General features: G+C 66.7%; 85 protein-coding genes, 5 tRNA genes and 1 riboswitch. Of the genes, 45 read left to right on the forward strand and 45 right to left on the reverse strand.

Features of this window, described 5'->3' with window-relative positions:
* Positions 1–5: 5 nt before the first annotated feature.
* The 3 genes from ACTJK0_RS16060 to ACTJK0_RS16070 form a co-directional block, all read right to left on the reverse strand.
* Positions 6–980, reverse strand: a complete 975-nt coding sequence (locus ACTJK0_RS16060) for an IS481 family transposase (protein WP_440744822.1) — start codon at positions 978–980, stop codon at positions 6–8.
* Positions 981–1,073: 93 nt separating this feature from the next.
* Positions 1,074–1,754: a response regulator transcription factor gene (locus ACTJK0_RS16065; protein ID WP_110545085.1), complete on the reverse strand. Its 681-nt coding sequence runs from the start codon at positions 1,752–1,754 to the stop codon at positions 1,074–1,076.
* The gene (locus tag ACTJK0_RS16070) at positions 1,751–3,004 is read right to left on the reverse strand and encodes a sensor histidine kinase (protein WP_440745922.1); all 1,254 of its coding nucleotides are present in this window, start codon (positions 3,002–3,004) and stop codon (positions 1,751–1,753) included. The genes ACTJK0_RS16065 and ACTJK0_RS16070 overlap by 4 nt, the downstream gene beginning before the upstream one ends.
* Positions 3,005–3,208: 204 nt before the next feature.
* Here ACTJK0_RS16070 and phoU point away from each other — a divergent pair, with 204 nt between their 5' ends.
* A complete protein-coding gene (gene phoU / locus ACTJK0_RS16075; protein WP_110545081.1) occupies positions 3,209–3,871 on the forward strand; it encodes a phosphate signaling complex protein PhoU in 663 nt (220 codons plus the stop codon).
* Positions 3,872–3,993: 122 nt separating this feature from the next.
* On the opposite strand, the gene ACTJK0_RS16080 is transcribed toward phoU, so the two are convergent.
* Positions 3,994–4,740: a phosphoglyceromutase gene (locus tag ACTJK0_RS16080; protein WP_440745861.1), complete on the reverse strand. Its 747-nt coding sequence runs from the start codon at positions 4,738–4,740 to the stop codon at positions 3,994–3,996.
* Positions 4,741–4,830: 90 nt separating this feature from the next.
* On the opposite strand from ACTJK0_RS16080, the gene ACTJK0_RS16085 reads away from it, so the two are divergent.
* The gene (locus ACTJK0_RS16085; RefSeq protein ID WP_440745862.1) at positions 4,831–5,688 is read left to right on the forward strand and encodes a class I SAM-dependent methyltransferase; all 858 of its coding nucleotides are present in this window, start codon (positions 4,831–4,833) and stop codon (positions 5,686–5,688) included.
* On the opposite strand, the gene ACTJK0_RS16090 is transcribed toward ACTJK0_RS16085, so the two are convergent.
* On the reverse strand, positions 5,673–6,041 hold the full coding sequence (locus tag ACTJK0_RS16090; RefSeq protein ID WP_110545075.1) for a DUF2516 family protein: 369 nt from the start codon (positions 6,039–6,041) through the stop codon (positions 5,673–5,675). The genes ACTJK0_RS16085 and ACTJK0_RS16090 overlap by 16 nt on opposite strands.
* Positions 6,042–6,050: 9 nt before the next feature.
* On the reverse strand, positions 6,051–7,241 hold the full coding sequence (locus ACTJK0_RS16095; protein ID WP_440745863.1) for a trans-sulfuration enzyme family protein: 1,191 nt from the start codon (positions 7,239–7,241) through the stop codon (positions 6,051–6,053).
* A 132-nt stretch (positions 7,242–7,373) separates the two neighbouring features.
* On the opposite strand from ACTJK0_RS16095, the gene tmk reads away from it, so the two are divergent.
* The 8 genes from tmk to ACTJK0_RS16135 all read left to right on the forward strand — a co-directional run bounded on the left by tmk (position 7,374) and on the right by ACTJK0_RS16135 (position 15,635).
* On the forward strand, positions 7,374–8,087 hold the full coding sequence (gene tmk / locus ACTJK0_RS16100) for a dTMP kinase (RefSeq protein ID WP_440745864.1): 714 nt from the start codon (positions 7,374–7,376) through the stop codon (positions 8,085–8,087).
* Complete coding sequence (locus ACTJK0_RS16105; RefSeq protein WP_110545069.1) at positions 8,084–9,247, forward strand: DNA polymerase III subunit delta'; 1,164 nt, start codon at positions 8,084–8,086, stop codon at positions 9,245–9,247. Before tmk ends, ACTJK0_RS16105 begins: the two co-directional genes overlap by 4 nt.
* Positions 9,244–10,812, forward strand: a complete 1,569-nt coding sequence (locus ACTJK0_RS16110; RefSeq protein WP_440745865.1) for an alpha/beta hydrolase — start codon at positions 9,244–9,246, stop codon at positions 10,810–10,812. Before ACTJK0_RS16105 ends, ACTJK0_RS16110 begins: the two co-directional genes overlap by 4 nt.
* A gap of 105 nt (positions 10,813–10,917) precedes the next feature.
* Positions 10,918–10,990, forward strand: a tRNA-Thr gene (locus ACTJK0_RS16115).
* A 169-nt stretch (positions 10,991–11,159) separates the two neighbouring features.
* Positions 11,160–12,218, forward strand: coding sequence for a DUF2235 domain-containing protein (locus tag ACTJK0_RS16120; protein ID WP_440745866.1), 1,059 nt, complete (start codon positions 11,160–11,162; stop codon positions 12,216–12,218).
* Between the two features lie 120 nt (positions 12,219–12,338).
* Complete coding sequence (locus ACTJK0_RS16125; RefSeq protein ID WP_440745867.1) at positions 12,339–14,327, forward strand: amino acid transporter; 1,989 nt, start codon at positions 12,339–12,341, stop codon at positions 14,325–14,327.
* A gap of 94 nt (positions 14,328–14,421) precedes the next feature.
* The gene (locus tag ACTJK0_RS16130; RefSeq protein ID WP_440745868.1) at positions 14,422–15,417 is read left to right on the forward strand and encodes a polysaccharide deacetylase family protein; all 996 of its coding nucleotides are present in this window, start codon (positions 14,422–14,424) and stop codon (positions 15,415–15,417) included.
* A 26-nt stretch (positions 15,418–15,443) separates the two neighbouring features.
* Positions 15,444–15,635: a hypothetical protein gene (locus tag ACTJK0_RS16135; RefSeq protein ID WP_110545061.1), complete on the forward strand. Its 192-nt coding sequence runs from the start codon at positions 15,444–15,446 to the stop codon at positions 15,633–15,635.
* 48 nt (positions 15,636–15,683) lie between these two features.
* On the opposite strand, the gene ACTJK0_RS16140 is transcribed toward ACTJK0_RS16135, so the two are convergent.
* Positions 15,684–16,925, reverse strand: a complete 1,242-nt coding sequence (locus ACTJK0_RS16140) for an NAD(P)/FAD-dependent oxidoreductase (protein WP_110545059.1) — start codon at positions 16,923–16,925, stop codon at positions 15,684–15,686.
* A gap of 134 nt (positions 16,926–17,059) precedes the next feature.
* Here ACTJK0_RS16140 and ACTJK0_RS16145 point away from each other — a divergent pair, with 134 nt between their 5' ends.
* The 3 genes from ACTJK0_RS16145 (at position 17,060) to ACTJK0_RS16155 (ending at position 19,570) form a co-directional block, all read left to right on the forward strand.
* Positions 17,060–18,115, forward strand: a complete 1,056-nt coding sequence (locus ACTJK0_RS16145) for a hypothetical protein (protein WP_440745869.1) — start codon at positions 17,060–17,062, stop codon at positions 18,113–18,115.
* Between the two features lie 62 nt (positions 18,116–18,177).
* Positions 18,178–19,269 (forward strand): hypothetical protein, encoded by a 1,092-nt coding sequence (locus ACTJK0_RS16150; RefSeq protein WP_440745870.1) that lies wholly within the window; start codon positions 18,178–18,180, stop codon positions 19,267–19,269.
* A gap of 115 nt (positions 19,270–19,384) precedes the next feature.
* Positions 19,385–19,570, forward strand: coding sequence for a hypothetical protein (locus ACTJK0_RS16155; RefSeq protein ID WP_440745871.1), 186 nt, complete (start codon positions 19,385–19,387; stop codon positions 19,568–19,570).
* Between the two features lie 163 nt (positions 19,571–19,733).
* Here ACTJK0_RS16155 and ACTJK0_RS16160 read toward each other — a convergent pair whose 3' ends face one another.
* The 10 genes from ACTJK0_RS16160 to ACTJK0_RS16205 form a co-directional block, all read right to left on the reverse strand.
* On the reverse strand, positions 19,734–20,579 hold the full coding sequence (locus ACTJK0_RS16160) for an aldo/keto reductase (RefSeq protein WP_440745872.1): 846 nt from the start codon (positions 20,577–20,579) through the stop codon (positions 19,734–19,736).
* Positions 20,580–20,695: 116 nt separating this feature from the next.
* A complete protein-coding gene (locus ACTJK0_RS16165; RefSeq protein WP_110545049.1) occupies positions 20,696–21,139 on the reverse strand; it encodes a hypothetical protein in 444 nt (147 codons plus the stop codon).
* Positions 21,140–21,146: 7 nt separating this feature from the next.
* Positions 21,147–21,776, reverse strand: coding sequence for a bacterial proteasome activator family protein (locus ACTJK0_RS16170; RefSeq protein ID WP_110545047.1), 630 nt, complete (start codon positions 21,774–21,776; stop codon positions 21,147–21,149).
* 78 nt (positions 21,777–21,854) lie between these two features.
* Positions 21,855–22,058, reverse strand: a complete 204-nt coding sequence (locus ACTJK0_RS16175; RefSeq protein ID WP_110545045.1) for a YbdD/YjiX family protein — start codon at positions 22,056–22,058, stop codon at positions 21,855–21,857.
* Complete coding sequence (locus tag ACTJK0_RS16180; RefSeq protein WP_440745873.1) at positions 22,058–24,355, reverse strand: carbon starvation CstA family protein; 2,298 nt, start codon at positions 24,353–24,355, stop codon at positions 22,058–22,060. Before ACTJK0_RS16180 ends, ACTJK0_RS16175 begins: the two co-directional genes overlap by 1 nt.
* A 221-nt stretch (positions 24,356–24,576) precedes the next feature.
* Positions 24,577–24,861, reverse strand: coding sequence for a DUF1540 domain-containing protein (locus tag ACTJK0_RS16185; RefSeq protein ID WP_110545041.1), 285 nt, complete (start codon positions 24,859–24,861; stop codon positions 24,577–24,579).
* 93 nt (positions 24,862–24,954) lie between these two features.
* Complete coding sequence (locus ACTJK0_RS16190; RefSeq protein WP_440745874.1) at positions 24,955–27,819, reverse strand: FtsX-like permease family protein; 2,865 nt, start codon at positions 27,817–27,819, stop codon at positions 24,955–24,957.
* On the reverse strand, positions 27,819–28,556 hold the full coding sequence (locus ACTJK0_RS16195) for an ABC transporter ATP-binding protein (RefSeq protein WP_440745875.1): 738 nt from the start codon (positions 28,554–28,556) through the stop codon (positions 27,819–27,821). The genes ACTJK0_RS16190 and ACTJK0_RS16195 overlap by 1 nt, the downstream gene beginning before the upstream one ends.
* A complete protein-coding gene (locus ACTJK0_RS16200; protein WP_110545035.1) occupies positions 28,553–29,152 on the reverse strand; it encodes a PadR family transcriptional regulator in 600 nt (199 codons plus the stop codon). Before ACTJK0_RS16200 ends, ACTJK0_RS16195 begins: the two co-directional genes overlap by 4 nt.
* Before the next feature lie 118 nt (positions 29,153–29,270).
* A complete protein-coding gene (locus tag ACTJK0_RS16205; RefSeq protein ID WP_440745876.1) occupies positions 29,271–30,254 on the reverse strand; it encodes an NAD(P)H-quinone oxidoreductase in 984 nt (327 codons plus the stop codon).
* A gap of 108 nt (positions 30,255–30,362) precedes the next feature.
* Here ACTJK0_RS16205 and ACTJK0_RS16210 point away from each other — a divergent pair.
* Positions 30,363–30,450: transfer RNA gene (locus tag ACTJK0_RS16210), tRNA-Ser, on the forward strand.
* Positions 30,451–30,527: 77 nt separating this feature from the next.
* Here the strand turns inward: ACTJK0_RS16210 and ACTJK0_RS16215 are convergent.
* A complete protein-coding gene (locus ACTJK0_RS16215; RefSeq protein WP_440745877.1) occupies positions 30,528–32,468 on the reverse strand; it encodes an FAD/NAD(P)-binding protein in 1,941 nt (646 codons plus the stop codon).
* Between the two features lie 85 nt (positions 32,469–32,553).
* On the opposite strand from ACTJK0_RS16215, the gene ACTJK0_RS16220 reads away from it, so the two are divergent.
* The 4 genes from ACTJK0_RS16220 (at position 32,554) to ACTJK0_RS16235 (ending at position 37,364) form a co-directional block, all read left to right on the forward strand.
* Positions 32,554–34,794, forward strand: coding sequence for a prolyl oligopeptidase family serine peptidase (locus tag ACTJK0_RS16220; protein WP_440745878.1), 2,241 nt, complete (start codon positions 32,554–32,556; stop codon positions 34,792–34,794).
* Positions 34,795–34,895: 101 nt separating this feature from the next.
* Positions 34,896–35,330, forward strand: a complete 435-nt coding sequence (locus tag ACTJK0_RS16225) for a GNAT family N-acetyltransferase (protein ID WP_440745879.1) — start codon at positions 34,896–34,898, stop codon at positions 35,328–35,330.
* A 99-nt stretch (positions 35,331–35,429) separates the two neighbouring features.
* A tRNA-Ser gene (locus ACTJK0_RS16230) sits at positions 35,430–35,518 on the forward strand.
* A gap of 238 nt (positions 35,519–35,756) precedes the next feature.
* Positions 35,757–37,364 carry an MFS transporter gene (locus ACTJK0_RS16235; protein WP_440745880.1) on the forward strand — a complete coding sequence of 536 codons (1,608 nt, stop codon included), beginning with the start codon at positions 35,757–35,759 and terminating at the stop codon, positions 37,362–37,364.
* On the opposite strand, the gene ACTJK0_RS16240 is transcribed toward ACTJK0_RS16235, so the two are convergent.
* Positions 37,288–39,492: a RecQ family ATP-dependent DNA helicase gene (locus tag ACTJK0_RS16240; RefSeq protein WP_440745881.1), complete on the reverse strand. Its 2,205-nt coding sequence runs from the start codon at positions 39,490–39,492 to the stop codon at positions 37,288–37,290. The two genes, ACTJK0_RS16235 and ACTJK0_RS16240, sit on opposite strands and share 77 nt — an antisense overlap.
* Before the next feature lie 140 nt (positions 39,493–39,632).
* On the opposite strand from ACTJK0_RS16240, the gene ACTJK0_RS16245 reads away from it, so the two are divergent.
* From ACTJK0_RS16245 to ACTJK0_RS16260, 4 genes are all read left to right on the forward strand, one after another.
* The gene (locus ACTJK0_RS16245; RefSeq protein ID WP_440745882.1) at positions 39,633–41,051 is read left to right on the forward strand and encodes a phosphomannomutase/phosphoglucomutase; all 1,419 of its coding nucleotides are present in this window, start codon (positions 39,633–39,635) and stop codon (positions 41,049–41,051) included.
* A 6-nt stretch (positions 41,052–41,057) separates the two neighbouring features.
* Positions 41,058–41,552 carry a hypothetical protein gene (locus ACTJK0_RS16250; RefSeq protein WP_440745883.1) on the forward strand — a complete coding sequence of 165 codons (495 nt, stop codon included), beginning with the start codon at positions 41,058–41,060 and terminating at the stop codon, positions 41,550–41,552.
* 12 nt (positions 41,553–41,564) lie between these two features.
* Complete coding sequence (locus ACTJK0_RS16255; protein WP_440745884.1) at positions 41,565–42,014, forward strand: RrF2 family transcriptional regulator; 450 nt, start codon at positions 41,565–41,567, stop codon at positions 42,012–42,014.
* A 140-nt stretch (positions 42,015–42,154) separates the two neighbouring features.
* Positions 42,155–43,315 (forward strand): globin domain-containing protein, encoded by a 1,161-nt coding sequence (locus tag ACTJK0_RS16260; protein ID WP_110545019.1) that lies wholly within the window; start codon positions 42,155–42,157, stop codon positions 43,313–43,315.
* An 85-nt stretch (positions 43,316–43,400) separates the two neighbouring features.
* Here the strand turns inward: ACTJK0_RS16260 and ACTJK0_RS16265 are convergent, their stop codons facing one another.
* Positions 43,401–45,233: a phosphoenolpyruvate carboxykinase (GTP) gene (locus ACTJK0_RS16265; protein WP_440745885.1), complete on the reverse strand. Its 1,833-nt coding sequence runs from the start codon at positions 45,231–45,233 to the stop codon at positions 43,401–43,403.
* 276 nt (positions 45,234–45,509) lie between these two features.
* Here ACTJK0_RS16265 and ACTJK0_RS16270 point away from each other — a divergent pair.
* The 5 genes from ACTJK0_RS16270 (at position 45,510) to ACTJK0_RS16290 (ending at position 50,657) form a co-directional block, all read left to right on the forward strand.
* A tRNA-Arg gene (locus ACTJK0_RS16270) sits at positions 45,510–45,586 on the forward strand.
* A 75-nt stretch (positions 45,587–45,661) separates the two neighbouring features.
* Positions 45,662–47,116: a dihydrolipoyl dehydrogenase family protein gene (locus tag ACTJK0_RS16275; RefSeq protein ID WP_440745886.1), complete on the forward strand. Its 1,455-nt coding sequence runs from the start codon at positions 45,662–45,664 to the stop codon at positions 47,114–47,116.
* Between the two features lie 66 nt (positions 47,117–47,182).
* A complete protein-coding gene (locus tag ACTJK0_RS16280) occupies positions 47,183–47,980 on the forward strand; it encodes an ABC transporter ATP-binding protein (protein WP_110545014.1) in 798 nt (265 codons plus the stop codon).
* Entirely contained in the window at positions 47,977–50,013 is a 2,037-nt protein-coding gene (locus ACTJK0_RS16285) for a YhgE/Pip family protein (RefSeq protein WP_440745887.1), read from the forward strand. The genes ACTJK0_RS16280 and ACTJK0_RS16285 overlap by 4 nt, the downstream gene beginning before the upstream one ends.
* Positions 50,010–50,657 carry a TetR/AcrR family transcriptional regulator gene (locus ACTJK0_RS16290; protein WP_110545010.1) on the forward strand — a complete coding sequence of 216 codons (648 nt, stop codon included), beginning with the start codon at positions 50,010–50,012 and terminating at the stop codon, positions 50,655–50,657. Before ACTJK0_RS16285 ends, ACTJK0_RS16290 begins: the two co-directional genes overlap by 4 nt.
* Before the next feature lie 589 nt (positions 50,658–51,246).
* Here the strand turns inward: ACTJK0_RS16290 and ACTJK0_RS16295 are convergent.
* Positions 51,247–52,248, reverse strand: a complete 1,002-nt coding sequence (locus tag ACTJK0_RS16295; protein ID WP_440745888.1) for an EamA family transporter — start codon at positions 52,246–52,248, stop codon at positions 51,247–51,249.
* Positions 52,249–52,321: 73 nt separating this feature from the next.
* Between ACTJK0_RS16295 and ACTJK0_RS16300 the strand changes: the two genes are divergently transcribed.
* Positions 52,322–53,245, forward strand: coding sequence for a LysR family transcriptional regulator (locus ACTJK0_RS16300; protein WP_440745889.1), 924 nt, complete (start codon positions 52,322–52,324; stop codon positions 53,243–53,245).
* Here ACTJK0_RS16300 and ACTJK0_RS16305 read toward each other — a convergent pair.
* From ACTJK0_RS16305 to ACTJK0_RS16315, 3 genes are all read right to left on the reverse strand, one after another.
* On the reverse strand, positions 53,214–53,741 hold the full coding sequence (locus ACTJK0_RS16305) for a SixA phosphatase family protein (RefSeq protein ID WP_110545004.1): 528 nt from the start codon (positions 53,739–53,741) through the stop codon (positions 53,214–53,216). The genes ACTJK0_RS16300 and ACTJK0_RS16305 overlap by 32 nt on opposite strands.
* A 54-nt stretch (positions 53,742–53,795) precedes the next feature.
* Complete coding sequence (locus ACTJK0_RS16310) at positions 53,796–54,662, reverse strand: winged helix family transcriptional regulator (RefSeq protein ID WP_110545002.1); 867 nt, start codon at positions 54,660–54,662, stop codon at positions 53,796–53,798.
* 558 nt (positions 54,663–55,220) lie between these two features.
* Entirely contained in the window at positions 55,221–56,198 is a 978-nt protein-coding gene (locus tag ACTJK0_RS16315; RefSeq protein ID WP_440745890.1) for a hypothetical protein, read from the reverse strand.
* Between the two features lie 224 nt (positions 56,199–56,422).
* Here ACTJK0_RS16315 and ACTJK0_RS16320 point away from each other — a divergent pair, with 224 nt between their 5' ends.
* From ACTJK0_RS16320 to ACTJK0_RS16345, 6 genes are all read left to right on the forward strand, one after another.
* Complete coding sequence (locus ACTJK0_RS16320) at positions 56,423–57,163, forward strand: response regulator transcription factor (RefSeq protein ID WP_440745891.1); 741 nt, start codon at positions 56,423–56,425, stop codon at positions 57,161–57,163.
* Positions 57,141–58,652 carry a HAMP domain-containing sensor histidine kinase gene (locus ACTJK0_RS16325; protein WP_440745892.1) on the forward strand — a complete coding sequence of 504 codons (1,512 nt, stop codon included), beginning with the start codon at positions 57,141–57,143 and terminating at the stop codon, positions 58,650–58,652. The genes ACTJK0_RS16320 and ACTJK0_RS16325 overlap by 23 nt, the downstream gene beginning before the upstream one ends.
* 86 nt (positions 58,653–58,738) lie before the next feature.
* Positions 58,739–60,145 (forward strand): glycosyltransferase, encoded by a 1,407-nt coding sequence (locus ACTJK0_RS16330; protein WP_440745893.1) that lies wholly within the window; start codon positions 58,739–58,741, stop codon positions 60,143–60,145.
* A complete protein-coding gene (locus tag ACTJK0_RS16335; protein WP_440745894.1) occupies positions 60,142–62,265 on the forward strand; it encodes an ArnT family glycosyltransferase in 2,124 nt (707 codons plus the stop codon). The genes ACTJK0_RS16330 and ACTJK0_RS16335 overlap by 4 nt, the downstream gene beginning before the upstream one ends.
* A gap of 6 nt (positions 62,266–62,271) precedes the next feature.
* On the forward strand, positions 62,272–64,398 hold the full coding sequence (locus ACTJK0_RS16340; protein WP_440745895.1) for an ArnT family glycosyltransferase: 2,127 nt from the start codon (positions 62,272–62,274) through the stop codon (positions 64,396–64,398).
* 139 nt (positions 64,399–64,537) lie between these two features.
* Positions 64,538–64,698: riboswitch (cyclic di-AMP (ydaO/yuaA leader) on the forward strand.
* Between the two features lie 5 nt (positions 64,699–64,703).
* Complete coding sequence (locus tag ACTJK0_RS16345) at positions 64,704–65,414, forward strand: hypothetical protein (protein ID WP_110544988.1); 711 nt, start codon at positions 64,704–64,706, stop codon at positions 65,412–65,414.
* A 73-nt stretch (positions 65,415–65,487) separates the two neighbouring features.
* Here the strand turns inward: ACTJK0_RS16345 and ACTJK0_RS16350 are convergent, their stop codons facing one another.
* Genes ACTJK0_RS16350 through ACTJK0_RS16360 form a run of 3 tightly spaced genes read right to left on the reverse strand, consistent with a single transcriptional unit; the run spans position 65,488 to position 67,374 of the window.
* The gene (locus ACTJK0_RS16350) at positions 65,488–65,877 is read right to left on the reverse strand and encodes a glyoxalase superfamily protein (protein WP_110544987.1); all 390 of its coding nucleotides are present in this window, start codon (positions 65,875–65,877) and stop codon (positions 65,488–65,490) included.
* A 45-nt stretch (positions 65,878–65,922) separates the two neighbouring features.
* Positions 65,923–66,558: a uracil phosphoribosyltransferase gene (upp, locus tag ACTJK0_RS16355; RefSeq protein WP_043451999.1), complete on the reverse strand. Its 636-nt coding sequence runs from the start codon at positions 66,556–66,558 to the stop codon at positions 65,923–65,925.
* A gap of 12 nt (positions 66,559–66,570) precedes the next feature.
* Positions 66,571–67,374 (reverse strand): phosphatase PAP2 family protein, encoded by an 804-nt coding sequence (locus ACTJK0_RS16360; protein ID WP_440745896.1) that lies wholly within the window; start codon positions 67,372–67,374, stop codon positions 66,571–66,573.
* 56 nt (positions 67,375–67,430) lie between these two features.
* On the opposite strand from ACTJK0_RS16360, the gene ACTJK0_RS16365 reads away from it, so the two are divergent.
* Positions 67,431–67,937 (forward strand): nucleoside deaminase, encoded by a 507-nt coding sequence (locus ACTJK0_RS16365; protein WP_110544982.1) that lies wholly within the window; start codon positions 67,431–67,433, stop codon positions 67,935–67,937.
* A 49-nt stretch (positions 67,938–67,986) separates the two neighbouring features.
* Here the strand turns inward: ACTJK0_RS16365 and ACTJK0_RS16370 are convergent, their stop codons facing one another.
* From ACTJK0_RS16370 to ACTJK0_RS16385, 4 genes are all read right to left on the reverse strand, one after another.
* Positions 67,987–69,069, reverse strand: a complete 1,083-nt coding sequence (locus ACTJK0_RS16370; protein WP_440745897.1) for a glycosyltransferase family 4 protein — start codon at positions 69,067–69,069, stop codon at positions 67,987–67,989.
* A 2-nt stretch (positions 69,070–69,071) separates the two neighbouring features.
* Positions 69,072–69,467 (reverse strand): 6-pyruvoyl trahydropterin synthase family protein, encoded by a 396-nt coding sequence (locus ACTJK0_RS16375; protein WP_440745898.1) that lies wholly within the window; start codon positions 69,465–69,467, stop codon positions 69,072–69,074.
* Between the two features lie 3 nt (positions 69,468–69,470).
* Complete coding sequence (locus ACTJK0_RS16380; protein WP_440745899.1) at positions 69,471–70,511, reverse strand: dehydrogenase; 1,041 nt, start codon at positions 70,509–70,511, stop codon at positions 69,471–69,473.
* Between the two features lie 241 nt (positions 70,512–70,752).
* Positions 70,753–72,258 (reverse strand): DUF222 domain-containing protein, encoded by a 1,506-nt coding sequence (locus ACTJK0_RS16385; RefSeq protein WP_440745900.1) that lies wholly within the window; start codon positions 72,256–72,258, stop codon positions 70,753–70,755.
* A 108-nt stretch (positions 72,259–72,366) separates the two neighbouring features.
* Between ACTJK0_RS16385 and ACTJK0_RS16390 the strand changes: the two genes are divergently transcribed.
* A tRNA-Ser gene (locus ACTJK0_RS16390) sits at positions 72,367–72,456 on the forward strand.
* A gap of 112 nt (positions 72,457–72,568) precedes the next feature.
* On the opposite strand, the gene ACTJK0_RS16395 is transcribed toward ACTJK0_RS16390, so the two are convergent.
* Together ACTJK0_RS16395 and ACTJK0_RS16400 are read right to left on the reverse strand one after the other, a co-directional pair.
* Positions 72,569–73,105, reverse strand: a complete 537-nt coding sequence (locus tag ACTJK0_RS16395; RefSeq protein ID WP_110544972.1) for a GNAT family N-acetyltransferase — start codon at positions 73,103–73,105, stop codon at positions 72,569–72,571.
* 33 nt (positions 73,106–73,138) lie between these two features.
* Positions 73,139–73,882: a hypothetical protein gene (locus tag ACTJK0_RS16400; RefSeq protein ID WP_440745901.1), complete on the reverse strand. Its 744-nt coding sequence runs from the start codon at positions 73,880–73,882 to the stop codon at positions 73,139–73,141.
* Positions 73,883–74,088: 206 nt separating this feature from the next.
* Here ACTJK0_RS16400 and ACTJK0_RS16405 point away from each other — a divergent pair, with 206 nt between their 5' ends.
* Positions 74,089–74,706, forward strand: coding sequence for a Rho termination factor N-terminal domain-containing protein (locus ACTJK0_RS16405; protein ID WP_110544971.1), 618 nt, complete (start codon positions 74,089–74,091; stop codon positions 74,704–74,706).
* A 99-nt stretch (positions 74,707–74,805) separates the two neighbouring features.
* Here the strand turns inward: ACTJK0_RS16405 and ACTJK0_RS16410 are convergent, their stop codons facing one another.
* The 10 genes from ACTJK0_RS16410 to ACTJK0_RS16455 are packed head-to-tail and all read right to left on the reverse strand — an operon-like array spanning position 74,806 to position 87,435.
* Positions 74,806–77,085, reverse strand: a complete 2,280-nt coding sequence (locus tag ACTJK0_RS16410; protein ID WP_440745902.1) for a gluconokinase, GntK/IdnK-type — start codon at positions 77,083–77,085, stop codon at positions 74,806–74,808.
* Positions 77,086–77,114: 29 nt separating this feature from the next.
* Positions 77,115–78,344: a D-mannonate dehydratase ManD gene (gene manD / locus ACTJK0_RS16415; protein ID WP_440745903.1), complete on the reverse strand. Its 1,230-nt coding sequence runs from the start codon at positions 78,342–78,344 to the stop codon at positions 77,115–77,117.
* Positions 78,345–78,381: 37 nt separating this feature from the next.
* Positions 78,382–79,815, reverse strand: a complete 1,434-nt coding sequence (locus ACTJK0_RS16420; RefSeq protein WP_440745904.1) for a mannitol dehydrogenase family protein — start codon at positions 79,813–79,815, stop codon at positions 78,382–78,384.
* Complete coding sequence (gene uxaC / locus ACTJK0_RS16425; protein ID WP_440745905.1) at positions 79,812–81,215, reverse strand: glucuronate isomerase; 1,404 nt, start codon at positions 81,213–81,215, stop codon at positions 79,812–79,814. The genes ACTJK0_RS16420 and uxaC overlap by 4 nt, the downstream gene beginning before the upstream one ends.
* 3 nt (positions 81,216–81,218) lie before the next feature.
* Positions 81,219–82,124 (reverse strand): sugar phosphate isomerase/epimerase family protein, encoded by a 906-nt coding sequence (locus tag ACTJK0_RS16430; RefSeq protein ID WP_440745906.1) that lies wholly within the window; start codon positions 82,122–82,124, stop codon positions 81,219–81,221.
* Positions 82,125–82,128: 4 nt separating this feature from the next.
* Entirely contained in the window at positions 82,129–83,292 is a 1,164-nt protein-coding gene (locus ACTJK0_RS16435; protein WP_440745907.1) for a Gfo/Idh/MocA family protein, read from the reverse strand.
* Positions 83,289–84,137 (reverse strand): sugar phosphate isomerase/epimerase family protein, encoded by an 849-nt coding sequence (locus ACTJK0_RS16440; RefSeq protein ID WP_440745908.1) that lies wholly within the window; start codon positions 84,135–84,137, stop codon positions 83,289–83,291. The genes ACTJK0_RS16435 and ACTJK0_RS16440 overlap by 4 nt, the downstream gene beginning before the upstream one ends.
* A 2-nt stretch (positions 84,138–84,139) precedes the next feature.
* Positions 84,140–85,063, reverse strand: coding sequence for a carbohydrate ABC transporter permease (locus ACTJK0_RS16445; protein WP_440745909.1), 924 nt, complete (start codon positions 85,061–85,063; stop codon positions 84,140–84,142).
* Complete coding sequence (locus tag ACTJK0_RS16450; RefSeq protein WP_440745910.1) at positions 85,060–86,067, reverse strand: carbohydrate ABC transporter permease; 1,008 nt, start codon at positions 86,065–86,067, stop codon at positions 85,060–85,062. The genes ACTJK0_RS16445 and ACTJK0_RS16450 overlap by 4 nt, the downstream gene beginning before the upstream one ends.
* Positions 86,068–86,073: 6 nt before the next feature.
* Positions 86,074–87,435 (reverse strand): ABC transporter substrate-binding protein, encoded by a 1,362-nt coding sequence (locus tag ACTJK0_RS16455; RefSeq protein WP_440745911.1) that lies wholly within the window; start codon positions 87,433–87,435, stop codon positions 86,074–86,076.
* A gap of 216 nt (positions 87,436–87,651) precedes the next feature.
* Here ACTJK0_RS16455 and ACTJK0_RS16460 point away from each other — a divergent pair, with 216 nt between their 5' ends.
* Complete coding sequence (locus ACTJK0_RS16460) at positions 87,652–88,704, forward strand: LacI family DNA-binding transcriptional regulator (RefSeq protein ID WP_440745912.1); 1,053 nt, start codon at positions 87,652–87,654, stop codon at positions 88,702–88,704.
* Positions 88,705–88,916: 212 nt separating this feature from the next.
* Here the strand turns inward: ACTJK0_RS16460 and ACTJK0_RS16465 are convergent, their stop codons facing one another.
* Entirely contained in the window at positions 88,917–90,164 is a 1,248-nt protein-coding gene (locus tag ACTJK0_RS16465) for an FAD-dependent oxidoreductase (protein WP_440745913.1), read from the reverse strand.
* Positions 90,157–91,452, reverse strand: a complete 1,296-nt coding sequence (locus ACTJK0_RS16470) for an MFS transporter (protein ID WP_440745914.1) — start codon at positions 91,450–91,452, stop codon at positions 90,157–90,159. The genes ACTJK0_RS16465 and ACTJK0_RS16470 overlap by 8 nt, the downstream gene beginning before the upstream one ends.
* A gap of 48 nt (positions 91,453–91,500) precedes the next feature.
* On the opposite strand from ACTJK0_RS16470, the gene ACTJK0_RS16475 reads away from it, so the two are divergent.
* The 7 genes from ACTJK0_RS16475 to ACTJK0_RS16505 form a co-directional block, all read left to right on the forward strand.
* Positions 91,501–92,307, forward strand: coding sequence for an IclR family transcriptional regulator (locus ACTJK0_RS16475; protein ID WP_440745915.1), 807 nt, complete (start codon positions 91,501–91,503; stop codon positions 92,305–92,307).
* Positions 92,308–92,418: 111 nt separating this feature from the next.
* Positions 92,419–93,561 carry a cupin domain-containing protein gene (locus ACTJK0_RS16480; protein ID WP_440745916.1) on the forward strand — a complete coding sequence of 381 codons (1,143 nt, stop codon included), beginning with the start codon at positions 92,419–92,421 and terminating at the stop codon, positions 93,559–93,561.
* Entirely contained in the window at positions 93,561–94,406 is an 846-nt protein-coding gene (locus ACTJK0_RS16485) for a fumarylacetoacetate hydrolase family protein (RefSeq protein ID WP_440745917.1), read from the forward strand. The genes ACTJK0_RS16480 and ACTJK0_RS16485 overlap by 1 nt, the downstream gene beginning before the upstream one ends.
* On the forward strand, positions 94,406–95,158 hold the full coding sequence (locus ACTJK0_RS16490) for a maleylpyruvate isomerase family mycothiol-dependent enzyme (RefSeq protein WP_440745918.1): 753 nt from the start codon (positions 94,406–94,408) through the stop codon (positions 95,156–95,158). Before ACTJK0_RS16485 ends, ACTJK0_RS16490 begins: the two co-directional genes overlap by 1 nt.
* Positions 95,159–95,381: 223 nt before the next feature.
* Entirely contained in the window at positions 95,382–96,977 is a 1,596-nt protein-coding gene (locus ACTJK0_RS16495; protein ID WP_440745919.1) for a PucR family transcriptional regulator, read from the forward strand.
* Positions 96,974–97,924 carry a glutaminase gene (locus ACTJK0_RS16500; protein WP_440745920.1) on the forward strand — a complete coding sequence of 317 codons (951 nt, stop codon included), beginning with the start codon at positions 96,974–96,976 and terminating at the stop codon, positions 97,922–97,924. Before ACTJK0_RS16495 ends, ACTJK0_RS16500 begins: the two co-directional genes overlap by 4 nt.
* A 45-nt stretch (positions 97,925–97,969) precedes the next feature.
* The coding region (locus ACTJK0_RS16505) for an amino acid permease (RefSeq protein WP_440745921.1) at positions 97,970–99,456 on the forward strand (1,487 nt) is incomplete at its 3' end.

Here is a 99,456-nt window from a genome sequence, read left to right on the forward strand (position 1 = left end):
TGTACTCAGCCAGTAGGTTGGTTGCACCTGCTGATGGGTGGTTTGCCTCCGAGGCTGCCGTGCGGCCGGTGGTTGTTGTAGAAGTTTAGCCAGGGCTGCAGCGCGTCGGTGCGGGCCTGGTTGGATGTGAAGGGTTGGCGGTAGGCCCAGCATTCCTGGAGGGTGCGGTTGAAGCGTTCTGCTTTGCCGTTCTGCCAGGGATGGCGGGGTTTGATCAGGATATGTTTGGCACCCAAAGCAGCCAAGGCGTCCTGGAAGTCGCGGGAGAGCCGGTAGGCGAAGGCGTTGTCGGTCATGACACGCCGGACGGGTGCGCCGTTCGCTGCCATGGCGGCGGCGGCCCGGGTGAGGAACCCGGCGCAGGTCGGGCCTTTCTCGTCGGGCAGGACCTCGGCGTAGGCGAAGCGGGTGTAGTCGTCCACGGCGACGTGGACGTAGTCAAAGCCCATCCTCTGATGCGACTTGCGGTGGTTTGCCGCGCTCTGGGAAGGGTCGGCCCGCCACCCCCCGCCGTCAGGGATCCGGCCAAGTTTCTTGACATCGATATGGATCATGTCCCCTGGGGCGTCTCGTTCGTAGCGGCGGTCGGTAGCCCGGGACGCGCGGATCCGTTCCCCGGTCACCGGGTCCAGATCCCACAACCTGGGCATGCCCGCCCTGGCCAAAATCCGGGAGACCGTCCGGGCGCTCGTGCGGCAGCGCAAAGCCAGGTCCGTTGGCCCTTCGCGGTGCTCCACGCGCTGGGTCAGGACATCGGCAACGACTTCCGCCGAGGTGGCGTGGGGGCAGGATCTTGGTCGGGAGCTGCGGTCCTCGAGGCCGTCCCAGCCGTGGGCACGGTACCGGCTGAGCCAGCGGTGCGCGCAAGTCCGCGAGATGCCCATTTCCTTCGCCACGTGAGCGACGGGACGGCCGGCGAGGACGCGCTCGACGAGGATCCGCCTACCATTCGGAGTCAGACGGGCATTACGGTGAGACATGAGGACCTCTTAGTCGTTGGCTGTGTGTGGTAACCACCAACCTAAGAGGTCCTCACCTATTCACGATGTAACCAACGTCCTGACTCAGTACACCTAGGGCTCGAACTTGTAGCCGAGGCCACGCACGGTCACCAGGTAGCGGGGGACGGAAGGATCCGGCTCGATCTTGCCGCGGAGCCGCTTGACGTGCACGTCCAGGGTCTTGGTGTCACCGACGTAGTCGGACCCCCACACCCGGTCAATCAGCTGGCCGCGCGTCAGCACCCTGCCCGAGTTGCGCAGGAGCATCTCAAGGAGCTCGAACTCCTTCAAGGGAAGCAGGACCTGCTCGCCGTCCACGCTCACCACGTGGCGTTCGATGTCCATCCGGACGGGTCCGGCCTGGACGGTGGCGGATACCAGTTCCTCCGGCTCGCCCTGGCGGCGCAGTACCGCCCGGACCCGGGCCACCAGTTCCCTGGAAGAGTAGGGCTTGGTGACGTAGTCGTCGGCGCCGAGCTCAAGGCCAACCACTTTGTCGATTTCGGAGTCCTTGGCGGTCAGCATGATGACCGGGACGCTGGAACGCTGGCGCAGCTGCCGGCAGACCTCCGTGCCTGAAAGCCCGGGGAGCTGCAGGTCCAGCAGCACCAGGTCGGCTCCGTTGCGGTCGAATTCGGTGATGGCGTCGAGGCCGTTGTCCACCACCTCGACCTCGAACCCTTCTTTGCCCAGCAAATAGGACAAGGGATCGCTGAACGACTCCTCGTCCTCCACAATCAAGATCCTGCTCAAGCGCTAGCTCCTCGTTCTGTTGCGCCGGCGGCGCGGGGTACTTGGGTGAGAGTGGGTTGCTCCGGCGCCCTGCGTGCCGGCAATTCCGCCGGCACGGCGGCGTCGGAAACGGCGGGCCCGGCGTCGGCATCCTGCCCCTCCATCTCGGGCAGCCGGAGGGTGAAGGTTGATCCCTGCCCGGGCTGTGACCACAGCGTCACCTCGCCGCCGTGGTTTTGTGCCACGTGCTTGACGATGCTCAGTCCCAGGCCGGTGCCGCCCGTTTGGCGGGAACGGGCCGCGTCCACGCGGTAGAAGCGTTCGAAGACGCGCTCCTGGTCCTCGGGCGTGAGGCCGTCCCCCTGGTCCGTCACGGAGATGGAGACCAGGCCCTCCCGGGAGCGTACGCCGATTCCGACCCGGGTGTTGGCGGGAGAATAGCGGATGGCGTTGTCGATGAGGTTGCGCAGCGCGGTCACCAGGAGGTCCTGGTCTCCAAAGACCTTGCCGTCGGTTCGGCCACCAACCACGATGGTGATGTTCTTGCTTTCTGCAGGGAGTTGCGAGCGGTCAACGGCTTCGGCGATCACGGCGTTGATGTCCACCGGGCCTCCCTGCTGCGTCACGCTGGCGCCCTGGAGTCGGGAAAGTTCGATGATGTCCTGGACCAGTGCGGCCAGGCGGCCGGATTCCTTGTGCATCCGCTTGGCGAAGCGGCGGACTGCTTCCTCGTCATCCGCCGACGATTCCAAAGCTTCCGCGAGCAGGGAGATGGCGCCCACCGGGGTCTTCAGTTCATGCGAGACGTTGGCGACGAAGTCGTTGCGGATTTCCTCGGTGCGGGTAATTTCGGTGCGGTCGTCAGCGAGGAGGAGGATGTATTCCTCACCCAGCATGGCTGCCCGGACCTGGACGATGATGGTCCCCTGTCCCAGCGGCCCACGGGGAAGCTCCAGTTGCTTTTCCAGGATGACGCCGTCGCGCCGGACCCCTGCCGTCATGTCCAGGAGTTCCTTGTGCACCACGGTGTGCCCGCGGACCAGGCCGTAGGCGTAGGCTGCAGGGCTGGCACGGACCACGCCGTCCACGTCGTCCAGCACCACAAAGGCGCGTCCGACGACGGCAAGCACCTCCGCTGCCCCGGCCGGGAGCGACAGTTCTCCGGCATCGACGTCCAGCAGCTCGCGCTGCTTCTCGCTGACCCGGTAGGCAAGCACGCCGAACGTGCCAAGCGCCAGGCCGATAAGGCCGGCGACCAGACCAATGAGCATAGGATCCACAGCTCCACTTTATGCTCTTGCCTGCCGCAGCCAGCCGCGTTGGGGCCCTTCCGCCAACGGTTCAACTAACGTTCATCTCTGTGCGCATAATCGTTTACCGGGCGATGCCAGAGTTGGTGGTTAGAGCGCCCATTGGCGACACGATTCCTGCTGCCCGGAACCGGCTGGCGGGAGTTCCAAGGAAAGGACGCCTACGTGCGTAAGGTTTTTCAGGAAGAGCTCACCCAGGTCGGTGACCAGCTGGTGGAGATTTCCCGGCTGGTCAGCGAAGCGATGCACAAGGCCACTACCTCATTCCAGGTAGCGGATGTGGACCTCGCCCAGGATGTCATCGCGGCGGATGCGCGCATCGACTTCCTGCAGAACAGCCTTGATGAGCGGGCCATCGACATTCTGGCGCTGCAGGGCCCGGTCGCCAGCGACCTGCGAATGATCGTGGGTTCCCTTCGGATGAGCGCGTCCCTTGAGCGGATGGGTGACCTCGCCCGCCACATCGCCCAGCTGGCCCGCCTCCGGTACCCCTCCACTGTGATTCCGGAGTCCATGACGGAGACCTTCCACCGGATGGCCGAACTGGACCAGGAGATCGCCGACAAGCTGACGGTCCTGCTGGAGAGCCGCGACCTCGAGGTGGCCAGGGACATCCTCAAGGCGAACACCGCCATCAACGACCTGCACCTGAGCGTCTTCAAGGCCATCGCAGCGCCCGAGTGGACCGAATCTCCTGCCACCACGGTGGATGTGGCCCTTGCCAGCCGCTATTTTGAGCGCTTCGCCGACCACGGTGTTTCCGTCGCCCAGAAGGTGACGTACCTGGTTACCGGCGCCTGGCAGCCGAACGCCACAGAACACAGCTAAGCTCACAGAACATACGACGGCGGGNCCCGCCGTCGTCGTTTCACCTTTGATGCAGCGCGTTCTTCGGCCGGAGTGCGTCTAAGGGAGGAACGACCGAGCACCGGGCGAAGAACCGCGAAGTCCTATTTCTTGCCCTGGTTCGCGACCGCCAGGATTGCCTCTTCGGCGGCCTCCGGATCGAGGTAGGTGCCGCCCGGCTTGACGGGCTGGAAGTCCTCGTCCAGGTCGTACACCAGCGGGATACCGGTGGGGATGTTCAGGCTGGCGATGGCGTCGTCGCTGATGCCGTCCAGGTGCTTGACGAGGGCGCGGAGCGAGTTGCCGTGCGCGGTTACCAGAACGGTCTTGCCGGCCTTGAGGTCTTCCTTGATGTCCGATTCCCAGTAGGGCAGGAGCCGCACCAGGACGTCCTTCAGGCATTCGGTTCGCGGAAGGGCGTCGCCCAGGTCCGCGTAGCGGGGGTCATGGGCCTGCGAGAACTCGGAGTCGTCGGACAGGGGCGGCGGCGGGGTGTCGTAGGAGCGGCGCCACTCCATGAACTGCTCTTCGCCGTACTCGGCGAGTGTCTGGGCCTTGTCTTTGCCCTGCAGCGCACCGTAGTGGCGTTCGTTCAGGCGCCAGTCACGCTTGACCGGGATCCATCCACGGTTGGCCTTGTCCAGGGCGATGTTTGCGGTGTTGATGGCCCGCTTCAGCAGGGAGGTGTAGAGAACATCCGGGAGGATATTCTTTTCCACCAGCAGCTCACCGCCGCGCGCTGCTTCCGCGCGCCCCTGGTCGTTCAGGTCAACGTCCACCCAGCCGGTGAACAGGTTCTTTGCGTTCCATTCGCTGTGGCCGTGGCGCAGCAGAATCAGCTTGTAAGTCATGATTTTCATCCTAGCCGAGCAGTGTTGCCGCCCGCCGAGCGTTACAAGGCCCGGTGCCTCGTCTCCCTTCTGCGGCGATAGGGTGGGTCGGTGGTTCAAAAGGCTGAACGGGTCAATGCCCCGCAACTTTCCGGCAGGATGTCCGCCGCCAGGCAGGGCCGGCCGGTAGGCAACGTCACCCGGGGCACCACTAACCCGAACCGGATGCGCCGGCTGGACCGATGGCTCGCGGGGCCCCAGGCCTGGCGCCTGCGCTCCGCGGCGGACCCGCTCGTGGTGGACCTGGGCTATGGCGCCAGCCCCGCCACCGCCGTCGAACTCCATGACAGGCTGGCCGCTGTCAGGCCGGACGTGCGCGTCTGCGGCATCGAGATTGAGCCGGAACGTGTCCGCGCGGCACTGCCGCTGCAGCGTCCCGGGCTGACCTTCCATGTTGGCGGCTTCGAGCTGCCCATTCCGGGGCGCCCTGTCCTGGTCCGCGCCTTCAATGTGCTCCGGCAGTACGAGGAAGCCGATGTTCCCGGCATCTGGCGGCTCGTGCAGGAGCGCTTGTCTCCGGACGGCCTGTTCGTCGACGGTACCTGCGACGAAATCGGGCGGCGCGCCACATGGGTTGCCCTCGACCGGGACCGGCCGCTGTCCTTGAGTATCTCCGTCCGTTTTGGCAGCTTCGACCTGCCGTCGGACGTGGCCGAACGGCTGCCCAAAGCACTCATCCACCGCAACGTCCCTGGCGAACCGGTGCACGCCTTCATGCAGGCGATGGATAAGGCATGGTTTGAAAGTGCAGCGCTCGCCTCGTTTGGCAACCGGCAGCGCTGGGTGGGCATGTGCCGGAGCATGCGCGCCGCCGGCTGGCCCGTCCAGGACGGACCTGCCAGATGGCGGCTCGGCGAACTGACCGTGGGCTGGGAGTCAGTAGCGCCCCTGGATTACCAGGGGCCGTAGGGGCCCATGTTGCGGCTGCCGCCGCGGCCTGCATCCTTAACGGCGGGACGGACGTCAGCCAGGTAAACCGAGGCGGCCACCACAGCGGCGAGTCCAAACAGGCCGAGAGTGCTGAAAAAACCGCCGCTGCCACCGTTGGTCAGCGTCGAGTAGAGCGAGATGCCGCCAATAAATACAGCGCCGCCGGTTAGGGCAAGCCAGAACATCTTGGTGCGTTTGCCAGTGGCTTCGAAGGCGTTGGACCGGTGCCTGACGCAATCAACAACCGCCCACAGCTCAAGGCCAAAGGCTACCAAGGCAAGGATCAAAAACACTGCCCGCTCTACAGGCTGGATAAGTAGTTCACCGTCCACAAGCCCAGCCTAGCCGCCAAGCGCGTCCAGCGCCTGCTTCAGGTCGGCCCAGAGGTCCTCAACATTTTCCACCCCGACGCTGAGGCGGACCAGGTTCTCCGGCACGCTGGCGGGTTCGGCCGAGTGCCGGCGCCGGCGCTCGATAAGGGACTCCACGCCGCCCAGGGATGTGGCCGGCAGCCAGAGGTCCAGGGCCTGCACCAGTTTGTCCGCCGCGTCGGCTCCGGTGATTCCCGCCGAGGGTGCCACCTGGACGCAGATGATGGAGCCAAAGCCCTTCATTTGCTCCTTGGCGCGGGTGTGGCCGGGATCGGTACCGAGTCCGGGGAACCGGATGGATTCGATCGCAGGGTGCGCCGCGAGGCGTTCCGCCAGGACCATGGCCGAGTCCTGGGACCGTTCCACCCGCAGCGCGAGGGTCCGCAGGCCACGCAGGGCCAGCCACGCTTCGAACGGACCGGCGATGGCCCCGTGGACGATGCGGTGATGGAGCAATGCCGACCGGAGGTCCGGGTCCGGCGTGACCAGGGCACCAAGGACGACGTCGGAGTGCCCGGCAAGGTACTTGGTCACCGAATGCAGGACGACGTCGGATCCCAGCACCAGGGGCTGCTGGACCAGGGGCGTGGAGAAGGTGTTGTCCGTAACAACGATTGCGCCGGCATCGTGCGCGGCCTTCGCGACGGCGGATATGTCCGCGATTCCCAACATGGGGTTGGTGGGGCTTTCCAGCCACAACATCGACGCGGCCTTCCCGGCCTGCCCCTGGGGCGCCAAAGCGGCCTTCACGGCATCAGTGTCCGCGATGTCCACGGTGCGGAGCTCAATGAAGCCCTTCTGGGCGAGTTCCGATGCCATGACCAGCGACCCCGAGTAACTGTGGTTCGGCATCACCAGCACGCCCCCTGCCGGGATCAGGGACAAGGCTGAACTGACCGCCGCCAGTCCCGACGCGTACAGCAGCCCTGGCAGCGCAGATCCTTCCAACTGGCCGAGCGCTTCTTCGAACGGATCCCAAGTGGGGTTCGAGTACCGGCCGTAGCCCCTGTCACCATCGCCCAGGGGGCCGGTGCCGAAGTAGGTGGAGGACAGGGTAATGGGCGGGTTGACGGGCTGGTCCCTTTCCCGCGGCGGGCGTCCCGCCGCCACCACAACAGTCTCGGGCGAAAGTGATGCGGCCTGGTGCTCGGAAAGACTCATGGTCAAAAGCGTACTGTTCCCGGCGAAGCCGCCGGAAAGCGGTGACGCTTTGTGGACGCCGGTTCATCCACCCTTCCTGCACAGGCTGTCCGCGGAGACCGAAAATGTCACCACCCTCGGTAGGCTTGAGAAGTGAACAATCAAAGCGCCGGCATATTCATCACATTCGAAGGTGGCGATGGCGCCGGCAAGTCCACCCAGGCGGCCCGGCTTGCAGCCGCCCTGGAGTTCCGTGGCTACACCGTGCTCCGTACCCGTGAACCCGGCGGCACTCCCGTAGGCGAGAAACTGCGCTCCCTGGTGCTCGACCATGGCAATGGCGAGATCGACGCCCACACGGAAGCCCTCATCTTTGCGGCATCCCGGGCCGCCCATGCCACCCAGGTCATCCGGCCTGCCCTTGCCCGCGGCGACGTCGTGCTGACGGACAGGTACATCGACTCCTCCGTCGCCTACCAGGGGGCCGGCCGCGACCTCGGCCAGGACGCCGTGCGCTCCCTCAATGAGTGGGCCACTTCCGGCCTGCAGCCGCACCTCACCGTCCTGCTGGACGTCGACCCGGAACTGGGGCGGCGCCGCCGGACGGCCGGGCAGGCAGCCGAGGACCGCCTCGAGTCGGAGGCCGACGCATTCCACACCCGGATCCGGAACGCGTTCCTTGACCTCGCAGCGGCGCGCCCCGGCTCCTACCTGGTACTCCCCGCCGACCTGCCGGTCGATGAACTCGCCCGCCAGATCCTCGCCCGGGTTGACACCCTGCTCCCTGATCCCGCCGCCGCTGCAGGGGAACACGCTGCGCCACAGCCGGCCGCGCACAGCGTGGCCACGGACGGCAGCGCCCTGTGACTGTCTGGGATGACCTCCAGGGCCAGCCCGCCGTCGTCGAACAGCTGCGCCAGGCCGCTAGCGGCGAAGCGTTGACGCACGCCTGGCTGTTCACCGGACCGCCGGGGTCGGGCCGCTCCAATGCCGCCAAGGCGTTCGCGGCTGCATTGAACTGCGACCAGGAGGACGTCCGCCTGCGCGGCTGCGGTCAGTGCCAGGCGTGCCACACAATCCTGGGTGAAACCCACTCCGACGTCACTTTCGTGCGCACCGAGAAGGTCACCATCACCATTGACGAAGCCCGGGAACTGGTGGCCACAGCCGGCAACCGGCCGTCCTCAGGGCGGTGGCGGATCATCGTGGTGGAGGACGCCGACCGCATGGCCGAGCGCACCACCAACGTGCTGCTCAAGGCCATCGAGGAACCTACGCCGCGGACGGTATGGATGCTCTGTGCACCGTCCCCTGCCGACGTGCTGGTTACTATCCGGTCCCGCTGCCGCAGCGTTGCCTTGCGGCTGCCGCCCGCGTCCGACGTCGCTGCCCTGCTGGTCCGGCGCGATGGCGTCGACCCAGCCCTCGCGGAGCAGGCGGCCCGGGCGGCGCAAAGCCACGTGGGCATCGCCCGGCGGCTCGCGAGGGATCCCGCGGCCAGGGAACGACGCCTGGAGACCGTGAGGTTTCCGCTGGGACTGCGCGGCGTGACTGCAGCAGTGATGATGGCGGACAAGCTCGTTAAGATCGCCACCGCCGAGGCCAACAGCTCGAACGAAGAGCGGGACGCCGCGGAGAAGGCCGCACTCCTGGCGACGCTGGGGGCACCCGAATCCGGGACCCTGCCGCCGGCCATGCGCAGTCAGCTGAGACAGCTGGAAGACGACCAGAAACGGCGGGCCAAGAGGTCCATCACCGATTCCCTGGACCGGACGCTCACGGATCTGCTCTCCTTCTACCGGGACGTACTGATCATCCAGCTTGGGAACGCGGTGGAACTGGTCAACGTTGAGCTGAGGAGTGAGCTGGAGGAGTTCGCCGCCCGCACCACCGCCGAAACCACACTGGCCCGCATGGACGCAATCAACAAAGCCCGCGAACGCATCACCACCACCAACGTTGCCCCGCTGCTGACCATTGAGTCCATGGCGGCCAGCCTGATCCAGCCCTCCAAGGAGACCCGATGACTGCCCGCCCCCTGCCCGCACGCCACAGGTCCCTGACGGCGGCAGCCCGCGCTGCCGGCGCCATGGCATTGGCCATGTTGCTGGCCTCGTGCAGCCTGCTGAACGGTGGAGACCGGAACGCCCCGGAGGCGGCCACCGCGAAGGCGGATCCCTCGATTGTGGCGTCCGCCCCTGCCGGGTTGGAGAAGTTCTACTCCCAGGAAGTGGTGTGGCAGCCCTGCGAGGGGGAATTCCAGTGCGCCAAAGTAACGGTGCCGCTGGATTATGCCAACCCCGGCGGCGACACCATCCAGCTTGCCGCGCTGCGCGCGCCCAGCACGGGGAAGAAGACGGGCAGCCTCCTGGTCAATCCCGGCGGCCCGGGCGCCTCCGGTTATGACTTTGTGAAAGACGCTGCGGGTACCCATTTCTCGGCAGCAGTCCGCAACGCCTACGACCTGGTGGGCTTCGACCCCCGGGGCGTGAAGCGCTCCGCTCCGGTCACCTGCATCCCGGACGCGGAACGGGATGCCTCGCGGGCCAAAATCTACGCGCTGGAAACCGACGCCGGACTGTCAGCGGCAAGGGCTGACAACAAAGCGATCGCGGACCAGTGCGCGGCCAAGACGGGCCCGGTGCTGGGGCACATTGACACTGTCAGCGCCGCCAAGGACCTGGACGTTCTCCGCGCCGTCGTGAATGACACCCAGCTGAATTACCTGGGGTATTCCTACGGCACGTTCCTGGGCTCCACCTACGCCTCCCTCTTCCCGGACAACGTGGGCCGGATGGTTCTGGACGGCGCCCTTGATCCGTCCATCACCAACGAGGAACTGACCAGCGGCCAGGCCCGCGCCTTCGAAAAGGCGCTGCGCAGCTACGTTGCCAGCTGCCAGCGGCAGAGCAAGTGCCCGCTGCGCAGCGATGTGGACTCAGGCGTGCAGCAGATCCGGGACCTGATTGCCGCCGTCGAGCAGACACCCCAGACAGCCAAGGATGGCCGGCAGGTCAACGCAACCATGTTCGTCAGCGGACTGATCACCCCGCTTTACAACGACCAAAGCTGGCCGGCCCTTACCCAGGCGCTTGAGGCCGCGGTGTCCGGAGATGTGAGCCTGATGCTGCGGCTGTCGGACCTTGCCGCCGACCGGGCTTCCGACGGTTCCTACACCTCCAATTCAACGTTCGCGTTCAACGCAATCAACTGCCTTGACTACCCGATGGTTTCGGACACGGCCGGCATGCGGGCCGAAGAGAAGCGCCTGGAGCAGGATTCCCCCACCCTCGGCTACTACTTTGCCTACGGCGGCGTCACCTGCGCGGGCTGGCCCTACAAGAACCTCCGGACCCCGGCGCCGGTGGAATACACCGGGAAGTCCCCCATCGTCGTCATCGGTACCACCGGTGATCCCGCCACTCCCCTTGACTGGGCAGCGTCATTGCGAAAGCAGCTGGGAAATGCGTCGCTGCTGACGTGGAAGGGTGAAGGGCATACCGCCTACGGCCGGGCCAACAGCTGCCTGGAGGATTCGGTGGACAACTACTTGGTGAGCGGCAAACTTCCGGCGGATAACACGGTCTGCTGACGGCTCCACGCGGTTGCGCCCATCCCATTTTGACCGGGGCCGCGGGACTCTATTACAGTTGACTCTTGCATGGAGGGCCCGGTTCTGCCGGCGATTTCCTGCGGTGCTTCCTTAGCTCAGTCGGTAGAGCGTTTCACTCGTAATGAAAAGGTCATCAGTTCGATTCTGATAGGAAGCTCGGGATAAACCCCGGACAGCCCCTTCTTTTAGGGGTTTCCGGGGTTTTTCGCTGGTTAAGCGGCGGAAACGGGCCATAGACGCCAACTGCTTCCGGGTGTATACCCAAATGGAAATCCAGAAGAGCGGTGGAGCTTTTGACTCCATCATCCGGTTCCAGGGAAGTCGGCATGGCCAAGCGAATTGTTGTCTGCTGCGACGGGACCTGGGCGACTCCGGATCAAACTGAGGATGGACAGGCCCGCCCCACGAACGTCACGAAAATGGCCCTTGCCATTGACGCAGCGGGCCGGGACGAAGCGGGCACTGATCTTGAACAGCGGGTTTTCTACCACCGGGGCATTGGCTCCGGACCTCAGAACCGCCTGGGTGGCGGCGCCTTCGGAGCAGGCCTCTCCCACGACGTCATCGCGGCATACCGCTTCATCGTGGGGAACTACCAACCCGGCGACGAGTTGTTCCTTTTCGGCTTTAGCCGCGGAGCCTACACGGCCCGAAGTACAGCCGGCCTGATCAGAAACGCCGGGGTCCTCCGGCGGCGCTTCCGTAACCGGCTTAATGAGGCGTACTCCCTCTATATGGACCGCACCGCCACCGCCCACCCACGCTCGGTCGAAGCCGTCCTATTTCGCAGATCATTCTCCTTCGAAACCCGGATCAAGTGCATCGCGGTCTGGGACACGGTGGGAGCCTTGGGCATCCCCCTTACCGGGGTGCCGCTCGTCGACAGACTGAACCGCCGATGGGCGTTCCATGACGTGGATCTGTCCACGACCGTGGACAATGCTTTCCAGGCGTTGGCAATTGACGAGAAACGCAGGCCCTTTGTGCCAACCCTCTGGCATCAACAATCAGACGCCGGCAGCCAGAGACTGGAACAGGTGTGGTTTACCGGAACCCACGGCGATGTCGGCGGTGGAAACCGGAGCAGCGAGCTCTCCGATATACCCCTGAAGTGGATCGTCGACCGCGCACAGACGTGCGGGCTTGCCTTCCGTCCTGAAACGCTGCAGGAAAGTCCTCTTGATGCGGGCAGCCCGTACCTAAGCGCCATCCAGGAATCGCGTACCGGACTATGGCGGCTCCTTCCGGCCTACATCCGGCCCATCGGCACAACTGATCCAAGCCATGAACACGTTGCCCCGTCAGCCATGCAACGGCACCAGGCAGACCCAACGTACCGGCCGCCGAACCTGGTCGATTACCTCGAGGCAGAAGGAGCCCGTTAAGAAAGTGTCAAGATCGTTGCGCCTGCCCTTGTCCCACACGCGGCTGGTGCTACGCTCCCGGGTTACCAACAGGAGCCTTCCCACGAGGGACCCGGGTGGTGTCCGGACCAACAGAGGGGGATGATTGTGACTGCGTCAATCCAGCACTCCGTGCCGGAGAGTGTGCCGCGGCCCTCCCAGGACGCACGCCCACGCAATCCGCTGGTCCATTGGCTGCTGGAGAACCGCGTCCACCAGCCGGAAGGCCTTGAAGCCCCGGAGCACGAAGAGGGCCAGCAAAGCTGGTGGAAGGTGATGTGCCTGACCGGGGTGGACTACTTTTCCACGCTGTCCTATCTTCCGGGGATTGCGGCGCTGGCGGCCGGAGCGCTCTCTCCGTTGGCAACCTTGCTCATTGTTGCCCTGACGCTCCTTGGCATGTTGCCCATGTACCGGCGGGTGGCATTCGAAAGCCCGCATGGCCAAGGGTCCGTGGCAATGCTCGAAAAGCTGTTGCCGTTCTGGCGCGGGAAGTTGTTCGTCCTGGTGCTGCTGGGGTTCGTTGCGACCTCGTGGATCATCACCATCACCTTGTCCGCCGCCGACGCCACCGTCCACCTGCTGGAAAATCCCTTCCTGCCTTCCTTCCTTGCGGGCCGGGCAGTGCCCATCACGGTGGTCCTCCTGTTGATCCTTGGGGGCGTCTTCCTCCTCGGATTCTCCGAAGCTGTGGCCGTCGCCATTCCCTTGGTCGCTGTCTTCTTGCTCCTGAACGCGGTGACCATCGGCGTCGGGATCATGGATATCCTTTCCAGGCCGGAAAGCTTTACTGACTGGGCCGCCAAGCTCGCCGTCCAGGGTGCCGGGCCTACCGGCATCGCCGGCCCTGCGCTGGTGGCGTTTCCCCTGCTGGTCCTCGGCCTGTCGGGATTCGAGACCGGGGTGAGCATGATGCCGTTGGTGGCGTCCTCAGGCGCCACTCCGGAGGAAAAGCTCAGCGACAGAATCAGGAACACCCGCCGTCTGCTGACCACCGCGGCACTCATCATGAGCGTCTACCTCATCGGCAGCAGCTTTGTTACGACGATGTTGATCCCTCCGGAGGCGTTCCAGGAAGGAGGGGCGGCCAACGGGCGTGCACTCGCGTATCTGGCCCACGAACGCCTGGGAAGCGTCTTTGGCTCGGTTTATGACATCAGCAGCATCCTCATCCTGTGGTTCGCCGGCGCGTCGGCCATGGCAGGACTCATCAACATCGTTCCCCGGTACCTGCCGTCCTACGGCATGGCTCCGGAATGGTCGCGTGCCGTGCGGCCCGTCGTTCTGGTTTACACCACAGTGAGCGTCCTCATCACGATCGGTTTCAGGGCAAACGTCAACGCCCAGGCCGGGGCCTATGCCACGGGAATCCTGGTCATGATGGTCTCCGGTGCCATCGCCGTGACGATTTCCACTGTTCGGAAGAAGCAGCGGGCCCGGGCCGTCGGCTTCACCATCCTGACCTTGGTGATGTTGTACGCCCTGGCCGCCAACGTGGTTGAAAAGCCCGACGGCATCACCATTTCTGCATTCTTCATCCTCGGCATCGTCAGTGTTTCGCTCGTCTCCCGGGTTTCCCGCACTACGGAACTCCGCGTGGACCGCATAGAGTTTGACCCCACCGCACGCCGGTTCATCAAGGATTCCCTGGACTTTGACGGCCGCCTGACCCTCATCGCGAACAAACCGCAGGCGCGCGACGTCGCCGAGTACGACCAAAAAGCGGCGGACCAGGAGGACAGCAACCCGATCCCTGGGACTGCCGACGTCATTTTCCTTGAGATCGATGTCATCGATCCCTCGGGATTCAGCAAAGTCCTGGCGGTCAAGGGGGTGGACGTGGGGGGCCACCGCGTCCTGCGGGCACAGAGCCCGGCTGCCCCGAACGCCATCGCGGCAATCCTCCTGGCGCTTCGCGATGCCACCGGCGTCATCCCTCATGCCTACTTCGAGTGGTCCGAGGGCAACCCCCTGGCACACCTGATGCGGTATCTGCTGCTGGGCCAGGGCGATACTCCCCCGGTGGTCCGTGAAATCATCCGGGAAAACGAGCCCGAGCCGCGGCGCCGTCCCGGCATCCACGTGGGCTAGAAAGCCACACCTGCATCCCTGACCTCCGGGTGCCCGCCGCTCCGTCTAACCCGGGGTTCAGGCAATTGCAAGGCAGCCAAGGTATTCTCACGGCATGACCCCCCATGTTCAGGCTGATGACCCGCGCGCCGGCGCAGGGCAGCCTGTCCCCGTTGTCAACGCGCCCCGCCATTTGAGCCGGGACGGGAAAGGTCCCGGCCGCAGGACCGTCCTCCTGGCAGCCGTGCTGACGCTGTCGGCCGCTGTACCGGACCTGCAGCCGCATTTGAAGCGTGCCTCCGAGACGTCTGACGTGCCCGGCGCGCCCGGCGATAGGCCGGGCGGCACTTCCTCCCCGGTCTTGGACTCCGGCCCCGAAGGGGACGCGGCTGCATCCGGGACGCCGCCGGTAGCCGTGCCTTCACGTGGCCTCATCGTCGACACCTTCGGGAAGCACCAGGCCCGGTATTGGGGACTGGCTGCTCCGGGCGTCCTGACGCACCTGCCGCCTTCATCACGGGCCATCGCCCTCACCTTCGACTTTTGCGGCGGCCAGGGCGGAAGCGCCTATGACCAGGCGCTGCTCGACACCCTGCGCCAGCGGCACATCCCGGCCACGCTCTTCCTCAATTCCCGCTGGATCATGGCGAATCCCGCCATGGCCAGACAGCTCGCAGCCGACCCGCTTTTTGAGCTCGCGAACCACGGCACGTCCCATAAACCGTTGTCCACCGCGGGCAATACGGCCTATGGCCTACCGGGAACCAGGAACGCCGGGGAGGTCTACGACGAGATCATGCCCAACGATCAGGTGCTGGCCGACATCACCGGCAGGCGTCCGCGGTACTTCCGTCCAGGGACCGCGTACATGGATGACGTGTCGGTGGAGATCCTGGGCGCCCTGGGCGTGGCGCCTGCCGGTTTCAGCATCAATGGCGACGGCGGCGCCACCTATCCAGCCGCCGTCGTCGCCAATGAGGTGGGAAAGGCACGCCCCGGGGATGTGGTGATCTGCCACGGCAACCACCCGAACGGCGGAACGGCGGAAGGTGTGAGGCTGGCCGTCGACAAGCTGCTGGCGGCCGGAATATCCTTCAGCCACCTGCCCTGAGTTTCCGCGCCCGCTGGTGTGCAGGGATGGCGGCGCCGCGCAGGCTCACTGTCTTCGACCGCCCGGTGGCGAGGGGCCGCATCCAGGTCCGGGACGAAGAGGCGTTCCTCCACGGCCCCGCGTACCTGCACATGGTGGTTGGGCCGGACGACGCTGCCCGTTACGAAGCATCCGGCTGGGCCTTGGCAGGCCACCTGGTGAGCTTCCAAAAGAAGTAGCGCGACGGCGGTCCTGGCCATCACCCGCCGGTCCGCCCGGTGTCGCGGCTAGTACGGCCTGCCAACCACCACCTGCGCCGGGCTGTGGGTGATGTAGCCGTTGGCCCAGGAAAACAGTGCCCTGACCTTTTGCTGGAATCCGGGCAGCAGGGCAAGGTGGACCGCCAGCCAGGACACGAAGGCCAGGGGGCCCTGCAACTGCAGGCGTCCGCGTCCCAGCTCCGCGACGGCAGCGCCCCGCCCTACCATGGCCATGTACCCCTTGTCCCAATACTTGAAGGGCACACGCACCCCGCCGGTAAGGTCCGCGTGGATGTTGCGGGCCGCCCACTTGCCCGATTGCTGGGCCACTGACCCGAGCTGGGGCAGCTTGTTCCCAGCCGCGTCGGTAATGTTCGCCGAATCCCCCAGCACGTAGACGCCGTCGAAGCCTGGAACAGTGAGGTCGGCCTCGACGTCCACCCTGCCGCCCCTGCCCTGCTTCAGGCCCGAATCGGTAATGATCCGCCCCGCCTGGAGGCCACCGGCCCACACCACGATCCGGCCCGGGATGACCGTGCCGTCCTTGAGGGTCACACCATCAGTCCGGACCTCGGCGACGGGCTGGCCCATGTGCAGCTGAACGCCGAGTTTGGTCAGCCGATCCCGCGCATAGGCCTGGGACTTCTCCGAAAAAGCGGCCAGGACATTCGGAACCATATCCACCAGATGGACATGGCAGCGGCTGGCCATGCCGGGCGAGAAGTACTTGGGCACCAGGTATTTAACGTTCTCGGCCAGGGCGCCTGCAGTCTCCACTCCCGTGGGACCACCGCCCACCACAATGACGTCGGCCCCCACCGATGGCTCCCGGTCGGCCTCGTCCAGGACTGCGGTTATGGCAGCGCTGAGCCGCGTTGCATCGGCCACCGAGTACAGCGGGTAGGCGTGCTCGTCCGCGCCGGGGGTGTTGAAGAAGTTCGGCACCGCACCGGTGGCGATGACCAGGATCCGGGCCTGGTACGTGGAGCCGTCAGCGGTGGTGACCGTTCGGTTTGCCGCGTCGATGGCCGTGACTTCGGCGGTCAGGACGCGGACGTTGTTGATTCTGCGGAACTCCGACCGGAGTGGCCGGGTGACCGCGGAAACTCCGATCTGTGATGCCGCCACCTGGTACAGGAGCGGCTGGAACTGCTGGTAATTGTTTGCGTCAAGCAGCAATACCCGGACGCCTTTGCGGCCCAGCTCCTCAGCCGCCGCCTTTCCGGCAAAACCGCCGCCAACCACGATAACCTGGTATGAATCGTCCATTCGAGCAACTTACCCCTCCCGGAGGGCGAGTAACAGGGTGGTTCCACCGCCCATCCGCCGTTCGCGTGGATTTGATCCGGCGACGGGCACGAAACCGGCAGAATGCTTGCCTGCCCCGCATCTAAGATGGCCGCATGGATGACGAAGCCCTGGCGGACGTGGCAGGCAAGCTGTATGCCGGGGCGCTGGACGACTTTGTGGCGGCCCGGGCGGCTGCAGCCAAGGAGGCGGCACGGCAGGACAAGGATCTGGCAGAAGCGGTCCGCAGCCTGCCTAAGCCCTCCGTCGCCGCCTGGGCTGTCAACATGCTTGTCCGGCACCGGCCGGACGTGCTGGCTGGCCTGGGCGCCCTTGGGTTCCGGATGCGGACAGCGCAGGACTCCCTGGATGCCGGCGCCCTCCGGGAACTGGGCCGCGAGCGCCGGGGCATGCTCGCGGACGCCGTGGATGCGGCCCGTTCTGTTGCGCGGGAGCAGGGCCGCCCCCTGAGCGAGGCGATGGCCGCCGACGTTGAGGAGACACTCCGGGCGCTGACGGCAGATGAAGGTGCGGCGCGTGCCGTTGAAAGCGGGCGGCTGCTGAAGATCCTGTCCGCCGACGGGGTCAATGAGGTGGACCTGGACGGCGCGGTTGCCCTTCCCTGGTTGCTCCCCGCTGCATCTCCGAAGCACCCGCCCAGCCGCCTTGCCAGCGGCGCTCCAGGCGCCCCGGAGGCAGCGCCGGCGCCGGTGTCAAAAGCCACTGCAGCAAAAGCTGCACCTGCAAAGAAGGGGGCGACGGCGGAACGAACCTCCCAGCCGACTCCCCTGGGGGCGGAACCCGCCAAACCTGGGCATGCCAAGCCAAGGCTTGAAGCGGTGCGCCAGACCCCTTTGCCGGCGTCGCCGCCGGCGCTGGAAAGGGCCAGGGCCGCCCTCGGTGAGGCACAGGCCGCTGAAGAGGAGGCCGCCCGCCGCGCAGCTGAACTCCAGGAGCGGGAAGAGCAGACACGCGGCCACGTGGCCGGGCTGCAGCAGGACACGGCTGAGCTTCGGAACCGGCTCAAGGCCACGGAGGCAGACCTGGAGCGCTACCGCCGGCAGCTTGCCGCCACCTCAGCCGAAGCAAAACAGGCGGCCCGGGCGGCAGATAAAGCCCGCCGCGCCGCTGTACTGGCGCAGGAGCGCGTGCTCCGGCTGGACAATCGGTAACTGGTGCAGCCTTGGCCGAAAATCCTCTCGCACCACGGTCCGACCAGACTTACTGTGGAGCTATGGATGCCGCAGCAGCCCACGCCTTTGCCGTTCCACCGGCGTCGGTCCACCGCCCCACCACTGCCGTTGAAGACACCATCACCCTCGCGGCCGGAGTGTGGCTGCTCACGGGGACGTATGTGGACGGGTGGGCGCACAACAACCTCCGTGATCTGGAGACGTTCTTCACCCCCTGGCACGCGGTCCTTTATTCGGGCTTTGCTGCCTGTGCGGTGTGGATTGCCGGGCTGGCCTGGCGGCGCCATGTCCCGGGCGCGCGGTGGGCGGAGGCCGTTCCCGCCGGTTATGGCGCTGCTGTAGCCGGCGTGGGACTCTTCCTGGCCTCCGGGTTGGGCGACTTCGCCTGGCATACGGTGTTCGGCATTGAGCAGAACATCAACGCGCTGTTCAGCCCGTCCCATCTGGGCCTCGCCATCGGTGGCTTCCTCATCCTGGGCGCACCGTTCTCGGCTGCATGGCGGGCGCCCAACCGGCCATGGCCGCAGCTGGTTCCTGCCTTCGGAAGCGCCGTGCTGGCAGGGATGGTTGCCGCTTTCATCCTGCAGGAATACGCCGTCTTCGCCCGGCACGGACTTGTCCAGACGTATTCCGGCGCCGGCGGGACGCATCCCGCGGTGGTGGCGTCGACGTCGTCCGGCATCATGGTTTCCCTGGCCTCGTTCTTCGTCTCGACGTTTGCGCTCTTCGTACCTGTCCTTTTGCCCGCCCTTCGATGGCGCCTGTATCCCGCGGTGCCCGCTGCCATGGTGCTGGTTCCGTCCGTGGCCCTGCAGCTCATGGTGGCGCTGCGGGACGCCTGGCTGGTGCCCGTCGCGCTGGTGGGTTCAGTCCTGGTGGGCGTTGTCTGGGCAGTGCTCCGGCCTGCCCCGGACTGCCCTGCACGGCTCATGGCGGCGGCCGGCCTCTCCCCGGTGGTGTTCTGGACGCCGTATTTCGCCGGTGTGGCCCTGCGCGACGGCGTGCTCAGCTTCTCACCGGAGGTCTGGAGCGGCACGCTCGCCTGGGCCGGACTTGGAATGCTGGCGCTCGCCGTGCTCACACTGAAGGTGCGGGGCATTGCCGGTGCCAACGAGGAATCACCGGGCCGTTAGCCTGCTGTGCGCCTGCCGTCAGAGGCGCCCGGCCGGTGCCTTCTGAGGCCTTCCCGGACAACAACACGCGGCACCGGTTCCGAAGAATGTCAGACCCCGGTTGCACACTGGATTTATGGAAAACCACGCTGTACAGGAATTTCACGTCACATACTTCGACGCCGACTGCGGACGTGCACGCTCGGAGATCTTCGAAACACTTGAGGAAGCCGAACGCTTCGCCTGCCGCCACTCCCATGGGGAAGACAGCTGGGCAGTGGTGGACGCTGTCCCGGTTGAGCACGTCCAGCTCGCTGCCTGACACAGCTCCCCGAGCGGCCGGCCGCCAACCCAGCGCGGCCTTTGGGAAGGTGAACGTTGCTTTTAACGGCGTCGGCCCGCGCTTCCTAGCGGTTGCCGGGAGCACGGGCTGACGTTGCTGCAGCAGAGCGCCGGTATGGTTGGGCCGGCGCCGGTGCAGGGAATTAGGCGAAGTCGGAGACCGCGGGGTCAGGTCCGATGCGGCCTTCGCCGCCAGCCGTCCGGTCCAGACCGTTGATGGCCTCGACATCCTCAGCGTCCAGGGACACCTCAAGCGCTGCGAAGTTCTCCTTGATGCGGGATTCGGTCACGGACTTGGGGATGACCACGTTGCCGATCGCGAGGTGCCAGGCGATGACCACCTGGGCGGGTGTTGCCTGGTGCTTTGCAGCGAGGGAGGCCACAGTTGGGTCCTGCAGCAGTTCGCCGCCCTGGCCCAGCGGTGACCAGGCCTGGGTCAGGATGCCCTTCGCGGCGCCGAACTCACGCAGTTCACGCTGGCTGAAGTAGGGGTGCAGCTCGATCTGGTGGATGGCCGGGATCACGCCCGTTTCGTCGATCAGGCGCTGGAGGCCTTCAGCAGTGAAGTTGGAAACACCAATGGACTTCACCCGGCCGCGCTTCTGGAGCTCGATCAGCGCCTTCCAGGTATCGACGTACTTGTCCTGCTTGGGCTGCATCCAGTGGATCAGGTACAGGTCAAGGGTCTGGAGGCCCAGGCGGTCCATGGACTCCTCGAAAGCGGCGAGCGTGGACTCGTAGCCCTGGTCCGCGTTCCACAGCTTGGTGGTGACGAAGATCTGTTCCGGCGAGAGGCCGGAGCTGGCGATGGCGCGGCCCACGCCGGCCTCATTGCCGTAGATCTTTGCCGTGTCGATGTGGCGGAAGCCTGCCTCGAATGCCTGGCGGACAACCTTTTCAGCCACGTCGTCCTCAACCTGCCACACACCGTAGCCGAGCTGGGGAATGGTGTTTCCGTCGTTGAAAGTCAGGGTAGGTGAAGAAGTCATGGTTTCATCCTGCCAAAAGCCGCGGACCAAACGTCCCGATTCCCGGGCCTGTAAGCCACACGCGTAACCGGAAATTTTGCCGGCGAACCGGGAATAATTTCCACACGGCCGCCGGGCTACTCCCCGCGAAGCTGCCGCTCGGCGTCGTCCACCTGCTGGAAGACGGCCTCGGCACGGCGCCGCACGGACGCGGCTCCCACGGGTACCGGGCCCACGGCGAGCCGAAGCATTGCCGCCGCTTCAGCCGTGGTGGCCAGGGAATTGCCGGCCTTGGACAAGGACCGATGGACATCCGCCAGGGCGGCCGGTATATCCAGGCCGTCGCTGGGCGCACGGTGCTGCGCCTCCATGCACACCGCCCGGACCCGCTGCAGGAGGGCAGCGAGTTCATTGGCTATGTCCACCAGCTCTGCATACAGCTGGTCATCCTCGACGCCCTCCAGCACTTGGTGGAAGCGGTCCAGTCCCCGGTGGAAGCGGTCGTGGGCACGGCGCCACAACCCCTTGCCCAGTTCCGCATCATCCCTGCGCTCTTGCCTGGCCGCGCTGAAAAAGCCCAAGCGCAGCCTAAAGGTACTGCCCTGGACCATGGTCCGGGTCATCGCGCTGTGCCGGCCGTCCGGGTGCCGGCTGCCGTGCTCCGGCGGCGGCGCGCTGCGGCTCGCCGTTTTCGCCGATGACGACGCCGGGAGCAATCATGGTGCCCGGCGGCAGCTGGCGCAGCTGCAGCTGTGCGGCGGCGTGCTCCCTGGCCGCGTTCTGCGCTGCGATGGCCGTCTGGATTCCGTGGAACAGGCCTTCAAGCCAGCCCACCAGCTGGGCCTGTGCAATCCTGAGTTCGGCATCTGAGGGCGTGGCGTTATCAGAGAAGGGCAGGTTGATCCGGTCCAGTTCCGCTACGAGCTCGGGTGCCAGGCCGTCTTCGAGCTCCTTGATGGACCGCTCGTGGATGGCAGCAAGCCTGCCCCGGGCGGCGTCGTCCAGGGGCGCGGACTTCACCTCTTCGAGCAGCTGCCTGATCATGGTGCCGATCCGCATCACTTTGGCCGGTTCGTCCACAAGGTCATGAAGGTTGCTGCCCCGCGGTTTTCCATCCGCCTGCGCCCCCTGGACGGGGATGGGCGGCTGGCTGTCGTCAATGGGAGTGCCTTCTACAGGGAGGTCCTCAGCTTCCTGAGTGTCTTTGGGATCGCTCATGCGTTCATACTCTCACGGGCGATCCGCCCGGGGTCCAGTCAATGAAGCCTTCAGGTGCTTTGTCCGCTGCAGGCTCAATCAGCAGCACCGGCCCTGCGGGTTCTGTTCCTGCCGGTCTGTCCGGTCCCGCCAGAACTCACGCTCCGTCAGGGGCGCTTCGGCATGGCCGGCGGCGCGGTGGTGCTCCAGGTACTTGGCGTAGGCGTCTGCGCCCATGACGCCGCCCAGGTAGCGGGCAACGCCGCGGAAGCCGTTGGCAACCGCGGCGATGCCTGGGCCCATCAGTGCCCCGCCCGTTCCAGGCGGGCATCGGCGGGCACTTTCGCCCACTCTGCGGCCAGTTCGCGTTCGGCAGTTGTCGGGACCAGCCCGGCGGGGGCAAAGACGCGCGACGGAACCGCCGGGTCCTCGTTGTCCATGGTGGGCGTCCCGGCCGCCCTGTCCCGGAACGCCTTGACCGTGGCGAGCACCGCCGTCACGATCACGATGATGCTGAGCACCACGAAGATCACGGAGAGCCAGCCCTGGATGGCGGTGTTCCGGAGCACGGCTTCCATGGCGGCCACCGTCTTGGCGGTGCCGAACTCGGTCTTGCCGTCCGCAAGGGCCTTCCTGAAGGCAGCGTTGTTGGCAAAGTACCCCACGGCAGGAGTGGAGGAGAAGATCTTCTGGTAGCTGGCCGTAATGGTCACCACGGCGGCGAAAGCCAGCGGCAGGGCGACTATCCACAGGTATTTGAAGGTTCCGCGTTTGGCCACGATGGCCAGGCACACGGCCAGGGCGATGGCAGCCAACAGCTGGTTGGCGATGCCGAACAGCGGGAACAGGGTGTTGATGCCGCCCAGCGGATCGGTGACGCCCATCAGCAGCACCGCCCCCCAGGCGAGCACCATGATGGCCGTGCAGAGCCAGGCACCGGGCCGCCAGGAGGCTTCCTTGAACCTGGGGACAAAGTTGCCGATCGAATCCTGCAGCATGAACCGGGCAACGCGGGTGCCTGCGTCCACTGCGGTGAGGATGAAGAGCGCCTCGAACATGATGGCGAAGTGGTACCAGAAGCCCATCATGGCGGTTCCGCCGACGAACTGGTGCATGATGTGGGCCAGCCCCACCGCCAGGGTGGGTGCGCCGCCGGTACGGGACACGATGCTCTGCTCCCCCACGTTGGCGGCGGTTTCGCTCAGCAGCCCGGGCGTGATGTTCACGCCGCTCAGGCCCAGGCTGTTGACCCACGTGGCTGCGGTTTCCACGGTCCCCCCGGTCAGGGCTGCGGGGGCGTTCATGGCGAAGTACAGGCCGCGGTCAATCGAGATGGCTGCCACCAGGGCCATGATGGCCACGAAGGATTCCATCAGCATGCCGCCGTAGCCGATGTACCTGGTCTGCCGTTCCTTCTCCACCAGCTTGGGCGTGGTTCCGGAAGAGATCAGGGCGTGGAACCCGGACAAGGCGCCGCAGGCGATGGTGACGAACAGGAAGGGGAACAGGGCACCGGAGAACACCGGGCCGTTTTCCCGGCTGGCGAACTCGCTGAACGCGGGGACGTTAACTTCGGGACGGACCACGATGATGGCCAGCGCGAGCATCACGATCACGCCGATCTTCATAAAGGTGGAGAGGTAGTCGCGCGGGGCCAAGAGCAGCCACACCGGCAGGATCGCGGCGATGAAGCCGTAGATGATCAGGCCCCAGGCGATGGTCACCTTGTCCAGGTGGAACAGGCTGGCCCCCCATTCGGTCTGGGCCACCATGCCGCCGCCGATGATGGCCGCCATCAGCAGGACGAAACCGATGATGGAGACTTCCATGACCTTGCCTGGCCGCAGGTAGCGGAGGTAGATGCCCATGAAGAGTGCGATGGGGATGGTCATCCCGACAGAGAAGACGCCCCACGGGCTTTCGCCCAGGGCATTGACGACGACGAGGGCCAGGATGGCCACGATGATCACCATGATGAGCAGGGTGGCGATCAGCGCTGCCGTGCCGCCGATGACGCCGAGCTCCTCACGCGCCATCTGGCCCAGGGACCGGCCGCCGCGGCGCATGGAGAAGAACATCACCAGATAGTCCTGGACGGCGCCGGCAAAGACCACGCCGACGATGATCCAGATGGTGCCGGGAAGGTAGCCCATCTGGGCCGCGATGACCGGGCCCACCAGGGGGCCTGCGCCGGCGATCGCGGCGAAGTGGTGGCCGAAGAGCACGTTGCGGTCAGTGCGGACATAGTCCTTGCCGTCGGCCTTGTATTCGGCCGGGGTGGCCCGGCGGTCGTCCGGGCCGGTGATGTAGCGCTCGATGACCTTGGAGTAGAAGCGGTACCCGATCAGGTAGGTGCACACGGAGGCGAAGACGAACCAGATGGCATTGACCGTCTCCCCGCGGACAATCGCCAGCATGAACCACGCGACGCCGCCGAGAAGGGCGATGGCAGCCCAGAGCGCGATCTTGCCCGGGGTCCATCTCCGGTCTTCGGACTCGAGCCTTGCCTCATCCACGGCCGGCGGCGGAAGGTCCGGGTCCGTGGCCAGCCCGCCCTCCGCCCGGGTTCCGTTCTTCCGCTGGTCAGGCGCTCCGGCCATGTCTCCTCCTTGAGAGTTCTCCCGCTTTTGCTATTGGGCACCCTACCAACGCCCGTCCGCCCGGAACGGCCGGCCTCGGCGTGCCGCCGGGCTGTGCGGTGAGCGGCGGCAGTCCGGCGATGAATGAGCGGGAAAGGTTGGTACGACGGCGGGCGGCGGCAAAGCGAAGGCCCCCGTCCGGTGTTATCCGGACGGGGGCCCTGGCATGGATGGCGGGAAGGTCAGGCGTGGGCGTAGGTAAGGCAGTCCGCGTTGTCGGCGCCTGGCCCCACGTGCACCTCAGGCGCGTTGCACATCAGGTGGTCGTTGTGGACGCACTCGCCGCGCTGGCAGGCTCCGACGTCGGCGAGGACCTTGGGGAGGCCGCCGTGGATGCCGGTCTCGATGAATGTGGCGCAGGATGCGTGGTCCTGGCTGCCCCCAACCGTGATGGCGTGGGCGGTACACCCTTCGTGGTCGTTGAACGAACAACGGGTGACACTGCAGTCGGCAACATGGGTCGTCATGAAGTTCCTCCGTAAGTTCCACCACCCGGACGGGCGGCTCCTGCCCCTACGGTAGGCCCGATCCCGATGATCAAAAAGACCCAATACTTTGACCTAATGGCCCTGCGTCAGGCTGCGCCTGGACAAGGGCAGCCTGGACCGGGTGAAGGCCCAGGCAAGTGCCGCCGCCGTCAAGGGCACGGCCACCACGAGTGCGGACAAATGCAGCCAGGGAACCTCGAGGGCCGTCCGCATGTCCGTGGACAGGACCAGCAGGACCGCCGGCACCGATCCTGCCATTGATCCAAGAACGGCCCCCATGCCGCTGGTGAACAGTCCCTGCGCGCCGGCAAGTGCCTTACGGAGCCGTGGGCGGGCACCGACTGCGGCAAGGACTGCGTGGTCCTGCCGGGCGTCTGCCATGGACAGCCCCGTGGTAATGCCTGCTGCACTGAAGGTGATGAGCGCGGCCACGGCCACGATGGACCAGGCGGCCCATTGGGTGTCCTGGGAGATTCCCGGCTCTGCCTGGAAGGGGATGCCCGGTTGCCCATAGACTGCCGCGGCTGCGGCGGAGGCCGCATCCACTTGCGCATCGGAGGGGTGCTTCGCCAACTGCACCAACAGCCCGGCAGGTGCCGCGTGCAGGTCCAGGCGTTCGGCGGTTTCCGGTGAGACAACGCCGTAGTAGGGTACGGGGGCGGCCGGTTCAAGCACTGCAGCGGGCAGGGAGTCGCTCCTGACCGTTGCGTGGACGGAGGCCGGCCCAGACGGCGACGGCACCTGCGTGCGCACATCCTGCGCCTGCAGCAGGACCTTTCCCTCAGTGACGAACACGGGGTTGGTCACCACCATCCCGCCAGCGTCCATCACGGCCAGCGCCTCCGCGGAGGCGTTACGCCCCAGTACCGCGCGGATGTCGTCCGCGCCGCCCACCAGGATGGCCCGGTCGGACGGCTGGTCAGCCACGAGAGCCCCGCGGCAGCGCCAGTCACCCGGATCCGTGATCCTTCCCTGCGGTGTCCGCGGGCATTGGTTGGCTTCCGGCTTTGCCAGCGAGTACATCAGGCAGTTGGAGGTTGCCGTCCGCGCAGGCACCGTCAGGTCAGCGGGGCCGTCCGAGCAAGTGCGCAGGCTTTCCGGGGCCATCATCACCCGTGTCCAGTCCACCGTCTTCAGGGCACCGGCGAGGGCCGTGGACAGTTCCTCCGCGTCGATCTGCCGCGACGGGGGCGTGGTGCCGGCGGAGGACGTCGGGGAGTCCACCACCAGGGGAAGGTACGCCTGGTTTTCCAGGGCGCCCCAGTAGTGCGAATCCCGTTGTGCTGCCTGTTGGCTGGCGGACAGCACGAGCGCGGCGCCGGCGAGCGCGGCGGCCGCAAGGACGGCGGCGACGGCGGGGACGCTGCGGCCGCGGTTCCGTGCCGAATCCCGGGCCGCCATCCGAAGGGACAGCGGCATCCACTGGGTGCGGGACGTGAGACGGATGACCAGCCAGCCGGTCAGCAGTACCAGGCCGGCGACAGCCAGCACCGCGCCGAGGATGAGTATTGTGACCACCCAAGGCAGCTGGTCCGCCTGCCGGTCAGGATCGTTGGTGGACCGCCCCAGGAGCCACCCCGCCGTCAACAGCCCAGCGGCCAGCACCAGCACGACGGCCCCGGCCATGGTTGCGCGCCGGGTCTTCGCCGCGGGAGCCCGTCCGGCTTTGAGGGCACCGAGTACCGGCTGCCGTGACACCTGGCGCGCAGGCACCATGGCCGCGATGATGCAGGATGCCAGTCCCATGGCCATGGCGGCGGTTGTCAGGAGGAGGTCCGGATGCAGTCCTGCCAACCGGGCGGAGCCGGTGGACCGGACCACGTGGACGACGACGGCAGCAGCTCCCAGCCCCACCGCGGCTCCGAGGGCCATGGCAAGGCCGCCAAGCCAGAGTCCGCCGGCCGTGACAACGGCGCGGATGGTGGAGCTTTCCGCACCCGAGGACGCCAGCAGCGCCAACTCACGTACCTGCTGCTTGGCCCCAACGACGAAGGCAGCCCCGGCCAGCAGGCCAACCTCCAGCAGCGCCAGGGCACCGATCATGCCAAAGCTGGCGTAAACGGCCACAGCTTCCGTCGAAGCATCCCGGGGCCGGGAACCAGCCACCGTGCGTTCCTCGAGGGTCGGCGGGTTCAGCACCACGCTGCGGGACAGCACGCCCACGCCTTTACTGTTCGCCTCCCTGACCTGTGGCCAGGTGACCGGCTCGGGACCCACCAGATAGTAGGACACGGACTGGCGTGTCAGCGGTCCCTGGGAAAGCCCGGGGGGCACCTGGCCTGCTTGCAGGTACAGGAAACTGTTGCCGTCCGACACGCCGGCGTCGCGGATGGTTCCGACCGGGGCGAAGGTGCCTGCCGACGTCGTAAATTCCTGCCCGAAGGTGAGGTGGAAGCGTGTCATCAGCCCGGGCGAAACCAGCACCTCAGTCCCGTCGCGCGGGGCCCTCCCGGCCAGGAGGCTGAATTTGCCGGCGAAGGCGGGGTTGAGGGCGTCCACTTCGCGGCCCTGCAGTGAAACGAGCGCCTCCCCCACGCCGGTGGTCAACTGGAGCATGCGCTGGGGGAGGACGTCATAGCCTGCGGGTAGGGCGTCAAGCGGGTCGGTCCGCTGGAACTCGGGGTCGGACCGCCCGGTGCTGGAGGCGATCACGCCGTCATTGAGCGGGTCCTGGAGGGAGTCGGCACTGGGCACCGGCAGGACGCTGAACCTCGCCTGGGTGCTGCCCAGTTCGTACTTAACGATCTCATCCGGCGTCCGCTGCGAGCTCTGGTAGAGGGTGGCGGCACCCGTCATCGCCGCCACGGGCAGCATGATGAGCATGATGATGAGGAGGGACCGCGCCTTGTGGCGGCCGATGTCCCGGCGTGCCAGGCGCAGGGCAACCCGATAGCTGCTCCGGCGGCTTGTGGGCGCCGGAGCAAGGTCCAGCGGCATCAGAGCCCGGCCTGGGTGAGGAGCATGGTGGGGTCGTGCATGGCGGCGGCCTGGTCGATGATCCGCCCATCCCGCAGGAAGACCACCCTGTCCGCCCAGGCTGCATGCCTGGCTTCGTGGGTGACGAGCATGACCGCGGCTCCGGCGTCTGCCCGGGCCCGCAGGACCTCCATGACGCCCTGGCCCGTCGTCGAGTCCAGGGCACCGGTGGGTTCATCGGCCAGGATCAGCCGGCGCTGGCCCACGATGGCCCGGGCGATGGCGACCCGCTGCTGCTGGCCGCCGGACATCTGGTCCATGAAGCGGTCCGCCAATTCGGGGATGCCCACCTGCCGCAGCGCGTCGGCGGCCTGCCGGTGCGCCTTCCTGGTGGATGTTCCGTCCAATTCCAGCGGCAGCGCCACGTTTTCCGCGGCGGTCAGCGTGGGGACCAGGTTGAAGTCCTGGAAGACGTACCCGACGGCGCGGCGGCGCAGCCGGGCCAGTTCGTTCAGCCCCAGGCCCGCCAGCGGCGTCGACTCCACGTAGACGGCGCCCGACGACGGCCGGTCCAGGCCGCCTGCGATGGCCAGCAGGGAGGACTTGCCGGAGCCCGACGGGCCCATGACCGCGACGAACTCCCCCGCGGAAACGGTGAGGTCGACGTCGCGGAGTGCGGCGACCGCCGTCGCGCCTTCCCCGAAGGTCCTGCCGACCGCGGCGAGTTCAAGGACCTGCTGCGGCCCCTGCACGCTCACCGGCGGATGTCCGCGTTGAGCGGGGCGTCTTCCGTGGCCCCGTTGGACGCCTTACGGGCTGCGCCCGCGGCCTGCGCCTGCTGGACCATCCTGGCCTCGCACAGGTCAAGCCAGCGGACCTCGGCTTCCGTTTGGAAGATCAGCGAGTCGAGCACCAACAGCCACGCCGTGTCCGCGGCCCGCTGGTTCGCCGCAGTGTCGCGCCGCGCCTTGGTGTAGTCCTGGAGGGCCCTGATGGACGCGACGCGCTGGGCCTGGATGATGGCCTGCACATCCACCCCGGGCAGGGTGACGGCGAGCGCCAGCTTGATGGCGAGCTCGTTGCGTGGCGGGTTGTTCCGCTCCACGGGGGCGGCGAACCAGTTCCGGACCTCGGCCTTGCCGGCGGGGGTGATGCTGTAGACCACGTGCCCTTCGCCGTCGTCGCCTTCCTTGGCCACGAGGGCGTCGCGTTCCAGCCGGTCCAGCGTTGTGTACACCTGCCCGATGTTCAGGGGCCAGGTGGCTCCGGTACGGTTCTCGAACTCGACCCGAAGCTGGTAGCCGTAGCGCGGCTGGTCCTGCAGCAGGGCGAGGAGGCTGTGGCGAATTGACATGATGCTCCCCCGGGGCTGGTCTTTACCGGTATGCACGAGCCCCCAAGACCCGTGCATACCGCGTATAGGCAGCCTAATGCCGAAATCCCCTGCACGCAATACCGGGTATGTACGGGGGCTACATCACCAGGAGGACCTTGCCCACATGGTCGCCACTGTCAAAGTAATGGTGGGCCGCGGCCACCTGGTCCAGCGGGAAGGTCTTGGCCACCAGCGGCCGGATCCTGCCGTCCGCCACCAGCGGCCAGACGGCATCCCGGACGGCAGTCATGATGGCACCCTTCTCGGCCACCGGCCTGGGCCGCAGCGCGGTGGCCACGACGGCGGCGCGCTTCTTCAGCAGCACCCCCAGGTCCAGTTCCCCCTTGGTACCGCCCTGCAGGCCGATCACAATGAGCCGTCCGTAGTCGGCGAGCGCATCAACGTTTTGCTGGAGGTACTTGGCGCCCACCACGTCCAGGATGACGTCCGCGCCCTTGCCGTCGTTTTGGCGCCGCAGGCTCTCCGGGAAGTCCTCGTCCCTGTAGTTGATGGCGATGTCCGCACCCAGGAAGGCTTTGGCGGTGCTGACCTTCTCCTCCGTGCCGGCCGTGGTGGCAACCTTGGCGCCGAACGCCTTGGCGAGCTGGATGGCCATGGTGCCGATTCCGCCGGTGGCGCCGTGGATCAGGACGGTCTCGCCCGACTGCAGCTGCGCCGTCATGATCAGGTTGGAATAGACCGTTGCCGCAACCTCGGGCAGCGACGCCGCGGTGACCAGGTCCACGCCGTCGGGCACCCGCAGCACCTGTTCGGCGGGAACCGCCACCTGCTGGGCGTAACCGCCGCCTGCCAGCAGTGCAACCACCTTGTCGCCCACCGAGAAGGGCTTGCTGACGCCCGACCCAAAGCCGGCGATCCGGCCAGACACTTCAAGCCCGGGAACTTCCGAGGCGCCCGGCGGCGGTGGGTAGAAACCCCGGCGCTGCTGGACGTCGGCCCGGTTCAGGCCGGCAGCCACCACGTCGATCAGCACTTCGCCCTGGCCTGGTACCGGAGGATCCACATCGCGGACTTCCAGCACTTCCGGCCCGCCGGGTTCCGAAATGTAGACGGCTTTCATGGACCTCTCCCGTTCCTGACTCAAATCCTGGCTGCAACCAGTGTGCACGGGCTCCTGCCCGTGGCCTGTTTTGTTGCAGGCAAGTGCCTATGAAACACTACTAGCTGAGGAAGGTTGTCCGAGCGGCCGAAGGAGCTGGTCTTGAAAACCAGTGTGCGGTAACCCCGTACCAAGAGTTCGAATCTCTTACCTTCCGCAAGGGAACCCCTGGCAGCCGGCAACGGCCGCCAGGGGTTTTTTGCTTTAAGCCGTTGCGGCTCAAGCCCTGGCGGCTCAAGCCCTGTTGATGATGGCGGCCGCAATCTCATCCGCATCGCGAAGGGTGCGCTGGCCGCTGGCGTACACGGGTCCGCCCGGCTGGACGGCCTCTGCTGCGATCGCAGTTCCCCATTGCGTCGAGGACAACTGCAATCCCAGCACGAACAGCCCCTCCGTCACGGACCCGTTCGCGGCGATGGGCCGGTACGGGTGCGGCTCCACGTCCAGGCCCGTGGACTCCACCGGAGCTCCCTCGGCGGTCATCATGAGCCTGGGCCGCACCAGCCCGTCGGCCAGGAGCTGCTCCAGCACCGGTGAGTCATTCGCCGACACCCGGTTGCCCGGTGCCAGCGCCTCCACCATGATCCGTGCCGTCGCCGGCGGGCCTGCCACCCAGGGCGAGGACGCGGTGAACAGCTTCGATTTGCGGTCCATGCCGAATTTCGGGTCAGGTCCAACGAAGCTGACCACGCCGGCCCGTGCCAGTGCGGCCAACTGTTCGGAACGCAGCGCGGGCGGACCACTGGCCAGGCCCTCTACAAACGACTCGAACCAGCCCCGCAGGCCCGCGACCCAGGACTCATCGGTAATGCCGCCGTCGGCCACCGCGGTCTTGAGGACGGCGCGTCCGTGGTGCAGGGCGGCGATGGCCATCTTGACGGGATCGTCCTCGCCGAGGGCGGAACGTCGCGCGTCATCGAGCAGGAATTCCACCACGGCGGCGTCATGCTCGCTGCGGGACCTGAAGGTCCGGCCTGCCAGCGGGGCCGCCAGCCCGGGCAAGTCCAGCCGGTGCCGCGGACCGACGTGAACGGCCAGGACGCTCTCCACGCCGTCTTCCCAGTTGGCGGCGCTGTGCGAGTGCGGCTGGAGGGCTTCCTCCAGTGCCGCGAGGAAGGCATGTGTGTCGGGGACCGCGGCGGGCTGCGAGCGCACCAGCGTTGAGTAGTAGGCCCACAGGGCGTCCCGGTGCAGCAGCGGCCACAGGTCATGGTCGAACGACGGGCGGATGCCTGTCCTGGCCAGCCGCTGAATGGCCGCTTCGGTAAGGTAGCGGAGCGTGATGGACGGAGCGTAGTAGCCGCGGAGGGCCGCTTTTGCCCGGTAGGGGGTGCCGCGCCGGGAGGCTGCAATGATCCGGGGTTCCTGGCCGGACGGTTCGTAGGCGAGGCCGCTGCCGCTGCCGGACGGGACGAATTTTCCGCCGCGGCCTTCGGTGAGCTGGCCCATCGTGTCGAAGAAGTTCAGGCCCATGCCGCGCACCAGGACAGGATCACCGGCGGGGATCCGGGACCAGTCGACATCGGCGGGCACGGCGGGCGGGAAATACTGCAGGCCCAGCTGCGCGGCGGAGGTCTCCAGTGAGCGCTGTTCGGGATTCAGCCGGGATGGGATGTGCCCCAGTGCCAGCACCACGCCGTTGGCTTGGATGGTTTCCCCGGTGGCCAGGCCGACGTCGAACATTCCGTTCTCCGCCCGGCGCACGGACAGTGCCGTGGTGGCATGGAATCCAATGCTGACGCCGCCGGGCGCCTTGTCCAGCAATTCCTCCAGGGTGCAGCTCAGGTAGCGTCCGTAGAGCGCCCGGCTGGGAAAGTCGTCCGATTCCAGGACCGCGAGCTCCGCCCGTTCCTCCGGGGTGAGGGCCGGCAGCGGGTCCCGCTGCTGCCGGTCCCGCCATTGATCGAAGGTGGTGCCGGCAACCGGGGCCGGCAGGGACGCATCCTGGGGAATCAGGGTGGGATAGAAAGACTGCGTATTCATGAGGAATAGCCGTGACTGGGCCGGCTGCCAAACATGCCCGGGACCTGCGGGGTAGGGGTCCACCACGTCGATCCGCAGGTGCCGCGCGGAGTCACCGGCCGCCGCACAATGGGCGAGCAACCGCTCCAGCACGCTGGTGCCGCGGGGGCCGCCGCCAATAATGACAGCCCGGATGCTCTCAGATTTTTCCACGGCATCCAGCGTACGGGCTGGAAGCAGGTTATGCGCCGGAGCACTTGACTTGCCAGCCTGTGGCCCAGTTGTTTGGATGGGGCGCATGACCACCACAGCAGCTGATCACGCGTCCGTTCCAGGTCCAGGCCCGAACAACCCCGGCACCGCCGCTTCCGGCAGGGCCCCGGAACCCGTCGACGAGAACGTATGGCTGGAAGACATCTACGGCGAGGAGCAGCTGGCCTGGGTCAGGGAGCAGAACTCCCGCACCGAGGACCTGCTGGAGGACGCAGGATACGCAGGGCTCGAAGCCGGCATCCTGGAAGTCCTGGACTCCACCGACAGGATCGCCATGGTGGGCAAGCGCGGCGACTGGTACTACAACTTCTGGCGCGACCAGCGGAACCCCAAGGGCCTCTGGCGCCGCACCACCTGGGAAAGCTACCTCACCGACTCCCCGGAATGGGACGTCCTGCTGGACGTTGATGAGCTGTCCCGGGCAGAAGGCGAAGAATGGGTGTTCCACGGCGCCACGTTCCTCCGTCCGGCGGCCGGCAGCCCCTACCGGCTGGCGCTGCTCGCCCTCTCCCCGGACGGCGGCGACGCCAACCGCTACCGCGAGTTCGACGTCGAGGCACGAAGCTTTGTCGACCCGGCCGCCGGCGGCTTTGACCTGCCGACCGCGAAGGGCAATGTGTCCTGGCTGGATGCCGATACGCTGCTGGTAGCCTCCACCGCTGAGGGCTTGCCCGGGACCGCGTCCTCCTACGCCCGGACCGCCGTGACCCTCAGGCGCGGCGGATCCCTGGCCGCGGCGCCGCGTCTTTTCGAGGTACCCGAAGACCACATGATGGCTGTGGCCGCGCACGATTCCACTCCCGGTTTTGAGCGCACCTTCGCCGTGGACTACATCGATTTCTTCAACCGCACCAGCTTCGTGCTGCGGGACGGCGACTGGGAAGCCATTGATGTCCCCACCGACGTCAACGTCAGCGCGCACCGGGAATGGCTGCTCTTCCGCCCGCAGCAGGACTGGACCCTGGACGGCACCACGTATCCCGCCGGAGCCCTGCTCGCCGCCAACTTCGAGGACTACCTGGCGGGGCGCCGCGCGCTCACCGTCCTCTTCACGCCGGATGCCCACACCTCCCTGCAGTCCTGGAGCTGGACCCGGAGTTTCCTGCTGCTGAACCTGCTCAAGGACGTGTCCTCCGAGATCCGGGTGCTGGACCCGTCCCGGCCCACCGGCAACGCGGACGGCGGCTGGGCGGCCACCCTGCTCGACGCCTGCCCGCCCCTGCACGACGTGAACGCGTATGCAGTGGACGACGAAGATGAGGGACCGGCCGACGGCGGAGCCGGCGATGACTTCTGGCTGATCGCCACCGGATTCACAACGCCCACCACCCTGTTGCGCGGCACCCTGGAGCACGACGGCGACGGGACGTCCGGCGTGGTGAGCCGGCATGCCGCCGTCAAGGCCTCGCCGTCGTTCTTTGCCGACGCCGACTATGAAGTGGAGCAGCACTTCGCCGTGTCCGACGACGGCACCCGGGTCCCGTATTTCCAGGTAGCCCCGCGCGGGCTGGCACTGGATGGGCAGAACCCCACCCAGCTGTCCGGCTACGGCGGATTCGAGGTGTCCCGGACGCCCGCGTACAGCGGCACCGTGGGCCGGGCATGGCTTGAGCGCCGCACCACGCCGGCAGGAACCGACGGCGGAGCCGCGCACTCCCGGGGCGGTGTGTATGTGGTGGCGAACATCCGCGGCGGCGGCGAATACGGGCCTGCCTGGCACCGGGCAGCGTTGAAGGAAAACCGGCACCGGGCTTACGAGGACTTCGCCGCCGTGGCACGCGACCTGATCTCGCGCGGGGTCACGTCGCCGCGCCGGCTGGGCTGCGTGGGTGGCTCCAACGGCGGACTCCTGGTGGGCAACATGCTCACCCGTTACCCGGAACTGTTCAGGGCCGTCTCCTGCGGGGTTCCGCTGCTGGACATGCGCCGGTACACCCGGCTGTCAGCCGGACACTCCTGGATTGCCGAGTACGGAGATCCCGATGTTCCCGAACAGTGGGAATACATCAAAACCTTCTCGCCGTACCACCTGCTCAAGGACGCCGTGGAGTACCCGGAGACCTTCATCTGGACCGCCACCTCCGACGACCGGGTGGGCCCGGTGCAGGCCCGCAAGATGGCGGCACGGATGCTGGCGATGGGCATCCCCAACGTCTGGTTCCACGAAGCCCTGGAGGGCGGGCACGCCGGCGCCTCCGACAACCGGCAAGCCGCGGCACTGCAGGCCCGCAGCCAGCATTTCCTGTGGAAGGCGCTGGCAGGCTGAACGCCACGGAGCATGCGCTGACGATACGGAGGGCCGGTCCCGGGGACATAGGGCAACTGGCGCAGGTGCATGTCCGGTGCTGGCAGGAGACCTACCGGGGGATGCTCTCCGACGCCTTCCTCGCCGCCGTGGACCCCGACGACCGGCTCCGGCTCTGGCAGTACCTGCTGGACTGGTCTGATCCCGCCGAGGCGTGGGTGGCGTCCGACGGCGGTACGGTGGTTGGGTTCTCCGGCGCCCGCCGCCTGCCGGCGCCGGGCTCCCCCGAAGGACACCCGCCGCCGTCGTCCGGTGACCTGGAACTGTGGGGACTGTACCTTCTGGCGTCCCACCAGGGCCTTGGCCTGGGCAGCCGGCTGCTCACGGCCGCCATTGGCGACAACGCAGCAAGCCTCTGGGTGGCCGCGGACAACAGCCGGGCGATCGGTTTCTACCGCCGGTTCGGCTTTGAGCCCGACGGCGAGCAGGACGTCCTGGCCGGCTGGGAGAACCTCCCTGAAATCCGTATGGTCCGTCCGGCCCGGCCCGTCGCGTAGGCAGCGCGGAGCCGCGCCGGCCGGAATGAGGCTTTGACGGGAACGTTTTGCACTGCGTGGCCGGATCTGCGTATCCTTGGTGGGCTAGGAATAGCAACTGGAGACGTGCCAGAGCGGCCGAATGGACTTCACTGCTAATGAAGGGTCGGGGTTAAACTCGACCGGGGGTTCAAATCCCCCCGTCTCCGCGTTTGGCCCCGGTCCCCGTGACCGGGGCCTTTTGCGTTTCCGGCGGGGATTTGAACCGGGTTTGTTATCCGGGCCAAGCACCTGTCCTAAGCACGTTCGCGCTTCAGAGCCTTGAGGGCTGGGAGACGCGGACAAGCTTCTGATGAACCCGCCAAAGCTCCCTCCGCCGTCCGGAACGCGCTGTCCGACAGCCGGACGCGGGGCGCGCGGGGGCTGCCCCGGTGGCAGGATTAGCGCATGGCGGCACGCACCACACCACACCAGCAGGACAGCACCCGTTCGGGCTGGAACCCACGCCTGGCGCTGCTGGTGGCGGCAACGTTTTTCATGGAGTTCCTGGACGGCACGGTCCTCACCACGGCGATCCCCAGCATCTCGGCTGATTTTACTGTCCCCGCCGCCGACGTGAACATCACCATGACCGCCTACCTGCTGACAGTCGCCGTGGGCATTCCCATCAGCGGCTGGCTGGCGGAACGGTTCGGCGCCCGCCGGGTGTTCTGCGCTGCGATCGCCGTCTTCACCCTCGCTTCCCTGCTCTGCTCCTTCAGCCAGGACCTGGCGACGCTGACCCTGAGCCGCATCGCCCAAGGCGCCGGCGGGGCCATGATGGTCCCGGTCGGCACCCTGGTGGTGCTGCGTGGCACGCCGAAGTCCGAGCTGCTGCGCGCCACAGCGTTCCTGGTGTGGCCCGGACTCCTGGCCCCGGTCCTCGCACCGCTAGTGGGCGGGGCGCTCACCACATACCTGTCCTGGCACTGGATCTTCCTGGTGAACATCCCCCTCGGCGCAGCCGCTTTCGTCGCCGCCCTTCGCCTGGTGCCGGCGGCGCCCGGCGATCCCGGCCGCCGGCTGGACTGGCCCGGCATGGTGCTGACGACGGTTGGAGTGGGCGCGCTGGTGGCGGGCCTGGAACTGGCCAGCAGCCACCCGGAGCTGCCCTGGGCGGGGATCAGCGCCGCGGCCGGGGTCGCCGCGCTTGCCGGCGCCGTGGCCTGGATGCGCCGGACTCCCCATCCGTTGTTCAACCTGCAGGTTTTCCGCACCCGGACGTTCCGGGCGATGGCCACCGGAGGATTCGTGTACCGGGTGACCATCAGCTCGGTCCCGTTCCTGCTGCCCCTGATGTTCCAAACCGGCTTCGGCTGGTCACCACTGCAGGCCGGGGCCATGGTGGCGGCGGTGTTCATCGGAAACATCGGCATCAAGCCGGCCACCACCCCGCTGATCAGGAAGTTCGGATTCAAGGCGATGCTGGTGTTCGCCTCACTGGCGTCAGCCGTCACCTTCGCATTCTGCGCGTTCCTGACCCCGGAGACGCCGCAAGTTTTGACGTTCGTGCTGCTCGTCTGCGGCGGCGCTTTCCGCTCCATCGGATTTTCGGCCTACGCCTCGGTCCAGTACGCGGACATCCCGCCGGCACAGCTGACATCCGCCAACACCGTGTCCGCAACCCTGGTCCAGCTGGGCACGGGCTCCGGCATCGCCATTGCAGCCCTGCTGATTCGGATCTTTAATGGGCAGGCCCTCGCGCCCCAGGATCCCGCCGGTCCTTTCCGCGGAGCGTTCGTGGCGATGGCCGTGCTGATGCTGGCCAGCACTGTGGACAGCCTGCTGCTTCCAAAACATGCCGGGGCGGCGGTGAGCCAGCGCGGGCACGCCCGGGACCAGCCCGCCCGCGATGCAACAGCGGGCCAGGCAACGGAGGGGCGAGCGGCCGGGCCGGCCCACAATGCAACAGCCCGGCAATCGGCCGCTGCCGGGGCCGTCAGCCCGCCTGCGCCAGAACCAGGGGAAGAACAGCTCCCGCACCGGCCTGCCGAAGGGCGCGCCCGGCGACCGTAAGGGTCCAGCGGCTGTCTGCAAGGTCGTCAATCAGCATGACTGTCTGGCCCTGGGCAGACTGCAGCGCGGCCTCAAGCTCCGGACCCGCCACCAGCCGGTCCCACACTCCGGCCAACCGGTAGGCGCTGTTTCCGCCACGGCCGCCGGTGGGCCCGCCGTGCGCCAGCTGCAGCTCGCCGAGGTAGGGGATGCGGCCGATCTCGGAGATTCCGCGGGCCAGCGACCCCACCAGCTGCGGTTTGCTGCGGGACGGGACGGCGACAATCGCGGCCGGCCTGCCCACCCCGCTCCAGCCCTGGGCGCGTCCATCACCCCCGCCCCATTCCCGCAGGACCTGCACGCAGGCCTGGAGCATGCCGGGGTCCACCGGCCGGTCCTCCGCGCCGGCGGCGAACAGCTCCCGCAACGCGCCGCCCCACCCGAGGTCTGTAAGGCGGGCCAGGACACGCCCCTCGGCCAGGCCCTCGGCCGGTTTGAGCTTGCCTTTCACCGGCACGCCGAGCCGGTCCATGCCGCTGGGCCACTGAAGTCGCGGCTCCAGCACCCCGCCCGCCCGGCTCAGGGTCTGCCCGGCGGCCGCCGTCGCGTCGGCTGCCACGTCCGAGGGGAACCACCGTCCGGCACAGTTGTCACAGCGCCCGCAGGGACGGGCCGTCTCGTCGTCCAGGACGGAGGTGATGTACTCCATCCGGCAGCCCGCGGTGTCCTGGTAGATCACCATGGAGTCCTGCTCATCCACGCGGGCCTCCGCAATCCGGCGGTAGCGTTCCGCGTCGTAGACCCACGGCTGGCCGGTGGACCGCCAGCCTCCGCCCACCCGCTCCACGGCCCCGTCCACGGACAGCACCTTCAGCAGCAGCTCAAGCGGGGTACGGCGAAGGTCCACCCGGGCTTCCAGCGCCACGGTGGACAGGGCGGTCCCCGCTTCCGCCAGCGCGGTCAACACAGCACCGGCTTTCTCCTCCGAGGGCATGGACGCGGTGGCGAAGTACTGCCAGATCTCCCTGTCCTCGGCACCGGGCAGCAACAGGACATCGGCGTTCGCGGCACCGCGGCCGGCACGGCCCACCTGCTGGTAGTAGGCCACCGGCGAGGACGGTGCACCGAGGTGGACCACGAAGCCAAGGTCGGGCTTGTCGAAGCCCATTCCCAGGGCGGAGGTGGCCACCAGGGCCTTGACCTGGTTGTCCTTCAGCAGTTGCTCCGCACGCTCCCGGTCCGCCGGATCCGTCCTGCCTGTGTAGGCGAGCACGTTGTGGCCTGCCTCCGCCAGCAGGCGTGCGGTGTCCTCTGCCGCAGACACCGTGAGCGTGTAGATGATTCCGCTGCCGGGAAGATCGGCCAGGTGGGTCAGCAGCCAGCCCAGGCGCTCTTTGGAACCGGGGAGGGACAGGACGCCAAGCCGCAGCGACTCCCGGCCCAGGGAGCCACGGATGGTCAGGACGCCGGCGCCGAGCTGCTCTTCGATATCGTGCACCACCCGGGAGTTGGCGGTGGCGGTGGTGGCAAGGACCGGGACCGAGCCGGGCAGCTGCGTGATTAGGTCCGCGATCCGCCGGTAGTCGGGACGGAAATCGTGGCCCCAGTCGGAGATGCAGTGGGCTTCGTCAATGACCAGCAGGCCGGTCCGCCGGATCAATTCCGGCAGCTGCGTTTCCCGGAACGTCGGGTTGGTCAGCCGCTCGGGGGAAACCAGGAGCACGTCCACCTCATCGGCGGCCAGCTGTTCACGGACGGTGTCCCACTCCAGCTGGTTCGCGGAGTTGATGGCCACGGCGCGCACCCCGGCCCGGGCGGCAGCGGCCACCTGGTCCCGCATCAGGGCAAGGAGCGGCGAGACGATCAGCGTGGGCCCCGCTCCCCTGCGCCGCAGCAACAGCGATGCCACAAAGTACACGGCCGATTTGCCCCACCCGGTGCGCTGGACCACCAAAGCCCGCCGCCCGCCGTCGACCAATGCCTCAATGGCCTCGAACTGCCCGTCGTGGAAGACCGCGTCCGGGTGGCCCACCAGGCCGCGCAGGACCTCAAGCGCTTCGGCGTGGGTGGCGGTTCCGGGTGTGCCGGGACCTGCCGGGTCTGCAACGGCGGTAGCGGAAAGGGTGGACGGGTACTGGTTATCGGCCATTGATTCAGTATCCCAGCACCCTCCGACAGCGTGGACGGCCATTGGCCGCTATGTGGAAATACCCCGCCGGTCCGCTGCTGTTACGCACATACCGCTAAAACCGCCTTGGCCCTGATCCCCGTCCACGTAAGATAAAGCCCGTGACTAGCGAACAGACAACGACATTTGATCTCTCGGCATCCTTCAAGGCCTACGACGTCCGTGGGATTGTAGGCGAGTCGATCACCGCCGAAATCGTCGAAGCCGTGGGGGCCGCGTTCGTGGATGTCCTGCAGCTCGAAGGCCAGACCATCGTGGTGGGCGGCGACATGCGCCCCTCCTCCCCCGAGTTCAGCAAGGCCTTCGCCAAGGGGGCGGCAACGCGCGGCGCCAGTGTCGAACTGCTGGACCTGATCTCAACCGACGAGCTGTATTTCGCCTGTGGTTTCCTCAACCGCGCCGGAGCCACCTTCACCGCCAGCCACAACCCTGCCGAATACAACGGCATCAAGATGGCCAAAGCAGGCGCCGTCCCCATCTCCTCGGAGTCCGGCCTCAAGGAGATCCAGGCCCTCGCCGAGCAGTACCTCAACGCCGGGGCCATCCCTGCCGCCGGCACCCGCGGCCTGATCAGCGTCCGCGACGTCCTCAAGGACTACTCGGAATACCTGCGCAAGCTCGTCGACCTCTCCGCATCGCGTCCGCTGAAGGTAGTGGTGGACGCCGGAAACGGCATGGCAGGCCTGACCACCCCGGCAGTCCTCGGCGACGCGTTGCTGCCCAAGCTGCCCTTCGACATCGTTCCGCTGTATTTCGAGCTGGACGGCTCCTTCCCGAACCACCCGGCCAACCCGCTGGAGCCGGAAAACCTGCGCGACCTGCAGGCCGCGGTGATCGAGCACGGCGCGGACATCGGCCTGGCCTTTGACGGCGACGCCGACCGCTGCTTCGTCATCGACGAAAAGGGCGAGCCCGTATCGCCGTCGGCCATCACCGGAATGGTGGCCCGCCGCGAGATCGCGCGTGCAAAGGCCCAGGGCGAGGAAAAGCCGACGATCATCCACAACCTGCTTACGTCCCGGGCGGTTGCGGAGCTGGTGGAGCACGACGGCGGCCGCGCCGTCCGCACCCGTGTTGGCCATTCCTTCATCAAGGCAGTCATGGCCAAGGAAGCAGCCGTGTTTGGCGGCGAGCACTCCGCGCACTTCTACTTCCGCGACTTCTGGAACGCGGACACGGGCATGCTGGCCGCCATGCACGTCCTGGCAGCCCTGGGCGAGCAGGACGGCCCGCTGTCCGAGCTGGGCCGCGAATACGAGCCCTACGTCAGCTCCGGTGAGATCAACTCGGAGGTGGAGGACAAGCCGGCAGCCGTGGAGCGCGTTCGGCAGGCGTTTGCGGACGAGGACCTGACCATCGACACCCTGGACGGCAGCACGTTCACGGCCAACGACGGCAGCTACTGGTTCAACCTGCGCCCCTCCAACACCGAACCGTTCCTGCGGCTCAACGCCGAGGCCACGGACCGGTCCACCATGGAACGCATCCGCGACCGCGTCCTGTCCCTGGTCCGGGCCTAGCATCGGATGGCAGACCATACCGGACGGGCACCGGAAGGCGGCGGCCAGGAAAGCTGGCGTGATTCCGTTTCCGAAGCGACGGCAACAGACCTTGAGAACCTCCTGGGCACGGGCGTCAGCGCGGCCCAGGAGCAGCTCCAGCGCAACGGCGGCTTCCTGCCCTTTGCCTTGACTGTCCAGAACGACGGCGAGGTGCGGCTGGTTGCCGTCTCCCCGTCAGATGCCGCTGAGGGCAGCGACGGCGAGTTCGACGCCGACGCCATGATCCACGACCTGCAGGCCCTCCTCCGCCAGAACCGCGACGACTTCCGCGCCGCGGCCGTGGTGTGCGACATCCTGCTGGTGGAGGACGATTCGGATGCCATCCATGTGGCCGCCGAGCACCGGGACGGCTCCCTCTTCGCCGCTGTCCTGCCCTACTCGGCCAATGCGGGCACCCAGACCTGGGAATTCGGCGAACTGGGTGCGGACGCCAGCGAGCCCGCCATCTGGGTGGACTAGACCGGTACCGCCATGAAAATAAACGCCTTCGCGGACGTCAGCCTGCGTGCACTCATGGTGCTCGCAGCGGTCCCGGACGGCACCCTCCTGACCACCCAGAGCATCGCCGATTCGGTGGGGACGCCCTACAACCATGTCAGCAAGGCCATGGCCAAACTGCGGAGCATGGGCCTGATCGAGGTGGTCCAGGGCCGTTCCGGCGGATCACGACTCAGCCATGCCGGCCGCATCGCCACTGTGGGACAGATCCTGCGGCAGTTGGATAGCCGCACCGATCCTGCCGACTGCGTTGCACCGGGCGGGAACTGCCCCCTGATCAATGAATGCAGGCTTCGCGGCGCCCTGGCCCGCGCCCGTGAAGCCTTCTACGTGGAGCTTGACTCCGTGGTCATCGCGGACCTTCCCCAGGCCCGGCAAATGGCTCCGATTTTCTCGATGATAGGCCTCCGCCCGGGACTTTAGTCCCCCGTTATCCGGGCGCCTGCTATCAGTTTGATTTCAATCTTCTACAAGGTGTAGAACTGAGGCAGAAATACTCGCATTTCAAATATGAGTTTTCATCCGGCCGGACGAAGGCCCCGGCCATAACCTCAGGAGTACAGATGCTCTCGGACAAGTCCCGCCCCGTCATTGAGGCCACCCTGCCGCTGGTCGGCTCCCGGATCGGATCCATCACCCCCAACTTCTACGCCCGACTTTTCGCGGCGCACCCCGAACTGATGGATGGCTTGTTCAGCCGCTCCAACCAGCGCTCCGGCAACCAGCAGCAGGCCCTCGCCGGCAGCATCGCCGCCTTCGCCACCCACCTGGTGAACAACCCCGGCACCCTGCCGGAGACCGTCCTTTCCCGCATCGCCCACCGGCACGCTTCCCTCGGCATCACCGAGCCGCAGTACAAAGTGGTCTACGAACACCTCTTCGCGGCCATCGCCGAGGACCTCGCCGAGGTCATCACCCCTGAGATCGCCGAAGCCTGGACCGAGGTGTACTGGCTCATGGCAGACGCCCTGATCAAGCTTGAAAAGGGCCTCTACGCCGCCCAGGCCAATGACAAAATGTGGACGCCCTGGCGGGTTGCCGCCAAGACGCCGGCGGGAACCGGGTCCATGACCTTCACCCTGGAGCCCGCGGACGACACCCCCGTCACCCCTGCCCTTCCCGGCCAGTACGTCAGCGTCAAGGTGGCCGTTGCGGACGGCCTGCGCCAGGTGCGCCAGTACTCCCTCTCCGGCGACGCGGGCACCAGCCGCACCTTTACCACCAAGCTGGACGACGGCGGCGAGGTCTCCCCCGTGCTGCACAACACCGTGCAGGTGGGCGACGTCGTCGAAATCTCCAACCCTTACGGCGAGATCACCCTCAAAGAGGGCGACGGCCCCGTGGTGCTCGCGTCCGCAGGCATCGGCTGCACCCCCACCGCCTCCATCCTGCGTTCCCTTGCCGAGTCCGGCTCCGACCGCCAGGTCCTGGTGCTGCATGCGGAAAGCACCCTGGACAGCTGGGCCCTGCGCAGCCAGATGACGGACGACGTCGAACGCCTGGACGGCGCCGAACTGCAGCTCTGGCTGGAAAAGCCGGTCAGCGGCGCCAAGGAAGGCTTCATGTCCCTCCGCGAGGTTGACCTCCCCGCCGACGCTTCGCTGTACCTCTGCGGCCCGCTGCCGTTCATGAAGAACATCCGCAACGAGGCCATCAACGCCGGGATCCCTGCGACCCGGATCCACTACGAGGTCTTCGGCCCGGACATCTGGCTCGCCAGCTGATTTCCGCCGCCCTTCTGAACGACGACGGCCCCGCACCTTTCGGAAAAGGTGCGGGGCCGTCGTCGTATGGAAGGTCCAGCGACTGCTAGTGCGCGGACATCCGTTCCTTGAGGGAAGCGAGCTCGGAGCTCAGGGCCTCGGGCAGCGAGTCGCCGAACTTTGCGTACCACTCCTCGATGGAGGCGAGCTCCGTGTCCCACTCCTCGCGGTCGACGCGGACGGCGTCCTCCACGTGGGCGTGGGTGAGGTCCAGGCCGGTGAGGTCCAGCGAGTGCCCGGCAGGAACGTATCCGATCGGGGTCTCCACGGCGTCGGCCTTGCCCTCAATACGTTCGATGGCCCACTTGAGGACGCGGGCGTTGTCGCCGAAGCCGGGCCACGCGAACCCGCCGTCAGCCGTGCGGCGGAACCAGTTCACCAGGAAGATGTGGGGCAGGCGTTCCGGGTTGGCCTTGCCGGAGACGCTGATCCAGTGCTTGAGGTAGTCGCCGGCGTTGTAGCCGATGAACGGCAGCATGGCCATGGGATCGCGGCGGAGCACGCCAACCTGGCCGGCGGCCGCAGCCGTGGTCTCGGAGGAAAGGGTGGAGCCCATGAAGATGCCGTTGGTCCAGCTGCGGGCCTGGGTGACCAGCGGAACAGTGGTCTTGCGGCGTCCGCCGAAGAGGATGGCCGAAAGCTCCACGCCCTCCGGGCTGTAGTACTCCTCGGCCAGCATGTCGATCTGTGAGATCGGCGTGCAGAAACGGGAGTTCGGGTGCGCGGCAGGCTTGTCCGAGTCCGGGGTCCAGGAGTTGCCCTGCCAGTCGGTCAGGTGCGCCGGAACCTCGTCCGTCATGCCCTCCCACCAGACGCCCCCGTCGTCGGTCAGGGCCACGTTGGTGAAGATGCTGTGGCCCTTGGCGATGGCGCGCATGGCGTTGGGGTTGGTGCCCCAACCGGTGCCGGGGGCAACACCGAAGAGGCCCGCTTCCGGGTTGGTAGCGCGGAGTTCGCCTTCCTTGCCGATCCGCATCCACGTGATGTCATCGCCCAGCGTCTCCACTTCCCAGCCTTCGATGGTGGGGTCCAGCAGGGCGAGGTTGGTCTTGCCGCAGGCGGAGGGGAAGGCGGCGGAGACGTAGTAGGTCTTCCGCTCGGGGGAGGTCAGCTTGAGGATGAGCATGTGCTCGGCCAGCCAGCCTTCGTCGCGTGCCATGACCGAGGCGATGCGCAGGGCGTAGCACTTCTTTCCGAGCAGGGCGTTTCCGCCGTAGCCGGAGCCGAAGGACCAGATGGAACGCTCCTCGGGGAAGTGGACAATCCACTTGTCCGGGTTGCAGGGCCATGCCACGTCGTCCTGGCCGGGCGCCAGGGGGGCACCCAGGGAGTGCAGGGCCGGAACGAAGAAGGCGTTGGTCGCGGTGATCTTGTCCAGCACTGCGGTGCCGATGTTGGCCATGATGCGCATGGACGCAACGACATAGGCGCTGTCCGTGATTTCGACGCCGAACTTGGGGTCCTCGGCGTCGAGGTGTCCCATGACGAACGGGATGACGTACATGGTGCGGCCGCGCATGGAACCGGCGAACAGGCCGCGCAGCTTGTCCTTCATCTCCCGCGGGTCCATCCAGTTATTGGTGAAGCCGGCGTCCCGCTTGTTTTCGGAGCAGATGAACGTCTGTTCCTCAACGCGGGCAACGTCGGCGGGATCCGAGAACGCGGCAAAGGAGTTCGGGAACAGGTCCTGGTTGAGCCGGGTCAGGGTGCCGGCAGCAACAAGCTCGTCGGTGAGACGGGTGTTTTCCTCTTCGGACCCGTCAACCCAGTAGATGCGGTCCGGCTGCGTAAGCTCAGCAACCTCTTCGACCCATGCCAGCAGACCGGCATGTGTGGTGGGTGCTTTCTCAAGCAGCGGCTTCTGCGCCAGATCGCCCATTGCAGTTCCCTTCCTCGGGTTCATCGGTGTGAGCTAAATGCTATGGTCCGGACCAGTGGAGTTTTTGGGGAGTTTGACTGACATATCCGGTCACGGAAACTGAATTCCGCGAGAATTCAAGGAATTGTTGCCGGAAAAACGTCGATTAAGTGATGAAGGTCACCTATACCGGTCTAGTTACCGAGATTACAGCGCTCTCGATTTGGCATCGGCCCGCAGCTCGCGTAAAGTAATTCGAGGTTCGGGGAGAGCGGTTCTTCTCCCGGGACACGGAATGCGCCCATAGCTCAGCTGGATAGAGCGTCTGTCTACGGAACAGAAGGTCAGGGGTTCGAATCCCTTTGGGCGCACCAGCAAGGTCCGTACCGGTTATCCGGTACGGACCTTTTTTGTGCTGTACGGACCGTCAACCCGGTTAGGCTTTGCTCATGATGCCCGAGGCCGCTGAGCGCGAATTTGATGTTGTTGTTATCGGCGCAGGCGCCGTCGGGGAAAATGCGGCGGGCCGGGTGGTGCAGAACGGGCTGACGGCGGTACTCGTTGAAGCGGAACTTGTCGGTGGCGAATGCTCCTACTGGGCCTGCATGCCATCGAAGGCCCTCCTTCGTCCGGGCACCGCGCTGCACGCGGCCCAGACCACCCCGGGGGCCAAGGAAGCCGTTGCCCGCACCCTTGATGCCGCTGCCGTCCTGGAGCGCCGGAACTACTTCACGTCCAACTGGCAGGACGACAGCCAGGTGTCATGGGTGGCGGACACCGGCATCGAACTGGTGCGCGGCCACGGCTGGCTGACCGGCCCAAAGGCCGTGGAGGTGGCAGGCCTGGACGGGACGCAGCACCTGCTGCGGGCACGGCATGCGGTAGTACTGGCCACCGGTTCGGCCCCCACCACTCCCCCCATCGAGGGACTGCAGGACGTGCCGGTATGGGGTACCCGCGAAGCCACGTCCGCCCGCGAGGTTCCGGAGCGCCTCACGGTTTTGGGCGGCGGAGTGGCGGGGACCGAACTGGCCCAGGCCTTCGCGCGCCTGGGCTCGAGCGTCACGCTGGTTGCGCGCAGTGGATTGCTGGGCAACTTTCCGGACGAGGCGTCCGCACTGGTTGCCGCGGGGCTGCGCGCGGACGGCGTTGAGCTGCGATTGAACACCGCCACGGAACGAATCGGCCAGAATGACGACGGCAGCATCACTGTGACCCTGGGTGACGGAACCGCCATCACCTCCGACAAAGTCCTGGTCTCCACCGGCCGCCACCCGGCACTCGAAGGCCTCGGGCTGGAGAGTGTGGGCTTCGGGCCGGACGACTCAGGCCACCTGTCCCTGACCACGGATCCGTCGGGGATGGTGAAGGGCACCCCCGACGACGAACCATGGCTTTACGCAGTGGGGGACGCTGCAGGCAAGAACCTTTTCACGCACCAGGGCAAGTACGAGGCCCGGGCCACCGGTGACGCCATCGCGGCCCGCGCCAAAGGTGAACTCAAGGGGACACCCGGCGATTGGACCCGCTGCGCCCAGACCGCCAACCAGCACGCCGTGCCGAGCGTCGTCTTTACTGACCCGGAACTGGCCAGCGTGGGGCGCACCCTGAAGGTTGCCCGGAAGGACGGCTACAACGCGTCCTCGGTCGAGCTGCCCATCCAGGTTGCCGGCTCTTCCCTGCACTCGGAGAACTATGAGGGCTGGGCCCAGTTGGTGGTCGACGAGGACCGCAAGGTCCTGCTGGGCGCCACCTTCGCCGGCCCGGATGTGGCCGAACTGCTGCACGCCGCCACCATCGCCGTGGTGGGTGAGGTGCCGCTGGACCGGCTGTGGCATGCCGTCCCCTCCTACCCCACTGTCAGCGAGGTATGGCTGCGGCTGCTGGAGAAGTACGGCCTGTAGCGCTATTTGAACTGACCAGTCAGTTCGGTTAGGCTGGGAGCAGACGATTTCTGCGAAAGGCAATCCTTGCTCTCAGCACACCAGCTCCATGCCAAAGGACGCCGGGATCCGCTGCTCCCTCCCACCTCCTTGACCCTGGCCCGCGGTGAACTGCTGCTCGTTACCGGCGACCGACAGGACCAGCGCACCGCATTGTCTCTGCTGCTCAGCGGCAGGATGAAGGCAACGGGCGGACAGCTCACCTGGGACAACAGTTCCCGCGTCAAGCAGCTCCGCCAAGCAGCGGCCCTGGTGGACTCCCCCGGCGTCAACGAACCCGAGGAGCACCTCTCGGTCCGCGACCTGGTGACCGAGGACCTTGCCCTGATCCCCCGCCGTTTCCGCGGCGCGCTGCTCAGCGGCCCATGGCTGAAGGTCAACCGCTTCGAGGACATCGCGGACTTGTGGACGGAGCAGCTGGAGCCGCAGCGGCGGCTGGAACTTCTCACGGCGCTGGCCCTGGCGAACCCCCGCACGGACCTGCTGGTGGTGGATTCGCCGGACAGGCACAGTGCGGACGCGTCCAGTTGGCTGCCGCGCCTCCGCGCGCTGGCGTACGACGCCGGGCGTCCGCTCGCCGTCGTAGCGGCAGTCAGTGCCGTCCCCGCCTCGTGGGACGGTCCGGTGGCCACCATCGGCAACGCCGCACCTTTGGCGGAGTCTGCACCGGAGTCTGCACCGGAGCCCGTCCCGGGACCGTCGGCAGGGCCTGCGGCTGACGTCGAAATGCCCGTTCCAGCCGACACGGCCGGCCGCCATGCGGCAGGCGGCGGGCTGAACCCGGATAACCAGGAAACCACGATCGAAACTGAGGTTGCCAAGTGACTGTCCTGCGGCTGGCCCGCTCCGAACTCAAGCGAATGACCGGCGGCCTGCTGCCCAAGCTGACCATCCTGGCGCTGACCATGGTCCCGCTGCTCTACGGCGCCGTCTACCTCTACGCGAACTGGGACCCTTATGGCCACCTCAACAACCTCGACGCCGCCCTGGTGGTGGAGGATTCCGGGGCAACCGCTGCGGACGGCGCCCGGCTGGAGGCGGGGCACAAGGTCGCGGACAGCCTGGTGGAAGGCAATGTGTTCCATTGGATCCCGGTGGCCAGCTCCGCCGAAGCCGACGCCGGGGTCAGCAGCGGGCAGTACGCCTTTGCCTTGAAGATCCCCAGGGACTTCTCCGCGAACCTCGTCTCCCCGGGCAGCTTCGACTCCGCCAGCCAGGCCATGCTGAATGTCACCACCAACGACGCCAACAACTACCTTCTCAGCACCATCGTGGACAAACTGACAACGGCGGTGCACTCCACCGTGGCCAAGGAGGTGGGAGAGGAAACTGCCAACCAGTTGCTGACGGGGTTCGGCACCATCCACTCCAAGATGGTCCAGGCCGCGGACGGCGCCTCGCAGCTGGCCGACGGCGTGGCAACTCTCCGCGACGGCAGCGTCACCCTCCACGAAGGCACCTCTGCCCTGAGCAGCGGTGCGGACCAGTTGTACGCCGGCCAGCTGAAACTGCGGGACGGGGCCAACCAGCTGACTGACGGCGCCGGGCAGCTAAGCAGCGGCCTGTCCACCCTGAAGGACAGGACGGCTACCCTCCCCACAGACGCCCAGACGCTTGCCAACGGCGCCGCGCAGGTGGCTGCCGGCAATGCGCAGCTGAACGCCAAGGTCCAGGACGTCTCTGCCCAACTGGAGGCCGCCGACCAGGGTCTGCGCAACCGGGTGGTGGAATCCAACACCAGGCTTGTCAGCGCGGGCGTCCTGACACAGGAGCAGGCTGACAAGGTCCTGGCTAGCTTCGACGCCGCCGCGGCCTCCAGCCCCGTGACGGCTGCAAAGACCAAAATCCAGACCGACGCCGCCCAGGTCCAGCAGCTGGCCGACGGCTCCGAAGCGGTCAGTGTCGGCGCCGCCCAGCTCGCCGCCGGGATGCCTGCACTGAAGGACGCCATCGGGCAGGCGTCGGCAGGGGCGGACCAGCTCCACACGGGGGCTGCCGCCCTGGCAGCCGGCGAGCAGTCCGCCGTCGACGGCTCCTCCAGCCTTGCGGACGGCGCACGGAAGGTGGATGCCGGGGCCGCGCAGGTCGCGGACGGCGCCGGGCAGGCCGCTGCCGGTTCACGAACGCTGGCCGACGAGATCGGCAAGGGCGCCGGGCAGGTTCCCAACCCGGACGACGCCCAGAAGAGCAACCTGTCCCAGGTCATGGCCGATCCCGTCGCCGTCAGCAACGTGTCCCAGGCCAAGGCCGGGTCCTATGGGGCCGGGCTGGCACCGTTCTTCCTCACGCTTGCCATGTGGATCGGGATCTTCATGCTGGTCCAGGCCATGCGTCCCATCACCCAGCGGGCCCTGGCCTCCAACGCGCCGTCGTGGAAGATCGCGCTGGGCGGCTGGCTTCCCTTCCTGTTGGTCTCGGTGGTGCAGGCGTCCCTGCTGACCCTGGTGGTGGACGTCGCCCTGGGCCTGAACCCTGACCACCCGTTCCTGATGTGGCTGTTCATGCTGGCCGCCGCCATGGCGTTCAGTGCCCTCATCCAGGGCGTAGTGGCCTTGCTCGGCTCGCCCGGCAAGCTGGTGGTACTGATCCTGCTGGTCCTGCAGCTGGTGTCGTCCGGAGGAACGTTCCCCTGGCAGACCACGCCCCAGCCGCTGCATGTGGTCCACCAGGTCCTGCCCATGGGCTACGTGGTCACCGGCATGCGGCACCTGATCTACGGCGGGGACCTGTCCATGATCGTCCCCACCCTGGCCGGCCTGCTGGGCTACACCCTGCTGGGCGCAGCGATGTCGACCCTGGCGGTCCGCAAAAACAAGTACTGGACCCTTAAAACCCTGAAACCGGAGATCGCGGTATGACCACCGAACCTGCAGCCGCGGCCAAAGCACTCCGGCCGTCCAGGACCAACGCCACGCGGCAGAAACTCTTCGACGCCTCCATGGAGCTGATCGGCGAGCGCGGTGCAGCCAGCGTCACGGTGGACGAAATCGCGGCGGCGGCCGGGGTTTCCAAGGGCACCGTCTACTACAACTTCGGCAGCAAATCCGAGCTGATCGCACAGCTCCTCCGGCACGGCGTGGACATCCTGAAGGCGCGGCTGCTTGCTGCGGCCGACGGCGGTGGCCCCGGACACGACCCCTTGCTGGCCATGGAGGCAATGATCGGGCAGGCCATGGACTTCATGGCCGAATACCCCTCCTTTGCCCGCCTGTGGGTCAGCGAGAACTGGCGGATCCCCAGTGAGTGGCAGGGCACCTTTTCGGTCCTGCGCGCGGAACTGCTCGAAGTGATCGGGCAGGCAGTGGACCGCGTGGCCACGGCGTACCCGGTGGATGACTCCGTGTCCCGGGGCAGCCTGGAAACGGCCATCTTCGGCGCCTGCTTCGTGGTGGGCCTTGATCGCCAGACGTACAACCCCGAGCGCACCCGTGACCAAAGTGTTGCCGCAATCATGGCGATCATGCGCGGCTACGTGCTGAAGGATGCTGCTCCTCGGGGATGATGGTGGACATGCGCCATACGGGGAAGAGCGGAAAATTCGCGGTCATCTGCGGTGTCGTTGCTGCGGGGCTGCTGGTGCTCACGGCGATGACCCTTGCCGAGCCGGTTTTCCTGGCATTCCTGGGCGTCCTTGCACTGGCCTACCTCGCCGCAGTGGCCGAAATCCTGGTGCGGCGGCGGCGGTTCGCCCTCCTGGCGGCTGTGGCGGGCACAGCCCTTGCCCTCGGCTTTTCGCTGGCCTTCCTCAGCACGTGGGAGCTGGCCTTCAACGGGCAGTCGTCCTTCCTGGGCACCCCGCTTCCCACCGATGACCCGGACAACTACTTCATTGGCGCCGCCTGCGCGCTCGCGGCAACGTTCGGGATCCTGTTCCTCGGAGCCCTGTGGCCGGGGAGGAAACGCATCACGGCCGCCCGGAGGCCATCATCAGCACTGCGCGGAGCCAGACCCGCAGCGCGGGCAACCGGACAGGGAAGGCCGGCAGGCCAGGCCAGGCCGGCAGGGCAGGGAAGGACCACGGCACAGCAGCCGCGTCCCCAGGCTGCCCAGCGGACGGCCGCCCCGCGCGGGAGCACCCCGGCCCCCGCAGCTCAGCGGACCTCCGTGCCCCGCGCCCCTGCCCGGGACTCCGCAGCGGCAGCCAGGCGTCCGGCGTCATCCGCTCCACCGCCGCCCAAGCCGGCAGCCCGGCCCGCCCGCGGCCAGCCCCGCCGCTGACCCCCGCTGCCCGCTCCGGTAAGCACCGCCGTCGCCACTCCGGCCAGGAGGAGCAGCCCGCCTGCCAGCTCCGTGGGCGAGGGCACCTCCGCGAGGACCAGCCACGCGGCGCTCATGCCCACCACCGGGACCAGCAGGGTGAACGGAACAACGGCCGACGACGGGTGGCTGGCCAGGAGCCGGTTCCAGATTCCGTAGCCCACCAGTGAGGCGAAGACAGCCGTGTACAGGGCGCTGAGAATGGTGGGTGCCTGAAGGTCGGCCACGGAGTTCCATACCGTAGCCGGCCCGTCAACCAGCAGCGACAACGCGGCCAGCGGGACCGGGACCACAGCGCCGGACCACACCACCAGGCCCAGACCGGAGGCAGCCCTCGCCTTGCGGGCAATGACGTTTCCGGCCGCCCAGGACAGTGCCGCCGCCAGGACGATGAGCAGCGGCAGCAGTGGGGCCACGGCACTGCGACCCACGGCCACGACGGCCAGTCCTGCCACGCCCAGCACCACTCCGGCGAGTTGGCGCCGGCTGGGCCGCTCGCCGAGGAAACCGGCGGCCAGCAGGACGGTCAGGAGGACCTGCGCCTGCAGGACCAGCGAGGCGAGGCCCGCCGGCATGCCGAGCGCCATGGCCAGGTAGAGGAGCCCGAACTGGCCGGCGCTCATGAAAAGTCCGACGCCGACGATGGCCTTCCACGATACGTCCGGCTTCCTGACAAAGAAGATCCAGGGGACAACCACCAGGACGAAGCGGATCGCCACGAACAACAGCGGGGGAAAGTCCCGGCCACCGGCGTGGAGTCCGATGTCGATGGCCACGAAGTTCAGGCCCCACAGCAGGGCCACCAGAACGGCAAGGAGGGAATCGCGCAGGTTCACGCCCTCACTCTGGCAGAAAATAGGGTTGAAGCACCAGCGCTTATTTGAACCTTGAATCATGTACTTTTGCTTCATGATTGACATCGGATCATTGCGGGCCCTTGCAGCCATCGAGCAGCACGGGACGGTGATTGCCGCCGCGGATGTGATGGGGTTCAGCCCCTCTGCTGTGTCGCAGCAGGTGAAGAAGCTGGAGAAGGAAGCCGGATTCGCGGTCCTGGAGCGCCGCGGCCGCGGGGTCCTGCTGACCGAGCGCGGACTGGCGCTGGCCGCTTACGGCCGGCGCATCCTGGCCGAGCTGGAGGAACTGGAGTCCACCCTGCTCGCGGACCCGGCCAAGCCCAGCGGCAGCCTGCGCCTGGTCTCCTTTTCCACGGCCTGCCGGGGGCTGGTGGGTCCGTTGCTGGCGCGGATCGGGCAGTCGGAGGCCGCGCTGGAGATTTCTGTCCTGGCAGAGGATCCGCGGGAGGCCGTGGCCCGGGTGGCCAACGGCGAAGCCGACCTTGGGCTGGTGCATAACTGGAATTCGGTGCCCCTGGTGATCCCGGAGCACCTGATGCTGGAATGGCTGTGCGAAGACGTGGCGGACGTCCTGGTCCACCGGCAGCATCCGCTGGCCTCGCTCGCGGACATCGAGCCCACCCAGCTTGTAGATGAGCGCTGGATCAGCACACCGGACGGTGCGATCTGCAATGAAGCCCTCCTGCGGATCTTCGCTGATTTGGGGCGGGTGCCGGACATCAGGGTGTACGACCCCGACTTTGCTACGCACATCGCCCTGGTGGAGCAGGGGGTGGGCGTTGCGCTGGTCCCCCGCCTCGGCCGCCCGGCACTGCCTCCGGACGTGGTGGCCGTGCCGGTGGTCAACCCCGTCCAGGCGAGGCAGGTGGGGCTGGTCCACCGGAGGACCATGACCGCCAGCCCGGGGATCAGGCACGTGGCGGCACTGTTGCGCGGGATTGCCGTCAGTGTGAGCGGGGAACCGCGAAGCGCGTGATCCGGGCGTCCTGCCCATCGAGTTCAGCCCACGGCTTTTCCGTTTCAAGCACGGTCAGCGCGTTGGTGGGAAACCGGGTGGCGGCGTCCATGTAGGCGTCATGGTCCGAATCGCGTGAGGCCAGGTGCATGGCCAGGTCCTGGACGCCGGGCAGGTGCGCGATCAGCATCAGGGTGGTCACCGTGTCCGGCACATGGTTGACCACGGTGAGCATCCGGAGCGCCGATGCGGCATACAGGCCGTCCTCGAGCTTCGGCGTGGGGGCCTTGTCGCCGAGCTCGGAGCAGACCCAGGTACACGTCTGGCGGGTCCGCAGGGCACTGGAGCACAGGATGAAGTCCGGGACGATGTTGTGCTTGAGCAGCCAGCGCCCGGCCAGCGGCGCTTCCCGGTGCCCGCGCTCCTCCAGCGGCCGCTCGTGGTCGGCCACTCCGCCGGGCCAGTCGGCCTTGGCATGGCGCATGATCACGAGGCGGCGAAGGTGGTGCTCACTCATGACCCAAGCCTAGCCAATCCCCCAGGCGCGGAGGCGGCCAGAGGGAGCCAGGAGTTAGATCGAGTATTCCGGAGCAGCCCAGACAACAACCTCGGGGTGCTCGTAGAACCGGTAGCCCTGGCCACGGACCGTGCGGACGGTGTTGGCAAGGCGGCCCAGCTTGGAGCGGAGGCGGCGGATATGGACGTCGATGGTGCGCTCGTTGGGCACTTCTTCGGCGTTGCGCCAGAGGCCTTCGAGGAGCTCGTCGCGGCCCACGGTGCGGGTGCCGTTTTCGACGAGGTAGTTGAGGAGCTCAAACTCCTTGAACGTGAGATTCAGGGACTCGCCGTCAAGGTGGACTTCGCGGCGGGCAAGGTCGATCAGCACACCGGAGGGCCGGGGTTCCTGCGGCTGGGCAGGACGCGGAGTCTCGGCGCGCTGGCGGTTGTTGACCGTGGGGTCGCCAAAGGTGGAACGGACGACGTCGAGCGCGGAACCGGGGGTGCCGGCCGGGGCCACCGCTACGGCGGCGTAGCTCTCGGCGCCGGAGACCAGCGACTGTGCGTAGGCGCGGATCTCCTGGGCCAGTTTGGCAATGGAGGTACCCGCCGCTGCGGCCGTCTCTTCGTCGATGCCCATGTAGAGGACGAATCCGCGGGCCACGTTGTCATTGGCTACCGGGCGGACAGCGTTTGGCCCGGCAACCACAGGGGTAGGGGCAGTAACAGGAGCGGACTCGGCGGGGTGCACGGCGCGGAGCTGGCCGTAGGAGTTCGGGTTGTATCCCTGCGGGGCGAAGCCCTGGGCGGGGAAGCTGCTTCCGGACGCGGAGGGAGCAATGGCCGGGCGCGGGCCGAAGCCGGGACGGATGCCGGAGGGCTGGCCTGCCTTGGCGGCGTTACGGACAGAGATGTGGACGTATCCGGATGCAACTGACATGAATGCTTACCTCAATGTGAAATGGCCGTCTTCGCGGCTCGAATGCTGACTACCCCGTCACGCGGACCGGGGAGGGGCGCCCGACGCTGGGCTGGGGGGCGAATGCCTAAGAACTTCGATGGGTGGGAAGGTCAGGCGTGCATTCGACAACAGCGCATGTCGGCAGCAGCGGATGTGCTGGGCCAATATTCTGCGGCTGCAGGTGCTGTTGAGTTCTTGTTCACATTTGAAGTGTGCAGCGTAACAATGCCAACTTGCAAGTAACAATGGACCGAATCGTCCGCATTGTGAGACGAATCGGAGAATTGTGCCGTACATCACGATTTTGGAAGGGGGGAAGAATTTGAACGCTTATCCCGCCCACACCCCCATCTCCCCGTTTTTCCAGAATAAAATTCGGACAACATCCGGTTTACCGAATGCGTCCGAAATTCAACCGTTTGACGTGGAATCGCCGTAACCGTGTCCAGCCCGCGTCCCGCCTTCGTCCGGTTTTTTGTCCGCGAACGGGTGCGCGGCTCCGAAGGCAGGACGGTACGCCGGTGTTTAATGCCGCCGTCAGTTGCTGCTGGTTCCGGAGCTGGGAGCGGTCGAGGTGCTGGACGCTGCGAGCAGGATTGTCTCCGCCGTGTAGGTGTCGCCGTCCTTTAGGGCTGTCACCCGGACGCTCGCCCCCGTGGCCACGTTGGAAAAGCTGAGCGTACTGCCGGTGGACGCGCTGCCGCGCTGCCGCATGCCCTGGGCCACCTTGACGTCGGAGCCCACGGCATACGTCCGGGAAAAGCCGTCCTCGCTCTTAACTGTCATGGAGGTGCCCGAAATCTCGGTCACAGTGCCGGCCTGCCCCGCCATGGTGACGTAGCTGGAGCCCTGGAGGACGACGTATTCGGAGTGGACAGCGGCGTTCAGGCCCGCCGCTCCCATGCCCAGTCCGCCCGGGCCCCCATCCATGCCCATCCCTCCATTCATGCCACCGGCCACGCCGCTGCCGTCCACGCCGCTTTGGCCGCCCGGCCCCATCATGCCGCCCTGCCCGGTCATGCCGCTTTGTCCACCGGGCCCGAACTGGCCGGCAGACCCCGTGCCTTGGCCATTCACGCTCGAGGCAGCAGTGGTCCCATTGCTCGCTGCGTAAGCTCCGGCACCGGCCGCAGCGCCCACCACCACCGCAACACCGCCTACCAGCAGGCTTTTCTTACCGGTCCAGCTCCCCTTCCCCGAACGGGGCGAAGCATCAGGTGCGTAGTGCTGCGGTGCGCCCCATCCGCTGGCGGCGTTGTCCGCGTGGCCGGACGCCGGCGTCGTGCCCCACCCTGTTGACGGCGCACCGGGGGCGGGTGCGCCCCACCCGTGGGCGGGCCGTTCCTCCGGGGACCGGTCCTGGCCGACAGGTTCGTAGGCCCGGCTGGCGTGGCCGGCCGGGACGCCACCCCAGACAGGTGCGGGCTTGTCCTTCTGCTCCCGGCCGTCATCGGCGGGGCGGCTCTGGCCGTTTCCGCCAGTTGCACCCGGGTAGGCATTGTCTTGCTGATCCATGGCTTCCTCCAGGAGGTCGTAGCTGTTGGTGATGCTGTTGTCCCAACAGGCTCTGCCGCTTAGCTGTGCGGGGGCTGTGCTGCGAGCCAAGCCTGCCTGTGACATGGCCGGGCCGCGCGGGAAGGCGCCACCCCACCCAAGCCACAGGTGGCTAGGCTGGAGCTCACAGCTGGAACACAGCAACGGCAAAGCACCGGCTAACCGACAGATCGGAGAGTTGTCCCATGGCACCCCCGCACCCCATGACCAACAACCTTCCCCAGCTAACCCACCCCGACGGTTCCCCCATCCGCGCCCTGGTGGTCGATGACGAGCCCAGCCTGTCGGAGCTCATGAGCATGGGCCTGCGCATGGCCGGCTGGTCCGTAGCCGTGGCCGGCGACGGACCCACGGCCGTGAAACTGGCCAAGGACTTCCACCCGGACGTGCTTGTGCTTGATGTGATGCTCCCGGGGTTCGACGGCGTGGAGCTGCTGGGCAGGATCCGCGCCTTCGCGCCGGAGGTGCCGGCGCTGTTCCTGACAGCCAAGGACGATGTCCAGGACCGCATTGTGGGGCTGGCCGCCGGCGGGGACGACTACGTCACTAAACCCTTCAGCATGGAGGAGGTCCTGCTCCGCCTGCACCGGCTGGTACAGCGTTCCGGGGTGGCCGCGATGGACACCGCCGAGCTGGTGGTGGGCGATCTTGTCCTCAACGTGGACACCCGGGAAGTCACCCGCGCCGGGGACGACATCCAACTGACGGCCACGCAGTTCGAGCTCCTCCGCTACCTAATGGAAAACCCGAAGCGCGTGGTCAGCAAGGCCCAGATCCTGGATCATGTGTGGGATTACGATTTCGGCGGCCAGGCCAACATTGTGGAACTTTACATCTCCTACCTGCGCAAGAGGATCGAAGCGAGCCACCCGCCGATGATCCACACCGTGCGCGGCGCGGGCTATGTCATCAAGCCCGCAGACTAGCCGAAGGAAACGCGTGTCTCTTTCCGGTGTCCCCCGGCCCGCCGGCCGGTCCTGGTTCAACCCCTCCACCTGGCATCTCCGCACCCGCCTGATCCTGCTCTCCATGGTGCTCCTGGTGGCCATCTCCAGCGCGATCGGCGTGGCCAGCTATGCCTCGATGGACGTGGTCCTCACCAACCAACTGGATGCGCAGCTGAAGCTGGCGTCGCGCGGCCGGCCGCCCGAAGGAAACCCCTCAGGCCGCCCCGATCCCCTCGACGCGCGGGGCCAAAGCGTGGGAACGCTCAATGCCCGGGTGGTAAACGGGCAGATTAGCAGGGAGGCTGGCTTCCTTTCCTCCGACTTCACGCGGACATCCTTGACCTCCTCCGACGTTGCCACCCTGCAGGCACTCCCTCACGATGGCCTGCCGGTGGACCGCGGGCTGTCCAACGGCGACTACCGGGTGCTGGCCACGCAGACCGCGTACGGCGATGTGTTGATCACGGGACTGCCGCTGTCGATGAAGCAAAGCACCGAGGCCTCACTGGTACTGACCATGGTGCTGGTCTCGCTGGGCGGCCTTGTCCTGATCGGGCTGGCCGGCACGGCCCTGATCCGCAGGACCATGCGGCCGCTGGAACAGCTGTCCGACGTTGCCACCAAGGTTTCCAAGCTGCCCCTGGATGCCGGTGAGGTGGCGCTCGCGGTGCGGGTGCCGCCCTCCGCAGCGCACCCCACCACGGAGGTGGGCAGTGTGGGCCACGCCCTGAACCTGATGCTGGAGAACGTCTCCAGCGCGCTGGAAGCCCGGCAACGCAGCGAGATGAAGGTGCGCCAGTTTGTAGCAGATGCCTCCCACGAGTTGAGGACACCGCTGACCGCCATCCGCGGTTACACCGAACTGATGCGGATGACCGAAACATTGACCGAGGACGGCCAAAAGTCCCTGGGCCGCGTCCAAAGCCAGTCGGAGCGCATGACCGCGCTGGTGGAGGACCTGCTGCTACTGGCAAGGCTGGATGAAGGCAAGGCCACCGAAACCACGGACGTGGACCTGACCCAGCTGGTGGTCGAAACCGTCAGCGACGAGAAGGTCATGGCCCCGGACCACACCTGGCAGCTGCAGTTGCTGGATGAGCCGCTGACCGTCCGCGGGGACACCACGCAACTCCACCAGGTGCTGGCGAACCTGCTCTCCAACGCCCGGAAGCACACGCCGCCGGGGACCACCGTGACCACCGGCGTGATGCGCTCGGCCGACGGAAGCGTGGTGGTCACCGTCACCGATGACGGGCCCGGCATACCGGCCGAATTCCAGGGCAGCATCTTCTCGCGCTTCACCCGCGCCGACACCGCCCGGTCCGGTTCCGAGGGTTCCTCCGGCCTGGGCCTGTCCATTGTCGAATCCATCGTCATGGCCCACGGGGGCACGGTTGAGCTGGTCTCCCGACCGGGCAGGACCGAGTTCGCGGTCCGCTTTCCGGCCGCTGGCTCCGCCGCATCCTGACCTGCGTTCCACGCCGCCCTGACTTACACAGCCACGTCACAGGTTGTGCCTAAAGCCCACAAATACGGTGGAGCCACTGTTGATGCATGACGCTCACCGACTCCACTTCAGGAACCCTGCAGGACGCCGCGGTGGCGCCGCCGGGCCTTCCTTCCCGGGGACGTGCCGTACGGCGCGCCCCCGTGGACACGCGCACCGCCGTCCCCGTCCTTGACGTCACCGTCCCCGTCTTCAACGAGGAGCGCGACCTTGAGGAATGCCTCCGCAGGCTCCATGGGCACCTGCTGGATACCTTCCCGCATACTTTCCGGATCACCGTGGCGGACAACGCCAGCACGGACGGAACCCTGAAGATCGCCGAACGGCTGGCCCGCGAGTTCCCGGAGGTGACGGTGGTCCACCTGGATGAGAAGGGCCGCGGGAATGCGCTGCGGAAAGTGTGGCTTGCTTCCCCGTCTCCGGTCCTGGCCTACATGGACGTGGACCTTTCCACCGATCTGGCGGCGCTGCCCCCGTTGCTGGCACCCCTGATTTCCGGGCACTCGGACCTGGCAATCGGCACCCGCCTGACCCGCAACTCCCGCGTTGTCCGCGGGCCTAAGCGGGAGTTCATTTCGCGCAGCTACAACCTGATGCTCCATTCCCTGATGGCTGCCCGGTTCAGTGATGCCCAGTGCGGGTTCAAGGCCATCCGGGCCGATGTCGCACAGCAGATCCTCCCCTACACGGTAGACAACTCCTGGTTCTTCGACACCGAGCTGCTGGTCCTGGCCGAACGCTGCGGCCTGCGGGTCCATGAAGTCCCCGTGGACTGGATCGACGATCCCGATTCCAGCGTTGATGTGGTCCGCACGGCGCTGGCCGATATCCGTGGGATGGCACGGCTCACCCGCGACCTGCTCTACGGCCGGATCCCGGTCCCTGAACTGCGCGCAGCCCTGGCGCGGGGGCCGCTGCCTGCGTCGTCGCGGGCCGACGAACAGACCCGCCGCGGCAGCCTCTTCGGCCAGCTGGTCCGGTTCGCAGCCATCGGCGCCGCCTCAACGCTTGCCTACCTGCTGATCTTCCTGTTTTGCCGCGGCTTCATGGATCCGCAGCTAGCAAACTTCCTGGCCCTGCTGGTCACCGCCGTTGCCAACACCGGAGCCAACCGGCGCTTCACGTTCGGCATCCAGGGCGGCAACCCGGTCCGGCACCATTTCGAGGGGCTGATCGTGTTCGGCATCGGCCTGGTGCTCACCTCGGGGGCACTTGCCCTGGTGCACTGGACGACGACGCCTGACCGGTGGGCGGAAGTCCTCACCGTCGTGGCGGCGAACCTTGCGGCCACGGCAGTGCGGTTTCTGCTGTTCCGGCTCTGGGTGTTCCGGGAACGGACGCCGCGGGCGAAAACGGGCGACCCGGGCGGCACCGCCTTTCCGGCAGCAGAGCCCGGCGAAGACACCGAAGCCGGCACCCAAGCCACCTCCTCCACAGAAACGGCAGCATCATGACCTCCACCATTTCTCCCGCCGGCCACGCTGCCGACACGCCAGCACCTTCTGCCGACCCGGACCTGCAGCCAGCAGCCGACGGGACCGCGCCCCGCTGGAAGCGCTACGCGTTCGGAAACCAACCGCGCTGGGTCCGGCCGTCAGCCGCGGGGCTCCTGCTGGCCACGGCGGTCCTCTACCTCTGGAACCTGGCAGCCACGGGCTACGGCAACTCGTTTTACGCCGCCGCCATCCAGGCGGGCACCAAGGACTGGACCGCCTTCCTCTTCGGCTCGCTCGACGCCGGCAACGCCATCACCGTTGACAAACCACCCGCAGCGCTGTTTATCCCGGCGCTGGCAGGCCGGATCTTCGGCTTCTCATCCCTGAGCATGCTGGTGCCCGAAGCGCTCATGGGCGTGGCCGCCGTCGGCTTCCTGTACCTGGCGGTCAAGCGGGTCACCGGACCTGCGGCGGGCCTCCTGGCCGGGAGCGCCCTGGCGCTGACGCCGGTGGCTGCCCTGATGTTCAAGTTCAACAACCCTGACGCGATGCTCTCCCTCTGCCTGGTGCTGGCGGCGTACTTCACCACCCGGGCCATCGAACGCGCGGGCTGGAAGTGGCTCGTGGCGGCCGGCGCCGTGATCGGCCTTGCATTCCTCACCAAAATGCTGCAGGGGTTCCTGGTGGTACCGGCGCTGGGGCTTGCCTACCTTTGGGCGGCCCCCACCACGCTGGGGCGCCGGCTGCTGCACCTGCTGGGCGCACTGGGCGGCATCATCGTTGTAGCCGGCAGCTACATCGCCCTCTTCCAGTTGACCCCGGCGTCGGAACGGCCGTACATGGCCGGGTCCACCACCAACAGCTTCCTGGAACTGACGTTCGGCTACAACGGACTGGCGCGCATCACGGGCTCGGGTGAGGGCGTGCCCGGCGGCGGGGCGGCAGGCGCGGGCGGCGCACCCGCAGGCGGTTTCAGCGGCGCACCCGGCTTCGGCGGCGGCAACAGCGGATTCGGCGGCGCGGCGGGCCTGCTGCGGATGTTCGGGACCAGCTTTGGCGGCGAAGTGTCGTGGTTGCTGCCCGCGGCCCTGGTCCTGCTGCTGGCAGGCCTCTGGTTCACCCGCCGCGAAGTCCGCACCTCAACGAGCCGGGCGGCACTGATCCTGTGGGGCGGCTGGCTCCTGGTCACGGCCGGGGTCTTCAGCTTCATGAGCGGCATCGTCCACCCCTATTACTCGGTGGCACTGGCACCGGCCATCGCGGCACTGGTGGGCATCGGCGCCGTCGAACTCTGGCGCGGCCGCGCGTACTGGCCGGCCCGGACCGTCCTCGCAGCGGCCATCCTCGGCACCTCCATCTGGTCCGCCGTACTCCTGGGCCGGGACGCCGCGTGGCTCCCTTGGCTGCGCATAGCGATCATCGTCCTCGGCGTCGTTGCCGCTGCCGCAGTCCTGTTCCGCCTGGACGCAGTAGGAACCTCCGGACGCTTCCGGCGCGCAGGCGCGGCCGCCGTCGTCGTCGTATCCCTCCTGGCCGGTGGACTGGGAACCGCCGCGTGGACCCTCGCCACGGCCGCCACGGCACATTCGGGTTCCATTCCGACGTCGGGGCCGGCGGGGTTGTCAGCCGGCGGCTTCGGCAGCCGGGCCGCAGGACTCCGCGGTGACCGCACAGACGGCAGGGACGCCGCCGCGGACGCTGCTGCCGGTGCAGAAGGCTTCGTCCCTGCCAATGGCCTTCCCGGCGGTGCTGGTGGTCCCGGTGCCGGCGGAGCAGGCGGTCCCGGTGAAGGTACCGCCGACGCCGCCGTGACCACGCTGCTCTCCTCCACCACCACGAAATGGTCCGCCATCGTCTCGGGCGCCAGTCAGGCAGCCGGCCTGGAACTTGCCTCGAACACCAGCGTCATCGCGCTGGGCGGCTGGAATGGCGGTGACCCCTACCCCACGCTCGCCGAGTTCCAGGACATGGTCGCCAAGGGCGAGATCAGTTACTTCATCGAAGGCGGCGGAGGGATGGGCGGCGGCATGGGCGGCCGGGGCGGCCGGGGCGGCAACTCGGAGGTGGTTGCCTGGGTCCAGGCCAACTTCCAGGCCCAGACGGTGGGCAACTCCACCGTGTACCAACTCACCAAGTAGGACGCCATGGCCGGCCGCTTCACCAGCACCACATATCGACGCACCGCCACCAGCCTTGTGCCGTCCCGTCCGGGACAGGCAGCCGAAACAACCCGTACCGCCAGGGGGAGCGGAAAGGACGGCTCTGGCGTCCGGCGGCCCCGACCTGCCCTCGCGCAGCGGCTGGAACTGGCAGCAGTCCTGGCGGGCACGGCCGTGCTGTACCTCTGGAACCTGGGGGCGTCCGGCTGGGCCAATGCGTTCTACTCGGCGGCAGCCCAGGCCGGATCGCAGGACTGGACAGCCTGGTTCTTCGGTTCCTCCGATGCCGCAAACTCCATCACGGTGGACAAGCCGCCGGCGTCGCTGTGGATCACGGGGTTGTCCGTCCGGCTCTTCGGGCTGAATTCCTGGAGCATCCTTGTGCCCGAAGCGCTGATGGGGGTCGGCGCGGTCTGGCTGCTCTACCTCGCCGTCCGGCGGGCGGCAGTACCGGCCACCGGTGACGCAAAGCTCGCGCATCGGGCCGGGCTGCTGGCCGCCGCGGTCCTTGCCCTCACCCCCGTGGCCACGCTGATGTTCCGGTTCAACAACCCGGACGCCCTGCTGGTGCTGCTCATGACGGCGGCCGCCTACGCGGTCCTCCGTGCCATCCAGGATGAACGGCTGGGGTGGCTTGTGCTGGCGGGGGTATTTCTTGGCTTCGGGTTCCTGGCCAAGCAGTTGCAGGTGCTGCTGGTGGTTCCCGGCTTTGCCCTGGCGTTCCTGGTAGCGGCCCGGGGCAGGATGGGGCGGCGCCTGCTCTGGCTCGCTGGCACCAGTGCCGCGATGGCGGCTTCCGCCGGATGGTGGCTCCTGGCGGTGGAGCTGACACCGGCCAGCGTGCGCCCCTACATCGGCGGCTCACAAAACAACTCCATCCTGGAGCTGACGCTGGGCTACAACGGCCTGGGCCGGCTGACCGGCGACGAAACAGGCAGCGTGGGCGGCGGCAATGGCTGGGGCGTTCCGGGGCTGCTGCGGATGTTCAGCAGCGAGTTCGGCGGCCAGATCGCATGGCTCCTGCCGTCCGCCCTGATCCTAGCCGCTGGCCTTCTCTGGGTGGGCCGGCGGGCCCCGCGGACCGACATGGTGCGCGCCAGCGTCATCATCTGGGGCTCGTGGGTACTGGTGACCGGCCTGGTGTTCAGCTTCATGTCCGGCATCATCCACCCCTACTACGCGGTGGCACTGGCACCCGGCATAGCCGGGCTTGCAGGGTTGGGCGGAGTTCTCCTGTGGCAGCACCGGCACCAGCCGGCCGCGGCCATTGCCCTGTCTTCAGCCACAGCAGCGGCGGCAGTCATGGCGTTCCAGCTGCTGGGCACAACCACCGCCTACGGTCCCTGGCTACGCGGGCTGGTCCTGGCAGCGGGCTTGGCGGCCGCGGCCGGGGTTGGACTGGGCAGGCTTCTTCGCCTGCGCTCCACGCAGTGGACGACGGCGGCCCCGTGGACGACGGCGGCCCGGTGGACGGCAGCAGTGCAGCGGACGACGGCGGCGCTCGCCATTGCGGCATCGCTCGCCGGACCGCTGGCGTTCTCCATCTCCACTGCGGCGACGGCCCACAGCGGGGCCATTGTCAGCGCCGGTCCGGCGACAGCATTCGGCGGCCCGGGCGGGTTCGCCGGCAACAGGGCCGGTGGGCCCGGCACGGGCGGCAGTGCCCGGCAGTTCGGCGGTCAGGCCGGACAAGGCCAGGGCCAGGGCGGAGCTGGCGGGGCCGCCGGACGTGGCGGCGGTGGAGGTGGCGCTATGGGTGGTCTTCTCGGCGCCCCCACCCCGTCGGCAGACCTGGTGGCAGCGCTGAAGAACGGTGCAGCGGGGTACACCTGGGCCGCGGCGGTGGTGGGTTCCAATAATGCGGCCGGTTACCAACTGGCAACGGAACTCCCCGTGATGGCGATCGGCGGCTTCAACGGCACCGATCCCTCCCCCACCCTTGAGCAGTTCCAGGAGCTGGTGTCGAAGGGGAAGATCCACTACTTCATTGCCGGCGCAACCATGCGGTCCAGCACCGGCTCAGACGCTGCCACCCGGATTGCACAGTGGGTAGCCGAAAACTTCGCCGCGCAAAGCATCGGCGGGACCACGGTCTACCAACTCGCCGCCTGATCCGAACTGAAACCTGGAGCAATTCGACGCGCTGCGGCCGTGACTTCCGTTACCTAAATGTGACTTTCGCGTTTCATTCCTGTACCGTCGATTGGGTGCGGTCCCCGTTCGGGCCGCATATCCCGGGTTGACGCCAAGCTCTGCCGCTTCCCCGGATTCCGATTGAGCTACGGCAGAGGCGGGGGACCCACCGTCCCGGGCAATGCATGCCCTTGGGGTTAAGCCAGTACGTGTTCTTTCCGTACGGCCGGATGCCCTCATCCGAACCCGACAGCTAACTCCGCAGGTGTGAGAGGCGATCAATCATGTCCAAAAACACGGCAGAAGCACGCCTGCAGGCCAAGGCTAAACACCGGGCCGCCAAGCAGGCCAAGAAAACCACCCTGGGCCAGCGCGCGGGAATTCTCGCAGCATCGTGCGCCGTGCTGGTGGGGGTAGGCGCGGCAGGTCAGGCCACCAGCAGCATGACTCCAGTGTCATCGACCGAGTCCAACACTTCCACGGCAGCGGCCGACTCCCAAATGAGCATTGAGAAGAGCGAGATCCGTTCCAACCCGGCAGCCACCCCCGCCCCGGCAGCCATTACGGTCGCGCCGCAGGCAGCAGAACCGGCCCCGGCAGCGCCCGCACCGGCGCCCGCGGCTCCCGCACCCGCCCCGGCACCCGAGCCCGCCCCGGCACCGGAGCCGGCTCCCGCCGTCGCAATTAACGACCCCGCCGGCGCCCAGGCGTACGCCGCCGGCCAGCTGGCCTCCTTCGGCTGGGGCCCGGATCAGATGCAATGCCTGCAGACGCTCTGGACCAAGGAATCAGACTGGACCACCACCGCCACCAACGCCAGCAGCGGGGCCTACGGGATCGTCCAGTCCCTGCCCGCGGAGAAGATGGCGAGCGCCGGTGCGGACTACCTCACCAACTACCGCACGCAGATCAACTGGGGCCTGGACTACATCAAGAAGAGCTACCAGTCGCCCTGCGGTGCCCTGGACTTCCACTTGGCACACAACTGGTACTAAGCAGGTCACCCCGCAACGGGGAACTGCAGCGCAAGCCGCGGGCCGCCTCACATGATGCGGTCCGCGGCTTGCTTTAAGGGTTGGCCTGCCCCTCATTCCGCCACGGAATGTACTGCACTGACCACCTGTTTCCGTCTGGATCGGCGAAATGGACGAAGTGGCCCCAGTCCTGCACGTCGATGTCGCTGACGTCCACGCCGTTGTTCTTCAAAAAATCGTGGGCGGCCTTGATGTCATTGACCACCATCTGGAGGTTGGATCCGGAGCCTGGCGGGGCGTCCATGAGTCCTTCGCCGATGCAGATGGAGCAGGCGGAGCCTGGCGGCGTCAACTGCACGAAGCGGATGGAGTCCGAGGGCCGCTCGTCATAGTCGGCGTTGAAGCCAACCTTGTTGACGTAGAAGTCCTTGGCCCGGTCGACGTCGGATACGGGGACAAACACGAGCTCGAGTTTCCAGTCCATCCGCTCAGGCTAGCGGCAGGAAACCGTTTGAAAAAGGGTGAATAACTACCCTGCGATGCCGTAGAGGCGGTCGCCGGCGTCGCCAAGGCCAGGAACGATATAGGACTTTTCGTTGAGTTTCTCGTCGATGGAGGCCAGGACAATGTGCACATTGGCCCCGGACAGCTCCTCCTCCAGCCTGGCAAGGCCTTCCGGCGCGGCGAGCAGGCAGATGCAGGTGACGTCGGACGCGCCGCGCTTGAAGAGGAACTTGATGGCCTCGCGCAGGGTGCCGCCCGTTGCCAGCATGGGGTCCAGGACGAAGACCTGGCGGCCGGTCAGGTCCTCAGGGAGGCGCTCCGCGTAGGTGATGATGTCCAGCGTTTCCTCGTCCCGCGCCATGCCCAGGAAGCCCACTTCAGCGGTGGGGACCAGCTTGGTCATGCCCTCCAGCATCCCCAGCCCGGCGCGGAGGATGGGGACAACCAGCGGGGTGGGTTTGGTGAATGCGGTGCCGATGGTGGTGCTGACGGGCGTTTCGATGGTGACGGGCTCGGTGCGGACTTCCCGGGTGGCCTCATAGGCCAGCAGGGTCACCAGCTCTTCCGTCAGCTGCCGGAAGACAGGAGACGGCGTGTTCTTGTCCCGCAGGACGGTGAGCTTGTGGGCGACCAGGGGGTGGTCAACAACGAGAGTACGCATCCCCCAAAACTATCATCCGGCGCTGCCCTTCCCGGGTCCGGAGCTTCCGTGCTCGTGCACTTCCTCGGCGACGACATCGCGCACGATCGGACGGTCGAACGACGGCGCGGCACCGGCGTGCTCCCGCCTGCGGACAAGGTGGAACAGCCGGTGGGCCATAATCACCACACCGACCCAGGTGAGGCCCAGAAGCCACCCTGCCATGACGTCCGTCAGCCAGTGGTGCCCCAGGAAGACGCGGCTCAGGCCCATGGCGATGATGAAGATGGTGCCGGCCGTAATGGCAGCGACGCGGACCCGCATGGTGTGGAACTGGAGGCAGATGAGGTACACCACCAGGCTGATGACCACCGTGGTGTTCAGGGTGTGGCCGCTGGGGAAGGATGGCGAGTCCTCGAACGGGGGAACAGCGTCCGCGTGGTCCGGGCGGGTGCGGCCCACCAGCTTCTTGCCGAACGTGGTGGCCGTGATCGACGCTGCTGCTGCCCCGCCGATCAGGACCAGCGGCCGCCAGTTCCTGCTGAGGTAGGTCAGCCAGGCGGTGAGGATGCTGGCCAGGATGGGCATGCCGATGCCGCCGCCGATGTTGGTGAAGCCGGTGACGAAGGCATCGAGCGCCGGGCTGCGCAGGCTTTCGGCGAAGGCCAGGGCAGGCTTGTCCATGTTGGCCAGACCGGCGGAGTCCACCACGTTGTCGTAGACTTCCGCACCGAGCAGCGCCAGCGACACGATGACGACGCCGCCCACCAGGATAGTGAGGACCAGCGCCGCATAGGGTTTGAACCAAATACTTATGCGGTCCCGAAGAGTGTCCATGGTGCCTCCCGGCGTCGGTAAGTAACCTGAATATCCCTCGAAACTATCATTGAGCCATGCCCTTGCCGGAAAAGAAATACCATGCCTGGATGGGCCTTGCCCTTGCGGAGGCCCGGCGGGCGCTGACAACGGAGGACGTGCCGATCGGGGCCGTGGTGATAGGGCCCGACGGCGGTGTGCTGGGTTCCGGCCGCAACCAGCGCGAGGAACTGGGCGACCCCACGGCCCACGCCGAGGTGGTGGCCATCCGGGAGGCGGCCCGGCGGTTGCAGGAGCTGGCCAGGCTGGAGGGCGGCGCCGGCGATGGCTGGCGGTTGTCCGACTGCACCTTGGTGGTCACCCTGGAACCCTGTGCCATGTGTGCTGGGGCGATTGTGCTGGCCCGGATCCCGCGGGTGGTCTTCGGGGCCTGGGACGAAAAGGCAGGCGCCGCCGGCTCTGTGTTCGACATCCTCCGTGAACGGCGGCTCAATCACTGGGTTGAGGTATACCCCGGCGTCCGGGGTGAGGAGTGCGGCTCGTTGCTGCGCGAGTTTTTCGCGGGGCACCGCAGCACGATCTGAGCTGCGAAGCTCCTGGAGCCGGAGCGTGGCGCGTCTCCCGGAACCGCGGTCAGTCGCGCTCCCCCAGCATGGCCAGGACCTGCCTCGCGGTGCTGTTCCAGTCCGGCAGCCGTGGCCGGGCGTCCAGGGCCGCCGCATGCCAGGCCTCCCTGGTGCCCGGATCCTCAAGCCAGCGGCGGAGGACGCCGGCCAGCCGGCCGGGGCTCTCCCGCCCTCCCTCGGGAAGGGGCAGCGCCGCGCCGGGGAGCCGGGGCCCGCCGTCGGCCGACACCAGGCTGGCCAAGGAAAGAGCCTCCACCGCACCTGTCCCTTCACGGACCAGGACCGGGACACCGTGGGCAAGGGATTCGGTAACAGCCATGCCAAAGGCCTCCTGCCGGGAGACGAGGAGGCTGAGGTTTGCCCGCGCCCATTCGGCTTCGAGGGGGTCGCCGGTGAGTTCCCCCGTGAGCCGCACGCGCTGCTCGAGCCCGTGGGCCGCGATGGCGCCACGCACCTCCTGCGCGTAGTCCGGGTCGGCCAGGTCCGAGCCTACTAGGGACGCAGACCATGGAAGATCCTGCACCTTGGCCAGGGCCTCGACTGCGAGCAGCTGGTCCTTATTCGGCAGCAGCGCCGCCACCACGATGAGGTGCAGGGGTATGGAACCTTCGGCTTGGGGAGCGGGAGTAACGCCGGGAAGGGCGACTCCGGGCTTCGGCAGCCCACGGTGCGCAAGCTTTGCAGCGGCCCAGGTACTGGTGCAGATCACTCCTGTTGCTGCCCGGAGTGCCCGGGCTTCGCTGGCAAGAGCTGCTGTTCCGGAGCTCTCCGGCACGGGCATATGCACCAGGACCCATGTTTCCCGCCCCGCTTTGTCCGCGAGTTCCAGTTCATCGGGGGCACCCACCGCCACCAGCCCGTCCACGATGACCACTGGCCGGCCGGGCCCCGCTTCCGGTTCCCACGCCCCAAGAAGGCTGCCCAGCCGGCGTCGTTCCGCGGCACCGGCCTCCGGCCAGCTTCCCTCAACGGCAACGACCTCAACCTCGCAACCATGGGACTGCAGGCCAGCCACCAGACGGGCGTTATAGACGTTCCCGCCGGAGCTGTGGTGAATGTTGCCGGGGACCAGCAGCCGGATGGGGCGCATGGCTAGGCGGTGAGGTCCAGGGAATAGGTGGCCCAGGCGTCCGGATTCTCGCGTAAGGTGACGTCAATTCCTGCGAGTTCCCGGCCGTCGTCGGTGTCCTTGATCCGGGTGCCCACCTGCTGGGCGACGTACTCGGCGAGGGCTTCGGTGGTGCTGAGTTTACCCTGGAAATCGGGGTGTTCGTCCAGGTTCCGGTAGTTCAGGCCTGCCAGCACTTCCTCGATGATGGTGCCGGCGGCCCCGATATCCAGGACGATTGCGTCGTTGTTCAGTGCGCGACGGCGGAAGGCAACTTCGGCCACGAAGGTTGCCCCATGCAGTCCCTGGGCTGGACCAAACGCTTCCCGGGGAAGGCTGTGGGCGATCATGAAGTGGCGGCGGACGGTCAGGCTGAACATGGGTTACCTCAAGTTTTCCGGGTTGGGGGTGGCTGGGCTGGCTGCGGGACTGGTGGCCGGGTACTCCACCACGTGGCAAAGGGCAGCCAGGCTGCCGTCCGCCAGGCTTTGCACCACGTCCGGGAGGTCCTCGAACCGGGAGGAACCGGTCAGGAACGCTTCGAAGACGGGGTCCTTGAGCAGCGATATGGCGAGGTCCAGGCGGTCGGCGTTGGTCCGGCGGTGCCGGCGGGCGCGTGCCACCGTGCCCACCTGGCTTGCCCGAATGGACAGCCGCCTGGCGTGGAAGTCCTCTCCCAGCGGGACGGTGACCTCGCGGTTGGCGTACCAGGACATCTCGATGACGTCGCCTTCATCGCCCACGAGCTGCAGGCTGCGTTCCAGGCCTTCCTGGGATGCAGAGCAGTGGAACACGATGTCGCAGTCGGCCAGCGCGTTGTCCGGGTGCGCGAAGTCCACTCCCAGCGTGTCTGCGAGCTGTTTCCTCCCGGGATCGAGGTCCACCAGCTGCAGTCGCTGCAGCGGGAATTTGCCCAGCAGGGTGGCGACCATGCCGCCCACCAGGCCGGCGCCCACGACGGCGATCCGGTCCCCCAGCCGCGGCCCGGCTTCCCACAGCGCGTTGACCGCGGTTTCCACGGTGCCGGTGAGGACGGCCCGGCGGGAGGGGACATCGTCGGGGATCCTGGTCAAGGAGTCCACGGGAACTACGTAGAGGTCCTGGTGGGGGTTCAAGCAGAAGACGCGCTGGCCTTTCCATTCCGCGGGTCCGTCCTCCACGACTCCCACCGAGAGGTACCCGAACTTTACGGGCCCCGGAAACTGCCCTTCCTGGTGGGGAGCCCGCATAGCCTCCGCTACCCGGGGCGGCACGGCCCCCGCGTGGACCACCATCTCGGTGCCCTTGCTGATCCCGGAGTACAAGGCACGCACCAAGGCCTCGCCCGGCCCTGGTGCGGGAACCTCCTCAGCCCTGAGCTCGCCGTGTTCCTTGGCGGTGGTCCAGTATGCGGTGGCGTGGATCGGATTCTGTGAATTTGTCATCTTGCTGACGAATCTAGCCGGACGTGCGGGGACGGCGAAAGTCCGACGGCGCGTGGCCCTCTATCCTGCAGCGGTTGCCCTTCGGTGCACGGGGATGCGCGAGGGCATTGGGAGGGGCATGAGAGCCGTTGGGATTGAGCGCGCACCCGTCAAGCGGAGGGGCGGGTTCATCTCATACGGATTGAGTCTGGACTGCTCAGGCAGATGATGCGGTACCTCAAGCGGAGGGAGGCCGGGCCTCTCACGCCGAGGGCGGGTGGAGGATGCGTTCGAGCCATTCCTCCCCCGGGGAGAAGCCCACCCTGGCCAGGTCCACGGAAACGGCCACGCTCCCTTCAGACAGCCTTGGTTCCAGTACCAGCCGTGGCCATTGTGATGGTTCCCAGTCCTGGTGTTCGCTTTGGTAGTGGCGGCCGGTGGGTGAGGTCCAGCCGGGTGGTTCGTTCTTGGTCGCGGGGGTGGGTTTCCAGCCTGTACTGTGGCGGAGTTTGTGGTGTTTCGGGCAGGGCTGTCCCAGGTTCCTGGTCCCGGTAGTGCCGCCTTTGGCCCGGGCGAGGATGTGGTCGGCATCGTTATCCAGGGAGTTGTTGCTGCAGCCCGGGAATGGGCACTTGCCGTCCCGCATCCTCAGCCAGGCCCGCATCGCTTTCGTGACCCGGTAGCTGGTCCTGCCGATTTCCAACGGAGCCCCGTCCCGCGGGTCCACCAACACCCGGTAGAACGAACCGGCACCGTCCGCGACGAGCCGCCGCGCCATCGACGCCGGGACCGGCCCGTACCCATCCAGCATTGCCGGCTCATCACTCACGCCCAGCAACGCACACACCGGAACAGTGACCAGCACCTGCGCCCGGATCGGTGAATGCACGCGGTCCCGGACGGCCCCCGCACCCTCCGTGAAGCTGCCGCTGCCGCGGGTGTCGCTGGCGTTCGTGGTGGTGCTGCCAAGGATTGCGGCGGTGAAGGTGTCCGCGCGGAGCTGGGTCAGGGTCCGGGGTTCGTCCGGCCCCTGCAAGGACCGGGCGACCGCGGTGAGCCCGTTCCACCCCGCCTGGGCCTGGTCCGCTGGAAGGTACGCAGACAACCAGGCCATCCCGTCCCGGTCCGGCCGGAACTCCACCCGCCGCTCCGCCACCCCCTTGGCGTGCCGTTCCTCGATACTCTCAGCGTGGTGGCGTTCCCGCCACGTCCGGGCCTTGACCCGGAACCGGTGCGCCGGCAACTCCCCGGCCGGGCAGCCCCGCGCCGCATCCGGTGCTTCGGGATCAAGGAAATGGGCTTCCAAGGCCGCCACCCCAACAGGATCAAGACCCGCGGTCTCGTCCGCCATCACCACCGCGTGCTGCCACGAGATCGTCCCGGCCTGCAAAGCCTCCAAGGTCCGCGGCAACCCGGCGGTCAGGGCGTGGGAGGTGGCCAGGAACGAACCCGCCGCCCGCGGACCAAGGGCCAGCACGCACCCGATTTCCGCCGCGACCGCCATCTCCTGCGCCACCACCGGCACATCCGGGCCCGCAACAGCAAAAGCTGACTCCGAATACTTCACCGCAGCCTTCGCCTTCAACCCCGCGAACCCGGCCTCCACCTCCCGTGACCCGGCCAAAATGTCCAGGCACCCATCCGCCAACCCAGCCAACGGATCCCCCACCGAAAACGGCACCAACCCCGCCCCATCAACCTCAGCATTGAGCACGGCAAGGGCCGCCCGGATATCCCCGAACGCCTTCACCACCGCCGCTGTCCCCATAAACCCATCATGACAAGGGGGTACGACAATGAGGATCGGAAGCGGCGTGAGCATTCGCCGCAGGCCGTTTTGGGGATGCAGGCCATGCTCCGGTACCCTATTGAGGTTGGTGACGTGTCCGAGCGGCCGAAGGTGCAACACTCGAAATGTTGTTTGGTGTAAAAGCCAACGTGGGTTCAAATCCCACCGTCACCGCCACGTAGAAAGGCCCTGCTTCTCCCTCGACAAAGGGAAGCAGGGCCTTTTGCTTGCCGTTTCGGCAAGGGGCAGGAACCTGTTGTCGCCTGACTCCGGGTGTGGCCGCAGCCTGCTAGAGAATCAGCTGGTGCATCCTGTGGTCCTGCCACTCGCCGGCGATCCTCAGGTAGGCGCGGGCCGTGCCGTACGCCTCGAAACGGTTCTTTTCCAGCACCCTTTGGGACGCCGTGTTGTGGACCAGCGTTGCGGCCTCAAGGCGGTGGAGGCCCAAATTAACTTTCGCGAGTTGGGTGGCGGCAGCTACCGCCGCCGTCATCAGCCCTCTCCCCTGGAAGGAATCGGAGATCCAGTAGCCCAGATGGGCGTTCTGGAATGCGCCGCGCACGATTGAGCTGAGATTCAGCAGTCCCACAATGCCTGCATCTCCTGCCAGCACCAGGGGCACCGCCGTGCCCGCGTGAAGCTCGGCCAGCCGCCTGCCGATCACCTCCCGCTGGCCCTCTACCGAATAAAAACTCTCCGGACGGACCGGCTCCCACGGGGCAAGGTGGGACCGGTTGGCTTGAAAGGCAGCTGCCAGTGGCACTGCATCGGACTTCCGGACAGGACGAAGGAGAATGCCTTCGGAAAGTTCACAGGAGAAGTCCACGGGGCCAGACTACGCGGGTGGCGGTGTGCGCGGCTAAGGGGCCGACGGCGGTGTGGCCTGCCCCTGCACGCCGGCCCGCTTCCTGATGCCCAGCAGCATGGCCCGGTCCATCACCAGGTAGGCGGGCCGGAGTATGAAATCGGTGACGCGGAGGCTGGTGGGACGCCGGGAACCATAGCGGGTCCTCAGGAGCAGCCGCGTGGCTGAGTCGCCGGCAGCACGGAGGACGAACTGCCAGGTCCCGGTCACGGTGCCCGGGGGCGCGCCCGGACTGGAATCGAGGACCAGGTGCCGGCCGGGTTCCAGGGCGACCACGCGCGGGCCATGCCGCCCGCCGGGGTATCCATCCGGCGTAAAGGCAATAATGTCGCCCACCTTCAAGTCCTGCCACTCGGGATGGATGCGGTCCGCGTTGGTGACCCCCAGGTGGAGCAGCCCGTTTTCCACCCACGTGTAGGAATACAGGCCCGCACGGTCCACACCCATTTGCACCAGCCATGGCCACACGTCCTCCGGGCGGGCGGGGATGGTGACGGCCATCGTTTGGACTTCATCGGCGTCGGGGACCAAGTCGTCGCCCGGCAGGGGCATGGCCTTTTCGGTATCCGTTGCACCCCACGTTCCCAGCATGCGCGGCAACACAGCGTGGGTCAGGAAACCGGCTGCCGCGGCAAGACCAAGAAAGCCCGTAAACCGCCGGCCGAAACCAGCCGTTGCGTGCGGGGCGCGCAGCGATGGCGCGCTAATCGCCATCACGTACGGCATCATCCTGCCCATGGCACACCTCCTTGAAGTCCGGTATCCACGGAGCCTACAAACCGGACTGCCCTTAGTCCCAGAGTCCAAAGCCCCCACGGAACGCTGCGTCCCTGCACGCCGTGCCACCGGCTGCCCTTGACTCCAAGTCCGTCCACGGACTAGAAAGTAAGCAGCCTTATTATTTGTTGGTTCTGCCGAAAAGTTCTGCAAAAGGAGGACAAGCCATGAGTGAGAAGCCGGGTAACCAGACACCGAACACGCCCGACGTCAGTGAGACCGAACTGCGCAACATGAAGGTGGACGAGCTCCGCCAGGAAGCCAGGGAAGAGCACATCAGCGGCGCATCAGGCCTGCGCAAGGAAGAACTGGTCAAAGAGGTGGCCAAGGCCCGCCAGGACGGCGGCGGCCGCGATCGTGATGATGCCGGTTCCGCTGCGGAAGACGCTGAAGACCTCGGCGCAGGCCCGGACGGCGGCAAGATCCGGTACGGCGATGACTCGTCCAAATCTTTGAAGTATTCGCAGGAGATCACCTCCACCGAGGAGGAACCGGAACGCGAAGGCCGCAGCCTGGCCACGACCCACCATGAAGTCATCCGGCAGTGGGCGGAAGAACGCGGTGGAGTTCCGGCCACCGTTGACGGCACCGAACACGGCGACCATCTGGGTGTCCTCCGCATCGATTTCAGGGACAAGGACACCAACCTGCGCGAAGTCAGCTGGGAGGAATGGTTCAAGACTTTTGACGACCGCCGGTTGAATTTCATCTACCAGGAACAGCGGACCGACGGAACCCAGTCCAACTTCTTCCGGCTTGAAAACCCGGACCGTGAGGACGCTTGAGCCTTCCCAAAGGCCCTGCTAAGGCCTCGTGAATCCGGGCACAACAAAGGAAGCGCCCCCGCTGATGAACTGATGCGGGGGCGCTTCCTGCGTGAACTGCTAAAGCCGGGTGTCGAACGACCCGCAAAACACGTTCTCATTGAACGTCCCCTGGAACTCCGATTTCCCCTGGATCTTTTCCACCGCAGCGCGGATGGCTTCGCGTGTCCCGGCGTGGGCGTGGATGGCGGTCCTGACCATGGGCACGTCGATCAGGTGGTTTGGCTGGTTGAGCGATACGAACACCGTGGGAACCTCGGTGACGTACCAGGGGATCTCAGCAGCCATCGGGGAAGACCACTTGATCCGGATGGCAGCCTCCTGCGCAAAGCCCTTCACGTTGGCGAACACAAACGCGGCGTCGTACTTCTCCGAGTAGTCCCCCGTGGCTTCCTCCGAAATAACGGACATGAAGTTCACGCCAGCCTCCCCCGCCGCCGCACGCTGCTCCGCCGTCCGGAACAGGTGTACCTCGAAACCGGCGGCCTCCAATTCCTCTTTGACCACGGCCAGGTAGGCCAGCGGATCGGCACGGGTGAAGTCGGCGCCGCCGGAGATGCCGTAGAGCCGGATCCGGGGATGGGTTTCGGGCGTGATGGGCAAGTTCCCTGCGGTGTCCTTGACCAGCGTCACGGTCTTGTCCGCGATCTCCGCCGCCATGGCACGGTGCCCAGATGACCCGATCAATGCCAACGCCTCAACAGGCGGGACCAGCTGGTCAACGGGCTTGAGGTGCAGCCCCAATGATGCCTTCAGCCCCAGGATCCGCCGCAGCGCATCGTGCAGCCGCTGCTCGGTGATGACTCCGGACTTGTATCCGTCCAGCATGTACTGGAAGTCCTCAGCGGGGTTGCGGAAGAACAGGAACATGTCGCAGCCGGCAGCGATAGTGGCCGGCACCAGGTCCTTGCGCTTCCTCGCCGCGGTCAGGCCCACCATCTGTGAGGCATCCGTCAGCACCAGGCCGTTGAAGCCGAGCTCCCCGCGGAGCAGGTCCTGCAGCAGCTCCGGAGACAACGTGGCCGGCAGGATTTCCGCGTCCGCCATCCCGGGCTGGAAGTGCCGGGAGACCTCGGGCGCCCCGATGTGGCCCACCATGATGGACTGCACGCCGTGCGCGATCATCTCCCGGTACACGTGCCCGTACGTGCGGTTCCACTCCCCGTAGCCGAGGGTGTTGTAGGACGTGACCACGTGCTGGTCGCGTTCGTCGATGCCGTCGCCAGGGAAGTGCTTCATGGCGCAGGCCGTGGGAGATTCACTGATGCCGTCGAAGTACTCCTTGGCGCGTTCCACCACGATCTGTGGTGTGTTGCCAAAGGAACGCGTGGAGATGACGGTGTTCCGCCAGTTGTAATGGATGTCCACGATCGGTGCGAATGCCCAGTTGCACCCCAGTGCCGCCGTTTCCACCCCGGCCACCTGCCCCATCTGCCGGGCGATGGATTTATCGGGGTGCGATCCGGCCTGGAGGTGCGTACAGACGAACGTGCCGTCGTCGCAGCTGCCGGCCCCGCCCATCTCGGGATTGGACGCGACCAGCAGGGGAATCCGGGTCCTGGACTGTGCATACCGGATGTGTTCCTGGACAGCGGCGGACGGGCCAGGCCGGTAGCGCATGCCGCCCACGTGGTAATTCTCCAGCACGCCGTCAAGGTATTCGGGCGAATAGTCGTTGTTGTGGTTGATGAAGAGCTGCCCGATCTTTTCCTCAAGCGTCATGGCACCAAGGGTGCCTTCCACCCAGGCGATTGCGTCGGCGTCGAGATTGAACGGCGCTGCCGCAAGGTCGACGTCGAACTGCCGCGGCCGGGTGCCGTGTGCACCCTTGTGTGAAGGTACGACGGCGGCGATCCCCTTGAGTGCCTGGGCCACCACCTCCGGGACGGGTGCGGCGATGTCCACCACGACGCCGGCCTCGTCGTCCTGGAGCGGTTCGAGGGTGGCGAGTTGGGAGTCGAGGAGCGCAGGTGGCATGAAGTGCCCGGACCTGCCTGCTACCCGCTGTGCGAGAACTTCCTTGCTCCCGTTCAGGTGCAGGAAGATGGTGTCCGGTGCCTGGGCGCGGATTGCATTGCGGTAGCTGCGCTTGAGGGCAGAGCAGGCAAGGACCAGGCCGGCGTCGCCGGCTTTGGCCAGCTCGGCACCGACGGTGGCGAGCCAGGGCCATCGGTCCTCGTCCGTCAAGGGCGTGCCGGCTGCCATCTTGGCCACGTTCTCCACCGGGTGCAGGGAATCGCCGTCAAGGAATGGAACCCCCAGTTCGCGGGCCACGAGCCCGCCGATGGTGGTCTTGCCGCAGCCGGAGACGCCCATGACGACGATGCGGATCTTGTTCATTGGTGCTTCCTCACCAGTCATGCCCACGCTCACCAGTCGTGCACGGTGCCGTCGACGAGGCGGTTGTAGGGCAGGTAGGCCTGCTGGTACGGGAAGGCCGCGGCGGCTTCTTCGTTGAATTCGACCCCGATCCCGGGCTTGTCGCCCGGGTGCAGGTACCCGTCCACAAAGGTCATGGACTGCTCGAAGACCTCGTTGGTCTTGTCCGAGTGCTGCATGTACTCCTGGATCCCGTAATTATGGATCGCCAACCCCACATGCAACTGCGCCGCGAACCCCACCGGGGAAATGTCCGTCGGCCCGTGGAAGCCGGACTTGATCTGGTACTGCGCGGCGAAATCCATCACCTTCTTCAACGGCGAGATCCCGCCGAAGTGCGTGGACGCGGCCCGGACATAGTCGATGAGCTGTTCCTTGATCAGGGTCTGGAAATCGAACACGGTGTTGAAGATTTCCCCGATCGCCAGGGGCGTGGTGGTGTGCTGGCGGACCAGGCGCAGGCCTTCCTGGTTCTCCGCAGGGGTGCAGTCCTCCAGCCAGAACAGGTCATAGGGTTCCAGTGCCTTGCCCAGCTTCGCGGCCTGGATCGGCGTCATCCGGTGGTGCCCGTCGTGCAGCAGCGGGATCTCCGGACCAAACTCGTTCCGGACCGCCTCAAACACGGTGGGCAGGTGCCGCAGGTAGGCGCGGGTGTCCCAGTCCTCCTCCACCGGGAACGCACCCCGTCCGGCCGGTTCATAGTCGTACCGCTCCCCCGATGCCTGGGCCTGCGCCGCCACCCCATACACGGCCTTGATCCCCGGGACCGCGGTCTGGATCCGGATCGACTTGTAGCCCAGCTCCAAATGCTCGCGCACGGAATCGAACAGCGACTCAATATCGGACCCCGAGGCGTGCCCGTACGCCCGCAGCCCGTTCCGGGACGCCCCGCCGAGCAGTTGGTAGACAGGCAACCCCGCGAGCTTGCCCTTGATATCCCACAAAGCCATGTCCACCGCGGCGATCGCCGCCATCGTCACCGGCCCCCGGCGCCAATACGCACTCCGGTACAGGAACTGCCAGGTGTCCTCGATCCGGTGCGGGTCCTTCCCGATCAGCAGCTGTGCCACGTGCTCCTTCAAATACGCGGCAACAGCCAGTTCCCGCCCGTTCAACGTGGCATCACCAATACCGGTCACCCCATCCTCCGTCGTGATCCGGAGGGTCACGAAGTTCCGGGACGGACTGGTAACGAACACATCGGCGGCAATGATTTTCATGGGACTAACTGTTCCTTCCGGAAGTAAAAAGCAGGGTCTAAAGATGAGTGGGAGAGGCGGTTTTGGCGGGGTGGGCATGGAAGGTGCCGCACAGCCCGGAGACCAGGGAAACGATCCCGTCGTCGTTGGCGATGTCTTTGCTGACCAGGCGGAGCAGGGCCTGGACCCTGGGTGTGCCGGACAACCCGTTGGCGGCCTTGATGTCTTCGGCCAGCGGGTCCTGGAATTCGGCGCCGGAGCCGGCATAGTCGACCCACGAGGCAAGCATCAGCGCGCTGCCGGAGCCGCTGCGGCCGGCGGCGCGTTCGGCCAGCAGGACCGGGACGGCGCGCATGCGCAGCTTGGTGGTCCCGTCGGCCGCGATTTGCGCCAGCCGGTGGGCGATGCGGGCATTGCCGAACCGGTCCAGCAGGGCTCTCCGGTACTGCGGGATGTCCAGGCCTGCTGCGGTCAGGTGGTTTGCCGCTTCGTTCCAGAAATCCTCCACGGCCTTGCGGCACACCGGATCGGCCAAGGCCTCGGCCACAGTGGCGTGGCCGCGGAGCTGCCCGGCGTAGGCCAGGATTGAGTGCGAGCCGTTGAGGAGCCACAGCTTGCGGTTTTCATAGGGTTCTATGTCACCGACCATCACCGCGCCTGCGTCCTCCCAGCGCGGCCTGCCGGCCGGGAAACCACCGCTAAGCACCCAGTTCCGGAACGGTTCAGCCACCACCGGCGACCTGTCGCGGTAGCCGCATTGTTCGGCCACTTCCGCGATATCCGCCTCCGTGGTGCGGGGGGTAATGCGGTCCACCGAGGTGCTGACAAAGCTGACGTTCGCTTCGATCCATTCCACCAGCCCTTGGCCCCAGGCGCCCGCCAGGCCCAGGACCGCACGCCGGGCCACCTCACCATTGGCCGAAAGATTGTCGCAGCTGACGACGGCGATGGGTCCTGAGCCGCTGTCCCGGCGCCGGGCGAGGGCCAACACCAGGCGCCCCAAAGGCGTCACCGGCACACCGGAACCTTGCGCCCCTGTCCCGCCCGACGCCGCTGCCGACAGCGCCCGGAGGTCATCCACCGCACCTGGAGCGCCGGCGTCGAACGTTCCATCCGCGGCCAGCCCGTAGGCAGCCTCGGTGATCGTCAGCGTGACGATTGCCGTTTCCTTCGCCGCGACCAGCTCGCAGAGCCGTGCAATGTTGGCCCCGTCCACCGCCTCCACGATGCTGCCGATGACTTCGAAGCTGTCGCCGCCGGCCGACCGCTCCACCAGCGTGTAAAGGCAGTCCTGGCGGGACAACGCTGCCGCGGCGTCGGGGCGGCGGCCCGTGAACGCCGCGATCCCCCACTCCGCCGCGTCCGGGGCGTGCTGGGTGTACCAGGCCTGGTGGGAGCGGTGGAACGCCCCCAGCCCAAGGTGCACGATGCGCACCGGGGGTTTGGGCAGCGGCTTCAGGCTGCGGTTGAGTGCAGGCGGCGCGGCGTTCACAGCTTGAACACCCGCCGGGGAGACGCGTCCACGATGTCCACGATCAGTTCATGCGCCCGTTCCTCGCTGACCCGGTGTTCAGCAACCAGCCTGGCCAGGAAGGACGCCTCGATCCGACGGGCGGTGTCATGCCGGGCCGGGATGGAGCAGAAGGCCCGGGTGTCGTCGATGAAGCCCGAGGACCGCGAGAATCCTGCCGTCTCCGTGACCGCCGACCGGAAACGGAGCATCGCGTCCGGGGCGTCCAGGAACCACCACGGCGCCCCGAGGTAGACCGACGGGTAGAACCCGGCCAGCGGCGCCAGTTCCCGGGAGAACACCGTCTCGTCCAGGGTGAACAGGACCAGGTGGAAGTCCTTGTCCGTGCCGAAATCCTGCAGCAGCGGCCGGACGGCCTCGGTGTAGTTGACGGCTACCGGAATGTCATGGCCAGTGTCCGCGCCGAAAGCCTCGAACGTCGGGGCGTGGTGGTTGCGGAACGAGCCCGGGTGGATGGTCATGACCAGGCCGTCCTCCACGGACATCCTGGCCATCTGGTACAGCATGTGTGCCTCGAAGGCGCCCCGTTCCCCCGGCCCCGCCTGCCCGGACCGGCCGAGCTCGAAAAGCCGCTCCGCCTCGCCGTCGTCCAGCTTCAGCGTTGCGGGCGTGAACACGCCGTGATCCGCGGACACGGCACCGCGTTCCACAAAGTGGCGCCGGCGTGACTCGAGTGCCTGGATGTACCCGGCGTAGCCGGAGGCGCCGTCCCCGGCCGCGCTGATGAGACGTTCCACGTTGTCCTGCCAGGCCGGATGCGCCATGTTCAGGTATTGGTCCGGCCGGAACGTAGGCAGTACCCGACCCGAAAAGGCAGGATCCGCCTGCAGGGCTGCGTGGCTGTCCAGGGAATCCAGCGGGTCATCAGTGGTGGCCAACACCTCAATGTTGAATTCCTTGAACAACTCGCGCGGCCGGAAGCCCGGCTCCGACAGTTTGGCCTGCAGCGCGTCGTAGAGCCGGTCAGCGTTCTCCGCGGATGGCTCCTCAGGCACGCCGAACACGTGCGCGAACTCCTGCCGGATCCAGTACCCGGAGGCGGTTCCCTCAAAGTTCGGCCACGCCTCGCAGAAACGGCGCCACACCTGGCGCGAGTCAGCGGGCTGGCCGCCCAGGCCCAGCTGTCCCATAGGCACCCCGCCGGCGTGGATCAACCGGGTGACGTAGTGGTCCGGCGTGACCAGCAGCGCTGCCGGGTCGGGAAAGGGCGTGTTCTGTTCGATCACCGCCGCATCCACGTGCCCGTGCGGGGAAATGATCGGCAGCCCTTCCACCTTCGCGAAGAGAGAACGGGCAATCTCCCGGACCCCGGGGTCGGCGGGCAGGAGCCGGTCCGGGTGGTCCGCTATCGGCTGGCCCATGGTTCAACGCCTCCCTGCCGGGACGGAAAGCCCTGCCAGAGCGGCCGTGGAGCGGAGGTATTCCAGGTTGTCCGCTGTGCGTTCGGCCAGGGGAAGCTCGGTGGAGAAGTCCTCCACAGTCACCCAGCCGTCATAGCCAAATGCCGCGAGTGCCTTGAAGTACTGGAGGACACTGCCCTGGCCCGAACGCAGCGGAGCCCACTCGTTCCGGTAGATGGCGGCCCCGGACTCGTCGGTTTCGCCGCTGTTGACCCAGACCGCGTTTTTGACGTGGACATGGGCCAGGTAGTCGCCCAGGAGCTCGAACGCCGGCAGATAGTCTTCCTGGCCTTCGATGAGCAGGTTGCCCAGGTCATGGATGACGCCCACGTGCTGGGGATCCAGTCCGTCCAGCAGCCGGAGCGCGGAGGAGGCGGAGGCCGTGATGGTTCGGTGGTGCAGTTCCACGAGCGCCTTCACTCCATGGTGGGCAGCCCGTTCGGCGATCCATTCGAAGTCCCGGCGGGCTCGGTCGAAAAGCTCCGGGTAGGGGGTACCGCTGGCCGGTTCGTTTCCCCATGCCGCGGTGCCCAGCGGGAGCGTGGTCACCCTGACTTTTTCCGCGCCCAGGCGGGCGGTGGCGGCAAGCATCCGGTCGACGTCGGCGTGGTTGTCGCACCTGGCGTATCCGCCGACGCCGGAGAACTCCAGGCCCGCGGTGCTGGTGATGGCCGCGATCCAGTCCAGATGCTCCTCCATTCCAGTGAGCGGGAGCGTGGCCCTGTTGCCGGCCCAGAAACCGGGTTCCGCCGCATCCGCCTGGTCCGTGATACGCCATTCGACGCCGTCCCAGCCCTGGTCCGCGAGGTGCTGGACGGCCTCTTCCGGCGTCCATTCCGGGGTTGATGCCGTAAATACTGAAAACTTCATAGCCTCAAGCGCTTTCTGCCGCATTGTTGCCCGTGCGGACTTCGAGATCGTTGTACTTGCCCGCCAGAACGTCATCGAAGAGGACGGGCTGGCCCAAGGTGGCCGATACGTACACGGCCCGCACCGCTGCGAGCGCGTTGACGGCGTCGCTGACAGTGACGCCTGGCTGCCGCCCGGCGGCGATCGCGGCCAGGATGTCCCGGTATTGCCGGACGTGCCCCGCGGGGTACGTGGTGGGGTCCGCGGCTTTGTAGTCCTCCTCCGGGTACTTGGCCAGTTCCTCCTCGGCCTGGTTGCCACCGCCCTGAAGGCCCATGTCCGCGGACTCGCCGCCGGCGTCCCTGCTGTGGAAGTACTGCAGCCGGTCGTTGTCCACCACGGCTGATCCTTCAGACCCCATGAGCTGGACGCGGACGGTCAGCCCGGGGTAGGCGGCAGTGGTGGCGTGCAGCACTGCCAGTCCCCCGTTTTCGAAGGTGACCGTGGCGACGGCGGTGTCCTCCACTTCGATCCGTTCGTGGGCCAGCCGGGCGGTGTGCGCATGGATCTCCACCGGACGTCCCATGAACCACAGCAGCAGGTCCACTGTGTGGACGCCCTGGTTCATGAGGGCGCCGCCGCCGTCCATGGCCCACGTGCCGCGCCAGTCGCCGGAGTCGTAGTAGCCCTGGCTGCGCCACCAGGCCACGGAAGCGATGGCGGAGGTCAGCCGGCCGAAGCGGCCCTTGGCGATGGCATCGGCAACAGCAACGCTCGACTGGTCAAACCGGTGCTGGCTGATGACCGAGGCTACGATCCCCTTGCCGGCGGCTTCCTTTGCCGCGGCTTCGATCTCCTGCGCCCGCGTTAGGTCCACGTCAAGGGGCTTTTCGATCACCACGTGCTTGCCGGCGGCCAACACTTCCAGTCCCTGCTGGATGTGGAGGCCGCTGGGCGTTGCCAGCGCCACCAGGTCAATGTCCACCGCCGCAAAGGCTTCCGCAAGCGTGCTGAACTGCGGCGGCCGCTGCCCGCCCTGCTGCTCGATGAAGTCGGCGAGCGCTTCGGAAGCGGCCGGAATGGCATCCACCAGCGCCACAATCCGGGCATCCGGGAAGGACTGGAGGGCTACGGCGTGGGTGCGCCCGATGACGCCGCACCCGGTGATGGCTACGTTCAAGGTGCTCATGCGGTCTGGACTCCTGCTTCTGCGGTGACTTTTGCGAAGGCCCGGGCTGCGATGCCGAAGGCTGTGGGGCCGGAGAACCCGCCCAGCCCGTGGGCGCCGGCGAGGTGCGGCTCCAAGGACGCGAAGCCCTGGTACCCGTCAGCCTTCAGCGCTTCGACGGTCCGGAGCACGTCCCCGTCTCCCTCCCCAGCCGGGACGACGTGGCCGTTTGCAAACAATGCGTCCTTGACCTGCAGGTATTCAAGGTGGGGACGGAGCTTGGCGTACCCCTCGTCGAAGGGTTTGACCCCCACCTGGACGAAGTTCGCGGCGTCCCACGCGACCTTCAGGGCGGGCGAATTGACGGTCTTTATGATGTCCAGCACGCGGTCGGGGACATCCCCGAAAATGTCCTTTTCGTTCTCGTGCAGGAGGATGACGGCGGCTTCCTCTGCCACTTCCGCCAGCGCCCGCATGCGTTCCATGACGTCGTCGCGGATGCTCTCCACCTGCACGGAGTCCCCGTAGTAGAAGGAGAAGATGCGGATGTACCGTGCATTCAGGACTTTGGCGGCGTTCACTGCCCGGCGCAGCCGTTCCACCTCGTGCTCGACGGGAAGGCTGACGTCCACCTTGCCAATCGGGGAAGCGATCGCTGAGACCTTCATGCCCTTCTCGTTCAGCAGGGTGGCAAGGGCCTGGAGCTGTTCGTTGCTGAGGTCCACGATGTTGGTCCCCCAGGCGCTGCGGACTTCGATGTGGTTCGCGCCGAGGGCCTGCAGCACTGCGATCTGGAGTGCGGGGTCGTCGTCGATCTCATCGCCGAAGCCTGACAACTGCCATGTGGTCTGCGTGGTCGAAACCATGGTTATTTAACTCCTCCGGCGGTCAGCCCGCCTACTAGGTAACGCTGGAAAATCAGGTAGAGAATGACCACCGGCGCGGCGCACACCAGGGCCGCCGCCATCATCTGGCCGTAGTACGGGATGGCGCCGCCTTCCTGCGAGGCACCGAAAATTTGGAGCGCGACGGCGGCGGTCTGGCTTTCGGGCCGGGTCATCACCGATGCGAAGAGGACATCGTTCCAGCCGAGCAGGAAGGCGAAGATGCCAGAGACAACGATGCCGGGCCAGCTCAGCGGCAGGATGATCCGGAACAGCACGCCGAGGTTGGACGCGCCGTCAATCCTTGCTGCTTCTTCGAGTTCCTTGGGAAGCCCGCGCAGGTAGGTGACCATCACCCAGGTGGAGAACGGCATGGCGAACGTCAGGTAGGTGACGAACAGCCCCCACTGGGTGCCGATGACCTGAATACCGAGGTAGGTAGCGGCCGAGGAAAAGAGAACGAACACCGGCAGCACCATCAGCGTTCCGGGAACGGACTGCAGTGCCAGCAGGCCGCGGAGGATGGTCAGCCTGCCCCGGAAGGTGTAACGGACCAGGACGAACGCCGTGGAAACGGACATTGCGGCGGAGACCACTGCGGTGGCGCCGGCCACCAGGACGCTGTTGGTGAGGCCGGTGGCCAGGCCCACGCTGGTCCAGATCTTCGAGTAGTTCTCGAACGTGACCGAGGACGGCCAGAACTCGCCGTTAGCGACCCCGATGTCCGAGTTCACCGAGGCCAGGAAGATGTACAACACCGGAATCAGGACCAGGGCGCCCAGGAAGACCAGGACGAAGATCAGCAAAGGCGTGGGCAGAAGCCTCAGGACCTCGTGCTGGCGGTGCGAACCTGGACGTTCGACGGCGACGGTGCCCGGACTGTGACGCGTGGCTGTCGTGGTGCTCATTTCTTGCCTCCTGGGGTGTCGGCGTCGTCAAGCTTGACGGCACGCAGGTAGACGAACAGCGGGATGGCGATGAGCACCAGGGAGATAAAGGCCATCGCGGCGCTCAGGCCAAACCGGAAGCTCTGGAAGCTCGTGACATACGTCAGGATGGGGAGGACTTCGACGTCGGCCGGGGCCGGGACGCCGAACAGCACGAACGGCAGGGTGAAGTTGTTGATGTGGTGCAGCATCCCGATCAGGAAGGCCAGCGACAGCGGGCCCTTCAGGTAGGGGAAGACCACGTACCGCAACTTGTTCCACCACAGTGCCCCGTCCAGGGCTGACGCCTCATGCACCTCGTGGTCCACGGACTGCAGGCCGGACAGCGCCAGCAGGTAGATGAACGGCCAGGACGCCCAGATCTGGACCAGGACCAGCGTCCAGAAGGTCTGCGGTCCGTTGAGCCACAGCCCCACGTGGATCCCCACGGTGGCAAGGGCTTCATCGACAATTCCGCCGGGCTGGAGCATGGTCCGCCACACGGTCGCGACTACGAAGGACGGAAGGACGTACGGGATCAGGAAGATGGAACGGATTACCGCCCGGCCCTTGAAGGCGTTCTGTGTTGCCACCGCGGCGGCGATACCCAGGGGCAGCGTGACCACCATGGCCAGCAGCGAGTAGCTGACGCTGAGCCATACGGCGTGGAGCAGGGGCGAATTGGTGACTGCTTCAACAAAGTTTTCGGCTCCGATGAGCGGTGCGCTGATCCATTTCCGCAGGGTGTACTGGTCCAGATTGAGGACGGACATGTAGATGCCCAGCAGCAGCGGGACCACGATGATGATAATCATCAGGGCTCCGCCCGGGATCAGCATCCAGAGCGGGCGGTTCCGTTCACTCAGGCCCTTGCGGCGCAGTCCGCCCTTGTGGCCGGGCTGGCGCCCGGTGTCGTCAGCGGGGCGGGGCGCCCGGCCTGCGGCGGTATCCGCAGGCCGGACTTCATGGGAGGCGTCGGTTGACATCAGAACCTATCCTTTGGAGGCCCGGTCCAGGGAAGCCTGGCCCTTGTTCTGGGCGTCCTTGATCCTTTGCTCGAGGGCGGACTCGTCCACCTTGCCGGCGGCCAGGTCGGGGACGGACTGGACCGTGACGTTAAGGAGCCCCAGCTGGATATCGCCCCAGGCACCGGTGAACGGCGTCGCCTTGGACTTGGCGGCGGCGTCAGCGAGCGGCTTGAGCTTGGGGTCCGTCAGGCTGGCGAGGGCTTCGGCGTTGGCCGGGAGGTCACCGAAGGTCTTCTGGTAGTTCAGCTGCTCGTCCTTGGAGGTGATGAGCTTGATGTAGGCGAAGGCAAGGTCCTTCTGCTTTGAGTAGTCAGCCACTACCAGGTTGTCGCCCGAGAGGATGCTGGCGGCGTCGCCGTCGGACTTGGACTGCGTTTCACCCGGAGCGATGGTGGGCATCAGCGTGTATTCGTACTTGCCCGCGATTGCCGACTTGTCCAGGGTGGGGATGGAGCTGGAGGTGGTCATCATCAGGTAGCCCGCCTTGCCGCTGGCGAACGCTGCCACGGCGTTGCTGTTGCTCCAACCCACAGAGGCGGGGTCAACCACTTTGTCGTTGGTCAGCCAGCCGAAGTAGGTTTCGTAGGCCTTCTTGACGGTGGGGTCGTCCATCTTCAGCTTGTTGCCGTCCACCAGCGGGTTGCCGGCCTGGACGGACATGGCCCAGATGAACTTCCACGGGTCGAAGTTGTCCTTGTAGCCGGTGGCAATGCCGTAGGTGTCGCCCTTGGTCATCTTCTTGGCCTGGGCTGCCAGCTCGTCCCAGCTTGTGGCGGGCTTGTCGATGCCAGCCGCGGCCAGCAGGTCCTTGTTGTAGGCCATGACGAAGGGGCGGCTGACGAAGGGGATGCCGGCCTGGTGGTCCTTGTCCGGTCCGGAAATGCCCAGGGCGGCCTGGTTGAAGCGATCCTTGCCGCCAACAGCCTTCCAGTCGTCGTCCGAGAGGGTGACAAAGGCCTTGGTGGCGCAGGCAGTCGGCGTGAAAGTGGTGCCGAGTCCATAGATGTCAGGTCCCTGGCCCGAGACCACTGAGGTCTGGATACGGGTGAGCTCGTCATTGGCGGAGGCGAAGGTTTCGAATTTCACGTCGGCGCCGGTCTCAGCCTTGAACTTGGCGGCGATATCGCTCTGCCACTGTTTCTGCTGTTCGGGGTACTGGCTCAGAACGCCGACCAGGACGTTGAGGGTTTTGCCTGTACCGTCCACTTTTCCATTCGCGTTGGTTGAGCCTCCGCTGTTGCCGGAGCCTCCGGATCCACAACCGGTCAGGGCGAGTGCTGCAGCCGTGACAATTGCCGCGAGCCCAGTAGTCGATTTAAACCTCATTGTTTTTCTCCTCTAGGACACCCACATGGCCACATCCGTCCTGTGGCGGAAATCACTGCAGGCGACTCGAGTGCAAGTCTAGGAAGGTGGCAAGTAAGTGGCAAGCGGTTGCCAAAAGTTGCCATAAATGCTCAGATAGATGCATCGCAAGTTAGGGCACGCCGGCGGAAAATTGCCGTGGCGGTTGGTCCAGCCAGCAAGGAAAGGTCCACCGTCATGCCTGATTCAGGGGCTGCAGACACCGCCGGGAGAACCTCGAACGCGGCAATCCGGCGGGACCGCCCACCCACCATCCGCGACGTTGCCGAGCTGGCCGGCGTTGCCACCTCCACTGTGTCCCGGGCCCTCGCCCGGCCTGACAGGGTGAACCCCAGGACGCGGCTGCGGATCGAAGAGGCAGCGGCGGAACTTCATTACGTGCCGAGCTCGCAGGCCCGGGGGCTCAGCTCGGGACGGACCAACGCCGTGGCCGTGCTGGTACCGGATATCACCAACCCGTTTTACTTCGACATCATCCGCGGCACCCAGCACCAGCTCAAGGCCGCGGGCGTGACACAGCTCCTGGTGGACACCGAGGAATCCAGCGAAATGGAGCTCGATGCACTGCACAAGATGCGCAAATCCGCGGACGGATTTATCCTGGCGGCCTCACGCCTGACCGACGCCCAGCTGGCCGAGGTTTCGCAGTCACAGCCGCTGGTGACCTTCAACCGCGCATCCACGAGCGCGCCGACGGTGATGATCGATACGCCGTCCGCCATCATCCAGGCCTTGGAACACCTTTCCTCGCTGGGCCACCACAAGGTCTGCTACGTGGCGGGGCCGCCCACCTCATGGTCCAACCAAATGCGGTGGAAGGTCTTCGAAGAGGACGCGACGAAGCGCGGGATGGAGGTGCACCGGATCGGCCCCTACACCCCCAAGACCACGTCGGGGGCGGCGGCGGCGGATGCCGCGGTCAGGACGGGGGCAACGGCATGCATCGTGTTCAACGACTTGCTGGCCATCGGCATGCTCCAGCGGCTGCAGGCCCGAGGCATCAGGGTTCCGGCCGACATGAGCATCGTTGGCTCCGACGACATTTTCGGCGCGGACTTCTGCAATCCCCCGCTGACCACCATCTCAAGTCCCATTGAGCAGGCCGGACGGGTGGCGGTGTCAATGCTGCTGGCCCAGCTCAACCCGCTTGCGGGCAACGCCAGCCGCCAGCTTGCCGTCATGCCAACTCACCTGACCATCCGGGAGTCAACCGGGCCGGCACCGGCCTGAACGCATCGATTGCTCCGTAATTGCCGTTTTCAGCGCTCAAAAGGACAGTTATGTGGGCCCACACCGCAGGGTTCCCTGGCCGAGCTTGCGAGGTTAGGGTGCCGGTGGGGAGCAGTCGATGGTGGTGGACGCCCAGACCCAGCCCACGCACGGGGCGGGCGTGCACGGCGGGAACCAGCCGCCGTCGTACGCCCGCCTTTGGAACGCGGCGCTTACGCTTCCGCCAGCACGGCCCCGGTGGGAACCTCTGCCGGAACGCCGGGCTCGCCGCGGCCGTACAGCCAGTCGTTGTACTGGAAGTTGTTGTCACCCCGGCTCTTGAACAGCATGTTCCGCAGGACCCTGGCCACACCGCCCACGTGCCAGGACTCGCCCCAAATCCGCGCGGTCCGCTGCACGCGGGCTGTCCGGCTGGCGCGGGCCTCATTGAATTCGCCGAACGCAGCTTCCCAGGCACCGGCGTCGATGCCCTTAGCTGTGAAGACCTTGTCGCGGGACACGTCCTGCAGGACAGCTGCGTCCTCCAGCGCCTGGCAGGCACCCTGGGCCAGGTACTGCAGCATCGGATGGGCGGCATCGCCGATGAGGGCCATCCTGCCGGAAACCCAGTTCTCGATCGGGTTGCGGTCATACATGGGCCAGCGGATGCCGGTGGCCAGGTTCTTCAGGGCTTCCTGCACGGCGGGGACGCAGTCCTTGTAGGCTGCCTGGAGTTCGTCCACGCCGCCGTACTGCTCTTCGCCGCGTTCGAACGACGGGGACTTGAACACGGCCACTGTGTTGAGCAGCTGGCCCTTGCGGAGCGGGTACTGGACAAGGTGGCAGTTCGGGCCGAGGTAGACGATGACGTCCTCCAGGTCCGCGGCGGGAGTTTCCTCGGTGATGGGTACGGTTCCGCGGTACGCCACGTAGGCGGAGTTGACGGGGCCGTCGTTGGCAACGGTAGCCCGGAGGGTGGACTTGAGCCCGTCTGCAGCCAGGATGGCGTCGGCCTCGAACACCTCACCCTTGGCGGTGTGGGCGCGGGCGCGGTCGCCGTCGGTCTCCACCTTCTGCACCAGGACGTCGTTCACCAGGGTGACGCCGGCGGCCTGGCATGCCTCGAGCAGGATCCGGTGAAGGTCGCTGCGGTGGATGACGACGTAGGGGGCGCCGTAGCGTTCCTCGAACTCGCCGCCCAGGCTCTGTCGGGTGAGTTCCTCGCCGGTGATGGCATCGCGGAACACCAGGTGCTTGGGCTGGACGCCGATTTCGAGCGCCTTTTCCAGCAGGCCCCAGCGCTTGAGGACGCGGGAGGCGTTGGGGGCCATCTGGAGGCCGGCCCCGACTTCGCCGAAGGCAGGTGCCACTTCTACGAGGGTGACGTCGGCGCCGTTTTCGCGCAGCGCCAGCGCTCCGGCAAGCCCGGCCATGCCGCCGCCCACTACCAGGACGTCGGTGGACGCTTTGACGTTAGACATTGGAAACTCCTACTGCTGTTGATTTCTTGATTTTGGTACCGACGGCTGCGAGCAGGACTGCTGCTGCTGCGGCTGCTCCGGCAAATGCCAGGAAGTTCGAGTTGACGCCCAGACCCGCTGCGAGCAGGAGCCCGCCGGCCTGGGGAGCTGCAACTGCTCCGATCCGCCCCACGCCCAGCGCCCAGCCGAGGGCTGTGCCGCGGAGGTGCGCCGGGTAGTGGCTGGCCACGGCGGCGATGATCAGGCACTGCGTGCCGTGTGTTCCCACGCCGGCGAGGACCAGCATGAGGTAGACGACGGCGACCGGCGGCCCGGTCACCAGGACCACCAGGGCGGCGGCGGCCACAGCGGCTGCCGCAATTGCGGTGGGGACGGGCCCGAACCTGGTGCCTGCCCAGGCGGTCAGCACCGAGCCCGCCACTGCGCCCAGGTTGAGGGCCAGCGCGAACGTCAGGGCGGACCCAAGGTTGTACCCGGCCAGCTGCATGAGGTTGGGCAGCCAGGTGCCCAGGCCGTACCAGGCGAAGAGGGTCACCAGGGTGCCGATGGCGAACAGCAGGCTGGTGCCGAGGTAAGGCGCCCGAAGCAGGGACCCGAACCCGACGGCGTCCTTGGCGGTGCTGCCCTGGGCTGCGCCCTTGGGGCCGGGCGCCAGCGTCTCCGGCAGGTAGCGGATGCCCAGCGGGATGACCACCAGCAGGGCAACGACGGCCACCAGGAACATAACTGGCCAGCCGAAGGCAGGGATCAGCGGGATGCCCACCAACGCTGCGATGGAGCCGCCGATGGGAACACCGGACATCATGAGCGTGGCAATGGTCGAGCGCCATTTTTCCGGGACGAGCTCGGCCACCAGGGCGTTGGCGGAAGGCACCAGGCCGCCCAGGCCGATGCCCGCCAGGAGGCGGAGGCCGCCGAAGACCGGCGCGTTGGGGGCAAAAGCGCAGAAGATGGTGAAGACGGAGAACACGATGGCGCAGCCGATGATGGTGCGCCGCCGGCCCCAGGTATCGGACATGCGGCCGGCGAAGACCGCTCCGATCATCATGCCGACGAAGGCCATCGACCCGATGGTGCCGGCGGTGGCCTTGGTCAGGCCCCAACCGGTGTTGTTGATGAGGGAGCCCTGGACCGTGCCGTAGACGATCAGGTCATAGCCGTCGAAAACGACCAGCAGCCAGCACACCAGGACGGCGAGCATGGAACGCCGGGGAAACCCGGAAAAGCCTCCACCCGTGGCGGGGGCGGCCGTGCGCTGCGGCGCTGCAGCGGAAGTTGTGTGATTCATCCCACCACTGTGCTGGCAGGCAAGCCCGTAGGCACATAACATTCTGTCATGCAGAATCTTCCTGCCCGGCGTAAGCCCACTTATTCCATTGAAGCGGTGGACAACGCCCTGCAGCTCCTCCAACTCCTGCGGGACGTGGGCAGCCTGCGCCTCAAGGACGCCGCGGCCGAGCTGGGGGTGGCCCCGTCCACCGCGCACCGACTCCTGGCCATGCTGGTCTACCGGGGTTTCGCCGTCCAGGACGAAACCCGCCGGTACGTTCCCGGCCCGGCCATGGGCGCAGGTCCAGCTGGATTCAGCTGGACGCGGCAGCTGCGGGACATCTCCCGCCCGCACATGGAACTGCTCTGCGCGCGCACCAACGAGACGGTGAACCTGATGATCCGGGTGGGTACCAAAGTCCGCTTCCTGGACACGGTGGAGAGCACCAACATCCTGCGTGTTGGGGACCGGCAAGGCACCCTGCTGCCGGCACACAGAGCGTCGGGCGGAAAGGCGATCCTCGCGGAACTGGACCAGGGCGTGCTGGAGCAGTTGTTCCGCAGCCCCAACGCGGAGCTGGCGGGCGACTACATTCCCGACGCCGAGTACCCGGCCTTCCTGCGCGAGCTTGAGTCCGTGCGCGCCAACGGTTTCGCCGCAAATTTCGAAGGCACCGAGGAGGGCATCAGCGCTTTCGGCATGGCACTGCACAACGGCCGGGGCATGGTGGTAGGAGCCTTGAGCGTGGCTACTCCGGTGGCCCGGTTCCGGCCCTTGTTCGATGCCGGATTGGTGGGCGTCATGATGGAAACCAAGCGCCAGCTGGAAATTGACATCGCGGCCCACCCGGCGGACGGAGCAGCAGGCAGCTGACCCCGCGGCGGCACGTGAATTCTGGCTGCCAGAATATGCTGGAGGTCACAGTGCATCCTTCCCTAAGGTCGAATCCACGCCGCAGTCAGTCCGCACGCAAGGAGAAGGCCAGTGTCGATCAGCGCTGAAAACCAAACCCACGAATCCGTGGCACAGGAACACCATGTTCCGGAGCCCACCCCCGAGGAAGCCGCCCAGCTCGAGCAGCTGTACAAGGATTTCGATAAGGAAAACCTGGTTCCGCTGTGGACGGAGATCGCGGACCTGATGCCCATGGTCCCGTCGCCCAAGGCAGTGCCGCACGTGTGGCGGTGGGATGATCTGTACCCGCTGGCTGCCCGCGCCGGCGACCTGGTGCCGGTGGGCCGCGGCGGGGAACGCCGTGCGATCGCCCTGGCGAACCCGGGCTTGGCCGGCACCCCGTATGCCACCCCCACCCTCTGGGCCGCGATCCAGTACCTGGGCGGCCACGAGACCGCCCCGGAACACCGCCACTCCCAGAACGCGTTCCGCTTCGTCGTCGAAGGCGAGGGCGTGTGGACGGTAGTGAACGGCGATCCCGTCCGCATGTCCCGCGGCGACTTCCTGCTCACCCCGGGCTGGAACTTCCACGGCCACCACAACGACACCGATGAACCGATGGCCTGGATCGACGGCCTGGACATCCCGTTCGTACACTACGCCGACGCCGGGTTTTTCGAGTTCGGCACCGAGCGCGTCACCGACGAGGCCACCCCGGACATCTCCCGTTCCGAGCGGCTTTGGGTCCACCCCGGCCTGCGCCCGCTCTCCGGCCTGGAGGACACCACCAACTCCCCCATCGCCGCCTACCGGTGGAAGTACACCGACGCCGCGCTGCGCGAGCAGCTGCTCCTCGAAGACGAGGGCCACCCGGCCACCGTCTCCCAGGGCCACGCCGCCATCCGCTACACCAACCCCACCACCGGCGGGGACGTCATGCCCACCATCCGGGCCGAGTTCCACCGCCTCCGGGCCGGCGCCTGGACCGAGACCGTCCGCGAGGTGGGCTCCAGCGTCTGGCAGGTCTTCGAAGGCACCGGCACCGTGACCCTCAACGGCGAAGCCAGGGTCCTGGCGAAGGGCGACCTGTTCGTAGTCCCGTCCTGGGCAGCCTGGTCCCTGCAGGCCGAAGCCGGCTCACAAACGGAGTTTGACCTGTTCCGGTTCAGCGACGCCCCCATCTTTGAGCGCCTGAACTTCAACCGCACCTACATCGAAGGACGCACCAAGTAATGAAACTCCTCACCCTCCGCCTGAACTCCGAAGGCACAGGCAACGGCACCAGCACGACGGCGGTCCGCCAGGACGGCGATACCCTCACCGAGATCCCGGGCTTCTCCGACGTCGGGGCCCTGCTGAAGGACCCCGCCTGGGAAACCACGGCGAAGGCGGCCAACGGCGCAACGCACGCCCTGGACGGTGCCGACCTTGCCGCCGTCGTGCCCGCCCCGGGCAAGATCATTTGCGTGGGCCACAACTACCGCAACCACATCAAGGAGATGGGCCGCGAGGTTCCGGAGCACCCCACCCTGTTCGCCAAGTACGCCGAATCCCTGATCGGCCCCAACGACGACCTGGCCCTGCCTCAGGAATCGGACACCGTGGACTGGGAAGCCGAACTCGCCATCGTGATCGGCAAGGCCGGCCGCCGCATCCCCGAGGCCCGGGCCGCAGATCATATCGCCGGGTACGCGGTGCTGAACGATATCTCGATGCGCGACTACCAGTTCCGCACCATCCAGTGGCTGCAGGGCAAGACCTGGGAGAAGTCCACCCCGTTCGGCCCGGCCCTGGTCACCAAGGACGAGTTCACGCCCGGCCCGCTGATGACCTCGGCCGTGGACGGCGACGTCCAGCAGTCCACCCCCACCTCGGACCTGGTGTTCACCCCGGAGTTCCTGGTCTCCTACATCTCCACCATCATCACCCTGAACCCGGGCGACGTCATCGCCACCGGCACCCCAGGCGGCGTGGGCCACGCCCAGGATCCCAAGCGCTACCTGCAGGAAGGCCAGGTCCTGGTGACCACCATCGAGGGCCTGGGCCAGCTGACCAACCGCGTGGTCAAGGAAGCCTGATGGTTGCCCGGCACGACCAGACCACCGATCCTGTCCTGCTCGACGGGCTCCTGCAGGCCCGGCGCGGCACCGCGTTCTTCGCCCGCAAGCTCAACGAGCTCACCGACGGGGACCTGGACGGGGACTCGCTGCTGCCGGGCTGGACCCGCCGCCACGTCGTAGCCCACGTGGGCTACAACGCCCGGGCCGTCGCACGGCTGGTCGAATGGGCAGCCACCGGCGTGGAAACACCGATGTACCCTTCCGTTGAGGTCCGCAACCACGAGATCGACTTCGGCGCCACCCTCTCCCCCATCGCGCTGCGGAACCTGTTCGACCACTCCGCCGTGCACCTGAACGTCGAGTGGCGGGACCTGCCCGCAGATTCCTGGCACCACAAGGTCAAGACCGTCCAAGGCAGGACCGTCCCCGCCGAGGAAACCGTCTGGATGCGCACCCGTGAAGTATGGGTCCACGCCATCGACCTGGACAACGGGGCAACCTTCAAGGACATCCCTGAAACCGTCCTGGCCCGCCTCCTCAAGGACATCACCAGCGCCTGGAACGCCCGCGGCACCGACAACGGGCTCCTCATCATGGTGGACGGCACCGGCATGGTCTTCGGCGACACCGCGGCCGCCTCGCCCACCGTGGTGTCCGGTTCCCTGGCCGCCATTGCCCAGTGGGCCACCGGACGGGGCACGGACGGAACCAGGGCACAGCACGACGGCGGCTCCATCACCCCGGTGCCCCGGGCACCGGCCTGGATCTGACGACGGGCGCACCATTCCGTGCCCAATGGCGGGCCAGCACGGCTGGCCCGCCATTGGCGTTGCTGCCGCGCCCTTTTTCCTGGGCCGGGCCGCCGCCTCGGACTGGAAACCAAAAATGCTCCATGGGAGTTGGAACAGATTCCATAATCCCGCCCCACAAGGCTGGATAGCATGAGGTATCCGGACAGAGCCGTCCGGCAGGACCAATGCAAAAGGACAACCCATGGCCGCGGTTACGGTGGATGACATCCTCTCGGATCTTCCCCTTGGCTTCGCCAGCCTCATCCTCCGGCCCGCGTCTTCAGCGCCGGACATCGAACGGTTCCTGATCGTCGACGCCGACGATGAGGGCGTCCAAGCCGGCGGGGCATTTGTGCTGCTCATCGGCGTCCGCGGCCGCTCTGCGCTGCCTGCCATCCGGCGCCTCCTGGACAATCCGCCGCCCGTGGTGGCGGTGAAGGGCAACCGGGAAGATGCCGCCGAGGCCGAGGAACTCCTCAGCGCCGCCGGTTCCGGGCTCCTCCTGGTGGACCCGGCCGCTGACTGGGACCGCCTGCTCTCCATTGCCAAGGACCGGATCCAGCCCCGCAGCTACGAACGCGAGGTACTCACCCTCCTTGAGGAAGACCTGTTCGCCATCGCCCAGACAACCGCCCGGCTGACCTCCAGCCACGTCCTGGTCGAGGATGCGGCCAACAAGGTCCTTGCCTACTCCACCGTCACCAACGACATCGATGAACTCCGGAAAGCATCCATCCTGTCCCGGCGCGGTCCGAGGAAGTATGAACTGCTGCTCAAGGACCTGGGCGCCTACCGCGAGCTCCACCGCACCCGCCAGCCCGTGCGTGTACCTGCCAGGCCCCAGGACGGCCTCCGGGAAAGGGTGGCAATCGCGCTCTTCGCCGGCGAACGGATCATGGGGTACATCTGGCTGCAGGAAACCGGCGACGGCTTCGGTCCCGACGTCGAATACGTGCTCACCGGGTCCGCGGCGCGGGTATCCGCCGAACTCATCCGCTACCGCAACCAGCAGTCCGTCCACATGCGGGAGGACCGGATTGCACGGATCCTCTCAGGCCCGGCAGAAGCCGCCGCCAGTGCACACAGCGGCAAGATCCCGTCGGAGCGTCCCGCAGCACTCCTCCTGATCGGCATGTCCGACGCCGACTCCCGGGCTGAAGACGCGGCACTCAAGCACGGGGAGCTTGCCAACCTTGCCTCCATCCACGCCGCTGCCTACAAGGCATCCGCCGTCGTCGGGCAGTTCAACGGTGACACCGCCATCATCATGCCTGACCTGCATTCCGGCACCGCGGAAGCAGGGCTGCGGGCCCTCGCAGAAGCGATCGTGAGGGACGCCGCCAAACACCTTGGCATTACCCCGTCCGCCGCGGTGGGGCCGCTGGCCCCGGACCTGCTGTCCATCCACACCGCCACCGGAATCACCGAGGCGCTTCTGGCCTGCGTGCGCAGCGCGGAGGCCGGGTCAGTGGCCACCGTTGACGACTTCGAAGCCGAAATCCTCTACCGCCAGGCGGTGCGCAACTTCCACGATGCGCCTTTCCGCCACCGCAGCCTGGCGGCGCTGCTCCTCGACGACGCCGAACTGGCAACAACACTGCAGGCGTATTTCGATGCCTCTTTCGACGTCGCCGAATGCGCCAAACGGATGAAGCTGCACAAAAACACGGTGTACTACCGCGTTGCCAAGGCTGTCCGGGTCACCGGCCTGGACTTCGGCAACCCCCGCGACTCCCTGGTGGCCCTGCTCCATCTCCAGGAATGGGCCGCCTCCAACGACAATCCAGGCAGGAAATGAGCACCACACTCAGCGCACCACCCCTTGGCCTCCTCCTCGGGGACATCGTCCGGCGTCACCGCCCGCAGAAAAAAGAAGGAACCGTTCCGGGAAACATCCCTTTCCTGGCCACGGTCCCCTTCGACCGCTTCGGTATCGCCGTCGCCACCACCTCCGGTGAAGTCTTCAGTTCCGGCGATGCCAACGTTCCCTTCTCCATCCAAAGCATCTCCAAGGTGTTCACCCTGGCCATGGCGCTGCAGGGAAGCCGCTCCGCCCGCCTGTGGTCGCGGGTGCTGCGCGAACCTTCCGGAACGGCCTTCAATTCGCTGGTCCAGCTCGAAGCCGAGCACGGCATCCCCCGCAATCCCTTCATCAACGCCGGCGCCCTGGTGGTCACCGACCACCTGATGGAAGAGACGCCCGACGCCGCCACGCAGCTCCTGCAGTTCCTCACCAAACAAGCGGGCGCGGAGGAAGGGACAGCAAGCCACGGCCCGTCGATCGACGAAGCCGCCGCTGCGGGCGAACTGGCGGGCAGCAGCCGCAACCTGGCGCTGGCGCATTTCCTGAAGGACTTCGGCAACCTCACCCAGCCCGCGGAATCGGTGGTGGAGAACTATGTCCGCCAGTGCTCCATCATGATGAGCTGCGTCCAGCTGGCCAAGGCCGGCCTGTTCCTCGCCAATGACGGCCAGGGAACCTCCGGCAGGGTGTTGAGCCCGAGCGAGGCCAAGCGGATCGGATCCATCATGCTGACCTGCGGCATGTACGACGCCGCCGGCGAATTCGCGTACCGGGTGGGCCTGCCCGGAAAGAGCGGTGTGGGCGGAGGCATCCTGGTCATCGTCCCGGGACAGTGCGCCATCTGCGTCTGGAGCCCGCGCCTTGATGCCAAGGGCAACTCCCTTGCCGGCACCGCCGCCCTTGCCGACCTCTCCGACCGCACCGGCTGGTCAGTTTTCTAATTTTCCCCATCCAGCAAGATCTTCCCCGGATCGAAAGGAATACCCATGCCCAACAACCCCAATGACGAGGTTGAATTCGACCACTTGATTGATGGTGGTCATGCGCATGCGTCCGAGACCTCCCTGCACGCCGAGGACAAGGGTTACCACAAGAACCTCAAGCCGCGGCAGATCCAGATGATCGCGATCGGCGGTGCGATCGGTACCGGCCTGTTCCTGGGTGCCGGCGGCCGGCTCAACGCCGCGGGCCCGTCCCTGGTCATCGCGTACGCGGTGTGCGGGTTCTTCGCGTTCCTGATCCTGCGCGCCCTGGGCGAACTGGTCCTGCACCGGCCTTCCTCGGGCTCGTTCGTTTCCTACGCCCGTGAATTCTTCGGCGAAAAAGCCGCGTTCGTCTCCGGCTGGTTCTACTGGATCAACTGGGCCACCACCACCATCGTGGACATCACCGCCGCCGCCCTCTACATGCACTTCTTCGGCAACTACATCCCCTGGATGGCCGACGTCCCGCAGTGGGCCTGGGCACTGACCGCCCTCATCGTGGTCCTGGCACTGAACCTGGTCTCCGTGAAAGTCTTCGGCGAAATGGAATTCTGGTTCGCCCTGATCAAGGTCGCAGCCCTGGTCGCGTTCCTGATCATCGGCACCTACTTCGTCATCTTCGGCACCCCCGTCTCCGGCCAGCCGGTGGGCATCAGCCTCCTGTCCGATAACGGCGGGATCTTCCCCAACGGCCTGCTGCCCATGATCATCCTCATGCAGGGCGTCCTGTTCGCCTACGCCTCCATCGAACTCGTCGGAACCGCCGCCGGCGAAACCGAAAACCCCGAAAAAATCATGCCCAAGGCCATCAACTCCGTGGTCTTCCGCATCGCCGTGTTCTACGTCGGCTCCGTGATCCTGCTGGCCCTGCTGCTGCCCTTCACCTCCTACCAAAAAGGCGTCAGCCCCTTCGTGACGTTCTTCGGCTCCATCGGCGTCCAGGGCGTGGACGTCATCATGAACCTCGTCGTCCTCACCGCGGCCCTGTCCTCGCTGAACGCCGGGCTCTACTCCACCGGCCGGATCCTGCGCTCCATGTCCGTCAACGGCTCGGCCCCCAAGTTCGCCTCCCGCATGAACAAGGCAGGCGTCCCCTACGGCGGCATCGCCATCACCGCCGTCGTGTCCCTCCTCGGGGTTCCGCTGAACTACCTGGTCCCGGCCGACGCCTTCGAAATCGTGCTGAACATCGCCTCCGTGGGCATCATCATGACCTGGGCCACCATCGTGCTCTGCCAGATCCAGCTCAAGCGCTGGGCCGACAAAGGCTGGGTCCAACGCCCCTCCTTCCGCATGTTCGGCGCCCCCTACACCGGCTACCTCTCCCTGCTCTTCCTGGTAGGGGTCCTCATCATGGTCTTCATCGACTCACCCCTGACCATGCTCGTCACCGCCATCGCCTGCATCCTCATGGTCGCCGGCTGGTACGCCTGCCGCACCCGCATCCGCCAAATCGCCGAAACCCGCGACGGCTACACCGGCACATCGCC

It is taken from the genome of Paenarthrobacter sp. 22069 (assembly GCF_052046035.1).
Lineage (GTDB): Bacteria > Actinomycetota > Actinomycetes > Actinomycetales > Micrococcaceae > Arthrobacter.

Coding starts and splice junctions, on each gene's coding strand:
- ACTJK0_RS16060 (WP_440744822.1), bottom strand. CDS start 980: ATGTCTCACCGTAATGCCCGTCTGACTCCGAATGGTAGGCGGATCCTC.
- ACTJK0_RS16070 (WP_440745922.1), bottom strand. CDS start 3,004: ATGCTCATTGGTCTGGTCGCCGGCCTTATCGGCCTGGCGCTTGGCACG.
- ACTJK0_RS16080 (WP_440745861.1), bottom strand. CDS start 4,740: ATGACTTACAAGCTGATTCTGCTGCGCCACGGCCACAGCGAATGGAAC.
- ACTJK0_RS16095 (WP_440745863.1), bottom strand. CDS start 7,241: ATGAGTCTTTCCGAGCACCAGGCCGCATCACTTTCGCCCGAGACTGTT.
- ACTJK0_RS16110 (WP_440745865.1), top strand. CDS start 9,244: ATGACTGCCCGCCCCCTGCCCGCACGCCACAGGTCCCTGACGGCGGCA.
- ACTJK0_RS16120 (WP_440745866.1), top strand. CDS start 11,160: ATGGCCAAGCGAATTGTTGTCTGCTGCGACGGGACCTGGGCGACTCCG.
- ACTJK0_RS16125 (WP_440745867.1), top strand. CDS start 12,339: ATGATTGTGACTGCGTCAATCCAGCACTCCGTGCCGGAGAGTGTGCCG.
- ACTJK0_RS16130 (WP_440745868.1), top strand. CDS start 14,422: ATGACCCCCCATGTTCAGGCTGATGACCCGCGCGCCGGCGCAGGGCAG.
- ACTJK0_RS16135 (WP_110545061.1), top strand. CDS start 15,444: ATGGCGGCGCCGCGCAGGCTCACTGTCTTCGACCGCCCGGTGGCGAGG.
- ACTJK0_RS16140 (WP_110545059.1), bottom strand. CDS start 16,925: ATGGACGATTCATACCAGGTTATCGTGGTTGGCGGCGGTTTTGCCGGA.
- ACTJK0_RS16145 (WP_440745869.1), top strand. CDS start 17,060: ATGGATGACGAAGCCCTGGCGGACGTGGCAGGCAAGCTGTATGCCGGG.
- ACTJK0_RS16150 (WP_440745870.1), top strand. CDS start 18,178: ATGGATGCCGCAGCAGCCCACGCCTTTGCCGTTCCACCGGCGTCGGTC.
- ACTJK0_RS16155 (WP_440745871.1), top strand. CDS start 19,385: ATGGAAAACCACGCTGTACAGGAATTTCACGTCACATACTTCGACGCC.
- ACTJK0_RS16160 (WP_440745872.1), bottom strand. CDS start 20,579: ATGACTTCTTCACCTACCCTGACTTTCAACGACGGAAACACCATTCCC.
- ACTJK0_RS16170 (WP_110545047.1), bottom strand. CDS start 21,776: ATGAGCGATCCCAAAGACACTCAGGAAGCTGAGGACCTCCCTGTAGAA.
- ACTJK0_RS16175 (WP_110545045.1), bottom strand. CDS start 22,058: ATGGGCCCAGGCATCGCCGCGGTTGCCAACGGCTTCCGCGGCGTTGCC.
- ACTJK0_RS16180 (WP_440745873.1), bottom strand. CDS start 24,355: ATGGCCGGAGCGCCTGACCAGCGGAAGAACGGAACCCGGGCGGAGGGC.
- ACTJK0_RS16185 (WP_110545041.1), bottom strand. CDS start 24,861: ATGACGACCCATGTTGCCGACTGCAGTGTCACCCGTTGTTCGTTCAAC.
- ACTJK0_RS16190 (WP_440745874.1), bottom strand. CDS start 27,819: ATGCCGCTGGACCTTGCTCCGGCGCCCACAAGCCGCCGGAGCAGCTAT.
- ACTJK0_RS16200 (WP_110545035.1), bottom strand. CDS start 29,152: ATGTCAATTCGCCACAGCCTCCTCGCCCTGCTGCAGGACCAGCCGCGC.
- ACTJK0_RS16205 (WP_440745876.1), bottom strand. CDS start 30,254: ATGAAAGCCGTCTACATTTCGGAACCCGGCGGGCCGGAAGTGCTGGAA.
- ACTJK0_RS16220 (WP_440745878.1), top strand. CDS start 32,554: ATGACCACCACAGCAGCTGATCACGCGTCCGTTCCAGGTCCAGGCCCG.
- ACTJK0_RS16225 (WP_440745879.1), top strand. CDS start 34,896: ATGCTCTCCGACGCCTTCCTCGCCGCCGTGGACCCCGACGACCGGCTC.
- ACTJK0_RS16235 (WP_440745880.1), top strand. CDS start 35,757: ATGGCGGCACGCACCACACCACACCAGCAGGACAGCACCCGTTCGGGC.
- ACTJK0_RS16240 (WP_440745881.1), bottom strand. CDS start 39,492: ATGGCCGATAACCAGTACCCGTCCACCCTTTCCGCTACCGCCGTTGCA.
- ACTJK0_RS16250 (WP_440745883.1), top strand. CDS start 41,058: ATGGCAGACCATACCGGACGGGCACCGGAAGGCGGCGGCCAGGAAAGC.
- ACTJK0_RS16255 (WP_440745884.1), top strand. CDS start 41,565: ATGAAAATAAACGCCTTCGCGGACGTCAGCCTGCGTGCACTCATGGTG.
- ACTJK0_RS16260 (WP_110545019.1), top strand. CDS start 42,155: ATGCTCTCGGACAAGTCCCGCCCCGTCATTGAGGCCACCCTGCCGCTG.
- ACTJK0_RS16265 (WP_440745885.1), bottom strand. CDS start 45,233: ATGGGCGATCTGGCGCAGAAGCCGCTGCTTGAGAAAGCACCCACCACA.
- ACTJK0_RS16275 (WP_440745886.1), top strand. CDS start 45,662: ATGATGCCCGAGGCCGCTGAGCGCGAATTTGATGTTGTTGTTATCGGC.
- ACTJK0_RS16290 (WP_110545010.1), top strand. CDS start 50,010: ATGACCACCGAACCTGCAGCCGCGGCCAAAGCACTCCGGCCGTCCAGG.
- ACTJK0_RS16300 (WP_440745889.1), top strand. CDS start 52,322: ATGATTGACATCGGATCATTGCGGGCCCTTGCAGCCATCGAGCAGCAC.
- ACTJK0_RS16305 (WP_110545004.1), bottom strand. CDS start 53,741: ATGAGTGAGCACCACCTTCGCCGCCTCGTGATCATGCGCCATGCCAAG.
- ACTJK0_RS16310 (WP_110545002.1), bottom strand. CDS start 54,662: ATGTCAGTTGCATCCGGATACGTCCACATCTCTGTCCGTAACGCCGCC.
- ACTJK0_RS16315 (WP_440745890.1), bottom strand. CDS start 56,198: ATGGATCAGCAAGACAATGCCTACCCGGGTGCAACTGGCGGAAACGGC.
- ACTJK0_RS16320 (WP_440745891.1), top strand. CDS start 56,423: ATGGCACCCCCGCACCCCATGACCAACAACCTTCCCCAGCTAACCCAC.
- ACTJK0_RS16325 (WP_440745892.1), top strand. CDS start 57,141: ATGTCATCAAGCCCGCAGACTAGCCGAAGGAAACGCGTGTCTCTTTCC.
- ACTJK0_RS16330 (WP_440745893.1), top strand. CDS start 58,739: ATGACGCTCACCGACTCCACTTCAGGAACCCTGCAGGACGCCGCGGTG.
- ACTJK0_RS16335 (WP_440745894.1), top strand. CDS start 60,142: ATGACCTCCACCATTTCTCCCGCCGGCCACGCTGCCGACACGCCAGCA.
- ACTJK0_RS16340 (WP_440745895.1), top strand. CDS start 62,272: ATGGCCGGCCGCTTCACCAGCACCACATATCGACGCACCGCCACCAGC.
- ACTJK0_RS16345 (WP_110544988.1), top strand. CDS start 64,704: ATGTCCAAAAACACGGCAGAAGCACGCCTGCAGGCCAAGGCTAAACAC.
- ACTJK0_RS16350 (WP_110544987.1), bottom strand. CDS start 65,877: ATGGACTGGAAACTCGAGCTCGTGTTTGTCCCCGTATCCGACGTCGAC.
- upp (WP_043451999.1), bottom strand. CDS start 66,558: ATGCGTACTCTCGTTGTTGACCACCCCCTGGTCGCCCACAAGCTCACC.
- ACTJK0_RS16360 (WP_440745896.1), bottom strand. CDS start 67,374: ATGGACACTCTTCGGGACCGCATAAGTATTTGGTTCAAACCCTATGCG.
- ACTJK0_RS16365 (WP_110544982.1), top strand. CDS start 67,431: ATGCCCTTGCCGGAAAAGAAATACCATGCCTGGATGGGCCTTGCCCTT.
- ACTJK0_RS16370 (WP_440745897.1), bottom strand. CDS start 69,069: ATGCGCCCCATCCGGCTGCTGGTCCCCGGCAACATTCACCACAGCTCC.
- ACTJK0_RS16375 (WP_440745898.1), bottom strand. CDS start 69,467: ATGTTCAGCCTGACCGTCCGCCGCCACTTCATGATCGCCCACAGCCTT.
- ACTJK0_RS16380 (WP_440745899.1), bottom strand. CDS start 70,511: ATGACAAATTCACAGAATCCGATCCACGCCACCGCATACTGGACCACC.
- ACTJK0_RS16385 (WP_440745900.1), bottom strand. CDS start 72,258: ATGGGGACAGCGGCGGTGGTGAAGGCGTTCGGGGATATCCGGGCGGCC.
- ACTJK0_RS16400 (WP_440745901.1), bottom strand. CDS start 73,882: ATGGGCAGGATGATGCCGTACGTGATGGCGATTAGCGCGCCATCGCTG.
- ACTJK0_RS16405 (WP_110544971.1), top strand. CDS start 74,089: ATGAGTGAGAAGCCGGGTAACCAGACACCGAACACGCCCGACGTCAGT.
- ACTJK0_RS16410 (WP_440745902.1), bottom strand. CDS start 77,085: ATGAACAAGATCCGCATCGTCGTCATGGGCGTCTCCGGCTGCGGCAAG.
- manD (WP_440745903.1), bottom strand. CDS start 78,344: ATGAAAATCATTGCCGCCGATGTGTTCGTTACCAGTCCGTCCCGGAAC.
- uxaC (WP_440745905.1), bottom strand. CDS start 81,215: ATGGGCCAGCCGATAGCGGACCACCCGGACCGGCTCCTGCCCGCCGAC.
- ACTJK0_RS16430 (WP_440745906.1), bottom strand. CDS start 82,124: ATGAAGTTTTCAGTATTTACGGCATCAACCCCGGAATGGACGCCGGAA.
- ACTJK0_RS16435 (WP_440745907.1), bottom strand. CDS start 83,292: ATGAGCACCTTGAACGTAGCCATCACCGGGTGCGGCGTCATCGGGCGC.
- ACTJK0_RS16440 (WP_440745908.1), bottom strand. CDS start 84,137: ATGGTTTCGACCACGCAGACCACATGGCAGTTGTCAGGCTTCGGCGAT.
- ACTJK0_RS16445 (WP_440745909.1), bottom strand. CDS start 85,063: ATGAGCACCACGACAGCCACGCGTCACAGTCCGGGCACCGTCGCCGTC.
- ACTJK0_RS16450 (WP_440745910.1), bottom strand. CDS start 86,067: ATGTCAACCGACGCCTCCCATGAAGTCCGGCCTGCGGATACCGCCGCA.
- ACTJK0_RS16455 (WP_440745911.1), bottom strand. CDS start 87,435: ATGAGGTTTAAATCGACTACTGGGCTCGCGGCAATTGTCACGGCTGCA.
- ACTJK0_RS16460 (WP_440745912.1), top strand. CDS start 87,652: ATGCCTGATTCAGGGGCTGCAGACACCGCCGGGAGAACCTCGAACGCG.
- ACTJK0_RS16465 (WP_440745913.1), bottom strand. CDS start 90,164: ATGTCTAACGTCAAAGCGTCCACCGACGTCCTGGTAGTGGGCGGCGGC.
- ACTJK0_RS16470 (WP_440745914.1), bottom strand. CDS start 91,452: ATGAATCACACAACTTCCGCTGCAGCGCCGCAGCGCACGGCCGCCCCC.
- ACTJK0_RS16475 (WP_440745915.1), top strand. CDS start 91,501: ATGCAGAATCTTCCTGCCCGGCGTAAGCCCACTTATTCCATTGAAGCG.
- ACTJK0_RS16485 (WP_440745917.1), top strand. CDS start 93,561: ATGAAACTCCTCACCCTCCGCCTGAACTCCGAAGGCACAGGCAACGGC.
- ACTJK0_RS16490 (WP_440745918.1), top strand. CDS start 94,406: ATGGTTGCCCGGCACGACCAGACCACCGATCCTGTCCTGCTCGACGGG.
- ACTJK0_RS16495 (WP_440745919.1), top strand. CDS start 95,382: ATGGCCGCGGTTACGGTGGATGACATCCTCTCGGATCTTCCCCTTGGC.
- ACTJK0_RS16500 (WP_440745920.1), top strand. CDS start 96,974: ATGAGCACCACACTCAGCGCACCACCCCTTGGCCTCCTCCTCGGGGAC.